Origin of the sequence: Pseudomonas sp. ok272 (assembly GCF_900109995.1) — a bacterium.
GTDB lineage: Bacteria > Pseudomonadota > Gammaproteobacteria > Pseudomonadales > Pseudomonadaceae > Aquipseudomonas.
The window spans coordinates 71,638-186,980 of sequence record NZ_FOCB01000002.1 but is presented as its reverse complement, the minus strand read 5'-3'; the positions used below and the strand labels follow the sequence as shown (position 1 = coordinate 186,980).

77 protein-coding genes and 5 pseudogenes (2 of these 82 only partly in view) are annotated in these 115,343 nt (G+C 61.0%); 34 read left to right on the top strand and 48 right to left on the bottom strand.

Annotation, left to right across the window (positions count from 1 at the left end):
- The 4 genes in view from BMW74_RS03695 to BMW74_RS03680 are tightly spaced (at most 2 nt apart) and all read left to right on the top strand, a layout consistent with a single transcriptional unit that may run on beyond the window.
- Positions 1-235: the 3' portion of a xanthine dehydrogenase family protein molybdopterin-binding subunit gene (locus tag BMW74_RS03695; protein WP_093413839.1), read on the top strand. Its footprint begins 2,597 nt before the window's first position; 235 of the gene's 2,832 nt are visible here — the last part of the coding sequence; its start codon lies off the left edge, out of view; the stop codon is at positions 233-235.
- Positions 228-767 (top strand): (2Fe-2S)-binding protein, encoded by a 540-nt coding sequence (locus BMW74_RS03690; RefSeq protein WP_093413836.1) that lies wholly within the window; start codon positions 228-230, stop codon positions 765-767. Before BMW74_RS03695 ends, BMW74_RS03690 begins: the two co-directional genes overlap by 8 nt.
- A gap of 2 nt (positions 768-769) precedes the next feature.
- The gene (locus BMW74_RS03685; protein WP_093413833.1) at positions 770-2,011 is read left to right on the top strand and encodes a c-type cytochrome; all 1,242 of its coding nucleotides are present in this window, start codon (positions 770-772) and stop codon (positions 2,009-2,011) included.
- 1 nt (position 2,012) lies between these two features.
- On the top strand, positions 2,013-2,984 hold the full coding sequence (locus BMW74_RS03680) for an XdhC family protein (protein WP_093413830.1): 972 nt from the start codon (positions 2,013-2,015) through the stop codon (positions 2,982-2,984).
- Between the two features lie 242 nt (positions 2,985-3,226).
- Here BMW74_RS03680 and BMW74_RS03675 read toward each other — a convergent pair whose 3' ends face one another.
- The 3 genes from BMW74_RS03675 to BMW74_RS03665 form a co-directional block, all read right to left on the bottom strand.
- Positions 3,227-4,093, bottom strand: coding sequence for a phosphatidylinositol-specific phospholipase C domain-containing protein (locus BMW74_RS03675; RefSeq protein ID WP_093413827.1), 867 nt, complete (start codon positions 4,091-4,093; stop codon positions 3,227-3,229).
- A gap of 175 nt (positions 4,094-4,268) precedes the next feature.
- A complete protein-coding gene (locus BMW74_RS03670; protein WP_093413824.1) occupies positions 4,269-5,564 on the bottom strand; it encodes a glycosyltransferase in 1,296 nt (431 codons plus the stop codon).
- A 69-nt stretch (positions 5,565-5,633) separates the two neighbouring features.
- Complete coding sequence (locus tag BMW74_RS03665) at positions 5,634-5,996, bottom strand: response regulator (protein ID WP_093413821.1); 363 nt, start codon at positions 5,994-5,996, stop codon at positions 5,634-5,636.
- Between the two features lie 256 nt (positions 5,997-6,252).
- On the opposite strand from BMW74_RS03665, the gene BMW74_RS03660 reads away from it, so the two are divergent.
- The 4 genes from BMW74_RS03660 (at position 6,253) to BMW74_RS03645 (ending at position 12,196) form a co-directional block, all read left to right on the top strand.
- A complete protein-coding gene (locus BMW74_RS03660) occupies positions 6,253-9,732 on the top strand; it encodes a response regulator (RefSeq protein WP_093413818.1) in 3,480 nt (1,159 codons plus the stop codon).
- Positions 9,732-10,544, top strand: coding sequence for a CheR family methyltransferase (locus BMW74_RS03655; protein ID WP_093413815.1), 813 nt, complete (start codon positions 9,732-9,734; stop codon positions 10,542-10,544). The genes BMW74_RS03660 and BMW74_RS03655 overlap by 1 nt, the downstream gene beginning before the upstream one ends.
- Before the next feature lie 17 nt (positions 10,545-10,561).
- Positions 10,562-11,743, top strand: coding sequence for a hybrid sensor histidine kinase/response regulator (locus tag BMW74_RS03650; protein ID WP_093414812.1), 1,182 nt, complete (start codon positions 10,562-10,564; stop codon positions 11,741-11,743).
- 75 nt (positions 11,744-11,818) lie between these two features.
- On the top strand, positions 11,819-12,196 hold the full coding sequence (locus BMW74_RS03645; RefSeq protein WP_093413812.1) for a response regulator: 378 nt from the start codon (positions 11,819-11,821) through the stop codon (positions 12,194-12,196).
- Between the two features lie 10 nt (positions 12,197-12,206).
- Here BMW74_RS03645 and BMW74_RS03640 read toward each other — a convergent pair whose 3' ends face one another.
- The 14 genes and pseudogenes from BMW74_RS03640 to BMW74_RS03580 all read right to left on the bottom strand — a co-directional run bounded on the left by BMW74_RS03640 (position 12,207) and on the right by BMW74_RS03580 (position 29,059).
- A complete protein-coding gene (locus BMW74_RS03640; protein ID WP_093413809.1) occupies positions 12,207-13,262 on the bottom strand; it encodes a tetratricopeptide repeat protein in 1,056 nt (351 codons plus the stop codon).
- A 65-nt stretch (positions 13,263-13,327) separates the two neighbouring features.
- Positions 13,328-13,486: pseudogene (locus BMW74_RS24585) on the bottom strand (bestrophin family ion channel); the annotation flags it as partial.
- A 114-nt stretch (positions 13,487-13,600) separates the two neighbouring features.
- Entirely contained in the window at positions 13,601-15,022 is a 1,422-nt protein-coding gene (locus BMW74_RS03635) for an efflux transporter outer membrane subunit (RefSeq protein WP_093413806.1), read from the bottom strand.
- The gene (locus BMW74_RS03630; protein ID WP_093413803.1) at positions 15,019-18,198 is read right to left on the bottom strand and encodes an efflux RND transporter permease subunit; all 3,180 of its coding nucleotides are present in this window, start codon (positions 18,196-18,198) and stop codon (positions 15,019-15,021) included. The genes BMW74_RS03635 and BMW74_RS03630 overlap by 4 nt, the downstream gene beginning before the upstream one ends.
- Positions 18,199-18,213: 15 nt before the next feature.
- A complete protein-coding gene (gene mexE, locus BMW74_RS03625) occupies positions 18,214-19,467 on the bottom strand; it encodes a multidrug efflux RND transporter periplasmic adaptor subunit MexE (protein ID WP_093413800.1) in 1,254 nt (417 codons plus the stop codon).
- Positions 19,468-19,827: 360 nt separating this feature from the next.
- Positions 19,828-20,658 carry an ABC transporter permease gene (locus tag BMW74_RS03620; protein WP_093413798.1) on the bottom strand — a complete coding sequence of 277 codons (831 nt, stop codon included), beginning with the start codon at positions 20,656-20,658 and terminating at the stop codon, positions 19,828-19,830.
- Positions 20,659-20,668: 10 nt separating this feature from the next.
- Positions 20,669-21,916 (bottom strand): ABC transporter permease, encoded by a 1,248-nt coding sequence (locus BMW74_RS03615; protein WP_093413796.1) that lies wholly within the window; start codon positions 21,914-21,916, stop codon positions 20,669-20,671.
- A 194-nt stretch (positions 21,917-22,110) separates the two neighbouring features.
- On the bottom strand, positions 22,111-23,139 hold the full coding sequence (locus tag BMW74_RS03610) for an ABC transporter substrate-binding protein (protein WP_093413794.1): 1,029 nt from the start codon (positions 23,137-23,139) through the stop codon (positions 22,111-22,113).
- Between the two features lie 39 nt (positions 23,140-23,178).
- Positions 23,179-24,279, bottom strand: a complete 1,101-nt coding sequence (locus BMW74_RS03605; protein ID WP_093413792.1) for an ABC transporter ATP-binding protein — start codon at positions 24,277-24,279, stop codon at positions 23,179-23,181.
- A 225-nt stretch (positions 24,280-24,504) separates the two neighbouring features.
- Complete coding sequence (locus BMW74_RS03600; protein WP_093413789.1) at positions 24,505-25,770, bottom strand: aspartate aminotransferase family protein; 1,266 nt, start codon at positions 25,768-25,770, stop codon at positions 24,505-24,507.
- On the bottom strand, positions 25,767-26,831 hold the full coding sequence (locus BMW74_RS03595; RefSeq protein ID WP_256562517.1) for a phosphotransferase: 1,065 nt from the start codon (positions 26,829-26,831) through the stop codon (positions 25,767-25,769). Before BMW74_RS03595 ends, BMW74_RS03600 begins: the two co-directional genes overlap by 4 nt.
- On the bottom strand, positions 26,824-27,558 hold the full coding sequence (locus tag BMW74_RS03590; protein ID WP_093413782.1) for an SDR family NAD(P)-dependent oxidoreductase: 735 nt from the start codon (positions 27,556-27,558) through the stop codon (positions 26,824-26,826). The genes BMW74_RS03595 and BMW74_RS03590 overlap by 8 nt, the downstream gene beginning before the upstream one ends.
- Positions 27,559-27,642: 84 nt before the next feature.
- Positions 27,643-28,320, bottom strand: coding sequence for a GntR family transcriptional regulator (locus tag BMW74_RS03585; RefSeq protein WP_093413779.1), 678 nt, complete (start codon positions 28,318-28,320; stop codon positions 27,643-27,645).
- A 91-nt stretch (positions 28,321-28,411) separates the two neighbouring features.
- Positions 28,412-29,059, bottom strand: a complete 648-nt coding sequence (locus BMW74_RS03580; protein WP_093413776.1) for a TetR/AcrR family transcriptional regulator — start codon at positions 29,057-29,059, stop codon at positions 28,412-28,414.
- Between the two features lie 140 nt (positions 29,060-29,199).
- Here BMW74_RS03580 and BMW74_RS03575 point away from each other — a divergent pair, with 140 nt between their 5' ends.
- From BMW74_RS03575 to BMW74_RS03565, 3 genes are all read left to right on the top strand, one after another.
- Entirely contained in the window at positions 29,200-31,140 is a 1,941-nt protein-coding gene (locus tag BMW74_RS03575; RefSeq protein WP_093413773.1) for an amidohydrolase, read from the top strand.
- A 369-nt stretch (positions 31,141-31,509) separates the two neighbouring features.
- Positions 31,510-32,445, top strand: a complete 936-nt coding sequence (locus BMW74_RS03570) for a sensor domain-containing diguanylate cyclase (protein ID WP_093413769.1) — start codon at positions 31,510-31,512, stop codon at positions 32,443-32,445.
- A 338-nt stretch (positions 32,446-32,783) separates the two neighbouring features.
- Entirely contained in the window at positions 32,784-36,557 is a 3,774-nt protein-coding gene (locus tag BMW74_RS03565; protein WP_139208363.1) for a hypothetical protein, read from the top strand.
- Positions 36,558-36,776: 219 nt separating this feature from the next.
- On the opposite strand, the gene BMW74_RS03560 is transcribed toward BMW74_RS03565, so the two are convergent.
- Positions 36,777-37,064, bottom strand: coding sequence for a hypothetical protein (locus BMW74_RS03560; protein WP_093413761.1), 288 nt, complete (start codon positions 37,062-37,064; stop codon positions 36,777-36,779).
- Entirely contained in the window at positions 37,051-37,221 is a 171-nt protein-coding gene (locus tag BMW74_RS25145; protein ID WP_153330957.1) for a hypothetical protein, read from the bottom strand. The genes BMW74_RS03560 and BMW74_RS25145 overlap by 14 nt, the downstream gene beginning before the upstream one ends.
- 327 nt (positions 37,222-37,548) lie before the next feature.
- On the opposite strand from BMW74_RS25145, the gene BMW74_RS24575 reads away from it, so the two are divergent.
- Both BMW74_RS24575 and BMW74_RS03555 read left to right on the top strand, forming a co-directional pair.
- Positions 37,549-37,977 (top strand): hypothetical protein, encoded by a 429-nt coding sequence (locus tag BMW74_RS24575; RefSeq protein WP_139208362.1) that lies wholly within the window; start codon positions 37,549-37,551, stop codon positions 37,975-37,977.
- A gap of 173 nt (positions 37,978-38,150) precedes the next feature.
- Positions 38,151-38,702, top strand: coding sequence for a DUF6998 domain-containing protein (locus tag BMW74_RS03555; RefSeq protein WP_175479145.1), 552 nt, complete (start codon positions 38,151-38,153; stop codon positions 38,700-38,702).
- A 714-nt stretch (positions 38,703-39,416) separates the two neighbouring features.
- Here BMW74_RS03555 and BMW74_RS03545 read toward each other — a convergent pair.
- Positions 39,417-40,331: a LysR family transcriptional regulator gene (locus BMW74_RS03545; protein WP_093413758.1), complete on the bottom strand. Its 915-nt coding sequence runs from the start codon at positions 40,329-40,331 to the stop codon at positions 39,417-39,419.
- A 266-nt stretch (positions 40,332-40,597) separates the two neighbouring features.
- On the opposite strand from BMW74_RS03545, the gene BMW74_RS03540 reads away from it, so the two are divergent.
- The 4 genes from BMW74_RS03540 (at position 40,598) to pgm (ending at position 46,931) form a co-directional block, all read left to right on the top strand.
- Positions 40,598-41,620, top strand: coding sequence for a zinc-dependent alcohol dehydrogenase family protein (locus tag BMW74_RS03540; protein ID WP_093413755.1), 1,023 nt, complete (start codon positions 40,598-40,600; stop codon positions 41,618-41,620).
- 589 nt (positions 41,621-42,209) lie between these two features.
- Positions 42,210-43,676: a hypothetical protein gene (locus BMW74_RS03535; protein WP_093413752.1), complete on the top strand. Its 1,467-nt coding sequence runs from the start codon at positions 42,210-42,212 to the stop codon at positions 43,674-43,676.
- A gap of 100 nt (positions 43,677-43,776) precedes the next feature.
- Positions 43,777-45,177: an aminotransferase-like domain-containing protein gene (locus tag BMW74_RS03530; protein WP_093413749.1), complete on the top strand. Its 1,401-nt coding sequence runs from the start codon at positions 43,777-43,779 to the stop codon at positions 45,175-45,177.
- 107 nt (positions 45,178-45,284) lie between these two features.
- Complete coding sequence (gene pgm, locus BMW74_RS03525; protein WP_093413747.1) at positions 45,285-46,931, top strand: phosphoglucomutase (alpha-D-glucose-1,6-bisphosphate-dependent); 1,647 nt, start codon at positions 45,285-45,287, stop codon at positions 46,929-46,931.
- Positions 46,932-47,124: 193 nt separating this feature from the next.
- Here pgm and BMW74_RS03520 read toward each other — a convergent pair whose 3' ends face one another.
- The gene (locus BMW74_RS03520; protein WP_093414809.1) at positions 47,125-47,820 is read right to left on the bottom strand and encodes a pirin family protein; all 696 of its coding nucleotides are present in this window, start codon (positions 47,818-47,820) and stop codon (positions 47,125-47,127) included.
- 254 nt (positions 47,821-48,074) lie between these two features.
- Here BMW74_RS03520 and BMW74_RS03515 point away from each other — a divergent pair, with 254 nt between their 5' ends.
- On the top strand, positions 48,075-50,540 hold the full coding sequence (locus BMW74_RS03515; protein ID WP_093413744.1) for a UvrD-helicase domain-containing protein: 2,466 nt from the start codon (positions 48,075-48,077) through the stop codon (positions 50,538-50,540).
- A 132-nt stretch (positions 50,541-50,672) separates the two neighbouring features.
- Here the strand turns inward: BMW74_RS03515 and BMW74_RS03510 are convergent.
- Positions 50,673-50,861, bottom strand: a pseudogene (locus BMW74_RS03510) (DUF1652 domain-containing protein); the annotation flags it as partial.
- Between the two features lie 93 nt (positions 50,862-50,954).
- Here BMW74_RS03510 and BMW74_RS03505 point away from each other — a divergent pair.
- The 4 genes from BMW74_RS03505 to BMW74_RS03490 all read left to right on the top strand — a co-directional run bounded on the left by BMW74_RS03505 (position 50,955) and on the right by BMW74_RS03490 (position 54,744).
- Entirely contained in the window at positions 50,955-51,770 is an 816-nt protein-coding gene (locus BMW74_RS03505; protein ID WP_093413737.1) for a helix-turn-helix transcriptional regulator, read from the top strand.
- Positions 51,771-51,819: 49 nt separating this feature from the next.
- Positions 51,820-53,226 (top strand): NAD(P)/FAD-dependent oxidoreductase, encoded by a 1,407-nt coding sequence (locus BMW74_RS03500; protein ID WP_093414806.1) that lies wholly within the window; start codon positions 51,820-51,822, stop codon positions 53,224-53,226.
- Positions 53,227-53,255: 29 nt separating this feature from the next.
- Positions 53,256-53,597 carry a cupin domain-containing protein gene (locus BMW74_RS03495; protein WP_093413734.1) on the top strand — a complete coding sequence of 114 codons (342 nt, stop codon included), beginning with the start codon at positions 53,256-53,258 and terminating at the stop codon, positions 53,595-53,597.
- A 94-nt stretch (positions 53,598-53,691) separates the two neighbouring features.
- Positions 53,692-54,744, top strand: a complete 1,053-nt coding sequence (locus BMW74_RS03490; protein WP_371911738.1) for a polyamine ABC transporter substrate-binding protein — start codon at positions 53,692-53,694, stop codon at positions 54,742-54,744.
- A gap of 542 nt (positions 54,745-55,286) precedes the next feature.
- Here BMW74_RS03490 and BMW74_RS03485 read toward each other — a convergent pair.
- Positions 55,287-57,644 (bottom strand): tetratricopeptide repeat protein, encoded by a 2,358-nt coding sequence (locus BMW74_RS03485; RefSeq protein ID WP_093413727.1) that lies wholly within the window; start codon positions 57,642-57,644, stop codon positions 55,287-55,289.
- Positions 57,645-57,778: 134 nt separating this feature from the next.
- Between BMW74_RS03485 and BMW74_RS25375 the strand changes: the two are divergent.
- Positions 57,779-57,982, top strand: a pseudogene (locus tag BMW74_RS25375) (DUF3313 family protein); the annotation flags it as partial.
- Between the two features lie 67 nt (positions 57,983-58,049).
- Here BMW74_RS25375 and BMW74_RS03475 read toward each other — a convergent pair.
- From BMW74_RS03475 to BMW74_RS03420, 12 genes and pseudogenes are all read right to left on the bottom strand, one after another.
- Complete coding sequence (locus tag BMW74_RS03475) at positions 58,050-60,566, bottom strand: fused MFS/spermidine synthase (protein ID WP_093413725.1); 2,517 nt, start codon at positions 60,564-60,566, stop codon at positions 58,050-58,052.
- Between the two features lie 206 nt (positions 60,567-60,772).
- The gene (locus tag BMW74_RS03470) at positions 60,773-62,365 is read right to left on the bottom strand and encodes an arylsulfatase (RefSeq protein WP_093413722.1); all 1,593 of its coding nucleotides are present in this window, start codon (positions 62,363-62,365) and stop codon (positions 60,773-60,775) included.
- Between the two features lie 73 nt (positions 62,366-62,438).
- A complete protein-coding gene (locus BMW74_RS03465) occupies positions 62,439-63,455 on the bottom strand; it encodes an HAD family hydrolase (RefSeq protein ID WP_093413718.1) in 1,017 nt (338 codons plus the stop codon).
- Positions 63,452-64,882, bottom strand: a complete 1,431-nt coding sequence (locus tag BMW74_RS03460; RefSeq protein ID WP_093413715.1) for a BatD family protein — start codon at positions 64,880-64,882, stop codon at positions 63,452-63,454. Before BMW74_RS03460 ends, BMW74_RS03465 begins: the two co-directional genes overlap by 4 nt.
- Complete coding sequence (locus BMW74_RS03455) at positions 64,879-66,456, bottom strand: VWA domain-containing protein (RefSeq protein ID WP_093413712.1); 1,578 nt, start codon at positions 66,454-66,456, stop codon at positions 64,879-64,881. The genes BMW74_RS03460 and BMW74_RS03455 overlap by 4 nt, the downstream gene beginning before the upstream one ends.
- Positions 66,457-66,458: 2 nt before the next feature.
- Positions 66,459-67,451 carry a vWA domain-containing protein gene (locus BMW74_RS03450; RefSeq protein ID WP_093413709.1) on the bottom strand — a complete coding sequence of 331 codons (993 nt, stop codon included), beginning with the start codon at positions 67,449-67,451 and terminating at the stop codon, positions 66,459-66,461.
- Positions 67,438-68,025 (bottom strand): DUF4381 domain-containing protein, encoded by a 588-nt coding sequence (locus BMW74_RS03445; protein ID WP_093414800.1) that lies wholly within the window; start codon positions 68,023-68,025, stop codon positions 67,438-67,440. Before BMW74_RS03445 ends, BMW74_RS03450 begins: the two co-directional genes overlap by 14 nt.
- Positions 68,025-68,966: a DUF58 domain-containing protein gene (locus tag BMW74_RS03440; protein ID WP_093413706.1), complete on the bottom strand. Its 942-nt coding sequence runs from the start codon at positions 68,964-68,966 to the stop codon at positions 68,025-68,027. Before BMW74_RS03440 ends, BMW74_RS03445 begins: the two co-directional genes overlap by 1 nt.
- Before the next feature lie 10 nt (positions 68,967-68,976).
- Complete coding sequence (locus tag BMW74_RS03435; protein WP_093413704.1) at positions 68,977-69,957, bottom strand: AAA family ATPase; 981 nt, start codon at positions 69,955-69,957, stop codon at positions 68,977-68,979.
- Positions 69,958-69,969: 12 nt separating this feature from the next.
- Positions 69,970-70,194, bottom strand: a pseudogene (locus BMW74_RS03430) (hypothetical protein); the annotation flags it as partial.
- A gap of 136 nt (positions 70,195-70,330) precedes the next feature.
- Entirely contained in the window at positions 70,331-71,734 is a 1,404-nt protein-coding gene (locus tag BMW74_RS03425; RefSeq protein ID WP_093413701.1) for a DUF1254 domain-containing protein, read from the bottom strand.
- 31 nt (positions 71,735-71,765) lie between these two features.
- Positions 71,766-72,530 carry a hypothetical protein gene (locus BMW74_RS03420; protein ID WP_371911737.1) on the bottom strand — a complete coding sequence of 255 codons (765 nt, stop codon included), beginning with the start codon at positions 72,528-72,530 and terminating at the stop codon, positions 71,766-71,768.
- Between the two features lie 689 nt (positions 72,531-73,219).
- Between BMW74_RS03420 and BMW74_RS03415 the strand changes: the two genes are divergently transcribed.
- The 9 genes from BMW74_RS03415 to BMW74_RS03375 all read left to right on the top strand — a co-directional run bounded on the left by BMW74_RS03415 (position 73,220) and on the right by BMW74_RS03375 (position 88,149).
- A complete protein-coding gene (locus BMW74_RS03415; RefSeq protein ID WP_093413694.1) occupies positions 73,220-73,630 on the top strand; it encodes a hypothetical protein in 411 nt (136 codons plus the stop codon).
- 144 nt (positions 73,631-73,774) lie between these two features.
- Entirely contained in the window at positions 73,775-74,275 is a 501-nt protein-coding gene (gene tpx, locus BMW74_RS03410) for a thiol peroxidase (RefSeq protein ID WP_093413691.1), read from the top strand.
- Positions 74,276-74,451: 176 nt separating this feature from the next.
- Positions 74,452-75,762 (top strand): MdtA/MuxA family multidrug efflux RND transporter periplasmic adaptor subunit, encoded by a 1,311-nt coding sequence (locus tag BMW74_RS03405; protein WP_093413688.1) that lies wholly within the window; start codon positions 74,452-74,454, stop codon positions 75,760-75,762.
- Positions 75,759-78,854 (top strand): MdtB/MuxB family multidrug efflux RND transporter permease subunit, encoded by a 3,096-nt coding sequence (locus tag BMW74_RS03400; RefSeq protein WP_093413685.1) that lies wholly within the window; start codon positions 75,759-75,761, stop codon positions 78,852-78,854. The genes BMW74_RS03405 and BMW74_RS03400 overlap by 4 nt, the downstream gene beginning before the upstream one ends.
- 136 nt (positions 78,855-78,990) lie before the next feature.
- Positions 78,991-82,095, top strand: coding sequence for an efflux RND transporter permease subunit (locus BMW74_RS03395; protein WP_093413682.1), 3,105 nt, complete (start codon positions 78,991-78,993; stop codon positions 82,093-82,095).
- On the top strand, positions 82,092-83,585 hold the full coding sequence (locus tag BMW74_RS03390) for an efflux transporter outer membrane subunit (protein WP_093413679.1): 1,494 nt from the start codon (positions 82,092-82,094) through the stop codon (positions 83,583-83,585). The genes BMW74_RS03395 and BMW74_RS03390 overlap by 4 nt, the downstream gene beginning before the upstream one ends.
- A gap of 221 nt (positions 83,586-83,806) precedes the next feature.
- The gene (locus BMW74_RS03385) at positions 83,807-85,888 is read left to right on the top strand and encodes a putative bifunctional diguanylate cyclase/phosphodiesterase (protein WP_093413677.1); all 2,082 of its coding nucleotides are present in this window, start codon (positions 83,807-83,809) and stop codon (positions 85,886-85,888) included.
- A gap of 129 nt (positions 85,889-86,017) precedes the next feature.
- Positions 86,018-86,764 carry an SDR family oxidoreductase gene (locus tag BMW74_RS03380; protein WP_093413674.1) on the top strand — a complete coding sequence of 249 codons (747 nt, stop codon included), beginning with the start codon at positions 86,018-86,020 and terminating at the stop codon, positions 86,762-86,764.
- A gap of 506 nt (positions 86,765-87,270) precedes the next feature.
- The gene (locus BMW74_RS03375) at positions 87,271-88,149 is read left to right on the top strand and encodes a hypothetical protein (RefSeq protein ID WP_093413671.1); all 879 of its coding nucleotides are present in this window, start codon (positions 87,271-87,273) and stop codon (positions 88,147-88,149) included.
- 251 nt (positions 88,150-88,400) lie between these two features.
- Here BMW74_RS03375 and mapR read toward each other — a convergent pair whose 3' ends face one another.
- The 10 genes and pseudogenes from mapR to BMW74_RS03325 all read right to left on the bottom strand — a co-directional run bounded on the left by mapR (position 88,401) and on the right by BMW74_RS03325 (position 97,688).
- On the bottom strand, positions 88,401-89,810 hold the full coding sequence (gene mapR, locus BMW74_RS03370; RefSeq protein ID WP_093413668.1) for a GntR family transcriptional regulator MpaR: 1,410 nt from the start codon (positions 89,808-89,810) through the stop codon (positions 88,401-88,403).
- A gap of 164 nt (positions 89,811-89,974) precedes the next feature.
- Positions 89,975-91,387 carry a cytochrome c oxidase accessory protein CcoG gene (ccoG, locus tag BMW74_RS03365; RefSeq protein WP_093413665.1) on the bottom strand — a complete coding sequence of 471 codons (1,413 nt, stop codon included), beginning with the start codon at positions 91,385-91,387 and terminating at the stop codon, positions 89,975-89,977.
- 214 nt (positions 91,388-91,601) lie between these two features.
- Positions 91,602-92,222 carry a LysE family translocator gene (locus BMW74_RS03360; protein ID WP_093413662.1) on the bottom strand — a complete coding sequence of 207 codons (621 nt, stop codon included), beginning with the start codon at positions 92,220-92,222 and terminating at the stop codon, positions 91,602-91,604.
- A 128-nt stretch (positions 92,223-92,350) separates the two neighbouring features.
- A complete protein-coding gene (locus tag BMW74_RS03355) occupies positions 92,351-93,070 on the bottom strand; it encodes an ATP-binding cassette domain-containing protein (RefSeq protein WP_093413659.1) in 720 nt (239 codons plus the stop codon).
- Positions 93,070-93,813, bottom strand: coding sequence for an ABC transporter permease (locus BMW74_RS03350; RefSeq protein WP_093413657.1), 744 nt, complete (start codon positions 93,811-93,813; stop codon positions 93,070-93,072). The genes BMW74_RS03355 and BMW74_RS03350 overlap by 1 nt, the downstream gene beginning before the upstream one ends.
- 541 nt (positions 93,814-94,354) lie before the next feature.
- Positions 94,355-94,495, bottom strand: a pseudogene (locus BMW74_RS25370) (PIG-L family deacetylase); the annotation flags it as partial.
- Positions 94,496-94,501: 6 nt separating this feature from the next.
- Entirely contained in the window at positions 94,502-95,527 is a 1,026-nt protein-coding gene (locus tag BMW74_RS03340) for an alpha/beta fold hydrolase (RefSeq protein ID WP_093413654.1), read from the bottom strand.
- Positions 95,528-95,879: 352 nt separating this feature from the next.
- Positions 95,880-96,314, bottom strand: a complete 435-nt coding sequence (locus BMW74_RS03335) for a YqaA family protein (protein WP_093413652.1) — start codon at positions 96,312-96,314, stop codon at positions 95,880-95,882.
- A complete protein-coding gene (locus BMW74_RS03330) occupies positions 96,314-96,760 on the bottom strand; it encodes a DUF411 domain-containing protein (RefSeq protein WP_093413649.1) in 447 nt (148 codons plus the stop codon). The genes BMW74_RS03335 and BMW74_RS03330 overlap by 1 nt, the downstream gene beginning before the upstream one ends.
- Positions 96,761-96,794: 34 nt before the next feature.
- A complete protein-coding gene (locus BMW74_RS03325; protein ID WP_175479144.1) occupies positions 96,795-97,688 on the bottom strand; it encodes a copper resistance protein B in 894 nt (297 codons plus the stop codon).
- Positions 97,689-97,787: 99 nt separating this feature from the next.
- On the opposite strand from BMW74_RS03325, the gene BMW74_RS03320 reads away from it, so the two are divergent.
- Entirely contained in the window at positions 97,788-97,976 is a 189-nt protein-coding gene (locus tag BMW74_RS03320; RefSeq protein ID WP_093413643.1) for a hypothetical protein, read from the top strand.
- A gap of 18 nt (positions 97,977-97,994) precedes the next feature.
- Here the strand turns inward: BMW74_RS03320 and BMW74_RS03315 are convergent, their stop codons facing one another.
- The 3 genes from BMW74_RS03315 to BMW74_RS03305 form a co-directional block, all read right to left on the bottom strand.
- The gene (locus tag BMW74_RS03315) at positions 97,995-98,375 is read right to left on the bottom strand and encodes a fe2+ zn2+ uptake regulation protein (RefSeq protein WP_093413640.1); all 381 of its coding nucleotides are present in this window, start codon (positions 98,373-98,375) and stop codon (positions 97,995-97,997) included.
- 255 nt (positions 98,376-98,630) lie between these two features.
- Positions 98,631-103,397 carry a dermonecrotic toxin domain-containing protein gene (locus BMW74_RS03310; protein WP_093413637.1) on the bottom strand — a complete coding sequence of 1,589 codons (4,767 nt, stop codon included), beginning with the start codon at positions 103,395-103,397 and terminating at the stop codon, positions 98,631-98,633.
- 250 nt (positions 103,398-103,647) lie between these two features.
- Positions 103,648-108,450, bottom strand: coding sequence for a DUF6543 domain-containing protein (locus BMW74_RS03305; protein ID WP_139208361.1), 4,803 nt, complete (start codon positions 108,448-108,450; stop codon positions 103,648-103,650).
- 784 nt (positions 108,451-109,234) lie between these two features.
- Between BMW74_RS03305 and BMW74_RS03300 the strand changes: the two genes are divergently transcribed.
- A protein-coding gene (locus BMW74_RS03300; RefSeq protein ID WP_175479143.1) for a TcdA/TcdB pore-forming domain-containing protein crosses the window boundary here: on the top strand, positions 109,235-115,343 show its 5' portion. Its footprint extends 593 nt past the window's final position; only the first 6,109 of its 6,702 coding nucleotides appear in the window; its start codon is at positions 109,235-109,237; the stop codon falls past the right edge of the window.

Genomic DNA, 115,343 nt, shown 5'->3' with positions numbered 1-115,343 from the left:
TGACTGGAACTTCAACCGTTATCGCCTGCCGCGCGCCAAGGACGTTGCGGTCTGGAAGCAGACCTCGGAGATCCTTCCACCCTTGTCGCCAAGCGACCCGTCCAAGGGCATCGCTGAAGTGGTGATGATCCCGGTGGTGGGCGCTATCGCCAACGCCGTGGCCCACGCCATCGGTAAACGAGTCCGTGACCTGCCTATCACTCCAGCGCGCATCAAGGAGGCCCTCAATGGCTAACCGTCCGCTTCACATGACCCTCAATGGTCAATCCGTCGGTCCCGTGGAGGTCCCTGAAGATCTGCCGATGATCGACTACCTGCACGAATACCGAAACCTCACCGGCTCGCGCCTGGGCTGTGGCCAGGGCATCTGCCACGCCTGTGTGGTGATCGTCGACAACCCGGACGGCACCAGCGAAGAAGTGCGCACCTGCATCACCGGCGCACACTACTTTGAAGGCAAGAAGATCCGCACCATCGAGGGTCACGCCAAGCGCGATGAAGCCGGCCAGGTCACTGAACTGAACCCGATCCAGCAACGCTTCGTCGATGAGTTCGCGTTCCAGTGCAGCTACTGCGCGCCCGGTTTCGTCAACGCGGCGACCGTGCTGGTGGAAAAGCTCCAGCGCCAGCCGATCAAGCAAAGCCAGCTCGAAGCGGCGATCGAAGACAGCCTCGGCCATCACATCTGTCGCTGCACCGGCTACGTGCGCTACTACAGCGCCACGCGCCATGTGCTGACCGATCTTGGCCTGGTCAAGGAGGGTTAAGCATGAAACGACTCCTTTGCAGCCTCGGCGGTGCAGTTGGCCTGGCAGTTTCGCTGATGGCCACACACGCCCAGGCGGACGACCAGCAGGTCACGCGCGGTGAATACCTGGCGCGGGCGGCGGACTGCATGGCCTGCCACACCGCGCCCGGCGGCGCACCCTATGCCGGTGGCCTGCCGATTGTGTCGCCGTTTGGCACCATCTACGGCACCAACATCACCCCGGACAAGGACCACGGCATCGGCCTGTACAGCGACGACGAGTTCTTCGCCGCGCTGACCGAAGGCAAGCGCCGCGATGGCGCCAACCTGTACCCGGCCATGCCGTACACCTCGTATCACCTGGTGCCGCGCGCGGACTCGGATGCGATTCATGCGTACCTCAAGACCGTCGCGCCGATCAACCGCGCCGCGCCGGCCACCCGCCTGAACTTCCCGTTCAATGTGCGCCTGGGCCTGATGGGCTGGAACATGCTCTACGCCAAGGACGTGAAACTGGCGCCGACCGAGGGCAAGAGTGAGCAGTGGAAACGCGGCCAGTACATGGTCGACGTGCTCGGTCACTGCGGCGAATGCCACACCCCGCGCAACCTGACCGGCGCCATGCAGCAAGATAAACGCATGACCGGCGGACTGCTCAATGGCTACCTGGCGCCCAGCCTGCTGGCCAACGACCTGGCGGCCCGTGGTTGGAATCAGCAGGACCTGAGCGCCTTCCTCAAGCACGGCATGAGCGCCCAAGGCACAATGTTCAACGAGATGTTCCCGGTGTTCCACAACAGCACCCAGCACCTCACCGACCCGGACCTGGCGGCCATGGCCACCTTCCTGCTCGGTGACCAACCGCCCCAGGCCAAGGTGCTGACCGCCGTGGCGCCGGACACACTCACCGCCAGCGCCCAGCGCGGCCGCCAGGACTACCTGAACGTTTGCGCCGGTTGTCACGGTGGCAATGGCGAAGGCAAGCCGCACATCGCCGTGGCCATGCAGGGCAACACCACGCTGCGCCTGGAAGACCCTCGCAACCTGTTGCGGGTGATCGACGACGGCATTGGCGAGCAGCAGTTTTCAGGGTTCGAACGCATGCAGCCAATGCCGGGGTTTGCCGACAAGCTGAGCGCGCAACAGAGCACCGACCTGATCAACTACCTGCGCCAGACGTGGGGTGGTCAACCGGCTGATCTGTTGGTCAGTCAGATCGAACAACTCAAGGCAGACGCCCCCACCGAGCACAAGGCGCCCTGACATGCAGCATCTTGACTTGCAAGTGATACGCCGTGCGCTGGCCTGGTCCAGTATGGGCCAGCGGGTGTGGGTGTGCAGCGTGCTTGGCACCTATGGCTCGGCGCCTCGCGCGCCGGGCTCGATGCTGGCGGTCAACGCCAGCGGGCACTGGATTGGCTCGCTGTCGGGGGGCTGTGTCGAGGATGACTTTCTCGAACGCATGGCCGAAGGACTGTTCAACGACGCGGTCGCGGTGGTGCGATACGGCGACACCGATGACCCGCGTTCCCGCGTCAAACTGCCCTGTGGCGGCGTGCTCGATGTGTTGGTGGAAAAGCTTGAACCGGACTGTGAGGCCCAGGCCCACCTGCGCGAGCTGGAGGCGGCATTGCTCGGCCAGCGGCGCCTGATCCGCGAAGTCGACTTGCAAAGCGGCGCCCGCAGCCTGCTGGTTGACCGCGAGCACGGCCCGCGCATCGAGCGGGAAATCGACCGCGTGCGCATCCGTATCGGTGCGGCGCAGCGCTTGTTGCTTGCCGGATACTCCAGCGTGGCGCAGGCCTGCGCCGAGTTTGCGGTGGGCCTGGGCTTCGAAGTGATTCTGTGCGACCCGCGTGATGAGGTGCTTGAAGGCGTGCAGCTTGAGAACGTCGAGATCCGTCGTGAGTTGCCCTCGGTGTTCATTGCCGACGGCGGTTGCCACAGCGATACCGCCGTGGTGGCGCTGACTCACGATCCACGTATCGACGACCTCGCGATGATGGAGGCCGTGCGCACCGAAGCGTTCTACATCGGGGTGATGGGTTCCCTGCAAACCTCGCGCAAGCGTTTTGAGCGCTTGCGTCGCATCGGTGGCCTGGGGGACGCCGAACTGGCGCGGATTCACGCGCCCATCGGCCTCAACCTGGGCAGCAAGACCCCGGCGGAAATCGCCCTGGCGGTGCTCGCCGACATCCTGCGCATTCGCAGCGGTATTGCGCGGGATCGGCTCTGAACGGATAGGCGCTGGGTGGATCTGGCCGCCCCAGCGCCTTCGCCGGCCAGCCGGTCTCGCTCCCACAAGGGATTGCGATTGGACGCGGAATTTGTGTTCGCAGCAGACCAGCGTAGGAGCGAGGCTTGCCCGCGAAGAGGTCGGCACATGCAACATCAGCATTGACTGACCCAGCGTCTTCGCCGGCAAGCCGGTCTCGCTTCCACAAGGCGTTCTCTTGCCCACTGAGCCGCTCGCCACCTTCAGGATTTGAGCAAGCCCTTCGAGTGATTGACTTGTCGGCAATAGTCGACCAAATCGGTGTCAGTGATGAAGTCGGCATTGATGATGCTGCACTTGGGCGCCCACGCAGACGTTGGGCCAAACCACTCATTGAGTTCTTGGGTGATTCTTTTTACCCCCGCCAACTCCCCATAACAGGTAGCCGATAAGGACCAGAGTACATTTTTCTGGGAGGGGTAACTTAGCGTGTCTTGAATGTGTTGTTTTAGTTCGTTGGGCGAGATGATGTCCTTGCCGCTCCAGGCGTGTTTGATTTTTCTCCAGTATGTCGCCGAATACAGATCGGGATGGCCCTCTATGGCGAGCACTATTCGTTGCCTAGGGCTGAACTTTTTAAGTTCGCCAAGGGTGAAGTGACTGTTCCGTTCGGGGATCAACCGCTCCCCCAGCTCGCTCATGATGACGTCATGAAACCCCTTGTAGTCGAAACGCTTATCGTCCAGTCCGCGAAGTTCATGGATGTCGAGAATGATGAACTCATCCGGGTTGTTATCCAGGAAGAAGGTCAGGCTTTTTATCAATTCGCTCAAGGAGCGGCCGTTGAACAGTTTCGCCCCATGGAAGGTATGAAACTTCTTGATGCCGAGCCAATGCTCATCGCAATGAAAACGCAGGTCGAGTGCCCGTACGCCTTCGTTAAGTTGTTGAATGAACGGCCGATTCTGGCAGACGAACCAATTGGCCAGCAGGCGAATGGAGGGCGAGAAAGGTACGTCGAAGTCGATCCCCGCGTTATGTGCGCCAGGCCAGACGAGTTCCGTGAGCGTTAGTTTGTCGATGGAGGAAGTTGCAGACATCCATTGTTTTCTGAGTGGGTCTTTGTTCATGGTGCACTCCGTTGCAATTAATAAACTCGCTACGTAGCGCCACTCCGTAGTGGGTAGGCGCCGGTGTGAGCTGAGTTATATTTAGAAGTGCGGGGTTGTGCAAGTTTTCAGCGGTATCAATTTATTGGATATTAATGATTGGGTGTGGGCGTTGATAATGAAATTCCGTGCGTCATTAGTGAGGCGACTTATTCTTTTCTTCGATCCACTGCGACATGTACTGGGTACTTTTGTGCTGATGATGACGCAACATGGCGCCGATGAAGTTCTGTTGGCGCAGTTGCTCAAGGTTGTTGTGGGCAGTGTGCAAGCGTTCGATCAACGCCGGGCCATGCACCGCCTGGCGGTAGTGTGCCGCCAGTAGCGCCGTGCCTGCCTCTTGGGCCTGGGTCCATTGCGCCTTGTCCTGATACAGGCGCACAGCCGCCGCTGCCAGGTCCTCGGCCGTTTCACCCATCGCCCCAGGCCACGGCATCGCGCCGGACATGCCTTCGGCACCGATGGGGGTGGTGACAGTGGGCGTGCCACAGAGCATGGCGTCGACAATCTTGCCCTTGATCCCGGCGCCAAAGCGCAAGGGCGCCAGGCAGATGCGCGCAGCCGACATCACTTGCAACGCGTCCTCGGCCCAATTCATCACGTGAAAGCCCTGGGCCGGGTTGTGCAGGGCGGTGGCCTTGGGTGGGGTGTACGCGCCATAGATGTGCAGCTGTGCGCCAGGCAGTTGCTGGCGAATCAACGGCCACAGGGTGGTCTTCATCCACAACACCGCGTCCCAGTTCGGCGCGTGGCGGAAGTTGCCGATGCTGAGGAAGTGCGCCCGATCCTCGAAAGGCACGAAGGGCTGCGTGGGCAGGTCGGGCATCAACGGGCACCAGTGCAGCACGCTGGGCGGCAGCTTGAATTGCTCGACCAGCAACGCGATCTCGACCGGCGAGATCATCAGGTTGAGGTCACAACGCAACAGCGCGGCGATTTCCCGCTTGGCCAGGTCAGTGCCGGCCATCAGGGCGAATTCCTGGGGCAGGTCGGGGGCGAACAGCGAGGTGAAATCATTGAGGTCGTCGCTGGCCTTGAGTCGCTCTTTCAGGCGCTGATGGCGGGCATGGCGCAGGCTCTGCAGGTCCGAGGTTTCCAGCACACGCAGGGCCTGGGGGCAGTGTTTCTCCACCCGCCAGCCGAATTGCTCCTCCATCATGAACTGGTCGAACAGCACGATGTCCGGGGCCAACTCGCTGACAAAGGTGTCAAAGCTGCTGTTATTGAGTTCGATGGCGCATTCACGAATGCCCAGGGCGCTCAGGTCTGCCTTGTGCTCACCGGCGCCCGCCGGGCTGGCGAAGGTAATGTCCCAGCCTTGCTTGAGAAACGTCTCGAGGATCTGCATGACATGTCCGCTGGCGGCGGACGAGCGCGGCTCGGGCCAAACGTAACCAATGACCAGGACCTTGGTTGCGCGAGACAGACTCATGGGCGGTATTTCCTTGAAACGACAGGTGGGCGGGCAGGACGCGGGGGCGCCATTAAACCACAGGCAGGGTCACGCCTGGCCCAGCAGGCGCTTGACCGTGTCGCGCAACTGATCGATAGAGAACGGCTTGCCGATGACGGACATCCCCTTGGGCACCTCAAGGCTGTCGGCGTAACCGCTGGCAAACAGGATCGGCAGGGTTGGGCGCAGCGCCCGAGCCCGTGCGGCCAACGCCTTGCCATCCATTCCCGGCAAGCCCACGTCGGTCATCAGCAGGTCGATGGTTTGTGCGTCATCGTCGAGCATTGCCAGGGCGGCCTGGCTTCCGTCTGCCTCAAGCACCTTGAATGCCAGCTCTTCCAATACATCCTTGATCAGCATGCGCACGATGGCATCGTCTTCGACGATCAGGACAGTAGAGGGAGTAGGCATAGGGCAGGAACTCTCGAATAGGGAAATAGATGACGGTCAGTTAGCCCGGCTTTTTTCAGTCACTGGCGGGACTGGATCAGTTCCCAAAAATCTATACAAAAAAGAATAACTGTACAGGAATTTCCGGGATAGTCCCGCGCTTCAGCCCGTGACTGCGTAATGCGGGAGAATGCTGTCTACGCTGTCAGAAAAATGCATCTGATGCGCGCTTTTCGGGCAAACTCCTGCAATTATCACCGATCACCAAGGCCTCCCAATGACTTCTTCGTCTTCAGTCGATGAGCAGAGCTTTCGCAAACTCCTGAGCCGTAATGTCAGTTTGCCCTTGGGGGTTGGTGTGATCAGCGTGGCGTTTTTCGTGGCGTTGATCAGCTACCTGTTGTCGGTCATCCAGTGGGTCGAGCACACCGACCGGGTGATCAACAACGCCAACGAAGCGGTGAAGTTGACCGTCGACCTGGAAACCGGGATGCGTGGCTACCTGCTGACCGGCGATGAGCATTTTCTCGCCCCCTACGAGACCGCCAAGCCGCGCATCATGGTGTCACTCAAGACCCTGCAGGAGTTGACGGCGGACAACCCGGTACAGATCGATCGCCTACGCCGCCTGGAAGCGTTGCAGGAGCAATGGAACGCCTATGCCCAATCGATGATCGACCTGATGCGCACCGACGGTGACTACCGGGGCGCAGTGAAAGCCGGGCGGGGCAAGTCCCTGACCGATGAGATCCGCAAGCAATACGAAGACGTGATCGACATGGAGCAACAGTTGCGGGCCTCGCGCAATGAGGAGGTGCGCAGCACGACGATCTTGAGCATCAGCCTGTACGTGCTGTTCGTGATCGCCATCAGCGGCCTGCTGGCCTATGTCGGCCGGCGCGACCTGTTGAACCTGTCCAAGCGCTACAGCGCCAACCTGGCCGCGCAGAATAAAACCGCGTTGCGCCTGGAGCAGCAGGCCTGGCTGCGCAACGGCCAGACCGAACTGGCCGAGCAGGTGCTGGGCCAACTGACGCTGAACGTGCTGGGGCGCAATATCCTCCAGTTCTGCGCGCAGTACCTGGGCACGGCGGTGGCGGCGCTGTACGTCAAGGAAGACCACGGCGGCCTCAGGCGCGTGGCGTCCTACGGTTTCTCCCGCGAGCAGGAAGCGCTTGAGCAGTCGTTCCACAGCGGCGAAGGCATTGCCGGCCAGGCCGTGCAGCAAGGGCGCCTGATTCGCCTGGACGATGTCTCGGCCGATTACTTCAAAGTCAGCTCCGGACTGGGCAGTGGCGCGCCACGCAGCGTGTTGGTGGTGCCCACCAGCGACGACAACCGGGTCAACGGGGTGATCGAGCTGGGCTTCCTGCGCGAGTTGAACGAGCGCGACATCGAGTTGCTGGAGTTGATCGCCGGCAACATCGGCACCTCCATTGAAGCGGCGCGCTATCGCCAGCGCTTGCAGGAAGTGCTGGCCGAGACCCAACAGCTCAATGAAGAGCTGCAAGTCCAGCAGGAAGAGCTCAAGAGCGCCAACGAAGAGCTGGAAGAGCAATCGCGGATCCTCAAGGAGTCCCAGGTGCACCTGGAAACCCAGCAGGTGGAGCTGGAGCAGACCAATGGGCAACTCGCCGATCAGGCCCAGGCCCTGGCCGAGCAGCGGGATGCCATGGACCTGAAGAACACCGAGCTGAACGTGGTCCAGGTCGAACTCGAAGAGCGCGCCCTGGAACTGGTGCGCTCCAGCCAGTACAAGTCCGAGTTCCTGGCCAACATGTCCCACGAGTTGCGCACGCCGCTCAACAGCTCGTTGATCCTGGCCAAGCTGCTGGCCGAGAACCCCCAGCAAAACCTCAGCGCCGAGCAAGTGAAGTTCGCCGAGTCGATTTACTCGGCCGGTAACGACTTGCTGAACCTGATCAACGACATCCTCGATATCTCCAAGGTCGAGGCCGGCAAATTGGAAGTGCGCCCGGAAAACACCAGCGTCGCGCGCTTGGTCGAAGGCTTGCGCGCCACGTTCGAGCCCCTGGCCGCCGACAAGCACCTGGCATTCACCATTCAGGTGCAACCGGACGCGCCATTGATGCTGTTCACCGACCGCCAGCGCCTGGAACAGGTGCTCAAGAACCTGCTGTCCAACGCAGTCAAGTTCACCGAGAAAGGTACCGTCAGCCTGACCGTGGCGCGCGAGCCGGGTGCGGGTATCGCCTTTATCGTGCGCGATTCGGGCATTGGCATTGCCAGTGACCAGCACGACAGCATCTTCGAAGCCTTCCGCCAGGCCGATGGCACCACCAATCGGCGCTATGGGGGCACCGGCCTGGGGCTGTCGATCTCCCGTGACCTGGCCGCGTTGCTCGGTGGCTCGATCAGTGTCAGCAGCGAACTGGGGCAGGGCAGCCTGTTCACGCTCCTGCTGCCTGAGCAATTCGTCGAGCAGGACGAGGTGCGCGTCGGGCCGGTCAGGTGTGTGCCGCCGCCGGTTGCCGCCGCTGCGCCGGCGCCGTTGATCATGGAGGCCGTGGTTCCGCGCTTCCTGGATGATCGCGACCATGCGCCGTTCAGCCGCCGCTGCATCCTGGTGGTGGAGGACGAGCCGAACTTTGCCCATATCCTTTTCGATCTGGCGCATGAACTGGGCTATCACTGCCTGGTGGCCCACGGCGCGGACGAAGGCTACGACCTGGCGGCGCAGTTCATTCCCGATGCGATCCTGCTGGACATGCGCCTGCCGGATCACTCCGGGTTGACCGTGTTGCAGCGCCTCAAGGAACACGCCGAGACCCGGCATATCCCGGTGCACGTGATTTCGGTGGAAGACCGCGTCGAAGCGGCGATGCACATGGGCGCCATCGGCTATGCGGTCAAACCGGCGACCCGCGAGGAGCTCAAGGCGGTGTTCGCCCGCCTCGAAGCCAAGTTGACCCAGAAGGTCAAGCGCGTCCTGCTGGTCGAGGACGATGACCTGCAACGCGACAGCATTGCCCGCCTGATCGGCGACGATGACATCGAAATCACCGCCGTTGGCCTGGCCCAGCAAGCCTTGGACCTGCTGCGCGACAACCTCTACGACTGCATGATCATCGACCTGAAATTGCCCGACATGCTGGGCAATGACCTGCTCAAGCGCATGTCGACCGAAGACATCTGTTCGTTCCCGCCAGTGATCGTCTATACCGGGCGCAACTTGACCCGCGATGAAGAGGCGGACCTGCGCAAGTATTCGCGCTCGATCATCATCAAGGGCGCGCGCTCGCCTGAGCGTTTACTCGATGAAGTGACGTTGTTCCTGCACAAGGTCGAGTCCCGGCTGTCCCATGAGCGGCAAACGATGCTCAAGACCGCCCGCAGCCGCGACCGGGTCTTCGAGGGGCGCAAGGTGCTGCTGGTGGACGACGATGTGCGCAATATCTTTGCCCTCACCAGTGCCCTGGAACACAAGGGGGCCATCGTGGTGATCGGTCGTAACGGTCGCGAGGCGATTGAGAAACTCAACGAGGTGGGTGACATCGACCTGGTGTTGATGGACGTGATGATGCCGGAGATGGACGGTTTCGAAGCCACGATTGAGATCCGCAAGGACCCGCGCTGGCGCAAGCTGCCGATCATTGCGGTGACGGCCAAGGCCATGAAGGACGATCAGGAGCGCTGCCTGCAAGCGGGCGCCAACGACTACCTGGCCAAGCCTATTGACCTGGATCGCCTGTTCTCGCTGATTCGCGTGTGGTTGCCGAAGATGGAACGAATTTAGTGCCCAGTACCGATATCGAACTGCGGTTGTTGATCGAGGCGATCTACCTCAAGTACAGCTACGACTTTCGCGATTACTCCGGCGCTTCGATCAAGCGCCGGGTCAATCACGCCTTGCATCAGTTCGAATGCAAGACCATCTCGGCGCTCCAGGACAAAGTGCTGCACGACCCCACCGCCTTCATGCAATTGCTGCAGTTGCTGACGATCCCGGTCAGCGAGATGTTCCGTGACCCGGATCACTTCCAGGCCATCCGCCGCGAAGTGGTGCCACTGCTCAAGACTTACCCTTCGATCAAGGTCTGGATCGCCGGGTGCAGCACGGGGGAGGAGGTTTACTCGATGGCGATCCTGCTACGCGAAGAGGGTTTGCTGGAGCGTACGATCATCTACGCCACCGACATCAATCCCCGCTCGCTGGAGAAGGCCAAGCAGGGAATTTTTTCCCTGGAGAACATCCGCGCCTACACCAAGAATTACCAGCAGGCTGGCGGCCAGCGCTCCTTCGCCGACTACTACACGGCCGCCTATGACTACGCGATCTTCGACAAGAGTCTGTGCGACAACGTGACCTTTGCCGACCATAGCCTGGCGACCGACAGCGTGTTCTCCGAAACCCAGTTGATTTCCTGTCGCAACGTGCTGATCTACTTCAATAAAAAACTCCAGGACCGGGCCTTTGGGTTGTTTCATGAGTCGTTGTGTCACCGTGGCTTCCTGGTGCTGGGCAGCAAGGAAACACTGGACTTCTCGCCCTATGGCAAACTGTTCGAACCCCTGGTCAAACAAGAACGGATCTACCGCAAACTATGAATCGGGCATGCACTGAGCTGTTAAGTCACATTCAGGCCAAACTGTTGATCGTCGATGATCTGCCGGAGAATCTGTTGGCGCTTGATGCGCTGATTGCCCGGGAGGACCGCCAGGTCTACCAGGCGCTGTCGGCCGACGAAGCGTTGTCGCTGCTGCTGCAACACGAATTCGCCATGGCCATTCTCGATGTGCAGATGCCCGGCATGAACGGCTTTGAACTGGCCGAACTGATGCGCGGCACGGAAAAGACCAAGAACATCCCGATTGTGTTCGTCAGCGCCGCCGGGCGTGAGATGAACTACGCGTTCAAGGGCTACGAAAGCGGTGCGGTGGACTTCCTGCACAAGCCGCTGGACACCCATGCGGTCAAGAGCAAGGTCAATGTGTTTGTCGACCTGTACCGTCAGCGCAAGGCCATGAACCTGCAGGTCGAAGCCCTGGAACGCAGCCGCCTGGAGCAGCAAGCCTTGCTGGAGCAGTTGCGCACGACCCAGGGTGAGCTGGAGCAGGCGGTGCGCATGCGCGATGACTTCATGTCCATTGTCGCCCATGAGGTGCGAACCCCGCTGAACGGGCTGATCCTGGAAACCCAGTTGCGCAAGATGCACCTGGCGCGGGGCAACGTCGCCGCCTTTACCCCGGACAAGATGCAATCCATGGTCGAGCGCGATGAACGGCAGATCAACAGCCTGATCCGCTTGATCGAGGACATGCTCGATGTATCGCGGATCCGCACCGGCAAGCTGTCGATCCGTCCGACCCGGTTTGACCTGGCGGCCCTGGTCAGTCAGCTGCTGCACAACTTCGCGCCTCAGGTCGAGGCGGCCGACGCGTCAGTGAGCCTGGTCGCCGAGCAACCGGTGTACGGCAGCTGGGACGAGTTCCGCATCGAACAGGTGGTGTCCAACCTGCTGACCAATGCCCTGCGCTATGGCGGCAAGGGGCCGATCGAAGTGAAGGTCTATTGTCAGGATGGCCAGGCGCGGATCGAAGTGCGCGACCGTGGGATTGGCATCAGCGAAGAGAACCAGAAACGGATCTTCCAGCAGTTCGAGCGGGTGTCGGCCAAAAGCGTGGTCGCCGGCCTGGGGCTGGGATTGTTCATATCCGAGCAAATTATCGCCGCCCATGGCGGTACAATCGGCGTCGAGAGCACAATCGACCAGGGCGCGCTGTTTCGTGTGTGCCTGCCCTTGTAAACCGACAAGGCCGATGCAACCTCTGCCGGCGTGCAGGGTCGTACTAGCCGTTATTGACCGAACCCAAGGCTTTCCATGAGTGAAGATGCACAAGACGTCGTATTGATCGTCGAAGACGACCCCTCAATCCTGATGGTCCTGTCTGCCTACCTGGCGGGCGAGGGGTATCGGGTGTTGCAAGCCGAGAATGGCGAGCAGGCCTTCGAAATCCTCGCCAGCAAGCCGAACCTGGACATGATGATCACTGACTTCAGGCTGCCCGGTGGCATCTCGGGCGTGCAGATCGCCGAGCCGGCGGTCAAGCTGCGCCCGGAGCTCAAGGTGATTTTCATCAGCGGGTATCCGCAGGAGATTCGCGAGTCGGACAGCCCGATTGCGCACAAGGCGCCGATCCTGGCCAAGCCGTTTGACCTGGACGAGTTGCAGGACCTGATGCAGCAACTGCTCTCCTGAACCCCCGCGTCTACAAGCCCTGCTGCAAGGCAGGGTCGTCGGGGTTCATCTGTTCCAGCTGGGCCAGCAGCACCTGCACGTTCTGCAACTGGCCGCTTTCCTTCCAGTAATTGATCAACAGCACCCGTGCCTTGCGGTCGGCGGGGTGGCGCTGGACGATCTCTTGCAACTGCTTTTGCGCCGCTTCCAACTCTTTCTGCGCGTACAGAGTAGTGGCCAGGTCGTAGCGATATTCCTTGTTGTCGGGCGCCAGCTCCACGGCCTTGGACAGGCCCAACAAGGCAAGTTCGTTTTGCCCGTGATGCAACAACCACATCCCCAGCGCATGTTGCAGGTACGCCGAGTCAGGCTGGGCCTTGAGTTGTTTGGCCAGCAATTGCTGGGCGGCATCGCTTTGCCCCTGCTTGTCGAGGACTTCGATTTGTAGCACCAGCGCCGGTAGATTGCCGGGGTCCAGGCGCAGGGTCTCGTCGAGCGCCAGTTGGGCGTCCTTGAGTTCGGCGTTGTGCAGGTGCAGGCGCGCCAGTTGGATCTGGGTCTGCGCGGTTTGCGGCTGGCTCCTTAGAAAGCGCTCATATTCGTCGATGACCTGCTGCAAGGGGGCGAAGTACAGGCCCAGGTCGTCCGGTGACAACCCCAACAGGGCATCGGCCGCGGCAAAGCGCACCTCTTGTGCTTCATCCTCGAGCAGCGGCCCGAGCAACAGGCTGCGCTGGCCCGAGGGCACCAGGGCGGTGATGCTCTTGATGGCGGCCTGACGCACCGCGAGCGAAGGGTGTTGCAGGTCAGCGTCGGCCAGCTTCAATGCCCGAGGGCTGGGGTAGTTGGGCAACTCGGCATGCAGCCAGATGCGCCGCTTGTCCGAGATGTCCGGGCGGGCCAGTTGCTGGTAGAGCACCCGCGCCGCGCCGGGCTGGCCATTGCGGGCCTGTTGCAGAGCCTCGCTGTAACCGTGCTTGATCGCGTCGGGTATCTGCGGTTTGGTGCTGCGCAGGAGCACCCAGGCAGTGGCGACGGCAAGCACGACCAGCAGGCAGATGATCAGGGTGCGACGGGGCGTGGACATGCAGGAATCCGAGAGCGGGCAGGTGGCAAGCTTCGGTCAGGTAAGGCTGTGAGTCAAACTGACATCTACGTGAGCACGTAATCAATAGGCTCAAGGGGCGGCGGCAGGTCGCCATGGCCCAGCGCCGCGAGGATTTCGCGTTCCAGGGTGCACAGGATCGCGTTGCACGGCAGGTCGTTCTCATCGAAACCGAACGGCTCCTCAAGGACGTCGCCGATTTCATCGTAGGAGCGAGGTGTGGGCGGTGGGGAATGATGGGCAAAAAAAGCCCCGCGACCGAATGGGGCGCGAGGCTAAAAATTGGTTGGTTGCGGCCAACCAAAGGAGCACTGGAAAGCTTAGTTGATGGCGACGGTTTCGGGTTGCCAGCCACCACCGAGGGCTTTGTAGATGGCGACGATGCCGCGGTACAGGTCGACTTCGGCCTGGGCCTGGGTGTCTTCGGCCGCCAGGCGTTCACGCTGGGCGTCGAGCAGCACCAGGAAATCCACGTTGCCTTCGCGGTAGCGGATCTCGGCCAGGTCGCCAGCGGCGCGGCTCGATTCGCTCTGGCGGATCAAAGCGATCAGGCGTTGCTGGCGCTTGCCGTAGTCGGAGAAGGCGTTCTCCGACTCCTCCAACGCCAGTAATACTTGCTGTTCATAGGTCGCCAGGGCGCCATCGGCGTTGGCATCGGCGGCGCGTAAACGAGCGCGCACGCTGCCCAGGTCGAAGGCCGCCCAGGTGATGCTCGGGCCCAGCGCCCAGGCGTTGGCGGCGGACGAGCCGATCTGCGAGCCGCGCCCGGCGGTAAAGCCGAGGAAGCCACTGAGGCTGACCCGCGGGAACAGGTCGGCCTTGGCCACGCCGATCCGCGCGGTGGCGGCGGCCAGCTTGCGTTCGGCGCTCTGGATGTCCGGACGGCGTTGCAGCAGTTCCCCGGGATCACCAATCGGCAAGGCCTTGGCAATCGCCGGCAGGCTGGCCGGGCGCAGGTCGACGCTCAGTGTGTCCGGGCGTTCCCCCAACAGCGTGGCGATGCGGTTGCGCTGGCGGGTTTGCACCGCCTGTAGTTGCGGCACGCTGGCTTCCACCGAGGCCAGGCGCGCATCGGCGCGCACCACGTCGAGCTGATCGCCGACCCCGGCATCACGCAGGCTGACGGTGATCTTGCTCGATTCCTGCTGGTTGGCCAGGTTGGCCAGGGCAATCTTCTCGCGCAGCTGTGCGCCCCGTAGCTGACCGTAGGCGTCCACCAACTCGGCAATCATCGTGACCTGCAACTGGTACAGGTCGGCAGCGGCAACCTGGGTGTCGGCGTCGGCCGCTTCCAGGTTGCGCTGGATACGGCCGAACAGGTCGATCTCCCACGCCATGTCCAGGCCCAGGTCATAGCGTTCGCTTTTGACTCGGCGGCTGGTGGTGCCCGGGATCTGTCCCTTGGCCTGGTTGCTGCTGGCGCGGCTGGTCACCACCGGCAAGGCGTCGTTGCTGGCATCGTCGCGGTAGGCCCGGGCGGCGCGCAGGCGGTCGTACGCCACGCGCAGTTCCCGGTTGCCCTTGAGCGACGTGCTCACCAACTGGTTCAGCACCGGGTCGTCGAACTGCTGCCACCAGATGCCTTCGAAGCGGGCGCGGTCGAAGTTCTTTTGACCGTTGGCGCCATCGGTCGCGGCGCTGAGGTGGGCCGGCTCCGTGGCCGGGGCCTGGTAGTCCGGGCCGACGGCGCAGGCACTCAGGGCCAGCACCAACAGGCTGGGGAGAAACGCTTTCAGGCTCATGATTGCGCCTCCAGTTTCACGGCCTTGGCCGCCTTGCGGGCTTCACCGCGCTCGACATAGCGGCGGATCAGGACATAGAACACCGGCGTCAGCAGCAGGCCGAAGAAGGTTACCCCGAGCATCCCGGAGAACACCGCCACACCCATGGCGTGACGCATTTCGGCACCGGCACCGCTGGAGAACACCAGGGGCACCACGCCCATGATGAAGGCGAACGAGGTCATCAGGATCGGCCGCAGACGCAGGCGGCAGGCTTCGAGCACCGCGCTGAGCGAGTCCATGCCTTCCTCCTGTTTGTCCTTGGCGAACTCGACGATCAGGATCGCGTTCTTACAGGCCAGTCCCACCAGGACGATCAAGCCGATCTGGGTGAAGATGTTGTTGTCGCCGCCCGAGGCAATCACTCCGGTAATCGCCGACAGCAGGGTCATCGGCACGATCAGGATCACCGCCAGCGGCAGGCTCCAGCTCTCGTACTGCGCCGCCAACACCAGGAACGCCAGCAGCACACAGAGCGGGAACACGAACAGCGCAGTGTTGCCCGAGAGAATCTGCTGGTAGGTCAGGTCGGTCCATTCGTAGGTCATGCCGTTGGGCAGTTCTTCCTTGAGCAGTTTCTCGATGGCTTGCTCGGCTTGGCCGGAGCTGTAGCCCGGCGCAGCGGCACCGTTGATCTCGGCCGTGATAAAGCCGTTGTAGTGCATCACGCGGTCCGGTCCCGAGGTATCGCTGACCTTGATGAAGGTCGCCAGCGGGATCATCTCGCCCTTGTTGTTGCGCACTTTCAACTGGCCGATCTGCTCGGCTTCGAGGCGGAACTGTTGCTCGGCCTGGACGTTGACCTGATAGGTGCGCCCGAAGCGGTTGAAGTCGTTGGCATACAGCGAGCCCAGGTAGATCTGCAGGGTGTCGAAGATGTCACTGACGGCCACGCCGTGGGTCTTGGCCTTTTCACGGTCGATGGCGGCATCGACCTGGGGCACGTTGACCGTGTAGCTGGTGAACAGGCCCGCCAGTTCCGGCACGTTGTGGCTCTTGTTGATGATGTTCATGGTTTCTTTGTACAGCTCGTCGTAGCCCAGGTTGCCCCGGTCTTCGATTTGCAGGCGGAACCCGCCAATGGTGCCCAGGCCCTGGACCGGCGGCGGCGGGAAGATCGCCATGTAGGCTTCCTGGATGTCCGCGAACTGGCCGTTCAACGCACCGGCAATCGCGCCGGCGGACATGCTCGGGTCCTTGCGTTCATCGAACGGCTTGAGGGTGACGAACACGATGCCGGCGTTCGAGCTGTTGGTGAAGCCATTGATCGACAGGCCGGGGAAGGCCACCGCGCTTTCCACGCCCGGTTGCTTGAGCGCCATGTCGGACATGCGCTTGATCACTTCTTCGGTGCGGTCCAGGCTCGCGGCGTCCGGCAGTTGGGCGAAGGCCACCAGGTATTGCTTGTCCTGGGCCGGTACGAAACCGGTCGGGGTGTGGGAGAAACCGAAGAAGGTCAGGACCATCAGCCCGGCGTAGAGCAACAGGGCGATGCCGCTGCTGCGGATCACCCGGGCCACAGTGCCGACGTAGCCATGGCTGGCACGGTCGAAGAAGCGGTTGAACGGACGGAACAACCAGCCGCCAAACAGCTTGTCGAGGAACCGGGAGAAACGGTCTTTCGGCGCATCGTGGGGCTTGAGCAACACGGCGGCCAGCGCCGGCGACAAGGTCAGGGAGTTGAAGGCCGAGATTACCGTCGAGATGGCAATGGTCAGGGCGAACTGCTTATAGAACTGCCCGGTCAACCCGGAAATGAACGCCGCCGGGATAAACACCGCACACAGCACCAGCGCCGTGGCGACGATGGGGCCGGTCACTTCACGCATGGCGCGCTTAGTGGCCTCGATGGGCGTCAGGCCCAGGCCGATATTTCGCTCGACGTTCTCCACGACCACGATCGCATCGTCGACCACGATCCCGATGGCCAGCACCAGGCCGAACAGCGACAGGGCATTGAGCGAGAAGCCGAACAGGTGCATCACCGCAAACGTACCGATCAACGAGACCGGCACCGCCACCAACGGAATGATCGAGGCGCGCCAGGTTTGCAGGAACAGGATCACCACCAGCACCACCAGGATCAGTGCTTCGAACAGGGTATGGACCACCGCCTCGATGGAACCACGGACGAAGATCGTCGGGTCGTAGACGATGCTGAAGTCCATGCCTTCGGGAAAGCTCTTCTTCAACTCGGCCATCTTGGCCCGCACGTCGTTGGAGATATCGATGGCATTGGAGCCCGGACGCTGGAAGATCGGGATCGCCACCGCCGGCTGGTTGTTGAGCAAGGAGCGCAGGGCGTACTGGCTGGAGCCCAGCTCGACCCGGGCGATGTCCTTGAGGCGGGTGATCTCACCGTTGTCGCCGGCGCGGATGATGATGTTCTCGAACTCTTCTTCCGAGACCAGGCGGCCCTGGGTGTTGACCGACAGCTGGAAGCTGGTGGCGCTCGGCGCAGGCGGCGTGCCCAGGGCACCGGCGGCGACCTGGCGGTTCTGTTCGCGGATCGCGTTGACCACGTCGGTGGCGGTCAGGTTCCGCGAGGCGGTCTTGTTCGGGTCCAGCCAGACCCGTAGCGAGTAGTCGCCCATGCCAAACAGCTGCACGTCACCGACACCGCCCAGGCGCGCCAGCTCATCCTTGATGTTGAGCAGGGCGTAGTTGGACAGGTAGAGCATGTCGTAGCGTTTGTCCGGCGAGATCAGGTGCACCACCATGGTCAGGTCGGGCGAAGCCTTGTCCACCGTGATGCCGATCCGGGTCACCTCTTCCGGCAACTTGGGCTCGGTCCGGGTCACGCGGTTCTGCACCTGCACCTGGGCGTTGTCCAGGTCGGTGCCCAGGGCGAAGGTGATGGTCAGGGTGATCTTGCCGTCGGCGGTGGACTGCGAGGACATGTACAGCATGTTCTCGACACCGGTGATGGCTTGCTCCAACGGCGCGGCCACGGTTTCACCGATGACCTTGGGGTTGGCCCCCGGGAAGTTGGCACGTACCACCACCGTCGGCGGCACCACCTCGGGGTATTCGCTGATCGGCAGTTGGAACAGCGCGATGCTGCCGGCGATCAAAATCAACAGCGAGAGCACCGCGGCGAAGATTGGCCGTGAGATGAAGAACTGGGAAAAATTCATCGAGAGTGTCGTCCCTTAACCGCGTGGAGTCACAGCGGCGAGCTTGGCGGCCGACCCCGGCGCAACCTTGGCAGGCGCAACTTGGGGCAGGTTGCTGGCTTCAAGCGCCTGGCGTTGTTGAGCGAGGGCAGCGAGGGTTTCCTGGCTGGCCATCGGCACCGTTTCCGGGGCCACGGGCGAGCCTGGGCGTACCCGTTGCAGACCCTTGACGATGACGGTGTCGTCCTTGTTCAGGCCGCTGCGCACGATGCGCAGGCCTTCGATCTTGGGGCCCAGTTCGACGGCGCGGTACGCGGTCTTGTGGTCGGCATCCATCACCAGCACGAACTTCTTGCCCAGGTCAGTGCCCACCGCTTCGTCGGTGATCAACACCGCCGAGTAGGTGCCGCTGCCCACCAGCTTGAGGCGAGCATAGAGCCCGGGGGTGTATTCACCCTTGCTGTTGTCGAACACCGCGCGCCCGCGAATGGTGCCGGTCTTGGGGTTGACCTGGTTGTCGACGAAGTTCATCTGGCCCAGGTGCGGGTTGCCGTCTTCATTGGACAGGCCCAGGTACACCGGGGTGGTTTGCCCGCGTTGCCCTTGGCGGGCGAGCTGGGTGTACTTGAGGTACACGCGCTCATCGGCGTCGAAGTAGGCGTAGACCTTGTCGGTGGAGACCACGCTGGTCAGCGGGGTGACATCGGCGGTTACCAGGTTGCCGGCGGTGATCTCGGCACGACTGACGCGGCCACTGATGGGGGCGGTGACGCGGGTGAAGCTCAGGTTGAGCTTAGCCAGGTCCAGTTGCGCCTGCACCGCGCCAACCGCGGCCCGTGCTTCCTGGGCGGCGCTGGTGCGCGAGTCGGCCAGTTCCGCCGAGATCGCGTTGCTGGAGCGCAGGCGTTCGCCGCGCTGGGCTTCGTTTTCGCTGCGGTTGGCATTGGCGCGGCCTTGGGCAACCAGGGCTTCGAGGCGGCGCACTTGCGCCTGGAACGGGCGCGGATCGATCTGGAACAGCAAGTCGCCCTTTTTCACCAGGGCGCCTTCGGTGAACGCGACGTCATCGATCTGCCCGGACACGCGAGGGCGGATCTCGACGGTTTCCGGGGCTTCGAGGCGGCCGGTGAATTCGTCCCACTCGTTGACCGGTTGTTCCAGGACCTGGGCCACGCTGACTTTGGTCGCGGGTGGGGTGGCGGCAGATTCCGGGGTCTTGCCGCAGGCGCTCATCACCAGCAAGGCCAGGGCGGCCAGGGGCAAGCGCAAATGTTTGAGTGACTGTTCCATGGAAAGGGTATCCGCCAATGTATTGAGATGGGCGGATGATGCTCGGCGGGTGTCTGCGTCACGAATCGAATGGGGCGAAGGTAACTATCATCCGGATTGATATAACCGCCAGGCGAGCCCTCTAGCCTGCGGGTTTCGTTAGGCTGCTATCAATGTCGTTGATGGTAAGTGGGGTGCTTGAAACCGCATCGTGGCCTTCGTGAGCAGGCTCACTCCCACATTGGGCTGATGGATGGCACCGATCCCTGTGGGAGCGAGCCTGCTCGCGAAAACACCACATTGGGCTGATGGATGGCACCGATCCTTGTGGGAGCGAGCCTGCTCGCGAAACGGCCCGCACCCACACAACAGACTCGACGCTCAACCCCCACCCATGGCCGCCCCGCGAATCCGCTCATTGCGCCGGCGCAAGGCTTCCATCGCCAGCAGCAACAGCAAGGCACTGAGCACCATGATGGTGGCGGCGGCCGCGATGGTCGGGTTGAGGTTCTCCTTGATGCCGGCAAACATCTGCATCGGCAAGGTGCGTTGCGAAGGGCTGGCCAGGAACAGCGTCACCACCACTTCATCGAACGAGGTGGCGAAGGCGAACAGCGCACCGCTCAGCACCCCCGGTGCGATTAGTGGCAGGGTCACGCGCCGGAAGCCATACCACGGCGTCGCGCCCAGGCTGGCGGCCGCGCGGGTGTAGTTGCGGTCGTAGCCCTGGAGTGTCGCGTTGACCGTGATCACCACGAACGGCACGCCCAGCACGGCGTGGGCAATCACCAGCCCCAGGTAGGTGTTGAGCAGGCCCCAACTGGCGAAGAAGAAATACAGCCCGACAGCAACGATCACCACCGGCGCGACCATGGGCGAGATCATGATCGCCATGATCAGCCCCTTGCCGCGGAACTCACCCCGCGACAATCCCACGGCTGCCAGGGTGCCGAGGACGGTGGCCAGCAAGGTCGCGGCCGGGGCGATCTTCAGGCTGTTGAGCAGCGCCGGCATCCAGTCGCTGGAGTTGAAGAAGTCCCGGTACCAGCGCAGGGACAGGCCGCTCAGTGGATAGCTGAGAAACGAGCCTTCGTTGAAGGACAGCGGCACGATCACCAGGATGGGAATGATCAGGAACATCAGCAGGGCCAGGCTGTAGCCGCTGAGCAGCGGGCGCAGCAGGCGGATTTCAAAGGGTTCGACGTGCTTCATGGCAGGCTCCTCAGGCTGGCGAGTTGGCGGGTCGCGAGATCTTGGCGTACACCCAGTACAGCAACAGCACGATGATCAGCAGTTGGCTGCCCAGGGCGGTGGCCATGCCCCAGTTGATGACGGTGTTGGTGTAGTACGCGACGAAGTAGCTGATCATCTGGTCGCCCGGGCCGCCCAGCAGGGCCGGGGTGATGTAGTAACCGATGGCCATGATGAACACCAGCAAGGCGCCGGCCGTGACGCCGGCATAGGTCTGCGGCAGGTACACCCGGCGAAACGCGGTGAACGGGTGCGCGCCGAGGGAGATGGCAGCGCGCTCGTAGCGTGAGTCGATCCCCTTCATCACCGCGTACAGCGGCAGGATCAGGAACGGCAGCAGGATGTGGGTCATGGAGATCAGCACCCCGGTGCGGTTGAACACCAGTTGCAGCGGGTTCTCAAGGATGCCCAGGCCAATCAGGCTGTTGTTGATCAGGCCACCCGATTGCAGTAGGACGATCCAGCTGGCGGTCCGCACGATCAGTGACGTCCAGAACGGCAGCAACACCAGGATCAACAGCAGGTTGGCGCGCTTGGCCGGTTGGCGCGACAGCCAGTAGGCCAGCGGATAGCCCAGCAGCACGCAGAGCAGGGTCACCAGCGCGGCAATCGACAGCGAGCGCTTGAGCACGTCCAGGTACAGCGCCTTGTCCGGCGCCACGGCACTGATCTGCCCGGCGTCCAGCTTGAGGTCGAATGCCGCCAGCCAATAGAAACTGGTGTAAGGCTGACCCAGGTGCTTGAGGGTGCGCCAGGTGGTGACATCGGCCAGGGCCGGCACGCCCTTGAGCAAGGTTTCACGCACCTGCTCGCCATTGGCCGGCAGCCGGCTCAGCACCGCGGTGGACAGGCTGCGCAGCTGGGCGCTTTCGTAGCCCAGCCGGCGGTTGAAGGCGAACAACTGGCCGTTACCGCGCGCGGTGCGCAGATCTTCGCCCAGGGCCTGGAACGTTGACTCACCGGGCAGCGCCTGGCCATCCCAGCTTGCCAGCAGCGCCAGCGTCTTGGGCAGGGCCTCGGCCACTTCCGGGTTCTCCACGCTCTTGGTCAGCAGCGAGCCGATGGGGGTCAGGAACCCCACCACCAACAGCGCCAGCAGCGGCAGGACCAGCAGCATTGAGCGTCGGGTGTAGAGACGTCGTGATGCGTGCAGTTGCCGCTGTAATCGTTGCACCGGCGGGGCAGGTGGCGCCGATTCGAGGGGTAACACTTGGCTCATGTAGGGTTCTCCTTGCATCAACGTGGACCCGGGATATCAGCTACACACGATTCCTGTGGGAGCGGGCTTGCCCGCGAAGAGGCCGGAACATTCAACATTGATGTTGACCGTGCTTGCGCCTTCGCGGGCAAGCCCGCTCCCACAGGGTTTGCGTCGTGCTTAACTGATCTGGGCAACGACGGGCACTCGCTCGATCAGCGTGCCGCCCAGGCGTTGAAGCGTTGTTCCAGTTCTTCGCCGTGGTCGATCCAGAAGTTGGTGTCTACCTGCAACGCGCTCTCCAGGTTGGCCGGTGCGGTGGGCAGTTGCTCGCGGGTCGTGGCGTTGATCAGGGGCAGGGTGTCTTTGTTGGTCGGGCCATAGGGGATGTTCTCGGCGAAGACCTTCTGGTTCTTCGCCTCGTTGGCGAACGCAATGAACTGCTCGCCCAGGGCCTTGTGCGGCGAGCCCTTGACGATGGCCCAACTGTCGATGTCATACAGGCTCTGGTTCCAGACGATCTTGAAGGCATGGCCTTCGCTCTGGGCCGCCGAGACCCGGCCGTTGTAGGCCGTGGTCATGACCACATCACCCGCCACCAGCCATTGCAACGGCTGCGCCCCGGCTTCCCACCACTGGATGTCGGACTTGATCTGGTCGAGCTTCTTGAAGGCCCGGTCCACGCCCTCGGGGGTGCCGAGCACCTCATACAGCTCGGCGGGTTTCACGCCGTCCGCGAGCAAGGCGACTTCCAGGGTGAACTTGGCGCTCTTGCGCAGGCCGCGCTTGCCGGGGAAGGTCTTGGTGTCCCAGAAGGACGCCCAGCCGGTGGGGGCGGTCTTGAGCTTGGCGCTGTCGTAGGTCAGGGTCGTGGACCAGATGAAAATCCCCGCGCCGCACTCGCTGACGGCGCCGTTGACGAACTTGCTGGCATCGCCCAGCGTGCTCCAGTCCAGCGGTTCGAACAGGCCTTCGGCACAGCCACGGATCAGGTCGGGGCTTTCGACTTCGACCACGTCCCAACTGACCTGGCGGGTTTGCACCATGGCGCGGATCTTGGCCATCTCGCCGTTGTATTCCCCGGCCTGCACCGTGCCTTTGCCGGTGGCGGCGAAGGGCTGGTAGAAGGCTTTGTCCTGGGCGTCCTTGTTCAGGCCACCAAAGGACACGACGGTCAACGATTCGGCATTTACCTGGCCACCGAAGGCAGCCAGAACAGTCAGTGCAGCAATACGCTTGAGCATGGCAAGTTTCCTGATGTCATCAACTAGGGGGGGAAGGGGTCAAGCAGGCATGGCATCCAGCGCCGAGGCGTCGCTGCTGTGCCAACACACGGGCAGGTTCAGGCCCTCGCGCCAGTGCGGTTGCATCTGGGCGATGGGCACCTTGACGTTGAAGTCGTCGTTACCGGCAACGTTCAGGCGCACGCGCACGTGGTCGCCCAGGTACAGGCATTCTTCGATACGCCCGCTCAGACGGCTGTCGTAGCGGGTGTCGCCGTCGAGGATCACCCGTTCGGAGCGAATCGACAGCGACGTGCGACTGCCCTTGGCCAGGCCCGGAGTGAGGCGCGCAGCCAGGTGCGTGCCCTGGTCGAGTCGGACCTGGCAGCCTTCGCTGCCGAGGGTATCGAGCACGCCGGGCAAGACGTTGGTATCGCCCATGAACGTGGCGACAAAGCGGTTGGCCGGGCGCTCATACAGCGCTTGCGGGGTGTCGACCTGCTGGATCACCCCGTCGTTGAAGATCGCCACCCGGTCGGACAAGGTCAGCGCTTCGGCCTGGTCGTGGGTGACGAACACCACGGTCAGCCCCAACTCGCGGTGCAGGCGGCGGATCTCCAGTTGCATCTGTTCGCGCAGCTGTTTGTCCAGCGCGCCCAAGGGTTCATCCATCAGCACCAGCGTGGGCTCGAACACCAACGCCCGGGCGAGGGCGATGCGTTGCTGCTGGCCACCCGAGAGTTGCGCGGGGTAACGGTTGGCGAGATCGCCCAGGCGCACCATGGCCAGGGCTTTCTTGACCTTGGTTTCGATGTCGTGGCGTTTCATGCCTCGCACCTGCAGGGGGAACGCCATGTTCTCGGCGACGTTCATGTGGGGGAACAACGCGTAGTTCTGGAACACCATGCCGATGCCTCGACGGTGGGCGGGCACGCTTTCAATGGCCTGGCCTTCGAGGAAGATCTGCCCTTGGGTCGGTGTCTCGAAGCCAGCCAGCATCATCAGGCTGGTGGTCTTGCCGGAGCCGGACGGCCCGAGCAGGGTCAGGAACTCACCCTGGGCGACATCCAGGTCGAGCTTTTTGACCACTGTTTTCAAACCGTCGTAACTTTTTTCCACGCCTTTGAAGCGGACGAAGGCGCTTGCGTTGTTACTGGTCATCTCAAACCCTCCACGTACAGCTTAATTATTAAAATATGATGCATCATGTTTTGTATTAAGCAGAATCTGTGCCAGCGGACTGCAGGCGGGGTGTTCCAGGTTGACTCGGGTGAAAGCGATCCGGGCCCTGCACTCGCGTGGTGCTGGTGCGTGTCGTGTGCCCTGGATCAGGGACCTGAACGGCGCCGCAGCCGGGATGCCCCGGCCTGGCGCCCACTCAGCCCTTCAACGCAGCTCGCGCAAGGTGGCATCCAGGCGTTCAAGCAACAGGTCCGCGTGTTCGCGGGCAAACACTAGGGGCGGGCGGATTTTGAGGATGTTGGCGTTGGGGCCGGTGGCGCTGATCAGCACCTGGCGCCGGCGCATGCCGTTGACCACCGCGGCGGCCGTGGCGGTTGCCGGGGTCTGGGCATCGCGGTCGTGCACCAACTCGACGCCGATGAACAGGCCGGCGCCGCGCACATCGCCAATCACCTCGTAGCGCTCGGCCAGTTGCAGCAGGCCCTGGCGCAAGTAGGCGCCGACGTCCCGGGCATTGGCTTGCAGGTCTTCCTCGCGCAGCACCCGCAGCACCGCCTGCGCCGCGCTGCACGACACCGGATTGCCGCCGTAGGTGTTGAAGTAGCGCTGCTGGCGACCGAACTGATCGAACAGGGCCGAGCGCCCGACCACGCCGGCCACCGGGTGGCCATTGCCCATGGGCTTGCCGAGGGTGACCAGGTCCGGGATCACCCCGTAGCGCTCGAAGCCCCAGCGATGCCCGCCGGTGCGGCCGAAGCCCGGTTGCACCTCGTCGGCGATGTACAGGCCGCCGGCGTCGCGCACGCATTGCACGGCGGCGGCCATCTCGCCGTTGCGTGGGCTGAACACGCCGTCGCTGGAGAAAATGCTGTCCAGCAACAGCGCCGCCGGCTTGATGCCGTGGGCCTGCAGGTCGGCCAGCGCGGCCTTCACGCTGGCGACGAAATCGGTCGTGGTGCGGTAGGTGTCCGGCGCGTCCACCAGACGCACATGGCGGGCGGTGGGCAGGCCGGTGGCCAGCGACGGCGACACCTCGGCCAGGGCGCTGGTCACGCCGTGATAGGCCCAGCGGGTGACGATGATGCCGGTGCCGCCGCTGTGGCAGCGGGCGATGCGCAGCGCCAGGTCGTTGGCTTCACTGCCGGTGCAGGTCATGGTCAGGTTGTCGAGCTGGGCCGGGAACTCGCTGAGCAGGTCCTCGGCGTAGTCGACGATGGACGGGTGCAGGTAGCGCGTGTGGGTGTTGAGTTGGGCGCTCTGCTCGGCGATGGCGCGGACCACGGCGGGGTGGCAGTGGCCGATGGAGGCCACGTTGTTGTAGGCATCCAGGTACGGCGTGTTGTCCTGGTCGTACAGCCAGACGCCTTCGCCGCGCACCGGGGCAAACGGTTCCTCGTAGAACAGTCGATAACTGGCGCCGAGCGCTGCTTGGCGACGGGCGAGCAGTGGCGTGGCAGTGGGCGACGTCATGCGACCTCCTGGGTGCAGGCGTTGATCAGGCTCTGGGTCAGCAGCCCGGCGGGCAGGGTGGCGAGGCATTGCAGGTTGCGCCAACTGCTGGGCAGGTTGCGCAGCACATAAGCACGGTTTTCCGGGTACAGGCTGGCGCGCCATTGGGCGATGGTGATGGCCATGGCCATGCGCAGGGCGATCAGGTCGCCCAACACCTCCAGCTCCTCGGCCAGCAACGGGATTTTGGCGTGGTAGGCGGCGACGAAGGCCTTGATCTGCCACAGCGGGTCGCTGGCGTCGGCATCGAATTGGTAGGACAGCGCCGTGCCCAGCTCGTTGATCAGCGGCGCATGCAGGGCGTCGCCGAAGTCGATGATCGCCGCGACGCGGCTGCCGGTTTCACCGTCGAGCATCACGTTGTGGGGGTTGAGGTCGTTATGAATCACCTGCGCGCGCAGCGTGCCCAGGCGCGGTTTGACGTAGGTCTCGAAGCGGTCCAAGAGCGTCGAGACCAACGGCAATTGATCGGGCTCCAGGCAGTCGAGATACGGCCTGACCCGCTCGGCGTGGCCGACATCCCACAGCAGGTTGCGGTGGGCGGCCGGATGGCGGAAATCCTTGAGGGCCAGGTCGACCTCGGCCAGCGACGTGCCCAGTTCGCGCATCAAGGCCACGCTGGGCTGGCCAAGGTTTTGCGAGATGCCGTCGAGGTAACTGACGGCGCGCAGTCGCAGCGGCTGCCCGGCCACCTGCACCAGCGGATCGACCTCGCCATCACGCGCGGCCAGTACCCGTGGCACCGGCAGATGGGCGCCGTGGCGCTCGATGTGCAGCAAGGCCTGGGTCTGGAAGCTGATCACCCTGGGGTCTTCGGCGGGGTTGATGAACTTCAGGACATAGGCGCCGCGCTCGCTGCGCACCAGGAAGTTGGTGTCGCGCTCGCCATTCAATGGCTTGAGCGTGCCCTCAAGGCCGTATACCCGGTGGGCAACGTCCAGCGCGGTGCGGCTGTCGATGTTCGGCGCCTCGGTCGTCATCAAGTCGGCGCAGCACGCGGGGTCCATGACCGCTTCAGACATGCTGGCCTCCATTGACGTGGATTTCCGCACCATTGACGTAGGAAGCACCACTGGTGCACAGGAAGTAGATCAACGAAGCCACTTCTTCCGGCTTGCCCAGGCGGTTCATCGGCACCAGGCGTTCGACGATATCGGCCGTGCCGGGGGAGAGGATCGCGGTGTCGATCTCCCCAGGGGCGATGGCATTCACGCGTACGCCGTGGGGGCCGAAATCGTAGGCCATTTCCCGGGTCAGGGCCGACAGCGCGGCCTTGGACGTTGCGTAGGCGACCCCCGCGAACGGGTGCACCTTGGAGCCGGCAATCGAGGTGACGTTGATGATGCTGCCCTGGGCCGCCTTCAATTCATCGAACAGCCCGCGCGCCAACAGCGCGGTGGAGAACAGGTTGACGTTGAACACCTTGAGCCAGGTGGCGTAGTCGGTTTCCAGGACGCCAAGCCGGCCGCCCTCGACGCCCTTGGGCGAGATGCCGGCGTTGTCCACCAAGGCATCGAGCCGGCCGCCGAGCTTGTCCTTGATGGTGGCCAGGCTCGCGCTGACGCTGTCGATGTCTTCCAGGTCCAGGTGGATATGGTTGAGCAAACCCTCAGCCCAGGGGCACTCGGCCACCCAGTTCTGGCGGGAGGCGGTGAACACTTCCCAGCCGGCTGCATTGAAATGCTTGACCGTTGCATGGCCGATGCCGCGGCTGGCGCCGGTTAACAGCAGCTTTCTTTTCTCGCTCACGAACGCACCTCGTTGGATTTGATGTTTGATGCATCATCATTTTAGGCGCGCAGAGTGTCAATAGCCGTACGGGGGAAAGTTTGCTTAGGCGGTGGGTTCCTGGCTGACGGCGATGAACTCCAGCATCATCTGATTGCCATCGAGGATGTCAGTCTGGATCGCGTGTTTGGCGGCGGCGGCGTCCTGCTGACGCAGGGCGTTGAGCACCTCGACATGGTGCTCGATGGCCATGCTCAGGGAAAAATGCACGTAGGCCTGGGCGATCAGCGGGCCGGCGCGCATCCACAGGCTGTCGAGGTAGCTGCGCAGCAACGGCATGCGGGCGGCTTCGGCGATCAGGAAGTGGAACTCGCTGTTCAGGCGCAGCGCCTCGGGGAGGTCGTTGCGGTTGATGGCTTCCAGGTTGAGCTGGATGTTGGCTTCGATGCGCGCCAGATCGTCCGGGGTGGCGAGGCGTGCGGCCGTTTCGGCGCCGAGGCCCTCGAGGCTCAGGCGCAGGGTACGAATCTCCAGGTAGGCCGCACTGTCGAGCACCGGGACGCGGATGTCCTTCGGGGTCTTGAGCACCAGGGCCTTTTCCTTGGCCAACTGCAGGATGGCATCGCGCACGGGGGTGACGCTCGTACCCAATTGGGCCGCCAACTCACGGATCCGCAGTCGGTCATCCGGCTTGAGGCCTCCGGTGATCAGCGCGCTACGCAGTTGGGCGTAGACGTTGCTGCCCAGGTAGGTGTGAGTGATGGCGTCGAGGGGGTAAGACATGGATCACCGAATGCGCGGAGCGGGTTGGCCTGCGACTATACAACATGATGCATTAGGCCTTGCTACGAAGATTGGCGCCGTGAGGTCGTCGTCACACGAGCAACGCGTGCTCAAACTCAGCAGCGCTCTGGGTGTTAACCGCCGACAAAAGCAGCCGAGCCTGCCATTTTTGATGCGTACGCCACATCAGTCCGCTCGCATCACCTTGTTCGATACACCCTTGCTTAACAACGTCCCCGGTCCGATACAGGTAGCGCACCAGCTCAGTCAGTTCCTGCTCCGGCCACTGGCAACCGTGCTTTCTCAGCAGTACCAGCATATTGTCGAGCTGTAAGGCCTCATGTTTGGCTTCCAGATCATGCAGCGCCGGAATCACATCCATCGCCTGCCAGAGGGCGCCATACCCGGAAAACTCCTGTTCGATCACGTCGATCATGTCATCCAGCGCGCTCCACGTTTCGACGAGACCGAGATCACCCTCAAAAATCACTTGTTCCCGACTGCGGATCGCATCCAACCATTGCTGTCCAAGGCGATACACAATCGCCTCTTTATTCGGAAAAAAGCGATAGAGCGAACTGATGTCGATGCCAGAACGCTCGGCAATGACGTTGGTATTCAGCAACGTAATACCGCCCTCCTTGAGTAACTGCAGCGTTGTCTGCTCGATCTTTTGAACGATTTCAAGGGTGCGTTGCTGGCGCGGTTCGCGGCGCATTTTTAAGTCTTGCTCAATCATCAACTACCCAACCCTTCTAGCATGGGTGCGCATTTCACATCGACTTGTCCGGCGGAGTCAAACCGTAGCGATTGACGCCCCAGAGTAACGCTGGTAGAAATCAATACTACAGTAATTACTGTAATTTAACTGGAGACTCTATGCGGCTCAAATCAAAACAACACCTGGCGCTTTCCTCCCTCGCTTTGCTCACTGCGCTCTCTGGCTGCAGTCAGACATCAGCTCCGGCCATCGGCAACGATCACAATATCGTGTACCTGAACGGTCAGATTTATACCCAGGATGCCCAGCGCCGAAAGGTAGACGCTATCGCCGTTTCAAATGACAAGTTCGTCTACTCCGGCAACCGGGAAGGTGCAGAGCCATACATCAACCAGGGGTACCGCGTCGTTGACCTGGAGGGCAAGATGGTGCTGCCCGGGCTGCACGACAATCACATTCACGTACTCGGAACCGTCCCGCTGGACACATGCGATCTCGAAGGCAAGAGCGTAAACCTTGGTCAGCTCGCCGAGAAAGTGAAGGAGTGCCTGCCCCGCTATGCCAGTGAACCTGGCGCCTGGCTGAAAATAGATCAGTGGGTTCCCTATGAGAACAATGAGCCTACCGATACCTATAAAACCATTCGGCAAACGCTGGATGCTGTTGCCGACGGTCATCCGATCATCCTTTCCGGTGTAGACGGCCACGCCAGCGCTTACAACTCTAAAGCCTTGAGCATGGCTCAAGACGAACAGGGCAATACCGTTGGCTTCAACACAAAAACCTTGGGTAAGGGCGGAGTATTCGCCGAGTTGGCTCCCTACGTCAGCCTCGACAGCGGGGTAGTGCGCGACGCTGCCAAGGAAAAAATTCCGGTCGGCAACTTCGACATGTTTGCTCAAGAGGTGGGCGAGCCACGTGGCGAAGCCGTTTACGGCGCGATCCTGCCCAAAGTCGCACAGGTCATGGCGAAAAACGGTATCACCAGCATCCAGGATGCCTGCTCCAATGACTTCATCCGCGAACAATTTGTGAAGATGCAACAGCAGAATTTGCTGAACATGCGGATAACGGCTGCCACCTGCTTCATTGCCGATGACTACAAGGGCAAAGTAGACATTGCCGGGCACCTGAAAAAGGCTCAAGAAGTACGCGCCGCGTTCGCCGGCAATCCACTGATCAAAGCCGATGCAGTGAAAATCTTTGCCGACGGTGTGCTTGAAGGCGACCCCTTCAGCAAGCCGCCGTTCTCGCCCAATGCAGGCATGCTGCACAACTACCAGACACCGCACCTCAAACAGAATGAAGAAACCGGCCTCGTCACGGTCACCAAAAACAGTGAGGACTCGAAGAACAACGGCATCGTCAATTACCGTGCTGAAGACTTCAAAAACTACGCCAGTGCGCTCGATGCCGATGGTTTCAGCATCCACGTCCATAGCATCGGCGACCGTGCCACTCGTGTGACAATCGATGCACTGGAAGCTGCCCGTCAGCGCAACGGCGACCGGCACATTCCGCATACCATTGCTCACCTGCAAGTGGTCCATCCGGACGATCAAGCACGCCTCGGTAAGCTGGGTACCTTCCTGACGTACACCTACGCATGGATCAACCAGCAACCGGAATATGACATGCTGATCACGCCATTCCTTGAGCAAAGTAAAAAAGGCCAAGACATCAGCGACGTGCTCTACAACCCAAAAAGTTACACGTGGGGAGCCATCTATCCAGTCGGTAGCACCGCCAAAGCTGGCGCTGTGCTGGTGGCGGGCAGCGATGCGCCGGTCGACACGCGTGATCCAAGGCCGTTCATGAACATTGCCGCCGGCATCACCCGCGCCATCCCGGGCCAACCTGCCTACAACGCCGGGCAGAGCGCTACGCTGCAACAGATGTTGGATGCCTACACCATCAACGGAGCCCGTGCAGTGCGCCAGGAAAAACTCATCGGGTCGATTGAACCGGGCAAGTCCGCCGACTTCATCGTCCTCGACCGAAACCTGTTCGACCTGGTCCAGCAGGGCAAACCGGAGCAAATCGCCGACACCCAAGTCGTTCAGACGGTGTTTCGTGGCAATACGGTCTACGGCCAATAAATCAACAGGGCCTAAGCGCCTAAGATAAAAGCGAGTCTATTGCGGCTAATGTCATCCAGTTCAGGCGCGATGCCTGGGCTTTTACCGCAAGCATAAAAATCCGATGTCTGAACCCGCATCGGATTTTTATGCACCTCCCTCCGGCACTGGAGCTGACCTACATAAACCTGCGCACATTGCTCGGCACGGAGGCGGGGTAAGGATCGATTGCTATTCACCGATTGTTGCCTGTCTCCACGTACCGGTTTCGACCGAAAGTGCCCTTTGAAAAGGATCGCCATTGGCCAGCAACCGTCGCTCGGTAAGTTTCCACGACTGACTGCTTCAGGCTACAGTGGCTTACTGATATGGATATGAGGGTTATTGCGTATGTCCGATGTAAGCGAGTTTGTTAATGACAGTGAGGTGTACAGAACCTTGCTGGAGTCGACCAAGGCGATACCCTGGAAGATTGATTGGACCTCGATGAAATTCGCCTATATCGGCCCTCAAATCGAGGCATTGCTGGGCTGGAGCCCTGAAAGTTGGGTGAGCGTGGAAGACTGGGCGATGCGCATGCATCCAGAAGATCGCGAATATGTGGTGAATTTCTGCGTGACACAATCCCAGGCCGGTGTGGACCATGAGGCGGACTACCGAGCGCTGACCAAAGACAACGGCTATGTGTGGATTCGTGACGTGGTGCACGTGGTGCGCAATGACAGGGGCGAGGTCGAAGCACTGATCGGCTTCATGTTTGACATTAGCGAGCGCAAGAAGACCGAGGACCAACTGCTGAGCTTGCAGAAAGAGCTAGAGGTGCTTTCGTTCAAGGACGGTTTGACGAATATCGCCAACCGCCGCCGTTTCGATAGCTGTTTCGAGTTGGAGTGGGAACGTGCGCGCCGCGAGCGCCAGCCACTGTCGCTGCTATTTTTTGACGTCGATTTTTTCAAGCAATACAACGACTTATACGGCCATATTCAAGGCGACAAATGTTTGATAACGATTGCCCAGACGCTGAGTTTGGCGTTGGATGGCCCTCGCGATCTTGTGGCTCGCTATGGAGGCGAAGAGTTTGTCGTGCTGCTGCCCGAAGCCGATGCCGAGGTAGCGCGTAAAGTTGCTGACCGCTGCCAGCGGTTGATTCAGAAGCAGTCCATCGTGCATGCACTATCGCCACATGGCCACCGCGTCACGCTCAGCATAGGAGCGGGCACGGTGGTGCCAGGTGAGCGGGAAAAGCCTACAGACTTCATCAAAGCCGTGGACCAGCAGCTATATGCGGCTAAAAACAATGGACGGCACCGCATTGAATATGTGTAGTTGGAGGGGGTAGCGTGCTGGTCTGCAGTTGAAAGTGCAGAAGAGCAAACAAAACAACTACCAGTCATTCATAGAGAACCTGTGAGCTTCTGCTAAGGGGCGCTTTCTGCCCCTGATGACAGGCAAGAGTCGGCCAAAAGCAGCCGTTCACCGTAGACACCTCGATTCAAAGCGGTCAGGGTCGCTGAAAGCTAAGGAGACTAAGGCTTTCAGCCATGGAGCACCAACGAAAAAACACAGGAACACTGAACCGCCAGAACACCAATGGTGTTCCAAGATGAGCTGGCGGAGGGGTAAGCTTGGGGTCGCACTGACGCCCCTTTTATCTGGAATGGATTATGCGAATCACAGCCTCCCACATCGTCAATTGGGCCAATACGCATGCCAAGGAAGCGCAAACCGATTTGCCGCGCTGGGTCAGACGCCTTTGCTTTGAACCCGGAGCAACGCGCCAGCTTTCATTTCCAGCGGGTGATTCAACCTATGTACCAGGCTGGGACGGCGTTCTGTTCAGTGACCTTGGTAATGCCTGGGTTCCAGCTGGTGCGTCTTGCTGGGAAGTTGGCTGTGATCAAGATGTGCCCGGCAAAGCTAACCGCGATTATCGGAAGCGCACAGAAACGACAAGCAAGGAAGAGCGATCGAACTGCACGTATGTATTTGTTACCCCTCGCCGCTGGACAAAAAAGTCTGAATGGATCGAGGAGCAGACCCGCCAGGGGGAATGGGCTGATGTGCGGGTCTACGATGCGGACGATCTGGAGCAATGGTTGGAGCAAAGTCCGGCAGTCGCTTTGCAGTTCGCCGAAGCGTTGGGTTTGAGTGGCGGGGGTGTAGTCAGCCTTTCCCGCTACTGGGATACGTGGGCGCGACAATGTAGCCCGGCCATCACTCCCGAAGCACTATTCCAGGATCGGGCATCGATGTTCGACGCTTTGGGTGAAAAGCTTCAGGCGAGCATTACACCTACACAGCCTCTTGTGATACGTGCCGACAGTGTGGAAGAAGCCGTAGCATTCACAGTTGCGGTGGTAATGGCATCGGGCGACCTTCAACATCATGCCCTTGTTGTGACAGAACCTCATGGTTGGCGGTATGTGGAAGCAAACCCTCAATTGCGGGTTGCAATCGCGGCTCGCACTGAAACCGCAAGCAATCTAGTTTTACGTGAAGACTTGCGAGTGATCATCCCTCACGCCACAGGCGATTTGGCCGGAAGGCCAAATGGTAATGAGCTGATCTTGGAGCGGCCGAATATATACGAGTTCGAGAAAGCTCTGATTGCTACAGGAATGGAAGAATCTGATGCCAAGCGCTATGCATTATCCACTGGCCGCTCATGGACTGTATTTCGCCGACAAAGAGCGACTAACCCGGCAATTCAATGCCCTGTCTGGCTAGAAGCACCGCAAGCAGCAAGTCTCCCGCTGCTTTGCCTACTTGGAGCTTGGCATTCAGACAAAGCAGCGGATCGACAAGCAGTTGAAGAACTGTCGGGCCGTTCCTATGAAACGGTTGAGCAAGATTTGCGGCAACTTGTACGACTTGACGATGCTCCACTGCTGAAGATAGGCGCAGTCTGGAAAGCCAAATCGCCTTTGGATCTGCTCAGTCAATGTGCAGACCGAATTACTAGTAACCAACTGGACCGTTTCTTTGCCCTTGCTCAGAAAATGTTATCGGCACCTGACCCCCAGTTGGAACTGCCGGATAACGAGCGCTGGATGGCCCAGCTTCATGGAAAAGTTCATCCGTATTCAGACTTACTATTTGAATCGATTTGCGATTCGCTCATAAAGCTGGCAGTGCGTGCCCCAGATCAAGTTGGCCTACAGGCACTGGACATCGAAGAGAGGGTGGCGGGGTTAGTGGGCGAGCTGCTTGACGGGGCCGATGGAGGGCGCTGGCTGTCTTTATCCTCCTATCTACCAAACTTGGCAGAAGCAGCGCCGGATAGATTTCTTCGTGCTATTCAGAACAGCTTACGCATGGCGGATGCTCCAATAACGAGGCTTTTTACCGAAACTAGTGACTCTATACTTGGAGGCCGCTGCTGGCACGCAGGTTTGCTTTGGGCATTGGAAACTCTTGGCTGGGCTCCGCGTCGCTTGGCCCCAGTGGCGCTAATTCTTGCCCAGTTAAGCCATGTACCTATGAAGGGAAATTGGGGCAACAAACCGAGTCGGAGCCTTCTAAACTTTTTCCGCTCGTGGTTTCCGCAGACTGCTGCCAGCTTACCGGAGCGAATCAAAGTACTCAGTCTGTTAATCGAAAGGGATCCCGAGGCTTCCTTTCGTCTTTTGGTGGGGATCGCGGGGCGTGGTCACCAAACTGCCGACCATATTCACAGGCCCAAATGGCGTGAAGACGATGCAGGTGCAGGCCGTGGTGTTACCCATGCTGAAATGTATGAAATGCTTGATTTCGTCCATGAAAAGCTACTTCAACTCAGCGATGGGAATGCACCTAGAATTGTCTCGTTACTGCAAAAGACCGGCTTCAGGGATCGAGAGGATTTGCCCAGATTATTGGAACTGATTGAACCCTTCATCCAAGCGACAGATAGGGATGTGGATCGGGAAATTATACGTTCAGCTCTGAGGGCAATTATTAATTGGCACCGTAATTACGATGAGGCATCCGCCACGGAGCTTAACGAGTGGCTCCAGTCGGTGGAGACATGCTATGAACGATTGGCCCCCCTCAACTTGGTCATGCGAGACCATTGGTTGTTCGATAGCCATTGGCTGGAGCTTCCTACGGAGGATGAAAAAAAAGATCTCCATGACAAAGCCAAAATTGTTTCCGAGCTCAGAGCCTCCTCGTTATCGGCGATATATCAGGCTGAAAGAATCACAGGAATAGAATGCCTTATTGAAGTATGCACCGAACCCAGCATCGTCGGAGCCACATTGGCAGGGGTTCCCTGGGGTGAGGGCTACTGGATGGAATGGATTCAGGAAAAGCTTGAGAGCTTTGATAACGGCACGCACATGAGTGCGTGTATAGCAGGATTTCTATGTACGGCTGCGTCACCAGCACCTGATGCGCTACTTAAAAAAGTAGTTGAGTTAGGCAAACAACGTGGATGGCCATCGGTGAGGCTCGCCAGTTTCTTAACTCTGGCTATCCCAAACCGAGAGACCTGGCAGTTGGTTGAGTCCTGTGATCATGAGGTCAATACCGAGTATTGGCACATGGTTCAACCATACCATCAAACAAATGATGAGGATTTAGACTTTGTGTTAGAGCAGCTCTTGAAGGCTAAGCGCCCAATGAGTGCTCTTTATTGCTGCCAATTCAAACTTCAAGAAACTGCTCCTGGTAAGATTTATTTAGCTCTTCAACAGTTACTCGGCTGTAGAGAGATAGATGGGCCGAAAATTCAGTCTTGGCATCTAGAGAAAATGCTGGAGCGGCTAGAGAGTTCTGGTGAATTTGAGCGGTTAGCTCTGGCTCAACTTGAATTTTGGCTATTTCCATTTCTTCAGCATGGGCGAGGAGACAATGCTAGTGCGCTGTATGAAGCTATCACATCAGAGCCAGAACTCTTCAAGGAGTTAATTTGTGCGATCTACAAGCCGGAACATGGGGAAAGGCAGGAGGTGACTGAGGCCAGTCGGGCAACTGCCGGGAGGGCTTGGGATGTCTTACATCACTGCAAGCGACTACCTGGCACTCAATCAGATGGGGGTATTGATGCAGATAAATTTATTCACTTTATTCAGGAAACACGTGAGTTATGTAGTGATGCAGATCGGCCAACAATGTGTGATCAGACTTTAGGACAAATTCTCTCCCATTCCCCAGCAGATGAGGATGGTACATGGCCATTCACGCCGGCCAGGGAGATTTTAGAGTCTCCTGAATTAGAACATATGCGTACCGGCTTCATCACTGGAACCATTAATAAGCGTGGGGTCACTAGCCGGTCTCCTTGGGATGGCGGCGACCAAGAGCGTGATCTGGCAGCACATTACAGAAACCAGGCAGAGCGGGTGCAGCACTCCCATCCAAATGTTGCAGCCATGCTGGATCAACTTGCTCAAGGCTACGAGCGCCATGGAAAACGCGAAGACGTTGAGGCCAATCTAAGAAAAGAAGGCTTCTAATACAATAATAATTTAAGAATGCATAAAGTGTCGCCCGCATAGAGGAGGCAAGCTGGTGACACTGTGAAATTCATGCAGCAGCGGCAAAAATCTTGGGTTTATCCTCAATTAATGCTCGTCCGCTAACGACTGTGCGTTGTGCCCGGCCGCTGGCGTTTGCAAGAAACACACGGCTAGCTGACCGTAATCGGTCCGCAACTTAATAGAGCTATTTTGCTACTAGGCTGTCCGGCAAATGTGGGCACTGACGAATGACTGCTTTTGGCCGCTGACGGCCCTGAGGATGGCCCAGCTTGCCGCGGTGAGGTCTTGTCCCTTGGGCAGCGGGAAGGTCACCATGGCCGCGACGGGCTTGAGGTCGGGCGTGCTCTTGTTGAGGATGGCTTTGGCGGCTTGAACGTCGCCGGCTCGGGCCATAGCTTCCAAGACGTTGAGCATGTCGGCGCCCATCCCGGCCGCGCGCTGGCGGATGAGGTCGGGGGCTGACTTGCTCTTAGCGGCGGCCATTCTTCTTCTCCGCGAGCAGCTTGACCGATAGCTCGATCAGCGCGACTCGGGCCGCGATGTCTCCGGCTTCGGCCAGCTCGCGGAGTGCCTCCATGTGGCGACGCACGTCTGCCTTCGACGGCTTTGTGTTCTTCGATCCTGTTATGCGCCCGACCATGGCGTGATTCCTTGATTCCTTGATTCGCGCAGACTCGCGTTGATTCAAGTATTTGCAAGGGGTGGGGTGCAGTCGACAGTTTTCTCTTGTGGCTGCAAACTGAGCGGGCGCCGCTCGATGCTGGCAATCGATCCATAGCATCCCGTGGACACGCTACAATGACCGAGTAATGTGCACAGAAGTCATGCAGTTTCTCTGGCTGGACACTCAGGCTAATCTAGGAGTTACGCATGAACAAAGAACGTTGTCAGGCACAAATGGCGGAAAATATTACGCCATTTGTGTCGTCTAGCTGTAATTCAGTTGTGGCATATTTAGGAGTATATAATGAGTGACTATCGAGATTTTTGTGAGGCGTTTGGGGGTAGTGCAAGTGATCCTGATTTCATGGATAACTGGCTAGCAGAACATTGTACTGAAACACCTCCAAAACAATCTGACTTGCAGTCTAAAATCGAATCATTTGATTATGAGAGCTTGCTAGTAAAATACGAGCTCACCAAAGAAGAAATGGTTCAAATAAAGAACTACATGATCATCTATGGTAGTAATAATTTTAACACTCAAAAAATGACAAACAATTTTATTACTGCAAATAATCTATGGGATGAATTCCCAAGCATTAGATCATTAAATGATCACGGCTCACATAAAAATATCCCAGGAATTCTTCCTAAATTCTACAGAATAACCTGTGCAGTACTGGAGATAGTGGAAGGCGGCGGCGAAAAACTAACAAAAGCCACCAAGTATTAATATAACTATTGCCAATCCATGCAATAGGCTTTGTGCTTGTTTTCAAAACGAAATCCACAACGAAGAAATTTATGCTCTGCTGCACACCTGACAATCGGTTCAAATCGTTCGCTTCGCTCTCTGGGACGTTGTGCCACCGCCCCTTAACCTGAATGTTAGAAGAGCTTAACAACATGAACCTAGCGAACCTATCGATACCTGAATTGCTAAAGCTACACGCTGCGGCGATTGATGAGCTTAAGAATCGCGGCGTACTGAGAACAAAAAATAATCCTGTTGGGGATTACGCCGAATGGTTGGTTTCATCTGCTTTAAACCTAACCCTTACTAAAAATTCAGCTGCGGGACACGACGCCGAATCCAGCGACGGTAAAAAAATCCAAATCAAAGGACGCCGTATAGCTGAAAATAGCGGTGCAAGGCAGTTAGGCGTCATACGCAACCTCGAAAAAAACGACTTTGATGAGCTCATTGCTGTAATTTTCAATGAGGCATATGAAATTATTGAAGCATACTTAATTCCGCACTCTGTAATTTCAGAATTCAGCTCGTATAGAGCGCATGTTAACGGCCACATTTTGCAGTTGCGTGGAGCTTTGCTCCTTGATAAACGCGTCCTGAACATTAGCGCCAAACTAATTTCTTCTAACAATGCGCTCAAATCGCTCGTTTCACTCAGTGAGACCGACGAAGCCGACTCTTTAACCGAGCGCCGACTCACTTAACTATAATTTAGTAAATCCGAGGCTGGTATCCCGGCGGTTGTAGAAGGGCACGCTTGACAACGTCCGAGACTGACTGGTGAGTAATGTTTTTGTTTTTGCAGTAGGTTGAATCAATCCATTCTATCAACAACTTTGCGCCTTTGCTTGCATTGCAAGAGATGCAACAAAGGGCAATATTCTCTCTTGTAATAATCCTTGCGTCATTGGTTATATGTTCCCAGGAGGCTTGGGATTTTCGTGTACCGCAGGAGCCGAATTCCGTGCCAATAAACACAGCACACATCCCGCGTGATAACTTCCAACTCCAACCAGTCGGGTATATTCCATTGGTTCATTGCGAATTACTCCATTTTGTAGATTTTATCCGAATGACGGCTCTTGGCCGATTCTGTTGAAAAAGTCGACCATGGATTGCGCAGCAGAAAAGTATGCGTTCGAGATTGAAGTCTTTACTTTCGGCAGAGGCTTCCGGGCTCGGATTTCACGTAGCGGTCACTTCACGAATCTTCCGTGACGGGCGCTGTCATGCCTAACGCCTAATCGCGGCCTTAAGGTATGAGTCCAAGGTGGGGGCATCCTTTGCATGGCGCGGGGTCTGTTCCCGATAACGCCCTCAACGGTAATGAGACAGGGTGGGTATTGACCGGCGGCAGTGGATTTTGGTTGTCGCTGAACCCAATTGCTGCGGCTTTAAAGAGAGATACGCCATCCCCTTTAGAGACTCTCAGGATCCCCAAAAAACATCTGAATCCTGGAGCGCAACCAGCGTTCGCCTGGATCGTTGTCCTGGGAGCCGCGCCAGGCCATGTGCAGTTCGAAGGTGCGTGTCGGCAAGGGCGGGTCTTCGGCACGCACCCCGCCCGTCGCCGTCAGGGCTTCCGCGGCGTAGTCCGGCACGGTGGCGACGATGTCGGTGCCGGCCAGCAGTGTGCCCAAGCCGTTGAATTGCGGCACGGCGAGGACCACGTGGCGCTTGCGGCCCAGCTTCTCCAGTTCCTCATCGATAAAACCACTCAGGTCGCCGGCGAACGACACCAGTGCATGGGGGCGTGCGCAGTATTCGTCCAGGCTCAGGGCGCCAGGCGCGCTGTCGGCGCGCAGCAGCTTGGGCATGCTGCGGCGCAATACCTTGCGTTTGGCGTTGGCGGGCAGGTCGGTGGTGTAGCTGACGCCGATGGAGATTTCCCCCGAGGCCAGCAGGCCCGGCATCAGGATGTAATTGACTCGGCGCACCACCAGCACGATGCCGGGTGCCTCGGCGCGCAGGCGCTTGAGCAGCATCGGCAACAAGGCGAACTCGACGTCATCCGACAGACCGATACGAAACACTGAGGTGCTGGTGGCCGGGTCGAAATCGGCGGCGCGGCTGACCGCTGTCGAGATCGAGTCCAGGGCCGGGGAGAGTAGGGCGAAGATCTCCACCGCTCGCGCCGAGGGTTCCATGCTGCGCCCGGTGCGTACAAACAACGGGTCGTCGAACAGGCTGCGCAGGCGTGACAACGCCGCGCTGATGGCGGGCTGGCCAAGAAACAGTTTTTCGGCGGCACGGGTGACGCTGCGTTCATGCATCAGCGTTTCAAATACGATCAACAGGTTCAGGTCGACACGACGCAGGTCATTACGATTCATCTGGAGTCCTGGCAGAGTCAGCAAACTTGACGAGAACAGCCATATGAGAACAATGGCGGGCATGAATCTTACGGCGAAAGGCTGTTACTCTGCACCGAGTAATTTATTTTTCCTACACGCCGGCCCGGCGCCGTATGTTGGTTGACAGGTGACCGAGGCTGCGGAATCAATGACAGGCATGTCGACTATTAATAGCTGCGGATGGTCTTGGCCATAAAGCCCGGATAGAGTTCATGGCATTAGAGGTTACTTTGACGAGGTTTGCGATGTCCCGCACGATCCGTTTTCACAAGTTTGGCCCAGCCGAGGTGCTCAAATGCGAAGAGCATGCGCCAACGTTGCCAGCACCGGGGGAAGTGCAGGTGCGTGTCGAGGCGATCGGCATCAGCTGGTACGACATTCTTTGGCGCCAGAACCTGGCGCCGTCCCATGCGCGGCTGCCCTCGGGCCTAGGGCATGAGATGGCGGGTATCGTGACGGCGCTCGGTGACGGTGTGGATGACTTGGCGGTTGGCGACAAGGTTGCCAGCTTCCCGGCGCAAAGTGCGAACGATTACCCGGTGTATGGCGAGCAGATTGTGTTGCCACGTTCGGCACTGACCCGTTACCCCGAAGTGCTGAGCCCCGTCGAAGCCGCGGTCCATTACACGCCGTTGCTGATCGCCTATTTTGCGTATGTCGACCTGGCGCGGGTTAAGCCTGGCCAGTTCGCCCTGGTGACCGATGCGAGTCACTGCGCAGGTCCTTCCTTCGTGCAATTGGGCAAGGCATTGGGTGTGCGGGTAATCGCTGCGACCAAGACAGCCGAAGAGCGCGAGTACCTGCTGTCCCTTGGCGCCGAGAAAGTGATCGTCACTGAAGAGCAGGATCTGCTCATGCAGATCAACAAGCTCACGGACAACCGTGGCGTCGATGTCGTGTTCGACGGCCTGGGCGGTCCACAGATGTCGTTGCTCGGTGATGTGCTGGCACCCCGTGGCAGCCTTGTGCTCTATGGTCTGCAGGGCGGCAACCAGACACCGTTCCCGGCCTGCGCGGCGTTCCAGAAGAACATTCAGTTCTTCGTGCATTGCATCGGCAACTTCACCGGCAAGCCGGAGCTGGGGATCATCCAGGATCAGGTCGCCTTGCAGCGGGCCCTGCGTGAGATCAACCAACTGACGGCAGACCGTGTGCTGCTGCCACTCAAGACACGGGTGTTCCCCTTCGCCCAGTTTGTCGAGGCCCACCGCTACATGGACGAGTGTCCGTGCCGCGAACGCGTAGCGCTGCAAGTCGAACCGGCATGACAGCGATACCCGGGCCCGCGAAAGCGGGCTCGGGTGTTTCGGCGATTCCCCTCTCTCGTGATTGATCGACAGGTTCAGCAACTGAACTGGTTTTTGCTTGCGATCTGTATCTTCTAATCATTATCTAAGCCCTGATAATTGAATGATCACTTTCATCTCAAGGATTGAGTCATGGTCATGGCTGGGCAACTTGTTTTAAATGGCGCAGGCTCTGGTTTTATGTGGGGTGAACAGTCTTCATCGGCATCTCGAATTCAAGCGTGGCAAGTAACGGGGCACTTTATTAGTTTTCGTAAGACTGCTGTGTGTACGTTTCCCTATTTTCTGTGCTCATTATCTGTGGGACGTTGTAAGAATAGTCCTAGGATTAATAAGTCTGCTTGTAGGCATCTCTATCTGATTGGTTTTATGAGGTTTTTCAGTTTTCGCCTATAAGTTTTGAATAATCGTATCAAATGGTTTCCATAATCAAAGTTTTACTATTTTACGGCAGATACTCATGGGTCACAGTGATCAGCCAGGCGATCGAAGGTCGCCCAGGTGGATGAGTGTTTGTGCGGTACCGACTTATTGAATGTTAGGTAAAGATATGAGCATTATTCATGATCAAGCGATGAACTATGTTTATCAGCAAGTATTGCAGCGGTTGCTGAGTTTCTTTTCCCGGGAAGAGCGTACGGCACTGCAACTGTTGATCCAGCGCCTGGTGGTGGCCGCTGGCGGAATGGAGCGTATCGGCCACTACAAGGTACTGCTGGCCCATCCCGGCACGCGGGACAGCTGTTACACCCTTGCCCTGCTGCGGGCCGCCCAATTGAACATTGCGGGCAGGGCGCCCGCGACGTTCCAGATCCGTGTCGCCACGCTTCATCTGGGGGCAACCACACCAGCCTGTATCGAGAATGTTCATCGTAGCTACAGCGCACTGTTTATCTATGACGACCCCAGGGTCGAAGTGCTGATGGTCGATCATCGTGAGGTGTTGCCGTTCAATCATTTGGCGTCGCTGTCCGAGACCGGTCGCGAGATGAATCGCATCAATCTGCTGATGCTGGGTCATCTGCGCGGGCCGGCAGGGGTGTTTGAAACCTGTGATGACGGTTACTTGGCCATGGCGGAGTTCTATGGGCACATGGTGCGATGGGAGGGCGGGGTCGACGCGATGGTCGGTGGCGAGACGGCACGCCAGCAGAAGCAGTTTATTGCCGGCCTGACCCGAGGGGCGCAAAAGATCGGGCTATCGTTTGCGAGCCATCCGCCGCAGGGGTTTGAGGGGCTGTTTTCCATGCTCGATCAATTGGGTGGCGACGTCTATCGCGAGGTTTACGCGGATATCGACACCGCCCAGTGGCGGCCACGGGAAGGGTTTAACGCCCGCCGTGGCACGGCCTACCTGGATATCCAGGACCTGGTGCCTGACAACATGGAGGACCGCTGGCCGCTGCTTACGGATTTCCTCGGCTTGCAGCCGGAAGAGATCGAGACCCACCTGCGGGAAAACGACTATGCCAGCCCGTTGCTGTCCGCTCATATGCGCGGCTTGCAGGGCGCTTACCTTCGGGGGCAGACCTACGAGCGTGGCTTTTCCGAGTACGTTCAGCGTGCGTTATTGATGATGCGCCGCCGACGCCTTCCGGAGCGCCTTTGCGATCAGGTGCTGGTGCAGTATGGCGGTGCGCAGGCAATCGCCGAGCAGCGCAGCAAGGCCGATATCGAGACACAGCAAACCCTGGGGTTGAACGAGGCGCAGCTGTTGTGCCTGCTGTTTGCGCCGTTCGTCGACAAGGCCGCAAGGCTGGAGGAGTTTCTACGCCGCTGCCATCCCGGCATGCTGGTGGCGATGCCAGACCTGCACAATCTGATGCAGGGGCACGTGGTTGCCGAGCAGATCCGGCAGTGGGTGGTCGATGTCAGCGGGTTGTCCATTGATTTGATCTGCCGGGTGTACCGCACGGAGTCGGTCGTCGGGACCGAGCTTGAGATCCTTGAGCAGGCTGCCGTGATCGATGGGGCGAGCGGTGCCCATACGCCGGGTGAGCGCTATCTCAGACGTTAGAGGAGCTAGGATTGATTGACTTGAACTACATGCCTGGCGTTAACGCCAGGCGGTGGACTGCCGGCGGAACCAGGGCGTGCGCCGTGATTGGCTACCGCCCATGAAAGCGCAGCGAGAGAGCGATTTTGCTTACCAGGCGGTGTATCGGTACCTGACTTGCCTGATCCATGAAGTGGGGGCTGAAACACCGATCAAACTGCCGTCGCTGAGGCAATTGGCGGAACGCCTCAATGTATCGATCTCCACGATTCAGTACGCGTACTCGCTACTGGAGAAGGAAGGGCGGGTGTACTCGGTGGCCAAGTCGGGCTACTACGCCTCGCCCGTGTCCTTGAATGCGTCGTTCAGCAGCGGCAATGACCTGCTGGAAACCTTGTATGTCAGCGCTCGCCGTCCCGGCATGCTGATCATGAGCGCCGACGAGCCGGCGTTGCTGCAGTCGTTGGACAGCCCACTGCTGCTGCTGGAGCGCGAACTGGTGCGCCAGTATCCACGCCAGCCGCAGCTTCACTCCCAGCCTTGCGGTGAATTGGAGTTGCGCACTGCGCTGGCCGCTCGGTACACCTCGTCACCCTCGCGTTGCTGGCACGCCGACGATGTGTACATCGGTGCGGATTTGCGGGGTGCGCTGGAGATCCTGATCTCGGTGCTGGGGCTCAAGGACGAAACCGTGCTGGTGGAGTCGCCCTGTGACTGGGTGATCCTGCGCCTGCTGCAAACGGCGGGGGTGCACGTGATTGAGTTGTCCGTTGCCCAGGACGGCAGCATCGATCCGCAGTTGCTGGGGCAGTTGCTCACCCGTCACAAGGTAGCGTTGGTGCTGCTGTCGTCGGCCATGAACATGCCCAGTGGCAGCCTGATGCCGGAGGACAATCGGCAGTGCATCGCCCGAATGCTGGAACACCATGGCTGCTGGGTACTGGAAAACGACGTGCATGGTGAGTTCATCCACGCACCCGATGTCGTACGCTTTCGTGACCTGCTCGATCCAGACCGCTTGATCGTGCTGTCGACCTTCGAAAAGCTCATCGGCCCGGAAGCGCCTTATGGGTACCTGCTTTCACGGCAATTGAACGTCGAGCTGCAGCGGGATTTCCTGCTGCGTTCGTTCCGCTTGTCGCCGATCCGCCAGAAGGCCATTGCGCGCTTGTACAGCAGTGGTCGCATCGATCAGCACGTACAAGTGCTGCGTCGATTGCTGAGTGAGCGTAAAACCCGAATGGTCCACGTGTTGCAGGAGCGCCTGGGGGATTCGCTGGCGTTTATCGAGCCCGCAGGCGGGGCCACGTTGTGGGCACGTTCGCTGCGGCCGGTGGATATGCGGCGGGTGTTCCAGCGCATGCTCAAGCATCAGGTCATATTGGCCCCTGGCGAGTTGTTCAGCTTGCAGGGCCTGCATTCGCAACACCTGCGCCTGAGCCACACCTTCAGCGGCCACCATGACCTGGACAGCGCCATGTCGATGTTGGCCAATGCCTTGCACCTTGAGCTGATTGATTGAGCTGTAGGAAAATTCCAGTGAGGGTCGGGATAGATATCGTCGCTCTCTGGTCGAAGTGCCAGTAAACTGCCTTCCATTCCTGAACCACTCTCCTCCAGAGGTTTTGCATGACACTCAGCCCTTTTGCGGGAAAACCGGCGCCAGCAGAACTGTTGGTCGATATCCCGCGACTGGTAACGGCCTACTACACCGGCCAGCCCGATGTTGCGGTGGCTTCCCAACGCGTTGCGTTCGGCACCTCGGGGCACCGCGGCAGCTCGTTCGAGCAGAGTTTCAACGAATGGCACGTTCTGGCGATCAGCCAGGCCATCTGCCTGTATCGCCAGGCCCAGGGCATCGACGGGCCGCTGTTTGTCGGCATCGATACCCACGCACTGTCGACGCCGGCCGGGGCCAGCGCCCTGGAAGTATTGGCGGCCAATGGCGTCACGGTGATGATTGCCGAGGGCGACGAGTACACCCCGACCCCGGCCATTTCCCACGCGATCCTGTGCTACAACCGCGGTCGCACCTCCGGCCTGGCGGACGGCATCGTCATCACACCGTCGCACAACCCACCGCAGAGCGGTGGCTACAAGTACAACCCTACCAACGGTGGCCCGGCCGATACCCACATCACCAAGTGGATCGAAGCCAAGGCCAATGAGTTGTTGGCCAACCGTCTCGCGGGCGTCAAGCGCATCAGCTACGAGCAGGCGCTCAAGGCCAGCACCACGCACCGCCATGACTACCTCAACACCTACGTCGCCGACCTGATCAACGTCATCGATTTCGATGCCATCCGCGGTGCCAACCTGCGCCTGGGCGTGGATCCATTGGGCGGCGCGGGTGTGCGCTACTGGTCGGCCATCGCCGAGCATTACCGCCTGGACCTCGACGTGGTGAACACCCAGGTCGACCCGACGTTCCGTTTCATGTGCGTCGATTGGGATGGCCAGATTCGCATGGACCCATCGTCCAGCCATGCCATGCAGGGCCTGATCGGCCTCAAAGAGCGTTTCGACGTGGCATTCGCCTGTGACCCGGATCACGACCGCCACGGTATCGTCACGCCGTCCGGTGGCCTGTTGGCGCCGAACAACTACTTGGCGGTCTCCATCGACTACCTGTTCCAGAATCGTCCGCTTTGGCGCGCGGATGCGGCAGTGGGCAAGACGGTGGTCAGCAGTGGCTTGATCGATCGCGTGGCCAAGCGCCTGAATCGTCGCCTGTACGAAGTGCCGGTCGGTTTCAAATGGTTTGCCGATGGCCTGTTCGAGGGCTCCCTGGGCTTTGGCGGGGAAGAAAGTGCCGGTGCCTCGTTCTTGCGCAAGGACGGTAGCGTCTGGAGTACCGACAAGGACGGTCTGATCCCGGCCCTGCTGGCCGCTGAGATGACCGCGCGCACCGGTCGTGACCCAAGCCAGGCCTACCGCGCCCTGACCGATGAGTTGGGTGAACCGTTCTCGATCCGCGTCGACGCCAAGGCCAATCCTGAGCAAAAAGCCCTGCTGGGCAAGTTGTCGCCCGAGCAGGTCACGTCGACCCAACTGGCCGGCGAGGCGATCCAGCACATTCTCAGCAAGGCACCTGGCAACGATCAGGCGATTGGCGGGCTGAAGGTCATGACCGAGAACGGCTGGTTTGCCGCGCGTCCGTCGGGCACTGAAGACATCTACAAGATCTACGCCGAGAGCTTTGTGGGCGAGGACCACCTCAAACTGTTGGTGCAAGAGGCGCAGGCCCTGGTGGATGGGGCGATCAGCACCCAGTAACGCAGCACACCCAAACCGTGTGAGATCTGGCTCGGGTACCCGTAGGAGCGAGGCTTGCCCGCGAAGAGGCAGTGTCAGCCGGCATTAGTGTTGCCTGACACGGCGCTTTCGCGAGCAAGCCTGCTCCCGCACAGGGGACAGCGATACAAAAAAGGGGGTGACCATCGTGGTCACCCCCTTTTTTACAGGCCGATCAAGCCAGGTCCACCAGCACGATCTCGCTGTCCTCGACGGCGGTCACCCGCAGCACACGTTCGTCGGCGACGGCCACGCCGTCGCGAGCGTGCGCGCGCAAGCCATTGACTTCAATGACCCCAGTGGCCGGCACCAGGTAGGCCCGGCGACCGGGATCCAAGGTGTACTCGGCGCTTTCCCCGGCTTTCAGGTTCGCCGCCACCAAACGTGCATCCGCCCGGATCTGCAGGCTCTGGTCGTCGCCGGCCTTGCCGCTGGCCAGGGTCACGAAACCTTCGCGCTGGCCCTTGGGGAAAGGCTTGGCGCCCCAGGACGGCGGCAGGCCCGCCTGGTTGGGGATGATCCAGATCTGGAAGATCGTGGTGGGTGTCGATTCCAGGTTGTACTCGCTATGGGCGATCCCGGTGCCAGCGCTCATCACTTGGACATCACCGGCCTCGGTGCGGCCCTTGTTGCCCAGGTTGTCTTCGTGGCTGATCGCTCCCTCGCGGACGTAGGTGATGATTTCCATGTCCCGGTGCGGGTGCTTCGGGAAGCCGGTGCCGGGGGCGATCACATCGTCGTTCCACACCCGCAGGTTGCCCCAGTTCATGCGCTTGGGGTCGTGGTACTCGGCGAACGAAAAGTGATGGTGGGCATCCAGCCAGCCGTGGTGGGCACCGCCGAGGGAGTTGAAAGGTCTGAGTTCAAGCATGATCGTCTCCTGGAAAGGTTCGTCATCGGTCGAGAGCCGTGGGTTGATGGCGTCGATCATCCATCAACTAACAATCGATAAACAGCGTAAAAATTGCGCCAATCCAATCTATTTATTCGATCTTTATGGGGCGCCCAGCCTGCGGCGCTACCTTCACTTCATCGCTTAAGCCAATGATGGATAAGCATTTGACTAGAACTCGCCGACAAATGCAGACACCATAGCCCGCAACAGCCTCACACCCTGGAGTCAGCGTGCCGCGAAACATCCCCGATCTTCCTCCGACGCTTTTGCCCCTGGCCGACATGCCGTTGCTCAAACGGTTGGCTGCGCGCGTGTTCGGCAATGGCCTGACGCGGTTGCGTGCCCAGCACCGGGCGTCCTGGCTGCACGGCCAGGCCGATGGCTTTCGCAGTGGACACACCGCAGGCTTTGACTACGGCTACCAGGAAGGCAAGGCCGAGGGCGTCGAAGAAGGCCGGCAGGTACTGCTGATTCGCGACAGCCGCTGCACAGAGCATCCGGCGCCGCGGGTCGATGATTTCCTGTTCGATGACTGGCGCCTGCCCCTGAACGCCGACCTCAAGAAGCGCATGAAGGCCGACGTGGCCCGACTGTTGCCCGCGCATGCCCAACCCAGCGCCGCGCAGTGGAAGATGATCTTTAGCGATACGCCGTCGACCTCGGTGATTGCGGGCGCCGGAGCCGGCAAGTCGACGACCCTGGTGTTGCGCATCCTGCTGTTGACGCATTACCTGGGTTTCGAGCTGGATTCATTGACGGTGGTGACGTTCACCCGAGAGTCGCGCAAAGACTTCATCAATAAGCTCATCACGCTGTTTGCCCTGTGGGGCCACGCATTGGCGCACAAGAGCGCCAGCGACCTGGTACGCACCTTCCACTCGCGGATTCTGCCGATGGTCCGCAGCCTGCCGGGGTTCGAGCGCTTGCAAGCCTTTGAGAACCTCAGCGAGCGCTCGCAGTTCAATGAGTCGCAGGCGGACAGCAATCCGTTCGACCTGCGCATCAATGACGCGCAGCGCCAGCAACTCAACGCTTGCTACCATCGCCTGCACACCCAGAACGAACGCTTTCGGCAACTGATCGCGCCACTGTCCCGGCATGCCCTGCAGCTCAAGGAGCTGGAGCGCGACCATCCGGATGTGCAAAAGCGCATGGCTGTCACCGAGCTGGCCGCCAAGCGCGACGAAGAACTGTGTGATCTGGTGCAGGACCTCTGGCAGCGTGCGGGTGCGTGGCCGATCAAGGGCATTGAGTCCAGCCGCCAGTCGTTCGACATCAACGGCTCGATCTTTCATTGTCACGGTTACATCCCGACGCTGGATGCCTGGGTCGTTCTGGGCTTCGATCCGCGGGAGAATCCGCAGCTCAGTCGTCCCAGCGCCAAGTTGTCGGTTCGCGCCGAATGGGCAGTAAAGCGCACCCTGTTTCAAGCTTTCTGTCGTAAGCCGTTGATATGGTTGGATAATTACGAGTCTTCAAAGCGCCTTCTCGCAACCCTTGCCGGTGATGTGAGCGCCGGGCCCGGGTTTGACTACAAGGTCAAGGGTGAGCTGGGCTCGGCGCCATTGCTCGACTGTTTTGTCGCCGCGGCCAGCTTCATCGAGAACCTTGGGCTCGATGTGCCGGCTGCTGTGGGCCGGATGAGCTTCGCCAAGGACGATCCGGACCGCTTGTTCTTCGAGGCGCTGAGCCTGTTCTGGCGCAACTTTGAAGATCATCTGCTGGACCAGAAACCGCCGGTCATGACCTACAACCGCATGTTCGCGTTGTTCAGCGAGCATTCGCCGGAAAACCTCAAGCTGCTCGGCGATGAACTGTTGCGGCCGATGTCGCACTTGATGATCGATGAGTTCCAGGACGTATCGCCGCAGATCGTTTCCTGGATTCGCGCCACCCTGGGCGAGATTCGCCGCCGGGGCCCGGCCATGCACGTCGGGCGGGGCGCCCAGCGGTCATCGCTGCTGTGTGTCGGTGATGACTGGCAGTCAATCTATGGCTGGCGCGGCAGCTCGCCCAAGTACTTCATGGAGTTCAACAAGGAATTTGCGTCGCCGACCACCACGCGGGTGATGCTCAGCGACAACTATCGCAGCCACCAGCACATCATCGATGCCGCCGAACACATCGTGAAGGCCGCACCGGCGATCCCGGGCAAGAAGGCCAAGGCGATGGGCGAGTCGGGGCCGTTGCTGCCGGTCACGGTGTTCGAGCGCGATGACGCGGCGCTGGGCAAACGCCTGGCCGAGCATTATCGACAGGGCGATTCAATCTTGATGTTGTATCGAAAAAGCGGCGATAAGTTATTGATAGAACAGCATATTTCGTCTGTAGTTAATGTTGATTCTAGCTTGCCACTGGAGCAGCGACGCCTCAAGCAGTTGACCTATCACAGTGCCAAGGGGCTGCAGGCCGACGCGGTGTTCCTGCTGGGTGACTGTCAGCACCTGACCCTTTCGCCCTACAAGAATCAGGTCTATGGCATGGCCGGGTTGGGTAAGGAGGGTGACACCGAGGCCTATGACACGGCGCAGAAGGACGAAATCCTGCGCCTGGCGTACGTTGGCATCACCCGCGCCGTGAGCCATTGCTACTGGTATGTCGAGGCCCAGGAAGGGCCGGCAGCCAACATGCCCAAGGCCTCGGACCGGATTGCACCGGGCAAGCCGTTCTTTGCCGATCAGCGGGTGGGTAAGTAGAGGGGCGTGAGCCTGTGAGCCTGTGCGCACGTGGGAGCGAGCCTGCTCGCGAAGACGGCGGACCCCTCACGATCGATGTTGAGTGTGCCGACGCCTTCGCGAGCAGGCTCGCTCCCACATGATTGGCTCGTGTCAGGCATACGTGCGCTGCACAAGCGGCGGCACAAACGCCTCCACCGCTTCGATGATGCGTTCCACCTCGGTCGCGCAGGGGATCCCGGCAATGGCAATCATGCTGCCCGGCGCATCCATGCTGCCCTCGAAACCCATGGGGTGAAAGTGCCAGCGCATCAACTGACAAGCGTTTGGGAGCGTGACCTTCCCCGGCGATCACCGCGCGTCGCATAAATGGGCATTGAAGCCGTGGCGCAAGTTCGGCAAGCTCGGCGTTTCCGATTCCAGAGTTGTCCGCCAATGCCTGTCCATGATGATGGCCTTTTGCAAACCCAGGCCACCGGCGAGACCGTGCTGCGTTACCACTTGTGCTGGAAACACCGCGACCTGGACGGCGTCATGGCGCTGTATCACCCGGATGTGCAGTATCACGACTTCTTCCAGAACCGCGTGTTCGGCTTGGGCGAACTGCGCGAGTACGTGCGCAGCAGCATGCCACGCGAGGCGGACGAGGCACTGGAGCACTCGGACCGCATTCGCCTGGATGGCGACACGGCGTTTATCCAGTACCGCATGACCCTGCGCGGTGGCGAGGGGCTGGTGTCGTTCCGGGCCAGCGAAGCGATCACCGTGCGCGATGGGCTGATCTGGCGCGTCAACGAATACGCTTCCCTGGTGTACGAGCAGGTGGGCAGTTCGTCGTCCGCCAGCGCGCGCCCGGCGGCCAGTCGGCTGGGGTTGTCACCACGGCAACTGAGTTTCATCGCCGAGGATTTGCAGCAGTACTTCGAGCGCCAGCAGCCTTACCTCGATCCCGAACTCGACCTGCAACGGGTGGCCAAGGAGTGCGGTTACAGTCGCAACCAGATTTCCTACTTGCTCAATCAGGTACTGGGCCAGAGCTTCTATCGCTACGTCAATCAGGCCCGCCTGCGCCATTTGCTGGCAGCACTGGAGGACGCGCCGGCGCCGGCACGCGTCGACGAGTTGGCCTTCGCGGCCGGGTTCAATTCATTGTCAGCGTTCTACAAGTGCTTTCGGCAACACACCGGGATGTCGCCCAAGGCGTACACCCAGCACATTTCTCTGCGTGCACGCGCGCAAGACAGCCACTGAACCGACGACTAGGATTGACCCCATTGAACCTTGAATGGCGGAGTCCTGGATGCCGGCGTGGCGCACGATCAGTTTGTGGATGGATCAATTGGACGAGCCGTTGGTGGCGCGTCCGTCCCTTGAACAGGACCTGGACGTTGATGTAGCGATCATTGGCGCCGGGTACACCGGTCTCTGGACCGCGTACTACCTCAAGCGCCACAAGCCTGAGCTGAACATCGCCATTGTCGAGGCGCAAACCGCCGGTTTTGGCGCTTCGGGGCGCAATGGCGGCTGGCTGATGGGCAATCTGTTGGGCGAAGACAGCCTGCTGGCCGGGCTATCGCCGCCAGCACGCCGCGCGTCCTACGACCTGTTGCACGGCATCCCCGATGAAGTGGCGAGCGTCCTCGAACGTGAGGGCATCGACTGCGATTATCGCAAGGGCGGGGTGCTTTATTGCGCGGCCCGCTACCCCGAGCAGGAAGCCAGCCTGCGTGGCTACCTGGACTCGCTGTACGCCCAGGGCCTGAACGAGGCCGACTACCGCTGGCTGTCGCCCGAGCAACTGGTCGGGCAGATCCGCATCGCCAATCCCTATGGCGGCATCCAGGCCACGCACTGCGCCACGATCAATCCGGCCAAGCTGGTGCGAGGCCTGGCGCGGGCGGTGGAGCGCATGGGGGTAAAAATCTATGAGAACAGTCCGGTGCAGCAGTGGCAGTCCGGGAGCCTGAGCACGGCCAAGGCGGCCGTGCGTTGCCGTTGGCTGGTGCCGGCGGTGGAAGGGTATGCCGTCACGCTCGCGCCACTGGGCCGTTATCAGTTACCGGTGCAGAGCCTGCTGGTGGCCACCGAACCGTTGTCGGCCGCGACCTGGGACGAGATTGGCCTGAACCAGGGCCAGGCGTTTGGCGAAAGCAGTCGCCAGGTCACCTACGGCCAGCGCTCGGCGGACAACCGCCTGGTGTTTGGCGCGCGTGGCGGCTATCAGTTCGGTGGCCAGTTGCGCCAGAACTTTGATCTGACTTCCAGCGAAGTCGAATTGCGGCGTTACCTGTTCAGCGAACTGTTCCCGCAACTCAAGAATGTCGAGATCACTCACTCCTGGGGTGGCAACCTGGGTATGTCCCGCCGCTTCCGGCCGCACATGCTGTGTGACACGCGCAGCGGCATCGCGCTGTCAGGTGGCTATGGGGGCGAAGGCGTGGGGGCCAGTAACCTCGGCGGTCGAACCCTGGCCGACCTGATCCTCGAGCGCGACAGCGAGTTGGTCCGCCAGCCGTGGGTGATTGCCCAGGGCGGCCTCGATGCGCTCAAGGCCTGGGAGCCCGAGCCCCTGCGCTGGCTGGGCTACAACGCGATCATCCAGAGCTTTATCCATGAAGACCAGACCCTGGCCAACCCCGGCAGCGCGCCGTGGCGGCGCAAGCTCGCCAGCCGGGTCGCGGGGTTCATGGAAGGCTTCATGCACTAAACACGTCTCTCACCTCGACAGGTAATCCTATGAGCATCACCCAGTTCAAGAACACCCACCACGCGGTACTCGAAGAGTCGAATCCGGTTGCCGTGCCATTGGGCACCCCGGTGGCGGTGGCCTCCACCACTAGCGTGGAGCGCGACGACGGCGTCGAGACCGGCATCTGGGAGTGCACCCCCGGTCGCTGGCGGCGGCAGATCGTCGCGCAAGAGTTCTGCCACTTCGTCCAGGGCCGCTGCACGTTCACCCCGGACCACGGCGAGACCCTGCACATCGAAGCCGGCGACGCGCTGATGCTGCCGGCCAACAGCACCGGGATCTGGGACATCCAGGAAACCGTGCGCAAGACCTACGTGTTGATTTTTTGATCGCTGATCACCCGACCACCTGCCAATAAGAACGCCATACAGGACTCGAATCATGATCCGTCTACCCCTTGCTCCCTTCGCCCTGGCTCCCTTGATGCTGGTCGCGTCGCTTGGCCACGCTGCCGAGACCGTGAAGGTCTACAACTGGTCGGACTACATCGCGCCCGACACCATGAAGAACTTCCAGAAGGAAGCCGGCATCGGTTTCAGCTATGACGTCTATGACAGCAACGAAACCCTCGACGGCAAGCTGATGACAGGGAAGTCGGGGTACGACGTGGTGTTCCCGTCGAACCACTTCATGGCGCGCCAGATTGAAGGCGGGGCGCTGAAGAAGCTCGATAAGAGCCAATTGCCGAACTGGAAGAACCTCAACCCGGTACTGCTCAAGGCCCTGCAAACCAATGACCCGGGCAACGAGCACGGCTTCCCGTACCTGTGGGGCAGCACCGGGATTGGCTACAACGTCGCCAAGGTCAAGGCGGTATTGGGGGACAACGCGCCGGTGGATTCCTGGGACCTGATCTTCAAGCCCGAGAACATGGAGAAGCTCGCCAAGTGCGGCGTGGCGATCCTCGATAACGGCCCGGAAGTGTTGCCGGCAGCGCTGAACTACCTGGGCCTGCCCCATCACAGTAAGAACCCGGAGGACTACAAGAAGGCCGAAGCGCTGCTGCTCAAAGTCCGGCCTTACGTCAGCTATTTCCACTCGTCCAAGTACACCAGCGACCTGGCCAACGGTGACATTTGCGTGGCGGTGGGGTTCTCGGGTGACATTCTGCAGGCCGAAAGTCGCGCCAAGGAAGCCAACAATGGCGTAGAGATTGGTTATGCGATCCCCAAGGAAGGCGCGGCGATCTGGTTCGACATGGTGGCCATGCCGGTCGATGCTCCCGATGAAAAGGCGGGCTACGTCTTCATGAACTACTTGCTGCGTCCGGACGTCATGGCGGGCATCAGTAACTATGTGCATTACGCCAATGGTAACGAGGCGGCTGATAGCCTGATCGACCCGGTCATCAAGAACGACACCAAGGTGTATCCGAGCCCCGAGATGATGGGCAAGTTGTTTGCGCTGGAGGCGATGCCCCTGAATATCGACCGGATTCGTACGCGGTTGTGGAACAAGATTCGCACGGGTAGTTGATACGTTGCTCGCGACGATGTCGGAACAGTCAGCAGCGATGTTGAGGATTACCCCGTCTTCGCGAGCAAGCCTGCCCACCCTGGTCCACGGCGAACACACATCCGGGGAGCCGCTCAATTCCTTGGAGCGAGGCTTGCCCGCGAAGGCGGTAAGCCTGACGACATCGATGTCAAATGGGCTGGCCGGTTCGCGGGCAAGCCTTAATGCCAGTCAGTTAAGCGAAACCCGCGTGGGAGAGAGCCTGCTCGCGATAGCAGTAGGTCAGTCAACGGAGATGTTGGCTGTGTTGCCGTCTTCGCGAGCAGGCTCGCTCCCACAGGTTTGGCGCCTTAACTGACTGGCATTAGGGCAAGCCTCGCTCCTACGGGCTCAGCCCAGATTCCTGCTCGCGATGGCGGTGACGAGCGGCATGGCTAAGACAGTTGCTCCCACGCTGATCTTCAGCAGACATAAAATCCGGGCCCGCCCCAGGTCCCTTGTGGGAGCGAGCCTGCTCGCGAAAGGGGCGGCCAGTCGGCATGATTGACTGGCCCGCCGCGTACCTACTTCAGCGCCGGGTCACCCGGGTTCAGTTGCTTGAAGCCTTGCAGCAGTACCTGGGCCTTGGGCTCCTGGCCGTTTTCCAGGTAGAACTGGATCAACGACAGCCGCGCGTTGCGGTTGGCCGGTTGTTGTTTGATCAGTTTCTCCAGCAGCTCGCACGCCTCATCGATTTTGCCTTCCCCATGCAGGGCCACGGCCAGCACGTAACCGTACTGGGCGTTCAGCGGCTCCAGGCGAGCGGCATTGCGCAGTGCGGTCATCGCTCGGGCGGTGTTGCCGGCACGGATCAGTGCCAGGCCCTGGGTGTGCTGGAGCAACGCCGAATCAGGATGGTCCTTCAAGCCTTGGGCCAACAGCGTCTGGGCTTCCTGGCTGCGACCACGGGACTCCAGCCATTGCACCAGGGTCGCCAGGGCCGGGTAGAAGTCCGGATCGTGCTGGAGGGCGGTGCGCAGCAGTGCTTCGACCTCGTTGCCCCGTCCACTGGCTTGATAGAGCATCGCCAGGTTGAGGTTGGCTTCGGCGCGCTCGGCCAGGCTCAGTTGCACCTGTTCGTATTCGTCGATGGCGGCTTGCCAGTTCGCTTGTGCGGCGCCCAGGTTGTTGGCCGCGCCAAGCAGGTCGCGGGCGGCGAGGATGCGAATGGCCTTGACCGGATCGCTGAGCAACGGCGTATACAACGCCACGCGCTCGGCCGGGGGCAGGAAGCCACTGACCGCGCGGATCGCGCTTTCACGCACCTGCGGGTCACGGTTGCCCAGGTCCTTGGTCGCCAGTTTCAGTGCCTGGTCACTGGGGTACAGCACCAGCTCGGCCAGCAGGGTTGCCCGTTGGATCGCCGGCAGGTGGTTGCGCTGCAACTGTTGGTACAGCGCCGCCGCCGCGCCCGGTTGCCCGGTGCGCACCTTCCACAGGCTTTCGTCGTAGCGCGGGGCCTGGTCGGCGGGCGGCGCATTCCACAGCTTGAATTGCTCGGTGACCGTGTCGCCAGCCTTGCCGACGTGGCAGGTCAGGCAGGCATCGGGGGTGCCGAGGGTCTTCGCGCGTTCCGGGTTCGGGATGCTGAAGCTGTGGTCATGCCGAAAGTCGTTGCCCATGTAGAACTTGCCGGGCATGTGGCAATCGACACACTGCGAACCGGGTTGGCCCGCGGCATGGCGGGTGTGTTCGGTGGACGTGTAGTCCTTGGCCTGCAAGCCCTGGCCATCCACCCCTTCGACGGTGGTCTTGCCGGTCGTGTTGTGGCATTGCAGGCACACCCCGTTGCCGGGGGCCTTGAGTTCGGTGCTGTGGGGATTGTGGCAATTGCTGCAGCGCACGCCTTTGTCGAACATCTTGCTTTGAAGGAACGAGCCGTGTTCGAACACCTCATCCTTGATTTTGCCGTCCAGCGCATACAACTCGCGGGTCAAGACACTCGGCAGGTAGTCATCCATCAAGCGCTTGCCGGCGGTGTAGCCGTCACCCAGCGGGGCTCGCCGGGCGTGGCAGCGGGCGCAGGTCTCGATCTCGGTGGTGGCGTTCTTGTCCTTGAGGTCGACATCAAAGCCCTTGTGGATCAGGTCGCCTTTTTTATCCGCCCATTGCAGGTGATTCGAAGCCGGGCCGTGGCATGCCTGGCAACCGACACCCAGGCTGTTCCATTGGCTGTCGAAGGTGTTGCTGGCGGTGTCGTAATTGCGCGTGTAGCCGGTGGTGTGGCACTCCACGCACATGAAGTTGGCGTTCTGGCTGGGCTTGCTCCAGTGCAGTGGGTTCTTGAAGTTGACGCCCTGGCCGGGGTAGAGGTGGAACCACTGGTTCTTCTGGGTATCCCAGGCCACGCCCAAGGCTTGCAAGCGACCGTCGCCGACCTCGATCAGGTACTGCTGCAGCGGTGCGATCCCGAAGGTGTAGGCCACCTTGAAGTCGGCAGGCTTGCCATCGATCCCGGGGGTATTGACCCAGAAGCCTTCGTCCTTGCGAAAGAACCGGGTACGTTCTTTTTCACCCTTGAAGGTGCGGTTGTCGAAGTTACCCAGCACGGTCTTGTTGTCCGCGACCTGCATCGCCAATTGGTGGTGGGAGCCTTGCCAGTCCTTGACCTGTTCGGTGTGGCATGCCTGGCATTGCTGCTCGTTGACCATGCTCGCCGGCGGCAGCGGTGCAGGAACGGCCTTCGCGACCGGGGCTGCGGCAGGGACGGTGCGCGCCGCCACATAAGGCGCGGGCGTCGGCTTGTTGGCGAACAAAAACCAGCCAAGACCGGCCATCACCAGCAACAACAGGGCGGCGGTGGCGGGGAACAGATAGCGAGAAATCAGGGTCGGCTTGGCATCAGGGTCAGGAGGGGTGCGGGTGTTTTTAGGCTGTGGCATTGCGACTTCCGTGGTCCAGGTGCTCGGGCTTTCGAGGCGTTTTTTTGAGCTGTGGTGCAGCTTTGCGTCACCTTGGGGTTCTGTCAAACGGCGGTTGTGACAAATCCCACAGCGCGAGAAGAAAAATCGAATCTCGTGACCAGGAAACCGACCTGGCGACCGAGGCGGTGTTCCTCGATGGCGGCAACCATCAGATGCTGGCACAGGTGGTCCGCAAAGGCACCGGCAAGGCGCTGGAAAACGATGCCCCAGTCATGACCGCCAATGATGTCAAAGGCGTGATGGACGGCTGGGCCCAGGACCTGGGCAAGTCGTATCTGCAGCTCAAGAGCCAGTAATGAGACGAGCACCTGCGCGGATAGTCATCAGCCAGGTGCGATCCGACCTGGGCTCAGTGCTGTGTAATCACGGCCCGACAAACCAGCGGTAGTACGGATTCGCGGCATCCCCCTGCATCACCTCTCGAATATCCCTGGCCCAGGCATCGCGATCGCCATCGTAGGCGTGCAGGCTGGCGCGGTAGAACTGCATCAGGCGTTGTTGATGCGTTGCCATGCGCTCGCTGAACAAGGCGTCGGCGTTGATCAGGGGCGGCGCGCTGCGCAGGTCGAGCAGGGCGGGCAGCACCCGGCTGATTTCCTTGGCGCGGACCCACGGTGCGTATTCGATGCGGGGCTGGTCATCGGTCACCGGCAGGGTATTGCCGGCAAAGCGCTGCAAGCCGTCGCGGTCGGTGACCCAGGTCGCCATCAGCGCGGGGGCCGAACTCACGCCCACCTCCTGCAAGGCACTGCGTACGGTCTCCTGGGCGTAGCGCGCGCTGATGCGCGTGGCGTCCAGCTCAATCGGCTCCAGGGCGCCGACCAGGAGCATCTCGTGGAACTCGCTGGTCCACAGGTTGGCGTAGGGGAACACGTCGAGAAAGCTCTGCACCAGCGCCCGGGAGTCGTCGATGTTCTGTGTGGGCAGGGGCAGCCATTGGGCCACCAGGCCGTTGTTCTCCAGGCGCTTGGCGGCCAGTTCATAGAAGTCGCGTGAATACAGGTTGACCACGCCGGCCGCGGACGGCGGCGGGGGTTCGAGGGTGATCAAGTCAAACCGCTGCTCGCTGCGTAGCAGCTCCTGGCGACCGTCACGCAGGCGCACGTCGAGGGCCGGGTTGGCCGCCGCGTTGTAGTTGCCTTTGAACAGTGGCGCAGCCTTGACCACCGCGGGCAGCAGTTCGGCCACCACCCGCTGCTCCAGGCCCGGATAACGCAGCAGGGCGCCGGCGGTGATGCCGGTGCCGAAGCCGATCACCAGTGCCGAGCGCGGTTCGCCTTTGTGGATCAGCAGGGGCAGCAGGGCCTGGATGCGCATGTAGCGCAACGACGGCATGGCATCACCGGTGTTCGACACGCCCTGGATGTACAACCGCTGGAACGTGCGCTCGCGTTGGCCCTGGGTGACCACGGCCACCGTGCCGCCGCGGCCTTCTTCATAGAACGCCAGTTCACCCTTTTGCGCACCCGGCAGCAGGCTGGCGAGCTTGTCCACCGGGGTCAGCAGCGCCACGGCGAGCGACAGCAGGCTCATGACGATCACGCCCCGGCGGGTGCCTTTGGCCACGCCCTGGCCACGGCTGGCGGCCACATAGCCCACGGCGGCGGCGATGATCGCCAGCAGGCCCAGGGTGCGCACCAGTCCCAGCAGCGGGATCAGCAGGAAACCGCACAGCATCACGCCGATGATCCCGCCCAGGGTATTGAATGCCACCACTGCGCCGACGTCCTGGCCGACCCGTTCGGTGCCCACGCTCAGGCGCAAGGCCAAGGGGAAGGCGGCGCCCAGCAGCAGGGTCGGGACGAACACGATGCACAGCGCCGCGACGGCGAAACGCGTGCTCATGGCCCCCAGTTCGCTGGCGCCGATGGCCAGGGCGAGGGCTTCGCCCTGGGTTTGCAGGTAGATCAGCCAGCGCCCCAGCAGCGCCACTTCCAGCAAGGCCAGCAACCCGGCGCCGGCAATCAATACCCCGAACAGTCCCCATGGATCGCGTACGCGATCGACACGGCGGGCCATCCACGCACTGCCCAGGAACAACCCGCACAAGTAGGTCGCCAGGACCACGGCAAAGGCGTAGGTGCGGGTGCTCATGAACTGCACGATGGACTGCGACCAGACCACTTCGTAGCCCAACGCCACGCCACCGGCAATCGCGTACAGCCACAGGGCCAGGCGCGCCGGTGCGGCCTGCTTGGCCACGGCGGCGGGCGCCTCGACGGCGATCAACGCCTGGCGCTGGAACCACAGCAAGGCCCCGGCTGCGGCCAGCAGGTTGAGCATGGCGGCGGCGATGGCACTGCCGCGCACGCCGAGGGTGGCGATCAGCACGAAGGCGGCGAGCAACGTGCCGATGATCGCGCCCGCGGTATTCGCCGCGTAGAGCTGGCCGCCGGCCTGGCCCAGTTGCCGCGGGTCGCTGGCCAGTGCCCGGACCAGCACCGGCAGGGTGCCGCCCATCAACACGGCCGGGATACCCACCAAGGCAAACGGCAACACCCACGCCAGTACGCCAACGTGCTGTGCCAGCCAGGCAAACGGACTGGCCGCCAGGCTCATGCCCACCGTGGTCCCGACCCCCAGCACGGCCACCAGCACTTCCAGCCCGGCGTACAGCAGCACCGGACGCTGCAGGCGATCAGCCAGGCGCCCGAACAGCCACCCACCCAAGGCCAGCCCGGCGAAGAACGCGCTGATGCCGGTGGTGATGGCATACACCTCGACCCCCACCACCAGCGACAGCTGTTTGATCCACAGCACCTGATACACCAGCGCGGCGGCACCGGAGACCAGCAGCAACAGGGCGGGGATCAGCAGGGCCGGCGAGCGGGTAGTGTGGGTCGGAAGGGCCGACGACTTGCTGGCGACACGTGAAGACATTGCGGGTTGCCTTGTACAGAACCTGAAGAAAATCCTCAGCTCGGATGCGATCCTGTGGGAGCGGGCTTGCCCGCGAAGACGTCGGTACAGTCAACATCGATATTGAATGTGCTGGCCTCTTCGCGGGCAAGCCCGCTCCCACAGGGCACGTGGCTGTCTTGAATAGGGCCGCCTGCCCCCCAGGGCAGGCGGCGGTCTTGCGGGTGTTACTGTCCAGCCGCCGCAGCGGCTTTCATTTTCTCAGCGATTTTTACATCCACCGCAGCACGAATCTGGTCAATGCTGAAGCTGGCTGGACGCTGGCTTGGTGGGTATTCGATGAACGTTTCCAGGAACGTAGCTGCCTTGCCGACCGCTACAGCACCCAGGTAGACGTTCTTGGTGGTCCAATCGTAATACTGGTCGGACACCACGTCGGCACGTTCATACGGGTCCATCCGCAGGTTGAAGATCTTCGGTACGCGCAGGCACACGAACGGTTCGCTCCAGACCTTGAACCCGCCTGGTTCGCGTTGCTCGCAGAACACCACTTTCCAGTTGTCGAAGCGCATCGAGACCAGCACGCCGTCATCGTTGAAGTAGTAGAACTCTTTGCGTTCACCCTTGGGCTGTTGGCCGGTCAGGTAGGGTAGTTGGTTGTAGCCGTCCAGGTGCACCTTGAAGGAGTTGCCACCCGAAACCGGTGTCCAGCCCTTGAGCAGCTTGTCCTTCACCCCGGCATCGCCAGCCGCGGCCAGCAGGGTCGGGAACCAGTCCATGCCCGAGAGCATCTCGTTGGAGACTTCACCGGCCTTGACCTTGCCCGGCCAGCGAATGATCGCCGGTACGCGGTAGGCGCCTTCCCAGTTGGAGTTCTTCTCGTTACGGAACGGCGTGGTCGCCGCGTCCGGCCAGGAAAACTGGTTCGGGCCGTTGTCGGTGGTGTAGACGACGATGGTGTTGTCGGCGATCTTCAGGTCGTCGAGGGTCTTGAGCAGTTTGCCGACGTCACCGTCGTGCTCGATCATGCCATCGGCGTACTCGTTGCCGGGCATGCCGCTCTGGCCCTTCATCGACTCACGCACGTGGGTGAATACGTGCATGCGCGTGGTGTTCATCCAGACGAAGAACGGTTTGTCCGCCTTGGCCTGTTTCTCGATGAACGCTTGGGCGGCGGCGGTGGTTTCGTCGTCGATGGTTTCCATACGCTTGGTGGTCAGCGCGCCAGTGTCTTCGATCTTGCCGTCGGCGAAGCTGTGGATCACGCCGCGTGGGGTATAAGCCTTGAGGAAGGCAGGGTCATCCTTGGGCCAGTACGGACGCTCAGGTTCTTCTTCAGCGTTGAGGTGGTACAGGTTGCCGAAGAATTCGTCGAAACCGTGGGCAGTGGGCAGGAACTCGTCCTTGTCGCCCAGGTGGTTTTTGCCGAACTGGCCGGTGGCGTAGCCCTGGGACTTGAGTGCCTGGGCAATGGTGATGTCACGCTTTTGCAGGCCGACCGGCGCGCCCGGAATGCCGACCTTGGACAGCCCGGTACGCAGCGGCGTCTGCCCAGTGATGAACGACGAGCGCCCCGCGGTGCAGCTGTTCTCCGCGTAGTAGTCGGTGAACATCATGCCTTCTTTGGCGATCCGGTCGATGTTCGGGGTCTTGTAGCCGACCACGCCCATCGAGTAGGCGCTGATATTGGTCTGGCCAATGTCGTCGCCGAAGATCACAAGAATGTTGGGTTTTTCAGCAGCCCCGGCCGTAGCCGAGATCGCCATGACCGAAGTCGCCACCAGGGCGAGTTTCGGTAGCCACTTGCGTATGCGAGTCATCTGACTTGCTCCTTTTCCTTTCTGGAGTCGCTTTTGTAGTGCGACCAACGTTTATTACGGTGCTGCGATTGGGTTACTGGTTCTGCTCGGTTGCCGTGGCATCGATCGGATAGACCCGCTGCCACTCTTTGCGCATGTCCACGACGGTCCAGCCGCGCGCGTTGGCTTCATCCAGGGCTTTGTCCAGCTTGCCCACCTTGGAGGTGCGGTCGTAGGCCCATTCACGCTTGGCATCGGTGTGATGGACCAGGCCCATGAAGTTTTTTCCTGGACCGGCGGCGGTCCACTGGAGCATCTGCAGGTCACCGTCGGAGTTGCCGAAGGCCAGGATCGGACGGCGGCCAATCACCGCCTGGATGCTTTCCGGCTTGCCGGCGCCATCGTCGTTGTGCGCCAGCTTGGGCAGGCGCAGGATCGACGGTTGGCCGTCTTTTAGCTGGTATTGGGTGACAAACGTGGTCCCGATCACGTGCTCGGGCGGAACGCCGTAGACCTGTTCGGCGAAGGCGCGCATGAACTCGACTTCGCCGCCGGAAACGATGTAGGTCTTGAAGCCTTCGCTGCGCAGGTAGTCGAGCACTTCCAGCATCGGCTGGTAGATCATCTCGGTGTAGGGTTTGCCGGTGCTGGGGTGCCGCGCCTGGGCGATCCAGGTCTTGGCGTTGTCCATGAACTGGTCCGTGGTGATCCCGGTGTGGGTGGTGGCGACGATCTTCAACAAGCCCTCCATACCCGCCGCCTCCATGCCCTGACGGTCATCCTCCAGCACCGCCTTGAACGGTTGCTCGGTCTTCCATTCTGGGTGTTGGGGCGCCATGCGCTTGACTTCGTCAATTGCGAACAACAACTGGAAGTAGAACGGTTTCTCGGCCCACAGGGTGCCGTCGTTGTCGAACACCGCGATGCGCTCGGCAGGCTTGACGAAATCCTTGGAGCCTTCGGTGGTCACCGCCTGGACAAACGTGATGATGCTTGTCTTCGACGGCCCTTCGTTCCATGACGGCAGGGGATCGGCGGCCTGAGCCAGCAAGGGCAGGCTGAGGGCGACGGTCATTAGCAGTTTCAGACTGCGGGAGGTCAGGTTCGTCATGGCAGGTCCTTCTCGTGACGGGGATTTAGCGGGCGCAACGTTGCGGCGCCGGTACGGTGCTCGCGCTCGGCCTGATGATGCAGCGTAGACAATGATTCTCTAATGCGTACAAACGCCTGGGCCTTTTCAGGCACCGGGCCGTAGCAGCGACGCAGCAACGCCCGGGCTTCACCCCCCAGGGCACCAATGCCCAGGCCCAGGCGACTGCGCCGGGCCCATAGGTACAGGGCGCCCAGTTGCGGCGGTTGTCCCTGCAACTGGGCGGGGATCTGTTTCCAGGCGTAGTCCGCCGATTCCATCCAGGCGTCGCGACGGGCCCGGCGCCGGTTCTGCAGCGCGTGCCAGGCGCGCACGCACCCAGGCTTGAGCAGGTAAGCCAGGCCACCCAGCACCAGCAGTGAGGCCACCAGCAGCAGCCAGTGCTGTGACAGGTGCACGCGGCTCTTCTGGCCGAGGCGTTGCAGGTCCTGATCGATGGAAAACACCGGCTGGTAACCGGGGTTGGCAACGGCTTCAAAGGTCACCGCGGGAACGCTGGCAACCCGCGCCTGCTGGGTGCTGGCGTCCCACCACTGCACGTCAATCGCCGGCAGGGTGTGCTGGCCCGGGGTGTTGACCCGATAGCTGGCGCTGTCAATGCGCTGGCCGCCGTCGTGGTTGCCACGGCCGTCGTCCAGGTTGCTGACCTGCGGGGTGTTCAGGTAGCGGCGCAGGCCGTCGACGTCAACCAGTGGCGGCGCGGGCAAGCCCATTGCCAGGGCGCCATCGGCCTGCAGCGTCAGTTGCCGGGTGAGGGTGTCACCGACGTTGAGCGAGGTGGCCGATGGCGTGATGGTTTGCGTCAGGCGCAGGGCCTGGGCCACCAGCACCGGCTCACCGGCCTTGAAGCCCGGCGGCAACTGGGCACTGAAGTGCAGGGGCGGGCTCTGTGCGCTCAATACCTGGCTGGCTTGAGCGGGCGTGGCGCGTACGGTCAGGGCCGGGATGTCGAACGCCTGGGCCTGGTTCGGGGTGATCAGGTAGGTGTAGCGCATGCCGAAGAACGGCGTGCCATCCAGGGTCTGGGTGATGTGCTGGGCTTCGCCGTTGGGCGGCATCACCAACGCACCGGGCAGCGCGAGGTCGGGCAGGGTCGCCGCGCTGGTGAACCAACTATCGGTCAGCACGTCGACCTGCAGGCGCACCAGGGAACCGACCATGATGTCGGTGGCCGGTTGCAACTGGGCCTGGACGCGCAACTGGGGTTCGGCGGCCAGCAGGTTGCTGGCGAGCAGGGAGAGCAGCAGGGCCCCAAGGGCTTGGCGGACTGGGTGGGTGCTTTCGCGAGCAGGCTCGCTCCCACAGGGGATCTGTGAACGCTGCACATTCTGTGTGGGAGCGAGCCTGCTCGCGAAGGCCATGGCTCGGTCCAACAGCCCGGCACTCATGGCTGCCTCCCTTGATCCTGGAGGCTGAACTTTTGCTTGAGGAACTTGGCCGGCGACGTGGTCAGGTTCTGCAGCCATAGCTCATCGGAGGCCGCTTGCTGGGTCTCTACTGCTTTGCTCTTGCCCTTGCCGGCCGGCTTGTCGTACTTGACCTCGTCGGGCTTGACCTTGGGCGCGTTGTCGCGGGCGCTGTCGGTGTCCTTGAGCAGGGCCTGGGCCAAGGCCAGGTTGGCGGTCGCCTCGGGGAACTGTGGCTGCAACGTCAGGGCCTGGGTGTAGGCGGCAATCGCTTCGTCGAACTTGAAGCGGCGCACGTAGATGTTGCCCAGGTAGAAGTAGGCCTGGGGCGTGTCGAGCCGGGCGACGCTGGCCAGCGCCAAGTCGTAGTCGGCGGCGTTGTAGGCGGCGATGCCTTTCCAGAGCGGGTCACGGAACAGCGCGGCAGCGGCCGGGAAATGCTCGTGCTCGAAGGCCCAGCGACCTTGCTGGTCGGCTGTCAAGAAGGCATCGGCCAGGGCGCCGGCCTGGGCCGGTACCGGCTGCCAGCCCAGCCCCAGGCCCAGCAGCAGGACCGGCGTCCAGTTCAAGCGCCAACCACGGCGCACGGTGCAGAAGGCGATCAACAGCAACGGCCAGCACAGCCAGTAGCCAGCGTCTTTCCAGTGCAGTTCGCGCTGTTCGGCGCTGGCGCTCTGGAAGTGTTGCTGGGCGTGCAACTCGACCCAGTCCAGGTCATCGTCATTCAGGGTCAGGCTGCCCAGGGGCGCGTCGGTGGCCGAGGCCAGTTGCTTGAGGGCGTCCTGGTCGAAGCTGCCCAGAACGGGCCGGCCGTTGCTGTCGGTGAGCGGTTGGCCGCTGGCGTTGATGATCACGCCGCCGTCCTGGCTGCCGGCCGCCAGCACCAGCACTTGCAGGTCGCTGCCCGCCAGTTGTTTGTCCAGTCCCGACAGCTGCGCGGTGTCGGCGCCGTCGGTGACCAGCAGCAGGGTGCCGGGGGATTGCTCGGCCGCCAGCAGGCGCTTGGCTTGCTCGATCACCGCGCCGACGTTTCTCCCCGGCTTGTTGATCAGGCCGACACCCAGGGCCTGGATGAACGTGTCGAGCAGCGCCGGGTCATCGGTGGGCGGCAACACCAGGTGGGCGCTGCCGGCGTAGGCGATCAGTCCGGTGCGCGCCCCGCTGCGCCGTTGCACCAGGTCGTGCAGCGTGTGCTTGGCGGCTTCCAGGCGACTCGGCGCGACGTCGCTGGCGTCCATCGACGGCGACAGGTCGAGGGCGAGGATCAGCGGCGCGCGGTTCTCCAGGAAGTCCGGGCGATCCTGCTCCCAGGTCGGCCCCGCGGCGCCAACGGCACCGAGGATCAGCAGCGCGCTCGCCAGGTGGACCGGGCGCAGGCGATGGGGGTCCTGCGGGGTGATCAGCAAATGCGGCAGCAGGTGCGGGGCGATATTGCCGCGCAGTTGCCGTTGCAGGTCGCGGCTGCGGCGCCATAGCCGCGGCAGCGCGGCGCCGAACAGCGCGAGCAACAGCCAGGCCGGGCGCAGGAAGTGGAAGTCGTTGAGGTTGATGTCCACCTTCAAGCTTCCGGTCGCGGGTGAGCGTTGCGCAGCCGAGGCTTGAGCAGCGCGAGCAGGTGATACAACGCCAACACGCCAATGGCCGCGCCCAGCGGCAGCCAGAACAGGTCGCGCTTGGGCTGATGGCTCAAGGTCTGCACCTGATGCGGGTTGAGCTGGTCGAGGGTGGTGTAGACCTGGTCCAGGGCCTGGCGGTCCTCGGCGCGGAAGAACTGCCCGCCGGTGGTCTTGGCAATGTCCTGCAAGCCTTTGAGGTCGACCTTGGCTTCGCCATCGGCACCCGGGTCACCGATGCCGATGGTATGGATCACCACGCCCTTGGCGGCGGCCATACTGGCGGCGTGCGCCGGGGTGATCGCGCTGCTGGTGTCGTTGCCGTCGGTGAGCAGGATCATCACCTTCTCTGGCTCATGGGCCTTGTCGAACATCTTCAGGCCCAGGCCGATGGCATCGCCGATGGCGGTGTTGGGCCCGGCCATGCCGATGCCGGTGTCGTCGAGCAGCAACGCCAGGCTGGCGTGGTCCAGGGTCAGGGGTGCTTGCGGGTAGGCGCCGCTGCCGAACACGATCAGGCCCAGGCGGTCGTCCTTGCGGCGTTCGATAAAGGCGTGGACCACCTGCTTGACCGCCGCCAGGCGATTGATCTTCTGCCCGTTGGCGTCGGTGTAGTCGGTGGTCTCCATGGATTGGGAGATGTCGATGGCCAGCATCAGGTCGCGCACCGGTTGCTGGCGTTCGATGGGCTTTTCCACCAGCACCGGACGCGCCGCCGCGATCACCAGCAGGATCCAGACCAGCACGTTGAGCAGCAACTGCCCGCGATTGCTGCGGGTGCCCGATTGGCTGGGGACCTGGCCCACCGCACGGCTCATGGCGCTGAAGAACGGCACGCGCACCGCATTGCGGGCTTCGCGGTAGTCGGGCAGGTAGCGATAGCCCAGCCAGACGGCAGGGAGCAGGAGCAGCAGCCAGGGGTAGTCAAACTGCCACATGATGCTGCTCCACCCAGGTTCTACAGGTCTCGAACACCTGTTGGCGCTGCTCGGTGGGCAGGGCGAGCAGGGTGGCATCCGGCGCGTAGGCGAGGGTGGCCAGTTGTTGGCTGAAGTCGGCGGGCAGGGGCGTGGGGCTGTGCTTGGCCAGGAAGGCTTGCCAGTCTTCCCCCGTCAAGGCCCCGGGGTTCTCCTGTGGGAGCGAGCCTGCTCGCGATGGCGTCCGATCCGTCAACATTGTCTTTGAATACAAGGCCCTCATCGCGAGCAGGCTCGCTCCCACGGGGGAGGCGTGTGTGGCCGGGATGGACAAGGCCACCCGCTTGAGCAGTTCCGGCAGTTCGCGCAGGGCGCTCAGTTCGTTGCTGGCGTGCAGTTGGTTCAGGCGCACCAACGCTTCGCGCCGATAGCGATCCCGGCGCCAGACCCAGTAACGGCGTGCGGCCCAGACCAGCAGGGTGGCCACCAGCAGCCCCAGCAACGTCCACCAGCCCCAGGTCTGTGGCGCGTAGCTGACTGGGGCGGGCAAGGCCAGTTCGACCAGTTGGTCGATGCTCGGGATGTTGGGATTGATCATCGGCTGCCTGCCCGTTTGCCCAGTTCGGCGCGCAGTTGTTCGTGGGCCGGTTGCGCGGTGCTGAACATCATCAGCGGCACCTGGCTGCGGCGCAGCAGGGTGGCGACGTCCTTGAGCCGGCCGCTGAGGAGCTCGCCCAGCGGTTGATGGACCTGACGCCGTTCCACGGCCAACTCCACTTGCAGTTGGCCTTGGGTCACCAGCAGCCGGCCGTTCGTGGGCAGGTTTAGCGCCAGCGGGTCATAGACCTGCATGGCGATCACGTCGTTGTGGGCGCTGAGCTGACGCAGCAGTTGCAGGGTGCGCGGGCCCGCTCCGGCAAAGTCGCTGACCAGGCAGATCAGGTGATCGTGGCCGGCCAGGGCCAGGCATTGCTGCAGCACCTTGTCGAGTTGGTCTTCACCTTCGGCATCCGGGTTACCGGCGTTGAGTGCCTGGTTGTGTTGGGCGATGCGGTTGTACAGGGCCTCCACGCGTTTGCGGCTGCGCAGCGGGGCGATGGCGTCGATCCGTGTGTCGTTGAACACCAGCCCGCCAACCCGGTCGCCGGTGTTGAACACCATCCAGGCGGCGAGGGCGCCAAGCTCGGCGGCCAGGGCCGACTTGAAGCTGCGCTGGGAGCCAAAGAACATCGACATGCGCTGGTCGACCACGATCAGGGCCGGGCGATCGCGTTCTTCGGTGAAGGTGCGCACCACCGGCTTACCGGTGCGCAGCGAGGCGCGCCAGTCCAGGTGACGCAGGTCGTCGCCGGGCTGGTAGCGGCGCAGTTCGTCGAAGTTCAGCCCGCGCCCGCGCAAGCGCGAGGCGTGGTTGCCGGCCAGGATGCTGCCTTGCGGCTGGCGGGCGAGGAAACTCAAGTCGTGGGCCTTGAACTCAAGCGCCATCAACTGGGCGAGCGAGACGTAAACCAGGCCATCGAGTTCCTGAGCATTCATGGTCGATGCCTCAGGCCGGGATCGCGACTTTATCGAGCAGGCGCTCGAGCACCTGATCGGCCGTGACGCCATCGGCCACGGCGTCGTAGCTCAGTTGCAGGCGGTGGCGCAGCACCGGGTGGACCACGGCGCGCACGTTGTCGGGGGTGACGAAGGTCTGGCCCTGCAACCAGGCATCGGCCCGGGCACAACGGTCCAGGCCGATGCCGCCACGGGGGCTGGCGCCAATGGCGATCCAGCGGCCGAGGTCGGCGTCGTAGTCGCCCGGATTGCGGGTTGCATTGATCAGGTCGATCACATAGCGGTCGATGGCCGGCGCGACGCTCACCGCGCTGACTTCGCGGCGGGCAGCGAAGATCACCTCTTGCGACAGTTCAAAGCTCTTGCTCGGCGCCGTCGTGGCGCCTGCGGCCTGTTCTTCTTCGCGCAGCAAACGCAGCACCTGGCTTTCGTGGTCGGCGCTGGGGTAGTCGAGCAATACCTTCATCAGGAAGCGGTCCATCTGCGCTTCGGGCAGTGGGTAGGTGCCTTCCTGTTCGATCGGGTTTTGCGTGGCGACCACGATGAACAGCTCTGGCAACACGTGGCTGGCCCCGGCCACGGTGATCTGCCGTTCTTCCATGGCTTCGAGCAACGCGGCCTGGACCTTGGCCGGGGCTCGGTTGATTTCGTCGGCCAGGATCAGGTTGCCGAACAGTGGCCCGGGCTGGAACTGGATCTGGTTCTGGCCATCGACCTGGTGCAGCACTTCGGCGCCGGTGATGTCCGAGGGCAGCAGGTCGGGGGTGAACTGGATACGGCTCACCTTCGCGTCCAGGTGCTTGGCCAGCGCCTTGACGGTACGGGTCTTGGCCAGCCCCGGCAGGCTTTCGAGCAACAGATGCCCGTTGGCCAACAGGCCGAGGATGATCTGGCGAATGACCGGCTCCTGACCTAGCACCGCTTCGGCAATGCTAGCTTGCAGGGCGTTGATGTCAGTGAGCGCTGTCATGGCACGGTCCTTTTAGAACATGAACGTCGGGATGACCGGGATAAACGATAGACGCACATTCCAGCGGCTACTGATCAGATCATCCGGGTGAATGGCTGAGTATTGGAGCTCGCCGGAGATGCGCACCGGCAACTTGCCGAAGTTGAAGAGGCGCCCGGCGCCCAGGCCAATTGGGAACGTCACCTTGTTGCCGTCCTCGGCCTTCCAGTTGACGGTGACGTTGGGGGTCATGCCGACATCCGTGATTGCATGTGTATCGATGGCATCGGCATGTCGCGGCTCACCAGGCGTACTGCAGGCGCAAGGCCCAGGCGTGAAAAGGAACCCATTCTGTTGCTCCTTGCTTGAAAGTGGGTCGGCTGGGCCGGTTGGATCAATTAATCGGGGTCAACGGCGGTAGTTTCCATTGGCCACTGGTGACTTCAGGCGTAGGCAGGTACATGCGCAAGATCGCGTAGAACGGCCCGGCCGGGGCCGGCAGCCAATTGCTGCGCTGATCCTTCAAGGGCTCGGAATGCTGCAGGTACAGGGTCAGGCCGCCGTCGGCGTCACGCTTGAGTTGGGGCAGCATGCGCGAGTTGATCAGGTAGCGTTTCTTGTGGTTGTTCACCAGCAGTTTGGTCTTGGCGTCGTACATGGTCAGGGACCAGAAGGCGTCGGCCGGTGGCAGTTGGTCCTTGGCGAAGTGCAGGGTGTAGCTGTGGCGCGCGCCATTGGCAGGCTTGCCCGTGCTGTCGACGAAGTAACTCATGTACGCCGCTTCATCGCCCGAGTTGCCGAAGATGCCCATGTTGGCGCCGGCGTAGCGGTACAGGTAGTTGTTGTTCAGGTGGTCGCGGGTACCGAAGAAATCACCGCTGGTGATTTGGTGGGTATCGACCTTGTCCTTCTTGAAGGCGGCGAACTCGGCCTTGCCATCGTTGATGCCGTCGTCCAGGGCCTTGCGCTGTTCGGCGGTCAGGGTTTTGAGGTCGAACGGTTGGCCGGCGACGATGCCGATCTTGGCGAAGCGTGCCAGCAACGCCTGCTCGGAGTCCTGGGGCGGGGCGAAGGCCAGCATGAAGTTCAGGTAGCGGAACAGCTCCGGGCTGTCGGTCATGGTGGCGGTAGGTTTGAGCCAGTCGATCTTCGTGGCGGTAGCCGCAGCGGGTTGCTTGAGGTACTCGCTCAGGGGTTGCACCTTGTAGCCATGCTGGATGCGCTTGATCTTCTCCAGGTCCTTTTCATCGAACAACTGGGTGCGATACAGCGCATAGGCGATGTTGCTTTCGCTGCGGATCACCCGGTCGATGTTGACCGGCTGCTGGCCCTTCCAGTCGGGGCCGACGATCATGAAGTGTCCGCCCTTGTTGCCAGTGCTGCGGGTGCCCAGGTAGGCGAAGTTCTGGGTGTAGAGGTCGATCAACTGCACCGAGTAGTAACGCTCTTCGGCGATCTGCGGCAGGGTCAGGATCAGCGGTTCGGCACGCAGGTCCATCCACACGAAGGAATACGGCGTGTCGGAGTTCGGCGTAATGATTGCGGTGTCTTTGGGGGTGAACACCTTGGCGGTGTTACCAATGTGGTTGAACGGCGCCTTGAAGTTTGGCCCGCCCTTGTCCACGGCCTGGGCGTAGAGGGTCTTGTACATCTCCACCACGGGGAAGCCGTACAGGTAGGCCTCCTTGGCGATCCCACGCGCTTCTTCGGGGCTGGCGCTGAAGTCTGCCCAGGCGCTGGCGCTCAGGAGTAACGAAAGGCCTGCAAGCAACAGGCGGGTAGGTTTTTTAGGCGTCATTGCACAGTCCTGTCCAGAAGCGCGTTGGAGTTTATTTGCCGAAGGTCACGTTGATCCCGGCGAGCAGGGTGAATTGCGGCAGGCCGTCGCCCTTGCGCTCGACCGTCCACTGCGGTTCGAGGTAAGCGTTGAGGATGTTGCTGCCAGCTTTCCAGGCCTTGCCGGCACCCAGGCCGATGGGGATGTAATGGGTGTCGTTCTTCAGGTCGAAGGTCCAGGTGCCGGTCGAACGCAAGTACCAGCCACCGGGCAGGTTATGGATCAGGAACGGCTGCAAGGTTGCGCTTTCGACATGGGCGCGGTCGTGGTCGCCGGCGAACGAGCTTTGGTACTGCACCAAGGCACCCAGCAGGCCACGGGGGGATGAGTCGATGGCGATGGCGGCCAGGCCGGCCTGCCATTTGCCGGTGCCCAGTTCATCCTGCTCGGCGGTCGGCGCGGTGATCTGCGGGCCGATGCCCAACTGCACGCCTTCGGTCTTGAGCAGGAAAATATCGAACAGGTTCAGATCGCCGATGCCCGTGCTGTAGCCATTGTGTGGGTCGGGGCGGGTGCTGATGGGCAGCGTTGCGCGAAACAGCTGCGGAACACCGATGAAGTCATTGGGGGCCATGGGCAGGGCACCCCGCAATAACGCGTCATTGGTGTGGACATTGGTGTCGTAGAGTTTGGGGGTGTAGTAATCCTGAAGGTTCAGGCCGGGAGCCAGGCTCAGCGGGTTGTTACTTTTGTTGGCCGTTTCGCCATTGTCGGCCATGGCATTGCAGGCAGGCGCCAGCGCAGCGGCCATGAGCATGGCTTTTAATGCATCTCCCTTGAGCATCTTTCCCCCGTTCCCTTGATAGCTTCGTAACCGTTACGACACGAGTGGTCGATTAGTTGTAATACTTGTTCTAGCGTACTGTAAGACGTATCTGATGAAGTTAGCATTAAACACCGTAGTAGCCAGTTCGCGGGGTTTTTTATTTCGTTTTGTGTGCGTGTTCACCTAAATCGTGTGAACACCGAACAGCAATGAACTCACCGGTTTGTGCGGCAAACCCATATGAAACGAGCGCCAGGCCGCGTCGCCTTGTGTGCGCTGCAAGAGGGTCATTCATGCCCGTTATAGGTGCCGGCCAACGTCCGTGGCGAGCACGCTCGCTCGCCACAGGTGTTCTTCGACGGTGGGATGCCCTTGAGCGAGCAGCAGGCCAGGGTTGTACGCCGGCCGCGTGGGGGTGTGCGGCGAATCTTTAAAAGTTACGTCGAAACAGGCAGCGGTTACGGGTGTGATGTTGCTGTTATGTCGGGCGGGGCTTTAGGTGTCTATAGGTGTTAAGTGTTGGTTGTTAGATGTAGGTGACATAGGTTGTTTATATTGCGAGATAGTGATTGTTAAGGGGTGCGTGAGAGGATGCTGTTTCGAAAGTAATTGTCCGTAAAGTGTGCGGGTGATTAATGTTCGTTACTCACTTTAAATCTACATAATAGGTGTCACTTACAATGAGCGAATTAACCACCGCGACGACCACTTCTTCCGTCGCACCTGGCCGGGCCTTCCCATCTCCGGCGGCATTGGGCGCCGACTCTGGCGTGACCATTGTTCCCAACGCCAGGGGCGGAAATACCTACGGCATCAATGATGTCCATGGCAGTTTTATCCCGACGTTCACCACCTCCAAAGACCTTATTGATATGCGCGTGGCGTTGGCAAAGGCCGGGGTGAACGTATTGAACTTCAAAGAGACGGATCCAGCGAGTGTCAAAAACCCGGGTGATGGATTTGTCAGTTATATAGCGGGCAACCAGGCGAGTTATATTGTGGTCTTGGGGCAGAGCAATAAGTTGGGGGTGACGGTAACGGTCAATGGGTTTGTGCGTCTGGGCGATATTGTCGATTCGGGATGGGATTGAAACTATCCACGCCTCATGGGGCTCGGGCGGTCGCGGTCTTGGAATAATTTGGCAAAACCCCGGATAGGCGTCCAGGCGCCTTTCGTGGTTAACTTCGGCTCCTTGCGAATCACCCAGACCCCACCACTTAGAAGGACTCCGCTCATGGCTCAAGTCACCCTCAAAGGCAACCCAGTCCAAGTCAACGGCCAACTGCCCCAAGCCGGTTCCAAGGCGCCAGCCTTTTCCCTGGTCGCCGGCAATCTGGCTGACGTGACCCTGGCGAGCTTTGCCGGCAAACGTAAAGTGTTGAACATCTTCCCAAGTGTCGACACCCCAACCTGCGCCACCTCGGTACGCACATTCAATGCCCAGGCCAACGACGTGGCCAACACCGTGGTGCTGTGCATCTCGGCTGACCTGCCGTTCGCCCAGGCGCGTTTCTGCGGCGCCGAAGGCCTGGAAAACGTCCAGAACCTGTCCACCCTGCGTGGCGCCGAGTTCATTGAAAACTACGGCGTCGCCATTGCCGACGGTCCGCTCAAGGGCCTGACCGCGCGCGCCGTAGTCGTGCTGGATGAAAACGACAACGTGCTGCACAGCGAACTGGTCAAGGAAATTGCCGAAGAGCCGAACTACGCCGCCGCGTTGGCTGTGTTGAAGTAAGCGCGTTTGCAATTATTCACGGCCTGGCTCTGTCCAGGCCGTTTTTGTTTGTGCTTCAGTTGCTTAGAAACATCTTGTAAACGTCAGTTGAAGGTAAATAGCCGGTAAAGGCGCTTTGCTTACGCGCAACAAGTGCTTATCGTTCAGCCTCCCGTGCATAGTTGCCCACGCGCCCAATGGTTGATCACTCAATGCAATCCTCTGCTTCCCGTAATCCTCGTCGCTGGCTGTTCGGCCTGCTGGTCCTGTTGCTCATTGCCGGCTTGTGCTGGAAGTTCTGGCCAGGCACCGCGAGTCACCAGGAGGGTGCGACCACCAAGGCGGCTGCCGGCCATACCGGTCGCTCCGGTGCGATGCGCCCGGGGTTTGGCGGGGCCACGGGGGCGGTGCCGGTGCGTGTCGCGCCGGTGGTGCAGGGGGATTTCCCACTGTACTACAAGGCGCTGGGCACCGTGACGGCGCTCAACACCATCAATGTGCGCAGCCGGGTGGGCGGCGAACTGGTGAAGATTGCGTTCGAAGAAGGGCAGATGGTCAAGGCTGGCGATTTGCTGGCCGAGATCGACCCGCGTCCGTACCAGAACGCCTTGCTCCAGGCCGAAGGCGCGTTGCTGCAGAACCAGGCGCTACTGCAGAACGCCCAGGTCGACCTGCAACGCTACCGTGAGTTGTTCGCCCAGGACAGCATCGCCAAGCAGACCCTGGACACCGCCGCGTCCCTGGTCGGCCAGTACCAGGGCACGGTCAAGACCAACCAGGCGGCGGTCAACGACGCCAAGCTCAACCTTGAGTTCACCAGGATCCGCGCCCCGATCACCGGGCGCATCGGCCTGCGGCAACTGGACGTCGGTAACCTGGTGGCGGCCAACGACACCACGTTCCTGGCGGTCATCACCCAGACCCAGCCGATCAGCGTGGTGTTCACCCTGCCGGAGAACAGCCTGGACGTGGTGCTGGCCCGCTATCGCGCTGGCGCCAAGTTGCCCGTCGAGGCCTGGGACCGGGGCGACACCCAGTTGCAGGCCACCGGCGTGCTGCAAAGCCTGGACAACCAGATCGACACCACCACCGGCACCCTGAAGCTCAAGGCGCGCTACGACAACCGTGACCAGGCGCTGTTTCCCAATCAGTTCGTCAACGTCCACCTGCTGGCCGACACCCTCAAGGGCGTGTTGCTCGCACCTTCGGCGGCCATTCAGTTCGGCACCAACGGCACCTTCGTCTACGCGCTGGACGGCGACAAGAAAGTCGCCATCCGCCCGTTGAAGATCGGCGTCAGCGACGGCGATCGCACGGTGATCAAGGAAGGCCTGAAGGCCGGTGATCGGGTGGTCCTGGAAGGCACCGACCGCCTGAAAGAGGGCAGCGAAGTCGAAGTGGTCCATGACAGCAGTGAAGTGCCCGTGACCCCGGCGGCCGACGTGCTCGGCCAGGCGAGTCCCACCGCGCCACAGGCCAACGGCAAGGCGCATAAGGTCGGCGCATGAACATCTCGCGCCTGTTTATCCTGCGCCCGGTCGCCACCACGTTGAGCATGCTGGCGATCGTCCTGGCGGGGCTGATTGCGTATAAGCTGCTGCCGGTGTCGGCCTTGCCCCAGGTCGACTACCCGACCATCCGGGTCATGACCCTCTATCCCGGCGCCAGCCCGGACGTGATGACCAGCGCTGTCACCGCGCCGCTGGAGCGCCAGTTCGGGCAAATGCCGGGCCTGACCCAGATGGCCTCCACCAGTTCCGGTGGTGCCTCGGTGCTGACCCTGCGCTTCAACCTCGACATCAATATGGACGTCGCCGAGCAGCAGGTGCAGGCGGCGATCAACGCCGCGACCAACTTGCTGCCCAAGGACCTGCCGGCACCGCCGGTGTACAACAAGGTCAACCCGGCGGACACCCCGGTGCTGACCCTGGCCATCACCTCCAAGACCATGCTGCTGCCCAAGCTCAATGACTTGGTCGACACGCGCATGGCGCAGAAAATCGCCCAGATCAGCGGCGTCGGCATGGTCAGCATCGCCGGCGGCCAGCGCCAGGCGGTGCGGATCAAGGTCAACCCCGAGGCCCTGGCGGCCAACGGCCTGAACCTGTCGGACGTGCGCACCCTGATCGGCGCGTCCAACGTCAACCAGCCCAAGGGCAACTTCGACGGCCCGACCCGGGTGTCGATGCTCGATGCCAACGACCAGTTGACCTCGCCCAAGGACTACGCCGAACTGATCCTGGCCTACAACAATGGCGCGCCCTTGCGCTTGAAAGACGTGGCACAGATCGAGGACGGTGCGGAAAACGAGCGCCTCGCCGCCTGGGCCAATGAAAACCAGGCCGTGCTGCTGAACATCCAGCGCCAGCCCGGCGCCAACGTCATCGAGGTGGTCGACCGGATCAAGGCCCTGTTGCCGAGTATCACCGACAACCTGCCGGCCGGCCTCGATGTCATCGTCTTGACTGACCGCACCCAGACTATCCGCGCCTCGGTCAAGGACGTGCAGCATGAACTGCTGATCGCCATCGCCCTGGTGGTGATGGTGACGTTCCTGTTCCTGCGCCGGGCCAGCGCCACCCTGATCCCGTCGATTGCCGTGCCGTTGTCGTTGATCGGCACCTTCGGCGTGATGTACCTGGCCGGCTTCTCGGTGAACAACCTGACCCTGATGGCCTTGACCATCGCCACCGGCTTTGTGGTGGACGATGCCATCGTCATGCTGGAAAACATCTCGCGCTACATCGAGGAGGGCGACAGCCCGATGCAGGCGGCGCTCAAGGGCGCCAAGCAGATCGGCTTCACCCTGATTTCCCTGACGCTGTCGCTGATCGCGGTGTTGATCCCGCTGTTGTTCATGGCCGACGTGGTGGGGCGCCTGTTCCGCGAGTTCGCCATCACCCTGGCGGTGGCGATCCTGATCTCGCTGGTGGTGTCCCTGACCCTGACGCCGATGATGTGCGCGCGGTTGCTCAAGCGCGAGCCAAAACCCGAGGAGCAGAGCCGTTTCTACCGCCTCAGCGGGGCCTGGATCGATTGGCTGATCGCGGTCTACGGGCGTCAGTTGCAGTGGGTGCTCAAGCACCAGCCGCTGACCCTGATGGTAGCTATCGGCACCCTGGGCCTGACGGTGTTTCTCTATGTGGTGGTGCCCAAGGGCTTTTTCCCGGTGCAGGACACCGGGGTCATCCAGGGGATTTCCGAGGCGCCGCAGTCGATTTCCTTCGCCGCCATGAGCCAGCGCCAGCAGGAACTGGCCAAGATCATCCTGCAAGACCCGGCGGTGCAGAGCCTGTCGTCCTACATCGGTGTGGACGGCGACAACGCCACCCTCAACAGCGGGCGCCTGCTGATCAACCTCAAGCCCCACAGCGAGCGGGATGACAGCGCCAGTGAAGTGATCGGCCGCCTGCAACCGCAAGTGGACAAGCTGGTGGGCATTCGCCTGTTCATGCAACCGGTGCAGGACTTGACCATCGAGGACCGGGTCAGTCGGACCCAGTATCAGTTCAGCATGTCGTCACCGGATGCCGCACTGCTGAGCCTGTGGAGCGAGCGCCTGGTCGAGGCCCTGGCCAAGCAGCCACAACTGACCGACGTGGCCAGCGACCTGCAGGACAAAGGCTTGCAGGTGTACCTGGTGATCGACCGCGATGCAGCCTCGCGTCTCGGCGTGACGGTGGCCAACATCACCGATGCGTTGTACGACGCCTTCGGCCAGCGGCAGATTTCCACCATCTACACCCAGGCCAGCCAGTACCGCGTGGTGCTGCAAGCCAAGGACGGCGAGAAGATCGGCCCGCAGGCGCTGGAGCAGATTCACGTCAAGACCACCAGCGGCAACCAGGTCCGCTTGTCCAGCCTGGCCCGGATCGAGGAGCGCCAGGCGCAACTGGCCATCGCCCACATCGGCCAGTTCCCGGCGGTGATGATGTCGTTCAACCTGGCCCCCGGCGTGGCGTTGGGGCAAGCGGTCGAGCTGATCAACCAGGTGCAGAAGGACATTGGCATGCCGGTGGGCGTGCAGACCCAGTTCCAGGGCGCTGCCCAGGCGTTCGAAGCCTCGCTGTCGAGCACTTTGCTGCTGATCCTGGCGGCGGTGGTGACCATGTACATCGTGCTCGGCGTGCTCTACGAGAGCTACATCCACCCGATCACCATTCTTTCCACGTTGCCCTCGGCGGCGGTCGGCGCCTTGCTGGCGTTGATCCTCAGCGGCAATGACCTGGGAATGATTGCGATCATCGGCATCATCCTGCTGATCGGCATCGTCAAGAAGAACGCGATCATGATGATCGACTTCGCCCTCGACGCCGAACGCAACCAGGGCATGGACCCGGCGCAGGCGATCTATCAAGCGGCGCTGCTGCGTTTCCGGCCGATCCTGATGACCACCCTGGCGGCGTTGTTCGGCGCGGTGCCGCTGATGTTGGCCACCGGCTCCGGCGCCGAGTTGCGCCAGCCGCTGGGCCTGGTGATGGTCGGCGGGCTGCTGGTCAGCCAGGTGCTGACACTGTTCACCACGCCGGTGATCTACCTGTACTTCGACCGCCTCGGTCGGCGCTGGCGCAAGGCCGACACGCAAGAGGTGTCGGTATGACCGGCTGCTGCAACGGTGTGAGGTACCTCCCTTGTGGGAGCGAGCCTGCTCGCGAAAGCGCCATGCCAGCCGCTGCCTGTGTTGAATGTGACGGCCTCTTCGCGAGCAGGCTCGCTCCCATCCAGAGCGGCCGTCGATGAACCTGTCCGGACCTTTCATCAAGCGCCCGGTAGCGACCATGCTGCTGAGCCTGGCGATCATGCTGCTGGGCGGGGTGAGTTTCGGCCTGCTGCCGGTGTCGCCGCTGCCACAAATGGACTTCCCGGTGATCGTGGTGCAGGCCAGCTTGCCCGGGGCCAGCCCCGAGGTCATGGCCTCCACCGTGGCGACGCCCTTGGAGCGCTCCTTCGGCGCCATCGCCGGGGTCAACACCATGAGCAGCCGGTCGAGCCAGGGTTCGACCCGGGTGATCCTGCAGTTTGACCTCGACCGCGACATCAACGGCGCCGCACGGGAAGTGCAGGCCGCCATCAACGCCTCGCGCAACCTGTTGCCCAGCGGTATGCGCAGCATGCCCACCTACAAAAAGGTCAACCCGTCCCAGGCGCCGATCATGGTGCTGTCGCTGACCTCCGATGTCCTGGAGAAGGGCCAGCTCTACGACCTGGCTTCAACAATTCTGTCGCAAAGCCTGTCCCAGGTGCCGGGCGTGGGCGAAGTGCAGATTGGCGGCAGCTCGCTGCCGGCGGTGCGGATCGAGCTGGAGCCGCAACTGCTCAACCAGTACGGCGTGGCCCTGGATGACGTGCGCAATGCGATTGCCAACGCGAACGTGCGCCGGCCCAAGGGCTCGGTGGAGGATGACCAGCGGCTGTGGCAGATCCAGGCCAACGACCAGTTGGAGAAGGCCAAGGACTACGAACCGCTGATCATTCACTACAACAACGGCTCGCCACTGCGCCTCAAGGATGTCGCCAAGGTCACCGACGGCGTCGAGGACCGCTACAACAGCGGCTTCTTCAATGACGACGCGGCCGTGTTGCTGGTGATCAACCGCCAGGCCGGGGCCAACATCATCGAGACGGTCAACCAGATCAAGGCCCATCTGCCGGCGCTACAAGCGGTGCTGCCGGCCAGCGTCAAGCTCAACCTGGCGATGGACCGTTCGCCCGTGATCAAGGCCACGCTGCATGAGGCGGAGATGACCCTGCTGATCGCCGTGGCCCTGGTGATCCTGGTGGTGTTCCTGTTCCTCGGCAACTTTCGCGCCTCGCTGATCCCGACCCTGGCGGTGCCGGTGTCGCTGGTGGGCACGTTTGCGGTGATGTACCTGTATGGGTTCTCCCTCAACAACCTGTCTCTGATGGCGCTGATCCTTGCCACCGGGTTGGTGGTGGACGATGCCATCGTCGTGCTGGAGAACATCTCCCGGCACATCGACGAGGGCGTCGCGCCGATGAAGGCCGCGTACCTGGGGGCCCAGGAAGTCGGGTTCACCTTGCTGTCGATGAACGTCTCGCTGGTGGCGGTGTTCCTGTCGATCCTGTTCATGGGTGGGATCATCGAGAGCCTGTTCCGGGAGTTCTCCATCACCCTGGCGGCCTCGATTGTCGTCTCCCTGGTGGTCTCGCTGACCTTGACCCCAATGCTCTGCGCCCGCTGGCTCAAGCCCCAGGCACCGACCGAGAACCGCTTGCAGCGTGGTAGCCGCCAGGCCAACGAGTGGATGGTCAAGCACTACGCGACCAGCCTGGACTGGGTGCTGCGCCATCCGCGCCTGACCCTGTTCAGCCTGTTCCTGACCATTGGGGTCAACGTCGCGTTGTACGTGGTGGTGCCCAAGACCTTCCTGCCGCAACAGGACACCGGCCAGTTGATCGGCTTCATCCGGGGCGACGATGGCCTGTCGTTCAGTGTGATGCAGCCGAAGATGGAAACCTTCCGCCGCGCGGTGTTGAAGGATCCGGCCGTGGAAAGTGTGGCCGGCTTCATTGGCGGCAGCAACGGCACCAACAACGCCTTCATGCTGGTGCGCCTCAAGCCGATCAAGGAGCGCAAGCTCTCGGCGCAGAAGGTCATCGAACGCATCCGCAAGGAAATGCCCAAGGTGCCCGGTGCGCAGTTGATGCTGATGGCCGACCAGGACCTGCAATTTGGTGGCGGGCGCGAGCAGCAGTCGTCGCAGTACAGCTACATCCTGCAGAGCGGTGACCTGGCGTCCCTGCGCGAGTGGTACCCGAAAGTGGTCACCGCGCTCAAGGCCTTGCCGGAATTGACCGCCATCGACGCCCGCGAAGGTCGCGGTGCGGCGCAAGTGACCCTGGTGGTCGACCGCGACCAGGCCAAGCGCCTGGGGGTGGACATGGACATGGTCACCTCGGTGCTGAACAACGCCTACAGCCAACGGCAGATCTCCACCATCTACGACAGCCTCAACCAGTACCAAGTGGTGATGGAGGTCAATCCCAAGTACGCCCAGGACCCGATCACCCTCAATCAGGTGCAGGTGATTACCGCCGCCGGGGCGCGGATTCCGTTGTCGGCCATTGCCCACTACGAAAACAGCCTGGAGAACGATCGTGTCAGCCACGAAGGGCAATTCGCCTCCGAGAGCATTTCCTTCGACATGGCCGAAGGGGTGACGGTGGAGCAGGGCGGGGCTGCCATCGAGCGGGCGATTGCCAAGCTCGGCTTGCCCGAGGAAGTGGTGGCCAAGATGGCCGGCACCGCCGACGCCTTTGCCGCGACGCAGAAGAGCCAGCCGTGGATGATCCTGGGTTCGTTGCTGGCGGTCTATCTGGTGCTGGGGGTGCTGTATGAAAGCTACGTGCACCCGCTGACCATTCTGTCGACGCTGCCGTCGGCCGGGGTCGGTGCGCTGCTGTCGATCTATGTGCTGGGTCAGGAGTTCAGCCTGATTTCGCTGCTGGGGCTGTTCCTGTTGATCGGGGTGGTGAAGAAAAACGCCATTCTGATGATCGACCTGGCGCTGCAACTGGAGCGCCAGCAAGGCATGTCGCCGCTGGAGTCGATCCGCAGCGCCTGTCTGCTGCGCTTGCGGCCGATCCTGATGACCACCCTGGCGGCGATCCTCGGCGCCGTGCCGTTGCTGCTCAGCAGTGCCGAAGGCGCGGAAATGCGCCAGCCACTGGGCCTGACCATCATTGGCGGGCTGATCTTCAGTCAGGTGCTGACCCTTTTCACCACTCCGGTGGTTTACCTCTATCTCGACCGTCTGCGCCATCGGGTCAACCGCTGGCGTGGGGTGCGTACCGATGCTGCCCTGGAAACTTCGCTATGACTGACCGTTGCCCACTCAACCTCGACAATCCGCCGAGCCAGCGCCTGGTGACGGCCCGCGGCTCGCGGCTGCTGAGTGTCTCGCTGTGCGTTGCGATGCTCAGCGCCTGCGCCGTCGGCCCGGACTATCAACGCCCGACGGTGGCCGAGCCGGCGCAGTTCAAGCAGGCCGAAGGCTGGCGCCAGGCCAATCCCAGTGATTCGCTGAGCCGTGGCGCGTGGTGGGAGCTGTATGGCGATGCGCAGCTCAACGGCCTGATCGAACAGCTCAACCGCGCCAACCAGACCGTGGCCCAGGCCGAGGCCCAGTACCGCCAGGCCCAGGCACTGGTGGCCAGCTCGCGCGGAGCGTTTTTCCCCACGATTGACCTGAGCGCCGGCAAGACCCGTTCCAGCCAAGGCACCGGCAGCAGCAGTTCAAGCCTGAGCAGCTCCAGCAGCGGCATCCGCGACACCTACAACGCCCAGTTGGGGGTGAGTTGGGAGGCCGACATCTGGGGCAAGCTGCGCCGCGGCCTGGAGGCCGACAAGGCCAGCGCCCAGGCCAGCTTCGCCGACCTGGCGGCCATGCGCCTGAGCCAGCAATCGGAGTTGGTGCAGAACTACCTGCAGCTGCGAGTGATCGACCAGCAGAAGCGCTTGCTGCAGGCCACCGTGGATGCCTATCAGAAGTCCCTGCAAATGACTGAAAACCAGTACCGCGCGGGGGTGTCCGGCAAGGACGCGGTGGTCCAGGCACAGACCCAGCTCAAGAGCACCCAGGCCGACATGATCGACCTGATCTGGCAGCGGGCGCAGTTCGAGAACGCGATTGCGGTGCTGATGGGCCAGGCCCCGGCCGCGTTCAGCCTGGCTGAGACCCAGGTCATTCCGGCCTTGCCCCAGGTGCCGCTGAGCGTGCCATCGCAACTGCTGGAACGACGCCCGGACATCGCCTCGGCCGAGCGCTCGGTGATCGCCGCCAACGCGCGGATCGGCGTGGCCACGGCCGCCTATTACCCGGACGTGTCCCTGAGCATGTCCGGCGGCTACAGCAGCAGTACCTCCAAAGACCTGTTCAGCCTGCCGAACCGCTTCTGGTCGGTGGGGCCGAAGCTGGACTTGCCGCTGTTCGACGGCGGCCAGCGCTCGGCGGAAGTCGACCGCACCGAGGCGGTGTACGACCAGACCGTGGCCAAGTACCGCCAGACCGTGCTCGACGGCTTTCGCGAGGTGGAAAACTACATGGTCCAGCTCAAGGTCTACCAGGACGAAGCCGCTGTGCGCCAACAAGCCCTGGACGCGGCCCGTGAATCCCTGCGTCTGACCCTGAACCAGTACAAGGCCGGCTTGATCGCCTACCTCGATGTGGTGGTGGTGCAGGCCACGGCCCTGAACAACGAGCGCAACGTGCTGAGCCTGCAACAGAGCCAATTGATCGCCAGCGTGCAGTTGATTGCAGCGCTGGGCGGTGGCTGGGATGGGCAGCTACAGACTGCTGAACAACCCTAGCGCCAGCACCCGCCCCTGTCGGAGCGAGGCTTGCCCGCGAAAAGACCGGCACACACCCTTACACCCTGTAAGGGCATGTTCAGCCTTGTTACATGTTTTCCGCGAAAATGCTGGCCTTTTGATGACTTTTTCGGTGCGTTCGCCAACGGAATCAGTACAATCGCCGACTTTAGCCTCGTGAGCATGGACGCAAGAAACGCGGGGTATCTGCGAGAAGTCCCATGCTCATCGGTAGCTATTCCCCCGCCCTCGTTCTGATCTCTCTATGCGTGGCCATCCTCGCTTCCTACACCGCCTTGGACATGACCGGGCGCATTGCCACGGCCAAGGGGCGGGCGGTTCATTTATGGACCGGCGGCGGCGCGCTGGCCATGGGCGTGGGGGTCTGGTCGATGCACTTCATCGGCATGCTGGCCTTCGACTTGCCCATCGACCTGGGCTACGACATGGGCATCACCGTGTTGTCGTTGGTGATCGCCATCGTGTCGTGCGGCTTTGCCTTGTGGCTGGTCAGCCAGGAGCGTTTGCCGATCTGGCAACTGGCGTTCGGCGCCTTGATCATGGGCGCCGGGATCAGTGCCATGCATTACACCGGCATGGCAGCCATGCGCATGACCCCCGGTATCGACTACGACCCGACGCTGTTTGGCGCCTCCCTGATGATTGCCATCGGGGCCTCGGCCGCCGCGTTGTGGATCGCGTTCCACCTGCGCCAGAACACCCCGCACGTACGCCTGGCGCGGGCGGGCGCGGCGGTGGTCATGGGCATTGCCATCGTCGGCATGCATTACACCGGGATGGCGGCGGCACGCTTCCCCGATGGCAGCTTCTGCGGTGCAGCCATCGATGGGTTGAGCGGCAAGGGCCTGGACAACCTGGTGCTGGTGACGACCCTGGCGGTGTTGAGTATCGCCTTGCTGACTTCGGTCCTCGATGCGCGCCTGGAGGCGCGCACCGCCGAGCTGGCCAATTCCCTGACCCTGGCCAACCGTGAACTGACCCAGTTGGCCCTGCACGACCCCCTCACCGAGTTGCCGAACCGGGTGTTGCTGGCCGACCGTATCGATCAGGCCATGCACTTGGTGCAGGAGCAGGGCGGGTGTTTTGCCCTGATGTTCATTGACCTGGACGGCTTCAAGCCGGTCAACGATGCCTTCGGCCACCACATGGGTGACCAGTTGCTGCGCGAAGTTGGCCTGCGCCTGCGTGAAGATTTGCGCAGCCAGGACACCCTGGCGCGGATCGGCGGCGATGAATTCGTCTTGCTGGTGCAGCTCGCCGAACCGGACGATGCCTTGCGCCTGGCGGCACGCCAGGTGGGGCTGATCTCGCGCGCGTTCCGGGTCGGTGAACACGACCTGCAGATCTCCGCCAGCGTGGGCATCGCGATCTACCCCGGCAACGGGCTGACGCCGCAAGAGCTGCTGATGAACGCCGATGCGGCGATGTACCACGCCAAGGGCACCGGCAAGAATGGCTACCGCTTCTTCGATGCGTCGATGAACAACGACGCTCGCCGGCAACTGCAACTGTTGCAGGACCTGCGCAATGCGGTGGAGCAGCAACAGTTCAGCCTGTATTACCAACCCAAGTTCTCCGCCGGCAACGGCCACCCGGTGGGTGCCGAAGCCTTGCTGCGCTGGGAGCACCCGACGCAGGGCCTGATGCTGCCGGACAGCTTCATCGAGCTGGCGGAAAAGACCGGCCTGATCATCCCGATTGGTGACTGGGTGCTCAACGAAGCGTGCCGGCAGATGCGCGTCTGGCACCTTCAGGGTTACACCGACTGGCGCATTGCGGTGAACCTGTCAGCCTTGCAGTTCTGTCACGCGGGGCTGGTCCAAAGCGTCGCCAAGGCCCTGGCCACCCACGGCTTGCCGGCCAACAGCCTGACCCTGGAAATCACCGAGACCACCGCCATGAGTGACGCCGACGCGAGCATGACGGTGCTGCAAGAGCTGTCGGCGATGGGCGTCGACCTGTCCATCGACGACTTTGGCACCGGCTATTCCAGCCTGATGTACCTCAAGCGCCTGCCCGCCAACGAACTGAAGATCGACCGCGGCTTTGTCCGTGACCTGGAACATGACAGCGACGACGCCGCCATCGTCTCGGCCATCGTCGCACTGGGCCAGGCCTTGGGCCTGAGGATCGTCGCCGAGGGGGTGGAAACCGGCATGCAGCAGGACTTCCTGACCCAACTGGGCTGCGATGCGTTGCAGGGTTACCTGTTGGGGCACCCGCTACCGGCCGAGCGGTTTATGGTCGATATCCTTCGGGCGGAGCAAGTGGCCGTCGTTTAAGCACAGCGCCAGTCAGCCCCGCCCGGTCTGTGGCGAGCAAGCTCACTCGTCACGGATGTCTGTTCAATTCCCCGCATGGACGAGTATTCTTGCGCGCAAGGTTTCAGCTCTGACCAGGGGGAGAGCAGCATGGACAAGGTCATCGTCATCACGGGCGGCAGCCGTGGCATTGGTGCGGCCACGGCGCTGCTCGCTGCCGGGCAAGGCTATCGGATTTGCATCAACTACCACGCCGACGAACAGGCCGCGATCAAGGTCCTGGAGCAAGTCCGGGCCTTGGGCGTCCAGGCCATCGCGGTGCGGGCCGACGTCAGTATCGAGGACGAGGTGATCAGCCTGTTCCACCGTGTCGACACCGAGTTGGGACGAGTCACCGCCCTGGTCAACAATGCCGGCACCGTCGGGCAGAAGTCTCGGGTGGACGAGATGTCCGAGTTTCGCATCCTCAAGGTCATGAAAACCAACGTGCTGGCGCCGATCCTCTGTGCCAAGCACGCGCTGCTGCGCATGTCGCCCAAGCATGGCGGGCAGGGTGGCAGTATCGTCAACGTCTCCTCGGTGGCTTCGCGCTTGGGTTCGCCCAATGAGTACGTGGATTACGCCGCCTCCAAGGGCGCGCTGGACGCGTTCACCATCGGCCTGTCCAAGGAAGTCGCCGGCGAGGGCATTCGCGTCAACGCGGTGCGCCCCGGCTACATCTACACCGATTTCCACGCCCTGAGCGGCGACCCGGACCGGGTCAGCAAGCTGGAATCGGGCATTCCCATGGCCCGAGGCGGGCGTCCGGAAGAGGTGGCCGAGGCGATCGTCTGGTTGCTGTCGGACAAAGCGTCCTATGCCACGGGGACTTTTATTGACTTGGGGGGCGGGCGCTAAACCGGCACCTGCGTATTCGTGTGCGGGTGTGTTTGGCACTCACACGTTTTATCAGTAGTCGTTGTCAATGAATGATGTATTGCGCCCACCGCGTACTTAATAGTTTAAGTGTGTGCTGCGGGCTTTTTTTGTGTTTGAAATTTTTAGTGGTGTATTGATAGGGGCTGGTTGTTGAGTCTTTAAAGAGGGGTGCGTTACGCTTGTTGTCGCCGGCGGTAAGTACGGTACTAACTGAAATAGCGGAGCGTAATGAATATGGATATTTATGATGATGAAGTGGCTTTTTGGGACAGTTGCGTAGTGAATTATCTGTACAGAAATTACGGGCCCACATCACACCCCAATTTGTTGGAGACAATGACAGACGTGGCCGATCAATTGGTTGTGCATCGGCGCAGACGAACGGTGATAAAAAGTGCCGAGCCAGAGGGTTCCGAGTAGTTGTGTTGGCTTTGAGTCGGTACATTTTTTGAATGGAATAGCGTTCTAAATAACAAGGATGTTTTATGAATAAGGAAGATATAGAAAAGTCGATAGCGGCCCACCTGTATATTGACGGCAAACCGTTGGTGCTCAACTATGAGTTGATGGAGCACCGATTGAAGCGGCCCCGGCTGACGCGTTCGCAGCGGGCTGAGTACATTCGTCAACGTGACAACGAGGGGGGATTTTTGACCGTTGCCGATGATGAGAATATAGAACCGCTCATGATTCACTTTCGCTCGGAACATGATCGTTATACGGCGCGTGTGGGGTCGGGTAAGTTCTGGGGCTACTTTCTGAGCATGGAAAACATGCGCGATGTGCGTGGGCGGAAACAGGACGTTCGGCACCTGGTGGCATTGGAAGAGAAGTCGATGCCAACGCGTTTTTTCATTGAACCGGTGGCGTCGGGGCTTATATGGTTAAGGAATGTCCGGAAAGATTTTCGGTTTAATAGCCTCCCCACGCATGTAGAACCACCAGAAGACCCCACCCTCGATCAACTTGAACTGTACCAAAAGTTGGGAGTGGCTTCCCGAGCTATGAGGACGTTTTACGCGGTAATCAATGATGCAGGGCTGGAGGATGCCCTGAACGATTTAAGGCCCGGTAGACTTCGTGAGTTTCTGTTGGCGTTGCCAGCGGTCGACGCGAAGAGTTCCATTGCGTTTGCGGAGATAGAAAAAGATCTGAAGTTTACCTACACGTTCTTAAGGTCGTACCACGACGAAATCAACGCCCCGACGTATCGCTACACCCAGGCTGGGCGCACGCAAGATTACCGGCAGCACTACTTCTCTGATTCATTTCTGGGGGCGGAAAATGTGATGTGGAATCCTCGTCCGCAGCCCATGACATTGGAGGTCGTGGCCAAAGGAGTGCGCTGGAGTACCGGTGATTGACCGGTGTTGGCGTCAACGAATGCTGCTAGTGTCCTGTCTCGGAAATAAGCTGTTCCCTTTTGACGGCACCTGTCGCCGCCATGCTGCGTTGCCACTCCTCGCCATAGCCCTGCTATGACTCGTCGCGGCGCCTTGCCTGGCAGCAACAGATGCTCGTCAAAAAGGTAACGTATTTCCAAGACAGGACACTAGGTACTCCCGCTTGATCCCGTAACCCTGCCGATGCCTGTCGGCAGGGTTCTTATCGCCCGTTAGAACGAGCGCACAATCCGCCCCAACGTTTCCATCGCCTTCTCGCTGTCCTCGGTCCACGGGCTGCCGTAGTTCAGGCGGATACAGTTGCGAAAGCGCTGGGTCGGGGAAAAGATCGGCCCCGGGGCGATGCTGATGCCTTGGGCCAGGGCCATCTGGAACAACTTCAGCGAGTCCATCTGCGCCGGCAACTCCAACCACAGGAAGTAACCGCCGGCCGGCTGGCTGACCCGGGTCTGGGCCGGGAAGTAGCGGGCGATGGCCGCGAGCATGGCGCTTTGCTGTTCTTCCAGGGCGTAGCGCAGCTTGCGCAGGTGGCGGTCGTAGCCGCCGTGTTGCAAGTAGTCGGCAATCGCCGCCTGGGCGGGCATCGAGGCGCACAGGGAGGTCATCAGCTTCAATCGTTCGATCTTCTGTGCGTAGCGTCCGGCGGCGACCCAGCCGATGCGGTAGCCGGGGGCCAGGCTCTTGGCGAACGAACCGCAGTGCATCACCAGGCCCTCGGTGTCGAACGCCTTGGCCGGTTTCGGCGCTTGCTGGCCGTAGTACAACTCGGCGTAGACATCGTCCTCGATTAACGGCACTTGGTGCGTTCGCAGCAGCTCCACCAACTCCTGCTTCTTGGCCTCGGGCATGGTCGCGCCCATCGGGTTCTGGAAGCTGGTCATGCACCAGCAGGCTTTGATCGGGTGGCGTTCCAGGGTTTGCGCCAGCACGCCCAGGTCGATGCCATCGCGCGGGTGCACGGGGATTTCCACGGCCTTGAGCTTGAGGCGTTCCAGCACTTGCAGGCTGGCGTAGAACGCCGGTGCCTCGATGGCCACCAGGTCGCCGGGCTCGGTGACCGCTTGCAGGCACAGGTTCAAGGCTTCCAGTGCGCCGTTGGTGATCAGCAGCTCCTCCATGGGCAGCATCAGGCCGCCGACCATGTAGCGCAGGGCGATTTGCCGGCGCAGTTGCGGGTTGCCCGGCGACATGTCGGTGACCACCACGCGCGGGTCCATCTCGCGGCTGGCGCTGGCCAGCGAACGTGACAGCCGTTGCAGGGGGAACAGCATGGGGCTGGGGAACGCCGAGCCGAAGGGCACGGTGTTGGGGTCCTTGATCGAATCCAGCACCGAGAACACCAGTTCGCTGACGTCGACTTCGGTGGACTCGTTGACCTGGCTGCTGATCACCGGCTCCGAGAACGGGCTCGGTGCATGGGTGTTGACGAAGTAGCCGGAGCGCGGCCGGGCGCGGATCAGGCCACGGCGCTCCAGCAGGTAGTAGGCCTGGAACACCGTGGACGGGCTGACGCCGTAGGTCTGGCTGGCGTAGCGCACCGATGGCACGCGCTGGCCGGGACCCAGGACGCCTGAGCGAATCAGTTCGGCAATGTCATCGGCGAATTTTTCGTAGCGTTTCATCGGGGACCTGGGTTGAGAAGTCTGAGGAACCAATGTGACCAGTGAGACCTGTGGGAGCGAGCCTGCTCGCGAAGCGGGTATGGATAGTGTCTGATTCAGCGCTTTCGCGAGCGGGCTCGCTCCCACAATGGTGCGTGTCTTAACCTGCCCGACATCTTAAAGGTTCAGCGATTCATCGGCGCAACAAACCGGCTCTTCGCCACGCTGTTGATCTGCGGCTCATCGCTGTCGGTGATCTTGAAACGGATCGTCTGCGAGCTGCTCTGGGGCTTGTCGGCGATCATCGCCACCGACACCGGTACATCGAGAATCTCCCCCGGGGTCAGGCTCAGTTCGGTCTTGCCCTGCAACTGGAAGCCGTCGCTGTCCACCAGTGACAGGCGATAGTCCTGGCGCTGCTGGGTCTTGTTGATGACCTTCAGGCTGTAGATGTTTTCGATCTGCCCCAGGTTGTTCTCGCGGAACAGGCCACGGTCCTTGCTCACGTCCAGCGACACCATTGGCCGTTCCATCAACGCCAGCGCCAGCGCGCCGATCATGATCAGCAGCACGGCGGTATAGCCGATCAAGCGTGGGCGCAGCAGATGGGTCTTGCCACCTTGCAACTGATGCTCGGAGGTGTAGCTGATCAGGCCAGGCGCGTAGCCCATTTTGTCCATGATCGAATCACAGGCATCGATACACGCCGCACAGCCGATGCATTCCATCTGCAAGCCATCGCGGATGTCGATACCGGTGGGGCAGACCTGGACGCACAGGTGGCAGTCGATGCAATCACCCAGGCCGGCTTCGGCCGGTTTCACGTCGCGCTTGCGCGGACCACGGTTCTCACCACGGGCAGTGTCGTAGGAGATGGTCAGGGTGTCTTTGTCGAACATCACGCTCTGGAACCGCGCATACGGGCACATGTGCATGCACACCGCCTCGCGCAACCAGCCGGCATTGATGTAGGTGGCGGCGGTGAAGAACAGCACCCAGAACAGGCTGACGCCAGCCATCTGCAGGGTCAGCAGCTCTTCGGCCAACGGGCGGATAGGGGTGAAGTAGCCGACAAAGGTCAGGCCGGTGAGTACGCTGATGGCCAGCCACATCGTGTGTTTGGCCGAGCGCCGCAACAGCTTGTTCAGGCTCCAGGGCGCAGCCGCCAGCTTGATCCGCTGGTTACGCTCGCCCTCGGTGACTTTCTCGCACCACATGAACAGCCAGGTGAACGAGCTTTGCGGGCAGGTGTAGCCGCACCACACACGGCCAGCGAACACGGTGATCGCGAACAGGCCAAAGGCACAGATGATCAGCAGCGCCGAGAGCAGGATGAAGTCCTGGGGCCAGAAGGTCGCGCCAAAGATGTGGAACTTACTCTCGGCCAAGTCCCAGAGCACGGCCTGGCGGCCGCCCCAGTTCAACCACACGGTGCCGAAGAAGGCAAGGAACAGCACGCCTGCGCCGGCGACACGCAGGGTTCGGAAAAAGCCAGTGAAACTACGGGTGTGGATCTGGTTGTCGCTGGATTTGGCCTTCATCTTTGGACGCGAAGGCTCGAATGTTTCTACTAATCGGACGGGGATTCTATCGCTCATGGTCTTTCGCTCATCAGCCTCCATCAGGCCGGTGAACTATGCGCGTCCAACTGTTTGCATAACAGACTCAGGTATTGGATTAAAAAGCGGATCAGATGCGCCTCCAGGCCGTCCCTGCGACAACTTGAAGCATCCCGGCCCACACGGTGCAGGCGCCTATATCAGGCGCCAGGTGGCGGCCGTGATCTGCCTCAGGGCAATCAACGATGCACCCTCAGACGCGTTTGGCCATCAGCAACACCGAGGCCGCCGCCGACAGCAGCCCGGCGCAGCAACGGTTGAAGATCCGCTTGCCCCGGGGTTCGGCGAACCAGCGGCGCATGTGCAGCCCCATGTAGGCGTAGGCGCTGATGGCGACGCATTCGAGCAACAGGAACAGTGCCCCCAGCAACGCGAACTGCGCGCCAATCGGCCGGGCGGGGTCGACGAACTGCGGCAGGAACGCGGTGAACAGGAGGATCGCCTTCGGGTTGCCGGCGGCTACGAGGAACTCCTGCCGCGCCAGGGCCAGCACGCCGATTGAACCACCACTCACCGCCCGCTCGGCCTCCGGGTTGGAGCGCCACAGTTGCCAGGCCAGGTACAGCAGGTACGCGGCGCCGACGATCTTGATCACGTAGAACAACCACTCCGACGTGCGCAGCACCACCGACAACCCGGCGGCGGCCAGGGCGATCATCCCGGCAAACGCCAACAAGCGCCCGATGCCGGCCGTGCAGGCCCGCCGGTAGCCATAGCGCGTGGTGTTGCTGACCGACAACAGGTTATTGGGGCCTGGGGCCATGTTCAGGGCGAAGCACGCGGGGATGAACAGCGAGAGGGTGGCCAGGTCCATAAGGAACGCTCCGGGAGTGGGAGCGTCATTTTTATCATGAGCCCCCAGCGAGTAGACCCGTACAGCCAGGTGAAGCTGTCGCGGTACAGATGGGGTGCAACTGTCCAGTATGTTTGAACGGCTCTGCGTCAGCCTGAATCCGTTGTTTCGGCGGCGGCGCGAACGAATGCCTCATCTAAGGTACGTGCACCGTACTGTTTCATAAATGTTTCTCCTGATCTAAAGGCTTTGAATTGCTGCTGAGTGATCATGTAAAAACTGTCGCAGTTATTCGATACTTCTTCTACGTTGTGCGACGACACGAAAATAGCCATGCCCTCTTTTGCTGCGCCCTGCAGACATCGCCAGATATAGTACCTAAACTCAGGATCCACTCCCGCTGTGGGCTCATCCAATATCACTAAATCGGCTTCAACGGCCAGCAGTGAAAGCGTAAAAAACCAACGTTTTTCACCATAACTGCATACCGAGGATTTTTTTCTCCAGATTTCTTTGTATCGTCCAACAATCTCAGGACACCAAACTCTAAGTTTTTCTATCGCCTGTGCTTGGGTGACGGAGGAGGGCGAGCACAGCAATGTAATCATCCTGAATATATCGAACATGCGCAGTGCTGCTGGAGTCATGATCGTCTGCGAAAGATAGAGTTGGCTTGAAAATTCATGGCGAAGACAACCTTTGTGGACTTCTCTGAGTCCACAAATTATATCGAATAAGGTGGTTTTTCCTGAGCCATTGGGGCCCAATAATCCAGTGATTGAGCCTGAGTTTATCTGCAGGCTGGCGTTGCTGAATAGCCGTTTTTCAGGATAGCCAAAATATAAGGAGTCGATGCTTAATGCGTTCATTAATAGCGACTCCAGATAGGGTTTATTCGCAAATAGAATGCCGTTGCCAGGAAAGTACCCGTAAAGACGACAAGTGTTCCAAAAATCAAAGTTGAGTGTTCTGCAGTGCCCCCAGTCATTATTTGCTTGGCAAGCCATAAGGGGTTGAGCGTGTTTGCAAAGTCTATTGCTGGGTGAGTTTGTCGAGTGCTAAGCAGCCCGAGTACTAACATTGTGAAAGAGCTTATAGAGAATACGGTGTTGGCGTTCTGAAAATTCATGGGCGCTAATGTCAGTAGTGCTCCTGGTATGCAGAACAGTAAGTAGCAGATATAGAATCGGCCGGTGATCGTCCAGTAGTTGCCATTGTCGGTGGTCTCGAAAGAGAAGCGGGTTAGCAGATAAAAGACTGTGCAGTAAATTATGGATATTAATGAATATGATAAGAGTTGGGCGGCGAGAAATATGGCTTTTGCGATAGGTGTGTAGATGAATGAGCGTATAAAGCCGCTTTCACGCCTACCAATGATGTAGAAGGAAAAGCCAAAGAAGGCAACGCTGGAAGAAATATAAGCGTAGAACCATGAGGTATTTTCCAAGTAGTCACTTGTTGTAGGTGAAAGCCCGCCGCGAGAGTAAGTGAGTAAGTAGTAGACAGCTCCCGGTGAAATGATCATCCAAAAGAGTGCGGCGGGCTCTTTGAGTTGCTCCTTGATGAACAGTAGCGATAGCTTAATTATTCTCTGTACCATATGGGTGTGCATGAATCGCCTCCTAACGCCGGGTAATGTTGAATGATGTTCTGAATTAAATGCCAGCAATCTGCTGCGTTCATTTTGCGAGCCTCCGTAGTAGGGATAACTATCGCCGGGCGCGGGTGTTTAGTGATGGTTCTAGGTTTAGTTTGTGAGGGTTTTTATTGCAAGTGCGGTTGGGTTTTGATGATGGGTGGTGTAGGAGGTGTATGTCGCTAAAGTGGGAAATGTCCTGCAAGATATTCGGATGGCTCTGTCTTACGTTTGGATGCTAATTGTTCGGAGGAGGTATGAGTGGAATCTCTTCTTGTTTGTGTTGGCAGCTATCTACTTATTTTACTTATGTTAATTTTGTTCGAAGTGCGGATGTATAGGTTTTTAGTTGTGTAGGGATAAATCAGCAAGATGCCTTATCTTTATGTGAGATAGATGTTGGTTCAGGATTTTTTCTAGGGGGGGAACCGACGAGCGGTCGACGTTCATAGGCCCTGTGCCTTCAAGAGGATTCGATAGGTGCAGAGTTTCTTGCTCGGTGCTGACTGTAATAAGAGGCCAGCGCGTTGTCGTCGAAGCCGCCGCGAATCCACTTCAGGCTGTGCATGGGCAGGCCGAGGCGCCGCAGGGCTTCGACGCTATGTTGGGGACGGAACATGCTCAGGTGTTTCTGTGACCGCAGGTTCGATCCCGGGTAGCAAGGTTAGCGACGGGTGGGGGGCGTGGCCAGCCAGCCCAGCAACGCCTGGTGAAATTGTTCCGGGCGCTCCATTTGGGGGGCGTGGCCCAGGCCCGGGAACTCGACCAGGGTCGATTGAGGGATCAGTTGCGCCACCTGCTTGCCCAGCACCGAGTAGTGGCCGAGCCTGGCCTTGACCTGCGGCGGGGCAATGTCCTTGCCAATGGCCGTGATGTCATCGGTGCCGATCAGCAGCAGGGTAGGCATCTTCAAGTCCTTGAACTCATAGAGCACCGGCTGGGTGAAGATCATGTCGTAGATCAGTGCCGAGTTCCACGCCACTTGTGCCTGTCCCGGGCCCTTGTTCAGGCCAGCGAGCATGTCGACCCAGCGGTCGAACTCGGGTTTCCAGCGCCCGGCGTAGTAGGTGCTGCGCTCGTAGTGGCGGATGCTTTCGGCGTTGACCTTGAGTTCGCCCTCATACCATTGATCTACGGTGCGATAGGGCACGCCGAGGGCTTTCCAGTCTTCCAGGCCAATGGGGTTGACCAGGGCCAGTTGCTCGACCTGGGCGGGGTATTGCAGCGCGTAGCGGGTGGCGAGCATGCCGCCGGTGGAGTGGCCGAGCAGGGTGGCTTTTTGAATGCCGAGCTTGGTCAGCAGGGTGTGGGTGTTGCTGGCCAGTTGCTGGAAGGTGTACTGGTAATGATCCGGTTTGCTGGAGGTGCAAAAGCCGATCTGGTCGGGGACGATGACCCGGTAACCGGCTTCGCTGAGGGCCTTGATCGAACTGTCCCAGGTCGCCCCGCAAAAGTTCTTGCCATGCATCAGCACCACGCTGCGGCCATTGGGCTTGCGATCGGCGGCGATGTCCATGTAGCCCATTTGCAGCGTCTGGCCCTGGGACTGGAAGCTGAAGTGGCGCACGGTGTAGGGGTAGTCGAAGCCTTCCAGTTGCGCACCGTAGGCCGGGCCGTCGGCGTGGGCCAGGGTGGGAACGCTGAAGGCGAGAAACAGGCCGGATAGCCAGGACGCACGAGCGAGGGGCATGGTGGGGCTCCATTGAAAATCGGCTGATGCTGGGACGTGTCGATTAGGGCGACATTAACCACAGGCGGCTGGCTAAGGCCAGTTGGAGTGCATAGACCCGGTGTTCAACCGAGCTAACTGTGGCAGCGGGCTTGGTCGTGATGGCGGTGTGTCAGGCAACCAGGGTGGCGAGGCTGACGGCTTCTTCGCGGGCAAGCCTCGCTCCTACAAGGGATCTGCGGCGAATACAAAGCCGGTGTCTGGCCCAGATCCTGTGGGAGCGAGCCCGGCTTGCCGGCGAGGGCGGTGGGTCAGGCGGCATCGATGTTGGATCGGCCAGCCTCTTCGCGAGTAGCCTCCCAAGGGGGCACTTTTAGCTCATCCACCCCAGGGTCGCCAGGGCCAACACTCCATAACGGGCCCCCTTGGCCAGGGTGACGATCAACAGGAAACGCCCCAGCGGTTCGCGCATTACTCCGGCCACCAGGGTCAGCGGGTCGCCGATGATCGGCAACCAACTGAGCAGCAGCGACCAGTGCCCGTAGCGCTGGTAGTGCTCGCGGGCCCGTGCCAGGTGCGCCGGTTTGACCGGAAACCAGCGGCGATCCTTGAAGCGCTCGATCCCGCGTCCCAGCCACCAGTTCACCAGCGATCCCAGCACATTGCCCACGGTGGCGACCACCAGCAGCAGCCACAGCCAGTGCTGACCGTTGAGCATCAGGCCGACCAGCACTGCCTCGGACTGCATCGGCAGCAGGGTCGCGGCACCGAATGCCGCGAGGAACAGCCCGAGGTAACCCAGCAGCATTACTTGCCCGGGTAGTCGGCGATCACTTCATCGGTGCCGTTCTTGGTCAGGCCGATGACTTGGTAGGCATCGACCACACCGCCCATTTCCATGCCCGGCGAGCCGGTCGGCATGCCAGGAACGGCCATGCCCAGCAGGTCGTCGCGCTTGGCCAGGGCCAGCACTTGCTCGGCCGGGACGTGGCCTTCGACGAACTTGCCGTTGATCACGCCGGTGTGGCACGAGGCCAGGCGCGGGGCAACACCAAGGCGTTGCTTGACTTCGCTCATGTTGGGCTCGACGTGGTCGTTGACCTTGAACCCGTTGTCTTCCAGGTGGGAGATCCAGGCCTTGCAGCAACCGCAGTTGGCGTCGCGGTGGACATCGATGGGAATCAACTCGGCCGCCTGGGCCAGGGAGCTGATGAACAGGGCGCCAAGGGCGGCCAGACGTAATGATGTGTGCATGGGCAATCTCGTTTCATGGGTGTGGATCATCGGCTCAGAACCAGAGCCGCAGGCCGGCGACGAATCGCGCTTCGCTGCGCCTTTCGCCCTCGAGGCCAGTGTAATCGGCGGTGTTGCCGTACGTGCTGCTCCAGGTCACGCCAGTGTAGGGGGCAAACTGGGGGATCACTTCAATCGCGTAGGCGCATACCGGCTTCGGTGTTGGCCAACCCCGGACCGATGCTGCGTCCAGGGTCGTGCGGGTGTAGAAGTTGGCCTCGACGCTGGGCTGAAGGATCAACGGGTTGGTCAGCACGATGCCGTACTCGCCTTGCACGCGGAGCGCATTTTGACCGTTTTCGCCGATGAAGAAGGTTGCTTGTGTTTCAAAATCATACAAAGCCAGGCCTTGCAGGCCAATCGCGGTCCAGGTGTGCGGCGCGCCCGGCTTGAAATCCTGGCGCACGCCGCTGACCACGTCCCACCACGGGCCGATGGCATGGCCCCACAGCGCCTGGACTTGGACTTTTTCGGTGTGGCCATTGCTGCGCTCACCCTCGGCGCGCAGCCATAGCCGGCCGATCTCACCGCCGATCCAGCCGCTCATGTCCCAGGCCAGGGCGCTGCCGTCGTCGGCGTCCTGCGTCAGGCGATTGCGCACGCGAATGGTCACGGTGTCGCCTTCGCGCCAGCGCAGCAAGGGGCCGGGGAGACCACCGTTGATCGTCATGGCATTACGTGGCGTAGCGTTGAAATTGGCCGGTGCTTCGCCGATCCACAGGTCGAACTCGGTGCCCGTCAGCGAGGAGGGCGCTGTATCGGCGCTGATCGCCCAGGTTGTCAGGAAACTGAGGCGAGGATTACAGGTTTGCCAGGCCCCATGGGGGCGCCGGCTGCGCGATGATCGTCGTGAACCTGGGGAGCCAAAATCCTTTATGGGCTGTAACATGGGCTCCCGCTCGCTGCCGCTCATCCTCAAGCGAACGTAGAGATGTGGTGGGCGAGCCGAGACAAACCGGATACATCTCTTCAGGTTCAGGAACCTTCAATGACCCAGTCGCAACGTTTGAAATATTCGATTCTGATCTCCCTGGTGGTCCTGGGGATCATGTTAGGCCTGTCGTACCTGCAGAACGCCGGAATGATCAGCGAGCAGCTGTTCCAGTACGTGGCCATTGGCGTGGCAGTGCTGGTGGTCGTGATCAACGGCGTGATGCGTCGCAAGGTCAAGTCCTGAGCGACGCCAGCACAGGCTTCACGGGTGCGCGTAGAACACGACGGCGGCCTGTGGATGCAGGCTGTAGCTCTTGTCCGGGTTCAACTCAAGCACCCCTTCGCTGCACAGTCGCTTGAGCACTTCGCGCACGCTGAGAAAGGACAAGGGAATGTCCAGCTCCAGCAGCTGCGTGTGCACGCCGCGCACGCCCAGCGGGTGCCCGGCTTCACTGGCCGTCAGTAGCGCGTCAATGACTTTCAGGCGGATCAGACTGGTACGCAGGCCGAAGTGCTTGAGCAACTGACGGATACGTTCGTTACTGTGGTGCTCGGTTTTTTTGTCGAACACGTGGGGATCCCGAGTCAGCGAAGCACCCAGTGGCATAGGGTTACCGTCCGTTGGCAATTGCGAGTTGTACATACAAACACTCCTGTTCAAGGCCTGATCAGCAAAGGTCATGGGCACTCTCATAGGTGATGACGTATGAGCCGCGCCAATGATGAAGCCCAGAATGTAGAAAATTTGTCGATTCCATGTCAGCGGGCGGTGATTCGTGGTTTTTTCCGGGCCGGGCCGGGCAGCGTCCAGCGTGAGCGAGCTCGCCACCGGCTGTTTGTAGGTTGAGACGCCCTTAAGCGAACCGCATTGGCCCCTGGCCAGGCGTTTACACGGGTGTCAGACCGAGGTCTCCCGCGAGTCGAGTCGGCGACCCATCTCACAGATCAGGCGCGTGACCGAGTCGGCATTGCGCAGGATGGTGTCAATCCGGCGAACGGGGGAGGTCGGGTCAAGAAACGCCCGGCGAGCCGCCTCCAGGCTGCGGGTGCCGGTTGCAGACTTGATCGCGGCACGCAATTTTCGGGTGCCCGATAACTCATCAAAGTCCTCCCAGATGCCCTTCTTTTGATTCCAGGACGTAAACAACTCCTCACTCGGTGTCTGTAATGACAACGCCTTGCGCTGGAAGCTTTGCTGCAGGTCTTTGAGTTCACGGTCGGGCGAGGTGTTGGTCGAGATCAGGTCGGTGAACGGTCTTCTGGACTCCAGTGATGCAATGTCAAAGGTGTCGGAAAACAGATGGGTAAATTCATGGATCAATGTGGCGGCTTGCGCGTGGGTCGCGATATCAAAGGGTTCGGTTAGCAGGTTGTCGTACAGACTCAGTTGTTGGTCGAAGAAGTATTGGGTGAAGTGCACCGTTTGTTGTGCGTCTTCACCGACGACAAAGGCGATGATGCCCTCACCCGCGGCTTGAGCGGCGCCGACAACGAAGCGCGAGTGGTCCAGTTGGTCCAGTGTCGGGTCCACCAATGCCTGGCACACCGGGACAATGACCGTCTTGATCTTTTTCAGGAGGGTTTCATCGACCTCCTCGACATCAAAGAACTCTTTGAAGAACGGTTCCAGGCGTGAGTCGACAACGTTGTCTTTCATCATGGCCAGATTGTGCAAGCTGTTGAACGCATAGAACCGTGCCAGGTCCAGGGCCTGCACGATCTGCCTGGCACGGTCCGGATACAGTCGCCGAATGGCGTCCATGCCCCGCGCTTCGACGTTAATGAACTCGCGCACCATGGCCTGGGTCCGGGACTGTTGCCGGTTGCGTAACGTCGACATGGCCTTGCCGAAGTGAACGGTATGCACGTCGGGGTCCAGTGCCCAGCGAGTGCCGGTGTTCTGCACGTACGGTCCTTGATGGTGCTCATTGACGATGCGCGGTGCCACCCGGCGCTTGTCGATTCGGTACACCTTGCCCTCTACGGGGGCATAGTGAAACGCGGTCTTGTCATCGCGAAACGTACCGTCAGCGGCCTGGGTTCCTGACAACACCACGTCGCTGGCCTCGAACGGCTGCAACCGGGTGCGGGCGGGGGCCGTGACGTCGATGGTGTGGTCCTGCGGGGGAGATGCGCTGTGTTCATGCATCACCTTGCCCACCATCGCCAATTGCGCCATGCCGTTGATGAAGCTGTAGAGCGCGGTTTTCCAGTGATGGTCTTGCAGGGCTTCGGCGGACGCCTTGAAGGACGTATAGCTTTGCCAAAGGATCAGTGGAATTGCCAGCTTGCCCGGCAAAAATCGCAGGCCGAACTTGACGCCCGTGGAGAACACGGTCTTGAGCATCTCCCAATCATCGGCTGTGGGGCCATCAGGCTGACGGGCGAGCAGGTGTGACAGCAGTTCGTTGTTGTCGATGAACAACTGGTGCAACAGATTGCCCTCGATGGCATTGGTGCCCAGTTGAATACCGGCCTCGGCGGTGCTGCTCAGCAGGTTTCGGTAAGCAGCCTGGTGCGGGGCCGGCAGTCGTCGGATGACCAGGTCCTGCAACGCGCCGCTCTGGTTGATGGCACGGATCACCTGGGCCTCGCTCTCGTACTCGGCAATGCCCAGTGCCTGGTCGTAAGGCGCATACAGAATCTGCGGGCCGCTCGCGTGTTCGCCAATCAGGTACAGGCCCAGGGTTTTGACCCCGGTGGCGCCTTGGGTGGCGATCAATTCGAGCGGCCGCACGATCGCGTGGGCGCCCGGCACGGTCTTGCGCGCCCGGGCATCCGGCATGTCCAGCACCTGTTGGAGCAAGGCCAGGCCACGCGCCGAGAGTTTTTCCTGGAGCATCAGCGCGTGGGCATGCAGCAGCACCTGCCAGGGCAGTTGCTTGGTGAACCGCCGTTGGCGGGTAGCGAACGAGGTGGCGGTGCTGGCGAGGTTGTCTGTCAGTCGCTGTTGGTAGGCGGTGGTGATGTTCAACTGGCGAATCAGTTGCCTGATTGCGGGCAGATCGAGGCCCGAGGGCAAGGCCTGGGAGAGTGCCGAGGTAATGGTGAACTCGATGCCCTGGGTGGCAGGGGCAGGGCTCAACGCAAAATCAGTCAATGTGCGCGCCGTGGCTCCTGCGTCCAGGCGCGGTGTGAGGTAGATCTGCTGCGGATCCAGGGCAACGCCAGGAAAGCGCCGCTGTAGGCGCGTTTGCAGCTGTTCGCGCACGTAGTCAGTGAGCGAAGGGATGTCATGCAGATAGTCTTTGCCGTCTTTGACACTGAGCCGGTACTGCTCCAGCAACTCTGCATGGCGCTGCACGTCGTGACGCGAAGCGGTAGCCAGCCAGATCGGCAGCGACTGTTGAGTGATAATGGCCTCGGCAATCTGTGTTGCCCGCATCAAATTGAGCGCGGTGGGGGCAGATTTGAGCGGCCTGGGATCCGTCAGAGGGTTGGCGTCGGGTACGTTGCGTGAGCGCCAGTATTTTCGCTCGTCCAGGTACTGCTCTATGGCGGATTGCTGGCGATCCTGGAGCAGGTTTCTTTCGATCAGTCGAAAGGCCCCCAGCGTGTAGGCGCAATGTGAATGCACCTGTGAGCGAGGAAGGTTTTCCAGGAGCACAAAGCGCTTTACCTGATCCTGTAGGTATCGATGCAATTGCGCTTTGGCACTGTCGACGGAGCTGAAGGACTCCAGCCCGTTGCCTGGCGTCCACAGGATGACCCGACCTGAGGTGGCCACGTCGAGTCCACCACGCGCCGTCAGCAAAAAGCAGTTGGCCAGCGGTATCAGGTCTGGCTCCTGCGGGCATACAAGGGTCAACGACCAGACATCGGGTCGGAACCCGTTCACCTTACTTCTTTGCAGGCGGGTGGGCTTGTCTGGGTTCAGTGCGCTGTCGATGATGGCTTTCTCATCGGCCTGCAGTGTGTGGGTGAGCAGGCGCAGAATCGCTTCCCCCCGGATGCCGACGGACATGGCATGGGCCAGCTCGGGCTTGATGGACTCCAGGAGCGCTCGTTGTTGTTCGTCGCTGATCGACGCACTGGCGGCGATTTTCAGGTCCAGGGGCGCCTGAACGCTATGAAACTTCTTGATCGACAGCGCGGCTTCCACCACCCGCACGATCGAAGGGCGATCGGCGCCTGGACTGGCCGGTCCGGTGTGCCATCGCGTGCTGGCCGGGGCCTGGAGCAAGTGGTTGTCAAACAGGCTGCGGACATCCAGTGCCTGATCGAATACGCCCTGGAGATCAAAGACCGCGTCACTGTTTCGGCACGTCTGCAGCGCGTAGACAATGTTGTCTTTGTGCTTGGCGATGATGGCATCGACCAGCTCTTGGAAGACCGGGCCGACGATCGGTTCGCCCGACACGTCGGGTTGGTCGAACCCCAGGAAAATATCGCGCTCCCGGAGTGTCAGCAGGCTGTACAGCTCATCTTCGTGTCCGTTGGCTGTCGCCATGGCACTCAGGGTGCGTTTTACATCCTCATCGTTTCTCAGGACCTGTAGACCGCTGTGCTGGGTGTACATATACGCCGTGCAATCACTGATCAGCATCAGGCTGCCAGCCAGCTCCACGAAGTGTTCGGGGTGTTCCCACAGGCGAATTTTTTGCGCCTGCAGCGCACTCGGGCGCTTGTCGAGGTCGAGCAGGGCGGTCAATGCCTGACTGTGCGTGGGCGTGATGATCGCGTCCTGACGTTTGAGCAACAGGTCCATTCGAGCCTTGTCACTCATGGCTTGGGCAAACAGTCGCCGGCGCGAAAGACCCTGGCTGGCGTCTGCGGCCCAATACGCTTGAAGCAAATAGATGAGCATCGAGGGTAAATGGGCTGAAATGAAGGTGAGTGCGTTTTCCCACTGTTGCTGGTGTACCGGGTCGTGTGTGGCGCTGACCTGTTGTGGATGGGCGTACTGGCGAACCAACGTGATCGGCCACGTTGGATGCAGGTAACTGCGCAGGAGTGCATCAGCCAGCGGCTCTGGATCCACGGGGTGACGGGTGGCGGAGGGGGAGGGGGAGGATGGGTCAGTCGATGGGGGTTCAGGCCAGTAGCTGACGCGCGTGTAGCGTTGATCCAGCCCGGGAAAGTGCTGGCTGAGCGCACTGTTGAACAACTGATTCAACATCGTCGTCAGGGTGGGCAACCGATCCAATTGATCGCGCATCAGCGTGACATTGCGCCGATGGCTCTGCTGCAGCGCTTCGAGTTGGTGTACGAAGACCTGGCCGTCGATGAGGTGTCGGGTCAGGGTGAACGAGGTGCGGTTATCCAGGGCGGTGCGTCGGTCAATGGGCAGGAAACTCAACAGGTCCACGCGTGCGGTTGTATCTTGCAGGGTCGCGCTCACTGCCTGTATCAGCGTCGGCAGGTCATCGAATTTGAGCAGGCCACCGTAGGGCGTATACAACACGGCGCCTTGATCTACCGGCGTTGGGTGCAGGATGAAACTGCCCGTCAACGGCTCGGGGGGGCCGTCGGCGATGGTCAGCGCAAGGCTTTCGACCACCATCGGATGGACTTGCGACGAGCGCAGCAGGTGGCTGGCCAGTTCAACGTTGCGTAGCCAGGCAAGGTCCATGAGGCTGAACGACATGGCCCGCAGCCTGGGGCTCAGTACCTTGATGTCTTGCAGGGCTTCAGGAAAAAACAGTGGAAGGGGGGCGTCGGGCATTGTGGTTACCTGCGGATGGAGTGACCCTGGGCGTCGTGCCGGAGAGGGCTCAACGCTAAGGGCGCGGGTAACGGCAGGGGCGGTAGATAGTTACTCCAGGTGCGAAAAGACACGCCTGTGCACGTAATGCTGTTCACTCAAGGGCGTCCCGCCGAAGCAGAACACCTGTGGCGAGCGAACGTGCTCGCCACAGGTGGTTTACAGGTCGAGAAGCATTACGCCTGTGCACGGCGCCTGCGTGTCCAGTGCTTCAATCGTCCTGCGCAGGTGAGTCGAGTTGGCGCCCCATCTCGCAGATCAGCCGCGCGATAGAGTCGGCGTTGTGCAGGATGACCTCGATCCTTCGGTCAGCCGACGCCCGGTCGCGAAACACCCGGCGAGCGCCGATCATGCTGTCGGTGCCGGTGATGCGCTTGATCTTGTCGCTCAGGGGGCGGGTCATCGCCAACTCGTCAAAACTCTCCCATTGCTCACGTTCACTGTGCCAATAGGCAAACAGTTCGTCGCGCGGCGTGCGCATGGACAGTGCCTCGCGCTGGAACTTCTGCTGGGCCTCTTTCAACTCGCGGTTGTGCGGGGAAACCGTGGAGATCAGATCACTGAACGGTCGCCTGGCCTCCACCCCGGCAATGTCGATGGCCCCGCAGACCAGGTGAGCGAACTCATGGATCAGGGTCGACGCCTGGGCGTGGCCGAGGACATCGAAGGGCGCTGTCAGCGCTTGGGTGTAGTGCTCCAGGCCCTGTTCGAAGAAGCGCTCGGTGAAGTGCACTTTTTGCTGTTGATCCTCGTCCAGCACAAACGCGATCAAGCCTTCATCGGGAAACCGGTTCGAGCCGACGACAAAGCGGCGGTGGTCCAGTTGGTCCAGCGTGGGGTCTACCAGTGCCTTGCACAGGGGGATGATGGCGTTACCGATCTTTTGCAGGGTGGCGGTGTCGATAACCGCGACATCGAACAGCTCCTTGAGAAACCCATCCAGGCGAGTGCCCACGGTGCCGGTTTTCAACTGTGCCAGATTGTGCAGGCTGTTGAAGGCATAGAACCGCGCCAGGTCCAGCGCCTGGATAATCAGCCGGGCTCTTTCCGGGAACAGGACGCGGATCTGCTCCATCCCCCGGGCTTCGACGTTGATGAACCGATGCGCGACGGTGTGCGCCTGGTAGCGGTTCTGCATACGCGACATGGCCTTGCCGAAGTGCACCGTTTGCGCGCCGAGGTCCAGCACCCATTGGGCCGCGTTGTTCTGCACATAGGGGCCTGCGTGTTGATCAATCACCAGACGGGGGGCCGCCCCGGATTGATCGACACGGTAGACCTTGCCCTGGACCGGGACGTAGGTGCGCCAGGTCTTTGCGTCCAGGTAGGTGCCATCGGCACGTTTGGGGCCCAGGTTCTTGAGCTCGACATCAATGGCTTCAAACGGCTGCAACAGGCTACGTTGCCCCGAGGTTGGATCGATCGTGCCGAGGTCGTCGACAACCGCCGCGGGCTTGAGCGCGGCACCCTCGCCAGTGACCGGTAGCGGGGTAAGGCTGGCGGGTTCGCGCAGTTGCTTACCGATCGCCAACATCCGGGCGACGCCATTGATGAAGTTGCCGAGCGCGGCCTTCCATTGGTGGTCCTGAAGGGCCTGGGCCGAGGCCTCGAACGCGGTGTAGCTGTTCCATAGCAGGCGCGGTATCGCCAGTCTTCCGGGGAGAAACTCGCTGGTGTACTTGATACCTTGGGTGAACAACGCACTGAGCGCGCTCCAGTCGGCCTGCGCGCTGCGCTCGGTTTGACTGCCGAGCATGTGGATCAACAGCTCTCGGTTGTCATTGAACAGGGTCAACAGAAAGTTGCCATCGATGGCCTGGTTCGCCAGGCGAATGTCGCTGCTGGAATTGCCCTCCAGCAGGTTGCGATACAGGGCTTTGTAGGGATCGAGCAGCCGTCGGATCAGCAGTTCCTGGACCGGCCCCGGGAAGTGAAATGCATCAATCAGGCTCGCTTCGTTTTCCACTTCGAGGAGCCCCAGGTGCTTGTCGTAAGGCGCGTATAGCACCAGCGGACCGTGCCCGCCGGCTGCGCCAATCAGGTACATTCCCAGCGTCTTGGCCACGCCTGCCCCTTCGGTGGCGATCAACGCCAGGGGCCGGACGATGGCGTTGGCCCCGGCGACGGTCTTGCGGGCCAGCGCGTCGGGCATGTGCAGCACCTGCTGGATCAGCGCGAAACTGGCTTGTGAGAGTTTGCCCGACAGCTTGAGTTCGTGGGCGTGCAGCAGCAGTTGCCAGGGCAGTTGCTTGACGAAATACACCAGCCGTTGCGCCAGGCCTGTTGCACCGTCGGCCAATGTGGCCTGGATCAACTGGCGGTAAGCGGTCTTGATGTCCAGTTGCAGCAACAGCTTTTTGACCTCCTGGGCATTGAAGTCGACCGGGAGTCTCTGGCTGATGGCAGAGGCCAGCGTGAACCCAATGTTTTGCCAGACATGGGCCGGTGCCAGGGCGAAGTCGGTCAAGGTCTGTGCCGGGCCGGCCAGCTTCAGGTCCGGGATGACCTGTATCCGGTCGGGATCGAGGCCCATGTGCGGAAACCGTTCCGCCATCAGTGCACGCAGGCGCTCGCGGACATAATCGGCAAACGGTTGGAGGCCATGCAGATAGTCTTCATTGCGCCAGACGCTGTGGCGCAACTGCTCCAGTTGCTCGACATGGTGCTGCACCTCGTCATCAGGTGCCGCGCCGAGCCAGGTAGGCAGGGTGTGCTTGCGAATGATTCCTTGCGCCATCAATGTGGCGCGCTGCAGGTTGAGGGGCGACTGCAGATGGCCGGACACCTCAGACGCCGCGGGCAAGGTCTGGGTACGCTGGTGTTGGCGGTCGGCCAGGTACTGGTCAATGGCCGTTTGTTGGCAATGCTCCGGCAGGCCACCTTCAATCAGGCGCAACGGCCCCAGGGTGTAGGCCTGGTGGGCGTGGCAGTGGGGCTGGGAGAGGTTTTCCAGGAGTAACAGGCGTTGCGCGCTGTCTGACAGCCTGCGGCCCATCTCGGTCTTGAAGGCGTGCAGGCTGTCGAACACCTCTAACCCGCGCCCTGGCGTCCACAGGATCGCCCGGCCCGAATGGGCTTCGTCCAGCCCGCCGCGTTCCGTCAGCAAATAACAGTTGGCCAGGGGGCGTGGGGGCGACTCCCCCGAGCATTCGATGCTCAACGAAAAGGCATCGGGACGAAACCCGTGCAGCGCCAACCGCTGTTGGCGGGTGGGCTTGTCCGGGTTGAGCACAGTGTCGATGATCGACTGTTCGTCGTTGTCAGGCCCCCGGGTGAGTGTGCGCAGGTTGGCTTCCGTGCGAATGCCGAGCGCCATGGCGTGGCCGAGATCGGCCTTGAGCCCCTCCAGAAACCGCCGTTGCTGCGTCAGGTCATCTGTCGGCTGGGCAGCGGTTTTTGCGGCGATGGCCGACTGCACCCGCTGCAGAATCACCAGCTGTTGCTTGACCTGGTCAGCCACCAGGATGGAAGGACGGTACTCCCCGGCAACCAGTGGCCGGGTGCTCCAGCGCGGGGTGGTGCTTGCGGCTGGCAGGTCGCAGTCGAGCATGCCCCGCACATCCAGCGCCTGATCGAACAAGGCATGCAGGTCGATCGTCCCTTCGCTACTGCGATAGGTGTCCAGGGCATAGGCGATGTTGCTGTATTGCTTGGCAATGATGTCGTCAGCCAGTTGTTTGAACACCGACCCGAACAGCAACTCACCCTGGACCTGGGCGTTGTTGAAGCCCAGGAATAGATTGCGCTCCTGCAGTGCCAGTTGGTTGAACAACCGGTCTTCATGCCCGGCGGCAGTGCTCATGCTGCGCAAGGTCTGCTTGAGGTCCGCGTAATCGTGCAGCACCTGCAGGCCGATGGCCTGGTTGTACAGGTAGGCGCTGGTGCTGTTGCTCAGCATCAAGGTGCAGGCGGGTTCGACGAAGCGTTCGCGGTGCTCCCACAGGCGGACCTTTTCCACGCGCAACTCATCTGGGGTCGACGTGAGCGGGGCGTCGCTGCGCTGGAACTGTACGGCCAACTCCCGGCTTTGCTGGGCGCTGATGATGCCGCCCTGACGCTTTTGCAGCAGGTCGATGTGCGCCTTGTCACCCATGGCTTGGGCGATGAGGTCCCGGCGAGTGCCGGTGGTCGCCACGTCTTCGGCCCAATAGCGGCGTAACAGGCTACCCAGAAACGACGGCAAGCCGGCGGCGAGGGTGCTGACGACACTGTGCCAATGGCGGTTCTGCGCTTGGCTGTCAGCGCCGGCGGGCAGTGAGGGATGGAAAAAATCCACCGCCTGATGGGATGGCCAGCCCTGGTGCAGGTAGACATCCAACAAGGCTTCGGCCAGCGGTTTGGAGCTGATCCAGCGGCGTTGGCTGGCGTCCGATGGGTTGGCTGAAGCATAGTAATTGGCCACGGTGCGGCGCTGATCCACGCCCGGGAAGTAGGCGCCTAGCAGGGTGTCGAGCAACTGATTGAGCATCGCGGTCAGGCTGGGTAACTCATCGAGTTGAGCCTGGATCTGCGCGACGTTGTCACGTTGGCTCTGGGCCAGATCCTGGGCCTGTTGCTCGAAAACCCCCGCCTCGATCAACTCGCCAGCCACGGCAAACGGGGTGCCCACTGCCATGGTGTGGCGCTGGGCAATGGGCAGTAAACGCAGCAGATCGTGACGGGCCTTTTCGTCCTTGAGCGTTCGCTCCAGCGCCAACCAGAGGGTGTCCAGGTTGTCGAACTTGAGCAGGCCGCCGTACGGGGTATACAGCACGGCGTGATCGCCGCCGGGCGCCGGGTACATCATGAAACTGCCCACCAGTGGCACCGGGTCTGCGGTGGCGATCTTCAGCACAATGCGGTCCACGGTCATCGGCGAGTGTTGTGCGCGGCGCTGGGTGTGCGTGGCCAACTCGACGTTGCGCAACCAGGCGAGATCTTCAACGGTGAACGACATCGCGCGCAGTCGGGGGCTGAGTCGTTTTATGTCTTGCAGGGCTTCGGGGAAAAATAGCGCAGCAGGGGAGTCGGTCATGGTGCTTGCCTGAGGTTGAAGCAACGCCTGGGCGCTGCGTGAAGAGACCGCAACGCTAACGCGAAGATCCGGCGCCAGGGCGGTAGATAGTTAACGGATGCCTGTGCCACTCGAACATATGGAGTCCGGCGGGAGCGTTTCCTGCTTAATGTTTTAAATAAACAGCCCAACAGTGAAGCTGCGCTGTTATTTACTGGAGTGTTATGGGTTGTTTCTGTGGAAACTATTTGAACCTGTCCGGGTTTGAATGTTTTATCGCTGCGCATTACTTTTCCTTGCGCCAAACACTGGGCTGGCGAACTTAATGTATTTCGTTAGTGGCTGGGCAAGCCCGAAATGTGCGAGCTATTGCACCACGCTTTTATCGCGTGTGACGTATGCGGTAGCCGTAGATCAAGGAGTGTCGGGGTAGGGCCGCAGCCGATATTTATTCAAGGATGAGTCAATAATGAATGACACTAAGTATGGCGCCGAAAAGCGCAGGGATTTTCTCTCGTCGGCAGAGTTTGCGCAGGTTAAAGACGCGTTAAATGAGTTTTCAAATACCCCGGAATACGCGGCACTTGATCGTTATTATCACGCGGCAGGTCAGGGTGATACGGCAATAGACAAGTTAGGGGCGGTAACGTTATTCCAGGAAACATTTGCGTTCTTGCTTCGACAAAAACGCGTGCCGGCGTCGAGCTTCATCCATCAGTTACACAAGGGGGTTAAACAGTATGCGGGGCGACTGTTCGATACGCTGACTATGTTGTCGGCGGCGCCAGCCCTAGTGCCCAAGATCATGAACTTTGTTTGGGTTGGCGGCAGTGAGGTGGGCCAGATACAGCGCGATTACATGAACATCTGGCGCGAAGTGCTGGCGCCCCACGGCTATACATTCAATCTGTGGTACGACAGTGATGCCGTGCTGGCATTCGAGATGAACCGGGTCATTCTCGACAGTGCCCGGGCCCATGCCATGGAGTCGGGCGGTGATCAGGTGACCGACCCCAAACAATTGTCACGGATGATTGAAGACCGCGCGCGGGTGTTGAAACAGCAAATGTCGGAGTACCTGGATCAGGCCAAGTGGGTTGGCCAGGCTGACGCGGCGCGTATCGACTTGATGGTCCGCGCCTATGGCAAGGATCGTGTGGCACTTGAGGCGTTCCGCCAGCGGTGCCTGGACACGCACCGAGCCATGACCGGCCCCGACCTGCGCTTGCGCGATGTCCAGCATGAGTTCCGCGAACACTTCCTGAGCGATGTCTATCAGCGCGAAGTTGCCCTGCGCGGCAATTTCGCAGCAGCCAGCGATGTCGTGCGCCTGCAGGTCGAAGCGTTGGAGGGCGGGCGTTACACCGACATGGATTATTTGCCCGCGTTGGCGGACACCCTGGGAGGTGTCGATATTCGAGGTTTCAATGAAACTGCCCGGATCGGCGTGTTGCAGGTGTTGCTCAATCATAACGATGCCTTGATGCCTGGCCGGGACCCGCAGCGCTATCCGGACCGAACCGAAAAAATCCCCGCTGAACACAAAGAAACCCTGCTGGCCTTCGCGCGACGTAAACCTGGCCTCAAGGAAATATTTGTCGCCCCGCAGGATAACGTGGCTGCGCCAGATGCGATCCGCTTGGGGACGTCATCGGGTACCCAGACCGCGAGCGAGATGAATGCTCATATGCTGGCCCATCCGGGGAGCGGCATGACCGAGTCCATCATGCAGATGATTCGGATCAATTATGACTGCCTGTATGAGGTGGAGCGGCGCCTGCTCGCGGCGGGCGTCTCTTGGGGCGATGAGCCGCGAGTGAATGGTGTGATTCAGGATGTCATGCGCGATGCCCTGGCACAGGGGCGTCTGACAACCTCTCATCAGGACCGATTGGTTTCCCTGGCCCAGGGAATTGCCGACTATTACCGGGACGGCATCCGTATCGGCGCCCGTGGCACCATCGACCTCACGGGGCCTGGCGCTGCCGATGTGGGCATTCAGCACTACATCGAAGCGCACTTACTGCCCGATCCCGGCAAAACCGTGCGTGCCCGTCTGAAATTGAAGGAGGGGTACAACGTTGCCACCGAAGAGGAGAAAATTTCCGGCTGGACGGTCAATGGCAATCCCGAGGAGTGGCTGGCCAAGGAGCAGGAGAAGTGGACTTTAGGCAAGCTCAAGTCCCGTTACGCCGGCAACCTGTCGGAGTTGTTAAAGGAACAAACCCTGACCTTCAACAAGGGTTGGCCCGTTATCGAGGGCAAACCGGTGTTGCTGACCTCGGTACTGCAAGACTTGCTCGATGATTTGGGAGAGCCCTTCAGGCGTGCGATGAACGACCGCCTCAGTGGTGACGTCACCTTTCACCAGCGTGTGTCCCTGAGCTTCGAGCAGCGTCGGCAAATCCTCGCCCAATCAGCCAGTGACCTGCCGCCATCGGTGGGGGGCGAGACGCTCGGCAACTTGAATGAGGCATTGACTCGCATTGCTGCCGGCAAGCTGCCTGTCGACCAGTTGAGTCCGTTGCACCGCGTGGTGCTTGGGGGGCTGTTCGATGCGCAAACGCTTGACGAGCAAGGGTTCGCCCAGACCTGGGAGCGTACTCACGCGCTGGCCCGCGACACCGAGGATCGAGGCCTGGCCGCTCGATACGAAGCCATTGAAACCCTCTTGCGTGGTGGGCGCGACCCGCGACAGCTCGGTGGCGTGCGCCACACACCTGCCGATGCTGCGCCGGGTGCGCACAGTGCTCGGGTGTTGAAAGCACAGGCCTTTGCCGACCCGTTGAGCGTGCGCCAGTGGCGCGAACACATCGCGCACATCGAAACCGTAGCCAAAGAGGAGTATCGCGCTTCGATCCTGCAACGAGGCGGCCCGGTGCAAAAGCAACTGTTCGAGGCGGGGGCGACGATTGCCAAGCAGTTGCCACAAGACTTGCTGGTACGCGACGCCGGTACACCAGGACGACGCTGTTACCCGCTGGTGTTGGTGATGGCCGCTGCGCTTGAACAGGGTGAAAGCGGCGAACGCGCACTGATCGGCAAGCTGGCCAATGCCAGCCTCTCCCCACGGGACATCGAAACCCGCGCCTTGCTGTCGACACTCGAAGCGTTGCGCAGCATTCCTATGGCCGATCTGGGGGTAAAGCACGGCCAGACGAACCTGGGATCCGTGGCGCAAACCCTTGAGCGTAAAACCACGTCCACGACCTTGATGCTCAATACGGACAATCATTCGTTGTTGATGGCCAAAGTCGTCAGGTCTGGTCAGAGCGCGTATTACTTTTACGATCCCAACTTCGGCCTGTATCGCTTCGCGGCGCTGGAGGCGTTGCACCAAGGGGTCGAGCGCTTCCTGGCAACTGAAAGCATCGCCCGGATCTACGGGGTCAAGGGGGGCGGGGAAGCGACCTTCAACCTGCTGGAACTCAATGGCGCGCGGATTGCCGAGATCGAGTTGGCGTCGCAATCGAACGTCGGGCACTTGCTGCGCAACGAACCGATCGTGGGACAGCGCACGGGTGATGTCTGGCAACATCACGCGGCATTGAGTGTGCGCTCGTTGTCGGAAAACGCCCGGTTGGGTAATGGGTTGGCGCTGCTGGATGCTCAAGCGTGGGCACACCAGATTGAAAGCGCCACCCACCGACTGCAGACCCAGCATCAACTCAGCCGGGACTTTGTGCCGATGTTCGAGTCAATGAAAAAAGGGGCGGGGGGGCAAACTGAGATCACGTTGATCAATGCCCGGGATCCTGAGCAGACCCGCACGGTCGTGGCCGAGGATGAACGCCTGCAAAAGATCAACGCCCATCTGAGCGAGGCCTACAAGGCGCTGGCGGTCAAGGCGCCACGTCCCGAGGACCCGACCCATGCCGACGCGGTGCATACCCTCAATGCCGGCTTTGCCATCCAGGCGCTGCTGTTTGCCCTGAAGGATCGGGAACTGGCCGATCAAGACAACGGCTCGACGGCCTTGACCTCCGCCGTTCGCCTGCATGGCTACTTGGCGTATGCGCAACTGACGCACGGTGTTGCGGTGGATGTCGTGCAGGTGGTGAATCTGGCACGCCACGTGTTTACCGACAGCCTGCTGGTCGCCAGAACGACCGAGGCAGTGGTATTCAACGCCCTGGGGCATGTGGCCAATGAAGTCGCCGGTGGCGTACTGCAACTGGCGGCGGTAGGGTTTGATATCTACCTGTTGGCTCATGCCGAAAATGACACGCAGCGCGCGCAGTTCGCCACGCAACTGGCATTTGACTCGGCCAGCGTGTTGCTCGGGGTGGGAGGGCTTGGGGCCACTTATTTAGGGGCTGGCACGGCGGCTGCCTTCCTGGGCGGTGCCAGTGTCATCCTGGGGGGGCTGGCCATTGGCATCGGCGCGCTGGTCCAAGGATTCAGCGGGATCCTGGAACAGGCCCGACAGGTTGGCGACTACCTCAATCACCTGGCCAAAGCCTACCGTACCGGCGGCTACTCGAGCGTTGATGATGCCTTCAGCGCCAACCCCTATGCCGTGATTACGCTGCTTGACCTGAACAATCGCAGGATTGAACTCGCGAGCCAGGAAATCTATGGCGCCTTCACCAGTGCGCTGCATCCGCCGCACGGCAATCCGGATCGCTCGAAAGCGCTCAACATCCGCCAGTCGCTCCAGTATCCAGCGATCAGGGCCATCACCGAGGCCACCCCGTTCGAGTCGGTGGTGCTGCCGTGTGCGCCGCGCTGCTGCCTTGGCTTTGGCTACAAGGCACTGCCGTTCGCGACCACCCGCCACGAGCATTTCGAAACGGCGCTCAAACTTGAGTACAACAGTGACGGGATACGCCAGTTCTGGTTCAGTTTTTATCGGTTTCCCACCGAGTACGTGCTCAATGAACTGGTGAGCAATTATGAGCCGACGACGATTACGGTCGTGCTGGAGGACAGCAACCGTTTTCTCCACGTACCGACGTTGCCCAGGGAGATACACGGTTACCTCTCCTATGACATTCAAGGCGTTGGCGGGCAATGCACGGTGACGTTGGCCGAAGGGGTGAAGGTGATGACGCTCAGCTCACGCTCTGGCATGCCTTCGATGTCTTGGGCGCTGAGTGCTACCTGGCTGAATGAAGTACAGGTCAGGGTTGAGGGTGACCGGCTGCAGTTGGGCACGACGCAGGTGCAGGTCCCTGATCAGACGACTGTCCACCTGCAACTGGCGCAGCAGTCCTATCAAGTGGACTGGGGGCAGGGCGCGTTGTTGATCACTGAGATCGAGGTCGACTCCGGCAAGCAGGTGGCGGGTGCACTTGAAGTGGCCCGCGACCTGGCTCGTCACCATCGTCTGGCCGGGCGCTACACCCGCGTTCACAACGTGCTTGTCCCCTATGGCGATCCGCTCCAGCCGATCTACACCACGGCCCATTACGATCGCATCGAAGACCGCTTGCTGTATGTACACGGCCTGGCACCGGCGTTTGAGGCGTCTGCATGCCTGGGCGCAAAGGTGGGCCAGGACGCGTTTTACTACGTCCCCGACGAGGTACTGATCTGGCGCGCCAATGCCATTACCGGGCAGGTCAATCGGATCTACCGCTTGATGGATCCCGTCTCGGGTTCAAGGATTTCGACGTTCCAGGCACTTGGCGAAGGGTTGATACGCATTGTTCAGAAAGTCGAACTGCGCGACGGCAGCCACATGAAGATGACGTACCTGCTTGGTGCCAATGAGCTTTCGTTGCTCGCGGTCACCGGCAAGCTGACGGAACGCCAGGTCTCTATGTTGCAGCGCAAGCATGTGGTTTCCCTGGCAAACTTTTTCTGGGATTACGAGCTGATGGTCCGCGACCAGAAACTGGCGCCTTTCGACGCGGTGAGTGTTGTCGACTACCAGGGCAATGCCCTGACCCAGATCAACTATTTTGAGACGGACGCCAGCGTCCCCAGCAGCCTCTGGTTGCGTCGTGACGATGGGCTGATCGTTCGCCCGCACCTACCAGCGGACGGGGAAAAATCAGGCAGCCGCAACCTGGTTCTGCTCAATACCCATGAGGCTGATGGCGATACCTTCCTGTTCTACGATCAAGCCCGGCGCAGCCTATATCGGCAACGGGTCAACGCGCAGGACGAACCTGCGGTGAACATGCTGCCTGAAGAGGTGACAGAGGTCTTTTTCCAAGCGCCACGCCACATTGCGCTGACTCAGAGTGGCATGCTGTTTCAATTGGACACGCACGATGACGCACGCTTGATCGGTTTGAACCAGGACTGGTTGGCCCAGGCCGAATACACCGATGACAGGGGCTTTCAATGGTGGAAGTGGGTGCTTGTGGTGGCCCGCGAGTTCGCAGCCGATGGCTTTGAGGTCTACGGGCTGAAAAATGTGCCGGGCAACGCACACCTGAGTGTCTGGTGCCTGGACGGTCGGTTATTGATCGCCGACACCGGAACGGATCATGCCGTGCGCCTATTGACGCAGACGCCGGACAAAACAGCCGCCTGGCTATGGGACGCGGTCACTGGCCGGGTCTATCGCCAACCCTTTATGGCCATCGAGGACTTCCCGGCCGCGTTTGCCAATGGCAGACAATTGCTTCGCCAGGACAGCGTCCCAGCCTGGCGCGAAGTGGCCCCTTCGTGGTCGTTCACCCAGGTGCTGCAGGACGATCCCGGCTTGCGCGGCTTGAGCCGTGAGCGTGTGTGGGTCGAACTGCGAGATGACGTCCCGCCGCGTGTTGTCGGGGTTGAGGGCGATTACCTGCATGCCCTGGGCAGCAGCAAGGAACGCGAGGAAAAGCTCAGGGCATTGGTGGCCAGTCATGAGCATCGCGACGTGTTGAGCGCCGGTCGGATCGATGACCTCTTCACCTGGTATGACGTGCGCGCCGCCCGCCTGCTCAGCTCGACGGTAGCAAGCCAAGGGCGTTGGC

What these genes read in the sequence shown, in the direction of transcription:
- BMW74_RS03685 (WP_093413833.1), top strand. Translation starts at nt 770, where the DNA reads ATGAAACGACTCCTTTGCAGCCTCGGCGGTGCAGTTGGCCTGGCAGTT.
- BMW74_RS03485 (WP_093413727.1), bottom strand. Translation starts at nt 57,644, where the DNA reads ATGCCACAGCCTAAAAACACCCGCACCCCTCCTGACCCTGATGCCAAG.
- BMW74_RS03355 (WP_093413659.1), bottom strand. Translation starts at nt 93,070, where the DNA reads ATGAACGCATTAAGCATCGACTCCTTATATTTTGGCTATCCTGAAAAA.
- BMW74_RS03690 (WP_093413836.1), top strand. Translation starts at nt 228, where the DNA reads ATGGCTAACCGTCCGCTTCACATGACCCTCAATGGTCAATCCGTCGGT.
- BMW74_RS03425 (WP_093413701.1), bottom strand. Translation starts at nt 71,734, where the DNA reads ATGACGCCTAAAAAACCTACCCGCCTGTTGCTTGCAGGCCTTTCGTTA.
- BMW74_RS03500 (WP_093414806.1), top strand. Translation starts at nt 51,820, where the DNA reads ATGCCGGCGTGGCGCACGATCAGTTTGTGGATGGATCAATTGGACGAG.
- BMW74_RS03680 (WP_093413830.1), top strand. Translation starts at nt 2,013, where the DNA reads ATGCAGCATCTTGACTTGCAAGTGATACGCCGTGCGCTGGCCTGGTCC.
- BMW74_RS03615 (WP_093413796.1), bottom strand. Translation starts at nt 21,916, where the DNA reads ATGAGCCAAGTGTTACCCCTCGAATCGGCGCCACCTGCCCCGCCGGTG.
- BMW74_RS03495 (WP_093413734.1), top strand. Translation starts at nt 53,256, where the DNA reads ATGAGCATCACCCAGTTCAAGAACACCCACCACGCGGTACTCGAAGAG.
- BMW74_RS03595 (WP_256562517.1), bottom strand. Translation starts at nt 26,831, where the DNA reads ATGTCTGAAGCGGTCATGGACCCCGCGTGCTGCGCCGACTTGATGACG.
- BMW74_RS03380 (WP_093413674.1), top strand. Translation starts at nt 86,018, where the DNA reads ATGGACAAGGTCATCGTCATCACGGGCGGCAGCCGTGGCATTGGTGCG.
- BMW74_RS03665 (WP_093413821.1), bottom strand. Translation starts at nt 5,996, where the DNA reads ATGCCTACTCCCTCTACTGTCCTGATCGTCGAAGACGATGCCATCGTG.
- BMW74_RS03640 (WP_093413809.1), bottom strand. Translation starts at nt 13,262, where the DNA reads ATGTCCACGCCCCGTCGCACCCTGATCATCTGCCTGCTGGTCGTGCTT.
- BMW74_RS03540 (WP_093413755.1), top strand. Translation starts at nt 40,598, where the DNA reads ATGTCCCGCACGATCCGTTTTCACAAGTTTGGCCCAGCCGAGGTGCTC.
- BMW74_RS24575 (WP_139208362.1), top strand. Translation starts at nt 37,549, where the DNA reads ATGAGTGACTATCGAGATTTTTGTGAGGCGTTTGGGGGTAGTGCAAGT.
- BMW74_RS03600 (WP_093413789.1), bottom strand. Translation starts at nt 25,770, where the DNA reads ATGACGTCGCCCACTGCCACGCCACTGCTCGCCCGTCGCCAAGCAGCG.
- BMW74_RS03395 (WP_093413682.1), top strand. Translation starts at nt 78,991, where the DNA reads ATGAACCTGTCCGGACCTTTCATCAAGCGCCCGGTAGCGACCATGCTG.
- BMW74_RS03320 (WP_093413643.1), top strand. Translation starts at nt 97,788, where the DNA reads ATGACCCAGTCGCAACGTTTGAAATATTCGATTCTGATCTCCCTGGTG.
- BMW74_RS03405 (WP_093413688.1), top strand. Translation starts at nt 74,452, where the DNA reads ATGGTTGATCACTCAATGCAATCCTCTGCTTCCCGTAATCCTCGTCGC.
- BMW74_RS03585 (WP_093413779.1), bottom strand. Translation starts at nt 28,320, where the DNA reads ATGTCTTACCCCCTCGACGCCATCACTCACACCTACCTGGGCAGCAAC.
- BMW74_RS03470 (WP_093413722.1), bottom strand. Translation starts at nt 62,365, where the DNA reads ATGACTCGCATACGCAAGTGGCTACCGAAACTCGCCCTGGTGGCGACT.
- pgm (WP_093413747.1), top strand. Translation starts at nt 45,285, where the DNA reads ATGACACTCAGCCCTTTTGCGGGAAAACCGGCGCCAGCAGAACTGTTG.
- BMW74_RS03670 (WP_093413824.1), bottom strand. Translation starts at nt 5,564, where the DNA reads ATGAGTCTGTCTCGCGCAACCAAGGTCCTGGTCATTGGTTACGTTTGG.
- BMW74_RS03330 (WP_093413649.1), bottom strand. Translation starts at nt 96,760, where the DNA reads ATGCACACATCATTACGTCTGGCCGCCCTTGGCGCCCTGTTCATCAGC.
- BMW74_RS03450 (WP_093413709.1), bottom strand. Translation starts at nt 67,451, where the DNA reads ATGTGGCAGTTTGACTACCCCTGGCTGCTGCTCCTGCTCCCTGCCGTC.
- BMW74_RS25145 (WP_153330957.1), bottom strand. Translation starts at nt 37,221, where the DNA reads ATGGTCGGGCGCATAACAGGATCGAAGAACACAAAGCCGTCGAAGGCA.
- mapR (WP_093413668.1), bottom strand. Translation starts at nt 89,810, where the DNA reads ATGAAACGCTACGAAAAATTCGCCGATGACATTGCCGAACTGATTCGC.
- BMW74_RS03360 (WP_093413662.1), bottom strand. Translation starts at nt 92,222, where the DNA reads ATGGACCTGGCCACCCTCTCGCTGTTCATCCCCGCGTGCTTCGCCCTG.
- BMW74_RS03385 (WP_093413677.1), top strand. Translation starts at nt 83,807, where the DNA reads ATGCTCATCGGTAGCTATTCCCCCGCCCTCGTTCTGATCTCTCTATGC.
- BMW74_RS03465 (WP_093413718.1), bottom strand. Translation starts at nt 63,455, where the DNA reads ATGACGAACCTGACCTCCCGCAGTCTGAAACTGCTAATGACCGTCGCC.
- BMW74_RS03440 (WP_093413706.1), bottom strand. Translation starts at nt 68,966, where the DNA reads ATGAATGCTCAGGAACTCGATGGCCTGGTTTACGTCTCGCTCGCCCAG.
- BMW74_RS03645 (WP_093413812.1), top strand. Translation starts at nt 11,819, where the DNA reads ATGAGTGAAGATGCACAAGACGTCGTATTGATCGTCGAAGACGACCCC.
- BMW74_RS03375 (WP_093413671.1), top strand. Translation starts at nt 87,271, where the DNA reads ATGAATAAGGAAGATATAGAAAAGTCGATAGCGGCCCACCTGTATATT.
- BMW74_RS03390 (WP_093413679.1), top strand. Translation starts at nt 82,092, where the DNA reads ATGACTGACCGTTGCCCACTCAACCTCGACAATCCGCCGAGCCAGCGC.
- BMW74_RS03350 (WP_093413657.1), bottom strand. Translation starts at nt 93,813, where the DNA reads ATGCACACCCATATGGTACAGAGAATAATTAAGCTATCGCTACTGTTC.
- BMW74_RS03565 (WP_139208363.1), top strand. Translation starts at nt 32,784, where the DNA reads ATGCGAATCACAGCCTCCCACATCGTCAATTGGGCCAATACGCATGCC.
- BMW74_RS03335 (WP_093413652.1), bottom strand. Translation starts at nt 96,314, where the DNA reads ATGCTGCTGGGTTACCTCGGGCTGTTCCTCGCGGCATTCGGTGCCGCG.
- BMW74_RS03605 (WP_093413792.1), bottom strand. Translation starts at nt 24,279, where the DNA reads ATGACCAGTAACAACGCAAGCGCCTTCGTCCGCTTCAAAGGCGTGGAA.
- BMW74_RS03460 (WP_093413715.1), bottom strand. Translation starts at nt 64,882, where the DNA reads ATGAGTGCCGGGCTGTTGGACCGAGCCATGGCCTTCGCGAGCAGGCTC.
- BMW74_RS03620 (WP_093413798.1), bottom strand. Translation starts at nt 20,658, where the DNA reads ATGAAGCACGTCGAACCCTTTGAAATCCGCCTGCTGCGCCCGCTGCTC.
- BMW74_RS03340 (WP_093413654.1), bottom strand. Translation starts at nt 95,527, where the DNA reads ATGCCCCTCGCTCGTGCGTCCTGGCTATCCGGCCTGTTTCTCGCCTTC.
- tpx (WP_093413691.1), top strand. Translation starts at nt 73,775, where the DNA reads ATGGCTCAAGTCACCCTCAAAGGCAACCCAGTCCAAGTCAACGGCCAA.
- BMW74_RS03310 (WP_093413637.1), bottom strand. Translation starts at nt 103,397, where the DNA reads ATGCCCGACGCCCCCCTTCCACTGTTTTTTCCTGAAGCCCTGCAAGAC.
- BMW74_RS03675 (WP_093413827.1), bottom strand. Translation starts at nt 4,093, where the DNA reads ATGAACAAAGACCCACTCAGAAAACAATGGATGTCTGCAACTTCCTCC.
- BMW74_RS03505 (WP_093413737.1), top strand. Translation starts at nt 50,955, where the DNA reads ATGCCTGTCCATGATGATGGCCTTTTGCAAACCCAGGCCACCGGCGAG.
- BMW74_RS03535 (WP_093413752.1), top strand. Translation starts at nt 42,210, where the DNA reads ATGAGCATTATTCATGATCAAGCGATGAACTATGTTTATCAGCAAGTA.
- BMW74_RS03420 (WP_371911737.1), bottom strand. Translation starts at nt 72,530, where the DNA reads ATGCTCATGGCCGCTGCGCTGGCGCCTGCCTGCAATGCCATGGCCGAC.
- BMW74_RS03610 (WP_093413794.1), bottom strand. Translation starts at nt 23,139, where the DNA reads ATGCTCAAGCGTATTGCTGCACTGACTGTTCTGGCTGCCTTCGGTGGC.
- BMW74_RS03530 (WP_093413749.1), top strand. Translation starts at nt 43,777, where the DNA reads ATGAAAGCGCAGCGAGAGAGCGATTTTGCTTACCAGGCGGTGTATCGG.
- BMW74_RS03435 (WP_093413704.1), bottom strand. Translation starts at nt 69,957, where the DNA reads ATGACAGCGCTCACTGACATCAACGCCCTGCAAGCTAGCATTGCCGAA.
- BMW74_RS03560 (WP_093413761.1), bottom strand. Translation starts at nt 37,064, where the DNA reads ATGGCCGCCGCTAAGAGCAAGTCAGCCCCCGACCTCATCCGCCAGCGC.
- BMW74_RS03580 (WP_093413776.1), bottom strand. Translation starts at nt 29,059, where the DNA reads ATGATTGAGCAAGACTTAAAAATGCGCCGCGAACCGCGCCAGCAACGC.
- BMW74_RS03555 (WP_175479145.1), top strand. Translation starts at nt 38,151, where the DNA reads ATGAACCTAGCGAACCTATCGATACCTGAATTGCTAAAGCTACACGCT.
- BMW74_RS03545 (WP_093413758.1), bottom strand. Translation starts at nt 40,331, where the DNA reads ATGAATCGTAATGACCTGCGTCGTGTCGACCTGAACCTGTTGATCGTA.
- BMW74_RS03520 (WP_093414809.1), bottom strand. Translation starts at nt 47,820, where the DNA reads ATGCTTGAACTCAGACCTTTCAACTCCCTCGGCGGTGCCCACCACGGC.
- BMW74_RS03660 (WP_093413818.1), top strand. Translation starts at nt 6,253, where the DNA reads ATGACTTCTTCGTCTTCAGTCGATGAGCAGAGCTTTCGCAAACTCCTG.
- mexE (WP_093413800.1), bottom strand. Translation starts at nt 19,467, where the DNA reads ATGGAACAGTCACTCAAACATTTGCGCTTGCCCCTGGCCGCCCTGGCC.
- BMW74_RS03400 (WP_093413685.1), top strand. Translation starts at nt 75,759, where the DNA reads ATGAACATCTCGCGCCTGTTTATCCTGCGCCCGGTCGCCACCACGTTG.
- BMW74_RS03415 (WP_093413694.1), top strand. Translation starts at nt 73,220, where the DNA reads ATGAGCGAATTAACCACCGCGACGACCACTTCTTCCGTCGCACCTGGC.
- BMW74_RS03475 (WP_093413725.1), bottom strand. Translation starts at nt 60,566, where the DNA reads ATGTCTTCACGTGTCGCCAGCAAGTCGTCGGCCCTTCCGACCCACACT.
- BMW74_RS03325 (WP_175479144.1), bottom strand. Translation starts at nt 97,688, where the DNA reads ATGTTACAGCCCATAAAGGATTTTGGCTCCCCAGGTTCACGACGATCA.
- BMW74_RS03630 (WP_093413803.1), bottom strand. Translation starts at nt 18,198, where the DNA reads ATGAATTTTTCCCAGTTCTTCATCTCACGGCCAATCTTCGCCGCGGTG.
- BMW74_RS03570 (WP_093413769.1), top strand. Translation starts at nt 31,510, where the DNA reads ATGTCCGATGTAAGCGAGTTTGTTAATGACAGTGAGGTGTACAGAACC.
- BMW74_RS03305 (WP_139208361.1), bottom strand. Translation starts at nt 108,450, where the DNA reads ATGACCGACTCCCCTGCTGCGCTATTTTTCCCCGAAGCCCTGCAAGAC.
- BMW74_RS03575 (WP_093413773.1), top strand. Translation starts at nt 29,200, where the DNA reads ATGCGGCTCAAATCAAAACAACACCTGGCGCTTTCCTCCCTCGCTTTG.
- BMW74_RS03635 (WP_093413806.1), bottom strand. Translation starts at nt 15,022, where the DNA reads ATGAGCCTGAAAGCGTTTCTCCCCAGCCTGTTGGTGCTGGCCCTGAGT.
- BMW74_RS03315 (WP_093413640.1), bottom strand. Translation starts at nt 98,375, where the DNA reads ATGTACAACTCGCAATTGCCAACGGACGGTAACCCTATGCCACTGGGT.
- BMW74_RS03490 (WP_371911738.1), top strand. Translation starts at nt 53,692, where the DNA reads ATGCTGGTCGCGTCGCTTGGCCACGCTGCCGAGACCGTGAAGGTCTAC.
- ccoG (WP_093413665.1), bottom strand. Translation starts at nt 91,387, where the DNA reads ATGAGCGATAGAATCCCCGTCCGATTAGTAGAAACATTCGAGCCTTCG.